The following is a 115,343-nucleotide window of genomic DNA, read 5'->3' as shown; positions in this document are numbered from 1 at the left end:
TTGGGATAGCGAACCGCCGGTGCTGCCGAGGCGAAATAGACGTTCTTGGCGCCCGCTTCGCGCGCCATCTGGATGATCTCGTTGCAGGTGGTGCCGCGCACGATGGAATCGTCCACCAGCAGCACGTTCTTGCCGGCAAACTCGATATCGATGGCGTTGAGCTTCTGACGCACGGACTTCTTGCGCAGTGTCTGCCCCGGCATGATGAAGGTACGGCCGATATAGCGGTTCTTCATGAAGCCTTCGCGGTAAGTCACTCCCAGATGCTGGGCCAGCTCGAGGGCAGAGGTGCGCGAGGTATCGGGGATCGGAATCACGACATCGATGTCCTGTTCCGGCCATTCCCGCACGATCTTGTCGGCCAGCTTCTCGCCCATGCGCATGCGGGTGCCATAGACGTAGGCACCGTCAAGCAGGGAATCCGGACGCGCCAGGTAGACGTGTTCGAAGATGCACGGCTTGAGAACCGGATCATCCGCGCACTGCAGGGTGTGCAGCTCACGCTCCATGTCGATGAATACCGCTTCACCCGGGGCCAGATCACGGATCAGCTCGAAGCCGGCGACGTCGAGCGCCACGGATTCGGAGGCGATCATGTACTCGACGCCTTCGGCGGAGTCACGCTTGCCGAAACACGCCGGACGGATGCCGTGGGGATCACGGAAAGCGACCAGGCCAGTGCCGTTGATGATCGAGACGGCCGCGTAGCCGCCCTTGCAGCGACGATGCACACGACGCACGGCATCGAACACATCACCGGCGCCCAGACGCATGCCCTGCTTGCCCAGCTCGTGAGCGAAGACGTTGAGCAGCACTTCCGAATCGGAGCTGGTGTTGATGTGACGCAGATCAGAGGAGAACAACTCCTGCTTGAGCTGGTCGGAGTTGGTCAGGTTGCCGTTGTGCGCCAGCGTGATGCCGTAAGGCGAGTTGACATAAAACGGCTGTGATTCCGCCTCGCTGGAGGAACCGGCGGTCGGGTAGCGAACATGGCCGATCCCCATGTTGCCCTTGAGACGCTGCATGTGACGAGTGCGGAAGACATCACGCACCAGACCATTGCTCTTTCGCAGCAGGAAACGACCTTCGTGCCAGGTCATCATGCCCGCGGCATCCTGCCCGCGGTGCTGCAATACGGTCAGCGCGTCATACAGCGCCTGGTTGACCGAGGCGTTGGCCATCAAACCTACAATCCCGCACATCCCGTCATTACCTCACTAATACACACTTGGATAGGGAAGCGCACGCTGGCGACTGCCGGCGCCCGTCCATATGGCAATATGAGTGCTCACACGGCGCAATTGTCAGGCCTGCCCCCCATGCAGGCAACACCTGACCGATGGGTCAACCCTTCGACTGCCCCGCATGAGGCTTCAGCAACGCGTGCCGAATGCCGAAAACGACAACGCCGGGCCACGATGCCCGGCGCTGAAGATCCTGCCTGTCACTGCTCACCACCCGCATTGCGGCTTGCGGCCTCGCCAGCGGTGCTGCCTCTGAGCAACGCCTCCAGCGAGGGCTGGTCCTGGGTGGCATCCTGGCGCGTGAACGACTGCAGCGCCTGCTGGTTGAGGCTGTCGCTCAACGCACGCCCTTCTCGCTGGGCGCTGTCGATCAGACCACTGGCCTGCTGCTTGAGCCGGGAGCCGCTGGCGGAATCCGGCAGCGACACGCTCTGGCCCCAGTCACCGCCCGTATCCCACTCACGATAGCGAGCCAACGACCAGTCGCGCAGCTGCTCAAGCGTCGGCCGCAGCTGGGCGGCCTGCCAGTCGGCGCTGTCACGCAGGGGCGTCAGCCCCACCACGGCGGTGATCAGCACCAGTATGACCGCCGCGCGCAAGGCGCCGAACACACCGCCGAGCAGACGATTGAAGCCGCCCATGCCGACCGCATGAATCAAGCGTTCCAGCAGGCGCAACATCAGCCCCCAGATCAGTACGCTCGCGATCACCACCAGCACGAAGCCGACCGCGGTGCGGATGCCCGGCGAGACGATCATCTCTTCGAGCAGGCCACCCACCTCGGCGCCGAACTGGCGTGCCGCGACCAGTGCCACCAGCCAGCCCGCCAGGCCCAGGGCCTCGCTGAGCAGGCCCCGCATCAGCCCCAGCAGTACCGAGATACCGATCAGGCCCAGACATAGCCAATCGATCCAGACCAGCTCGTTCACTCACCCTCCTTGCGTCGCACCAGCAGGCCCTTGATATTGACCTGCTGCTGCAGGCGCGAGCGTGCGGACTCACCGATCTCGGAGGACTTGTACGGGCCGACGAAGACAACGGTCAACTTGCTGCCACGCGGGATACGGTATGCCGCGAAACCCTTGCCCTGCAGCTCCTTCTGGAGACGCTCGGCGTTGGCCGGGTCACCGAAGCTGCCGACCTGCACGGCCCAGCCACCGGCGGAAGACGACGGCGCATTCGAGGCAACCGCAGGCTTCGGTTCAGGCTTGGGCGCGGGCTTGGGAGCAGGCTTGGGCTCCGGCTTGGCAGCGGGTTCCGGTTCCGGCTTTGGCTTTGACTGCGGCTCGCTGCTGGCCACAGAGCGGGTCGGCGACAATTGCTCGGCCTCGGCGACACGGCTTTGGGACTCGGAACCGCTGTCGCTGCCGGCACCCGGGTCACTGTCACGCACCTTGCCGTTGCTGTCGACGAAGGTGATCGGCACATCCGTGCCGATCTTCAGCTCACTGGGCGGCTGCGGCTCATCGACGTTGGAGCGATCGATATCCACCGGCTTGCCAAGCGTCATCACCGGACTCGGGCGCTCATCACGGGCCGGCGGCTCATCGAAGAGCATCGGGATGAAGATCACCCCCAACGCCAGCAGGATGACCGCACCGCTGATTCGCTCGCGTTTGCCATATTTCATTGTGACATCTCCCTTGCACCCGAAATCCCGGACCCGCCGCCGGCCTGCATCAGGCCTGGGCGCCGAGCCACATCAATGCTTCACCGACCGTGAAGAAGGAACCACAGACCAATACTTCTCCAGCGCTCGTCTCGCGTGCCAACCATTCGGCTGCAGCGGTGACCGTCTCGCACTCTGCCAGCACCTCACCACCACAGTGGCGGACCACGGCGGCAAGCTCACTGGCCTGGCGGCTACGCTCGCCATCCAGGGTGGCGACGACGAAGCCGTCCACCACCGGTGACAGCGCCTGAATCACGCCAGCGGCATCCTTGTCGCCCAGCATGGCGAGCAACGCCCGCCGCGGCCGAGTGGCAGGATCCCGCGCGCAACGCAGGTCATGAGCGGCAAGACGACTGGCCAGATAACCCGCGGCATGCGGGTTATGGCCGACATCCAGACACCAGTCACGCCCGTGACGACTCAGCCACTGCATGCGCCCCTTGAGCTTGACGCTCGCCATGGCCTGCTGCACGCATTCGGCATTGAGCTCGATACCGGCCTCGACCAGCGCATTCAGCGCACTGGCTGCATTGTCGCGCGGCAAGCCCGGGTCTGGCAGCGCATCGAACGTCAGCGCCGGTGCCGACAGGCGCTGCCATTGCCATTGCGAGGTAGCCGAATGGTCCGTGCTGCCATCCACACTGCCATTTACAAATTCAGCCGCGGCCTGCCAGCGAAAGTCCTGCCACAGCACCTGCGGCGTGACACCCAGCGTGCGAGCATGCGCCGCGCAACTGGACGGCAGCACATCCGAGCCGAACACGGCCGGCTTGCCGGCGCGCAGAATCCCGGCCTTCTCGAAACCGATGTTCTCGAGGTCGGTGCCAAGAAACGCGGCATGATCCTGCGCGACCGTGATGATCATCGCGACATCACAATCGATGATGTTGACGGCGTCCAGACGCCCGCCCAGGCCGACTTCCAGAATCGCGAGCTGCGGTTGCTGCTGAGCGATCAGCCATAGCCCGGCCAGCGTGCCGACCTCGAAGTAGGTCAGGCTGATCACGCCCTCGTCATCCACCGGCTCACCACTGGCCGACAGCCCGGAGTGGCGCGCGGAATCTACCTGCTCGAAGGCCGTGACCAATGCCGCATCACTGACGTCGTGGCCATTGAAGCTCAGACGCTCGTTGTAATGCAGCAGGTGCGGAGAGGTGTAGGTGGCGGTGCTCAGCCCGTGGGCACGCCCCAGCGCCTCGAGCATGGCAACCGTCGATCCCTTGCCGTTGGTGCCGGCCACGGTAATGATGCGGCCACCGAGCCGACGCGCGCCTGCCCCGACCAGACCGAGACGCCTGGCTACACACAGCACTCGGGCAAGGCCCATATCGATACTGACGGGGTGCTGATGCTCGAGACGCGTCAGCCACTCATCCAGCGAGAGGCCACGCGGCACGGCATCATGCAGGGGGGAAAGCTGCCACGAAGCGGCATCCAGCGGAGGGAGTGAGGAAGACTGCAGCACCTCATCGGTGCTGCAGCTTGCCGGGGCGGAGCCCTGCTCAGCCATCGCGACGTTCGCCTTGCGGCTTCTCGCTGGTGAAGGTCTCGTCGAGCACGCTGTCCACGGCGGAGCGCGGCTCGGCCGGTGCTTCGACAGTCGCATCCGCCTCGACGGATTCTTCTTCGACGACCGCATCCGCGACCGGCAGGTTGGCGGCGTTGACCGGCATGCCCTGCAGCTTGAGCAGGATGCTGGACAGGCGCTCACGCATCTCACGGCGGTGGATGATCATGTCGACGGCACCATGCTCGAGCAGGAACTCGGAGCGCTGGAAGCCTTCCGGCAGCTTCTCACGCACGGTCTGCTCGATGACACGCGGACCGGCAAAGCCGATCAGGGCGTTCGGCTCGGCGACATTCAGGTCACCCAGCATCGCCAGCGACGCAGAGACGCCACCGAAGACCGGATCGGTCAGCACGCTGATGTACGGCACGCCAGCCTGCTTGAGCTTTTCCAGCGCCGCGGAGGTCTTGGCCATCTGCATCAGGGAGAACAAGGCTTCCTGCATGCGAGCACCACCGGAGGCGGCGAAGCAGACCAGCGGGATGTTCTCGGCCAGCGCAAGCTCTGCTGCACGCACGAACTTCTCGCCGACGATGGCACCCATGGAGCCACCCATGAAGCTGAACTCGAAGGCCACGGCAACGACCGGCTGACCGGAAAGAGCACCGCGCATGGCAACCAGCGCGTCCTTCTCGGAGGTCTGCTTCTGGGCAGCGCTCAGGCGATCCTTGTACTTCTTGGAGTCGCGGAACTTGAGGCGATCGACCGGCTCGAGATCTGCCGCGATTTCCTCGCGGCCTTCGCTGTCGAGGAACCAGGACAGACGCGCACGCGCAGTGAGACGCAGGTGGTGGTCACACTTCGGGCAGACGTTGTCGTGCTTGGTCAGCTCCGGAAGGTACAGGACTGCTTCGCACTTGGGGCATTTACGCCACAGGCCGTCAGGAATGGAGGTACGCCGATCCTTGCGTTGGATACGGCTCATTGACGGCACAATCTTGTCAAGCCAGCTCATGGTGGGGAGGCTTCCGTTTTGCTGCTGTTCTGGGCACCGCTCGACGACTGTCGGCGGCCATGCGAGTTGGCACATATTCCAGGGCGTTCACGCCCCCGGCAATATGGCGGGCAGCTACCATCACAGGGCAGTGCCAATGGAAAAGACCGTGCAACCCATTGGTCGTACGGCCACTTTTCCGAATTCTGGGGGTCATTGTAGCGGCTTCGCCCCCCTTGCGGGTAGTGCGAGATGCCAATTGAGCGTTGCGGCCCTCGCCGCTTGGGACGAAAGCAGTGCAAGGGCCACAACGCTTGCCGGCAAATCAGCGCTGATGGCGGACTGCCTGACAGAATGCCTGCATGCGCTCGGCACTCTTCTCGCCGGGCGCGGCTTCCACACCACCGGAGACATCGACCGCGTAAGGGGCGACCTGCGCTACCGCTGCGGCGACATTGCCTGACTCGAGACCCCCAGCCAGGATGACCGGCAGCGGAAGATCGGCCGGGATGCGCGACCAGTCGAAGGTCTCGCCGGTGCCACCGGGCACGCCGGGACGATAGGCATCCAGCAAAAGGCCACGCGCGTCATGGTAGCGCGCCGCCTCTGCCTCAAGATCGATCCCGTCACGCATGCGCAACGCCTTGATATAGGGCCGCCCAGCCGCCCGACACTGCTCTGGCGTCTCATTGCCATGCAACTGGAGCAGATCGAGATGTGGCGCCGCAGCGGCAATCTCTTCGGCGCTGGCATCCACGAACAGGCCGACCCGCGTCACGAAGGCCGGCACGCACGCGGCAAGCTCGGCCAGCCGCGCCACATCCACCGCACGCTTGCTGCCCGGCCACAGCACGAAGCCCAGCGCATCGGCACCTGCTGCCACGGCATCGCAGATATCCTGCTCTCGCGTCAAGCCACAGATCTTGATCCGGGTACGCTGGCTCACTCGAGCGCTCATCTCGGTCATGGGATCACTCCGTTCAACGTGAGGATTCATTCTGGGTGGCAGCCGTCAGCGTGTCATCCTCGGCGCCTGCCGCAGGAACGCCTGCCGCAGGAATCGCTTGTTCATGCTCACGGCTGAGGCGCTCGGCCTCACGGGCTACATTGGCCAGCCGGATGGCCTCCTGCTCACTGAGCTTGCCCGCCGCGCGCGCCTCTTCGGCACCCTCGGCCTCGGCACGCGCCATGCGTGAGCGCACCATCGGGCAGTCCGGCAACGGGCGCTCGCCCGTCCACTCGCCAAGATGTGCGACCAGACCAGGGCCCAGGGGTTCCTTGGGCAGCGCATAGCGCGGCGGATAGATGACATCGACGAAGTGAAGCCCTGTCGCCGCTGCCGTCGCGCTCGAGCGTGTGCGATCTCCTCCGCGCATCAGCTCGACGATCCACTCGACAGGCTTCTCGCCACGCCCGATGGCCATCAAGGTGCCCGCGATATTGCGCACCATGTGATGCAGGAAGGCATTGGCCTGGATATCGATCATGACGATATGGCCATGGCGACTGACTTCAATGAAGTGCACGTGGCGGCGCGGCGAGCGCGACTGACAGCCTGCGGCGCGGAACGCCGAGAAATCCAGCTCGCCCACCAGATGCGCCGCCGCGGCCTGCATGTCGGCGACATTGAGCGGCTCACGACACCAGGTGACATTGTTGCGCTCCATTACCGGCCGAAACGGCTGGTTGATGATCATGTAGCGATAGCGGCGGGCGATGGCGCTGAAACGCGCATGGAAATCATCGGGCACCGGCACGGCCCAATGAATCCCGATATCGGGGGGAAGGTTGACGTTACCGCCCATGCGCCAGGCCTTGCGACTGCGGCCCACGGGGGTATCGAAATGCACGACCTGACGCATGGCATGCACACCGGAATCGGTGCGGCCACTGCAATGCACGGTAATCGGCGTGGAGGCGACCTTGGACAAGGCCTTCTCGAGCGCTTCCTGCACGGAGGGGGCGTGGCTCAGACGCTGCCAGCCACAATAGCGGGTGCCATCATATTCAACGCCCAGAGCAATGCGCCCCGGGCGTTTCTCGTTATCATCCAACGGTGTAAAAAAGGGCATCAGGTCAGACCAAAGCGCTCCATCAACGCCAGCGCCTCTTCACGGACCATGTCATCACTGGCAGTAGCGAGCGGCTCAAGCAGCGCAGCCGCCTGATCATCATCGCCATCCACCAACAACTGACGGGCTTCCTCGAGCTGTTGGAATGCCACGGTATCCTGGGCGCCAGCCCCAAACCCTGCCGACTCGACAGAGGGATAGGCATTATCCTGATCCCCTGACTCGAACGCCACTTCCTCGACCTCGAATTCCGAGATATCACGCCGCGGCACGTCCACCTCTTCCAGCGTCATGCTATCCAGTGACGGCAACTCGTCCATGCCATCGACTGCGGCTGACGGCTTGCTGGACACCTCATAGGGCTTCTGGCTCGCAGCGCTGCCTTCACTTGCGCCACTGCTCTCACTTGCAGCACCGTTCTTCTCGCTCGCGGCACCGCTCTCGAGCGCGGCGTTGTCATCCAATTCTTCACGCAGCGAGGTAAACTCGACGGACTCGCCCTTGAGCGCGCTATCCGCCGCCTTGGATGCCTCGGTATCAGCGCCCTTCTCACCATCAGCGTGACCAGCATCTCCCAGCGTCAATTCCGGCGCCTGGTAATCGATCACGTTGTCGCTGTTGAAGTGGCTCTCACGCACGGGCGCCTTCTCGAGGTCCTCGCCCTTGAGGCCCGGTTCGAACGCGACGCCTTGATCGGGAGCATGCTCGACCAGCGGTTCGCTCACGCCGTCACCGGCATGCGATTCGCTGTCAGACAGCGCGCTAGCATCGTCCTGGTCATCAAGGGAGGCGCCAGAACCCGTGACGGATGCATCAGCCGGGCCGTGAGCCGCATCATCGGTCTTGTCGCGACCTTCAAGCGGCGCGCGAGGCGCTGCCGCCTGCTGGCTTGCCACTCCTGACAGATAGGAGACCTTGCGCCCCACCTGACTCGCGCCGCCGCCTGCGACAGCACGCAGCGCACTGCTTGAGACGCTGTAGCGATCCAGCAGCGCCTGAGCCTCGAAACGCTCTTCCTCATTGCCGGCCGCCAGCACCTGCTCACCTTCATGATGCAGGGCTTCGGCGTTGCCAAGCTCGCCATGGACTCCCATCAGCTTGAGGCGCAGGTCCTGGCGTGCGGGATCTTCCACCAGACCGGCTTCCAGCAGGGCCTGGGCCTGATCGAAGCGGCCGTAGGCGATGAAGATGTCCGCCTCGCTGATCGCAGCCGCTTCCGGCTGAGAGAGCGGCTCGAGGCTACCGGAACCCCGGCGCGCCGCCACGTTGACATCTTCAGACGCGGATGACTTGTGACCCGCGGCAGCAGCGGCAGTCGAGGCCGCAAAGGTATCCGGGAAGACGCGTGGCTTGTCCTGGTCGGGCTCTTCATTGCCGCGGACCGCATCGGCAAAGCTCATGTTCTCATCCCCCCCGGAACCGGAGCGGCGACGCAACAACAGCAGCAACAGAAGCAGCAATGCCCCGGCCGCCCCGCCGACGATGGCCAGGTTGTCCTGCACCCACTGCCAGGTCGCCTGGGGCCACGGCTGCTTGGGCAACACCAGATTGCCCTCACCGTCACGCGGCTGACCGAGGTCCACCCCGGCGGCGATCAGGCTTTCCGGCAACGCCAACGGCGAGATGCCGCTGTTGACGAGCAGACGATTCTGTTTGGCGAGCAGCACCTTGGCCGTCTCGAGCTGCTCGGTACGCTCTGCCAGCGACGCTCGCAGCTCGCCGACTTCGTTGCGCAGGGAGGCCACTTCGCTGCGCAGGTCATCACGCTCCTGCTCCAGCTGATCGAGGCGTTGCTGATTGGTCAGCAGCTGGTCTTCCAGCGACTCGAGGCGATCGGACAGTTCATCGATCGCCTGCTGACTACCCGCGGAGATCTGACCACTGGCTGCTGCCGCCTTGGGCTTGCTGCCGTCTTCATCCAGCAGCGTCAGACGCGGCTTGCCATCGGCACCCGCGCTGGCGGGCCCGCTCGGTGCGGCCGTGGCCGCAGGCGCAGCACTGGCGGAAGGCTCGTTCGATGTGCTGGCCGCAGCGGTTTTCTTGCTGGCGGGAGCCGGCACGGTCTTGCCCTGCGCGCCCGCGACCCACTGCTGATACTGCTGACGCACTTCCTTGTCGGCCTCGGTACGCGAACGTCCCAACATGGTGCTGCGGTCCGGCACGCTCAGCACCACTCCCGCACGCAGCTTGTTGATGTTGCCGCCCGGGAAGGCCCTGGGGTTGGCTTCCTGAATCGCCAGCATCGCCTGACGGATGCTGACACTGGCATCCGGACGCACGCGACGCGCGATCGTCCACAGCGAATCACCGTTGCGCACCTTGATGCTGGACGGCGGTGTGCTGGATGACGCACTGCGCGAGGCAGCCTGGCTGGGCTGGGCATTGTCGCGGAACACCACGGAACGCGTCGGCGAGGAATCGTTGGTGGCCAGCGGGCGCGAGCGCGCGCCGGCAGGTGTCACCAATGACGGCTGACTCGAATAGCCCGCCGGATCGAACAACAGGGTCACCTGACGCTGCAGCTTGCCATTGGGCCATTCGACATCCAGCAGCAGGTCCACATAGGGCTCACGTACCGCGCCATTGGTGGACAGCTGGAGGTAGTAGCGCCCACCCTGCTGCTTGACGGCAACCTTGATGTCATCGCTGACATAGCTGCGATCGACGCCCGCTCGCGTAAAGGCGGCAGAATCGGCAACGCCGGCCTTGATGAGGCTGGCATCGAGGCCCGAGGTATCCGTGAGGCCGATGCGCGCGTCCAGTGGCTGATTCAGATTCGAGCGCAACCGCGGCGATTCCATGCCGACTGCCAAGGCCTGAGCACTGTAGACGGCGAACGACACCGCCAGTGCGAGAGGAAGCTTGCGTCCCATTGAGTGTCCCTTCGTATGCGGCCGAATCATTGCCCGGCCTGCGCATTATGTTACGTATACTTACACAAGATACCAGAGAGTCCGTCCCAAGAGTGCGGGAAGCCATTGGCAAAGTGGGAAAAGTTTCAACGATAGAGTGACGGCCCACGATCGATAAAGGCCGCAGAGGCGTCATATCGCGAGTGACCAGCTCGACGACATCCCCTTTACGATACCCGTAAAAAACACCTCCCTGCCATCATGCATCAAAAGCGCCAGTCAAAATCGCAAAAAATGCGCAGGAAAGACTGAGATATCTGGTACTCGCCGTGACATCAGTGACCTATCTCTTACCTGAAATCACCGATCTTCCATGACGTAACGTGCAAAAGAGAAACGCCCTCGACTCCAGAGAGCCGAGGGCGCTTTCAGGTCAGGCTCGCAACGAACCCGACGACATGCTGCTACACAGTGCGATCAGGCCGCGCGATGTTCACGCAGGATGGTCAGCATGCGCTTGAGCGGCTCCGCGGCCCCCCACAGCAGCTGGTCACCGACACTGAAGGCGGACAGGTATTCGCCACCCATCGCCAGCTTGCGCAGACGGCCGACCGGTACGGTCAGGGTGCCGGTCGCAGCGGCCGGCGTCAGATGCTTGAGGCTGTCTTCCTTGGTATTGGCGACGACCTTGACCCAGTCATTGTGCTTGGCCAGACGGTCTTCGATCTCGTCCAGCGGCACGTCCTGCTTGAGCTTGACGGTGAAGGCCTGGGAGTGAGAGCGCATCGCACCGATACGCACGCACAGCCCGTCGATCATGATCGGGTTGCCCTGGCTGTCGAGAATCTTGTTGGCCTCGACACCGGCCTTCCACTCCTCGCGGGTCTGACCGGATTCCATCGCGGAATCGATCCACGGCAGCAGCGAGCCGGCCAGCGGCGCACCGAACTGCTGGGTCGCGAAGTCATCGCCGCGCATGGTGGCGGTCACCTTGCGGTCGATGTCGAGGATGGCGCTGGCCGGGTCCGCAAGCTCGGAGGCCACGCTGCCATTGAGCTGGCCCATCTGGGTCAGCAGCTCACGCATGTGGCGCGCACCGCTGCCGGACGCCGCCTGGTAGCTCATGGAGGTCATCCACTCGACCATGCCGGCCTCGAACAGGCCACCCAGGCCCATCAGCATCAGGCTGACGGTGCAGTTGCCGCCGACGAAGGTGTTGGCACCGGCGCCGATCTTCTGGTCGATCACGTGACGGTTGACCGGGTCCAGCACCAGCACGGCGTCCTTGTCCATGCGCAGGGTGGAGGCCGCATCGATCCAGTCGCCCTTCCAGCCGGCTTCGCGCAGCGGACCGAACACCTGCTTGGTGTAGTCGCCGCCCTGACAGGTGACGATGACATCCAGCGCCTTCAGCTCATTGATGTCATTGGCATCCTTGAGCGCCGGCACCGGCGTGCCCACGTCAGGACCGGCCTGACCGACCTGAGAGGTGGAGAAGAATACCGGCTCGATACCGGCGAAATCGTTGTCATCACGCATGCGTTGCATCAGCACGGAACCGACCATGCCACGCCAACCGACAAATCCGACTTTCAACATGCTTGTTCTCCTTGTTCATGCACGGCCGGGAGCATGGAGGACACCACCACTCCCGACACAGGAATGACCCGCAGCGAGCACAGGCAACTCACACGAGGCGAGCCTTGCCCAACGCTCCAGCCGCAGGTCCTGACATGAGAACCCGGCGACGCACGCCGAGCTCCCCCATGATCGTCGCGTGAACGCCGCTGGCTTGCGGCGTTCACGCGGGTCTTGCCTTACGCCTGGGCCTTGAAGGCGGCCAGCACGGCATCGCCCATCTCGGAGGTGGAGACCTTGCGCGTCCCGGCGTAAGCGATGTCGGCAGTGCGCAGACCTTCATCCAGCACCACGCCGACCGCCTTCTCGATGCGCTCGGCCCAGGCGGCTTCGTTGAGCGAGTAGCGCAGCATCATGGCCACCGACAGAATGGTCGCCAGCGGGTTGGCGATGCCCTGGCCCGCGATGTCCGGCGCGCTGCCGTGGCACGGCTCGTACATGCCCTGACCACCCGCATTCAGCGAGGCGGACGGCAGCATGCCGATGGAGCCGGTCAACATGGCGGCCTCATCCGACAGGATGTCGCCGAACATGTTGCCGGTGACCACCACGTCGAACTGCTTGGGGGCACGTACCAGCTGCATGGCGGCGTTGTCGACGTACATGTGCGACAGCTCGACATCCGGGTAGTCGGCGGAGATGCGCTCCATCACGTCACGCCACAGCATGGTGACTTCCAGCACGTTGGCCTTGTCGACGCTGCACAGCTTCTTGTTGCGCTTCTGCGCCATCTCGAAGGCGGTGCGACCGATGCGCTCGATCTCGGACTCGGAGTAGACGTAGGTGTTGTACCCGACCTGCTGGCCATCACGCGTCTCGATGCCGCGCGGCTGACCGAAGTAGATGCCACCGGTCAGCTCACGCACGATCATGATGTCCAGACCGGACACCACTTCCGGCTTGAGGCTGGAGGCCTCGGCCAGCTGCGGGTAGAGAATCGCCGGACGCAGATTGGCGAACAGCTCGAGCTCCTTGCGCAGCCCCAGCAGGCCGCGTTCCGGACGCAGCGAGATGTCCTCGAGCTTGTCCCACTGCGGGCCACCGACTGCGCCGAGCAGGATGGCGTCCGCCGCCTTGGCCGCCTCCAGCGTTTCCGCCGGCAGCGGGTGACCGGCCGCGTCATACCCTGCACCACCGACCTTGCCTTCGCTCAGCGTGATGTCCAGACCTTCGCTGCGGGCGGCTTCAAGGATCTTCACGGCTTCGGCGGTGATTTCCGGGCCAATGCCATCACCGGGCAGAATCAGGATATTGCGGCTCATCTGGAACTCTCCTTGGGCCGGAAGTCTTCCGGCGAGACCGACGGTTCACCGTCGGTGCTGAGACTGGGCTCGCCGCCATTCTGGACGGCGAGCCATGACGAATATGTTGCGATGTCAGGCGCTGACTGACGCGACGCTGGCCAGATCAGGCCGTCTTGCCGTCGCGGAACAGCCACGGACGCTCGGTGCGATGACGCTTCTCGAAGCTGTCGATGGCGTCCTGGTCCTTGAGGGTCAGACCGATATCGTCCAGGCCTTCCATCAGGCAATGCTTGCGGAAGCTGTCGACCTCGAAGGGAATCGACTCACCGGACGGCGTGATGACCGCCTGTGCCTCGAGGTCGATATCCAGACGATACCCTTCCACCGCCTCGGCTTCCTTGAACAGACGGTCCACCGTGTCCTCGTCGAGGGTAATCAACAACAGACCGTTCTTGAACGAGTTGTTGTAGAAGATATCGGCGAAGCTCGGCGCGATGACCACGCGGAAGCCGAAGTCTGTCAGTGCCCAGGGCGCGTGTTCACGCGAGGAACCGCAACCGAAGTTGCGACGCGCCAGCAATACGCTGGCACCTGCGTAGCGCGGCTGGTTGAGCACGAAGTCCGGATTCAGCGGACGCTTGCTGATGTCCTGACCGATATAGCCCTCGTCGAGATAGCGCAGCTCATCGAAGAGGTTCGGCCCGAAGCCGGTACGCTTGATCGACTTCAGAAACTGCTTCGGGATGATCAGGTCGGTATCGACGTTGGCGCGATCAAGCGGTGCCACGAGGCCCTGCTGGCGAATGAACTTTTCCATGTCGGGCCTCCTCAGGCGACTTGAGTGTTGTTGGTAGGGATGGGGGCAAAGTCACGAACATCAACGAAGTGACCCGCAATCGCGGCAGCGGCGGCCATGGCCGGGCTGACGAGGTGCGTACGCCCACCGAAGCCCTGACGGCCTTCGAAGTTGCGGTTGGAGGTAGATGCGCAATGCTCACCGGCGCCCAGCTTGTCGGCGTTCATCGCCAGACACATGGAGCAGCCCGGCTCACGCCATTCAAAGCCCGCCGCGAGGAAGATCTCGTGCAGCCCTTCCGCTTCCGCCTGCGCCTTCACCAGGCCAGACCCCGGCACCACCATCGCCTGCTTGAGGCTCTTGGCGACCGTGCGACCTTCGGCCACGCGCGCCGCTTCACGCAAATCCTCGATGCGCGAGTTGGTGCAGGAACCGATGAACACGCGGTCCAGCTTGATGTCGGTGATCTTCTGCTGAGCGCTGAGACCCATGTACTCGAGCGCACGGGTGATGCCACGCGCTTCAGTGTCATCGCTGGCCGCAGCCGGGTCCGGCACCACGCCATTGACGCTGGTAACCTGCTCCGGACTGGTGCCCCAGGTGACCTGCGGCGCGATATCCTCGGCCTTGAGCACCACGACCTTGTCGAATTCGGCGTCCGCATCGGAGACCAGATTGCGCCAGTCGGCGACGGCCGCTTCCCACTGCTGGGCGTTCGGCGCATAGGGGCGCTCGTAGAGATAGTCGATGGTGATGTCATCGACACCGACCAGACCGACCCGCGCACCGGCTTCGATCGCCATGTTGCAGATGGTCATGCGGCCTTCCATGGAGATGTCCTGGATGGCAGAGCCGCCGAATTCGATGGCGTAGCCGGTACCGCCGGCGGTACCGATCTCACCGATGATGGCGAGCACGACATCCTTGGCGGTGACGCCAGTGCCGAGACGACCATCGACGCGCACCAGCATGTTCTTCATCTTGCGCTGGATCAGGCACTGGGTGGCGAGCACGTGCTCGACCTCGGAGGTGCCGATCCCGTGGGCCAGTGCCGCGAAGGCACCGTGGGTCGCGGTGTGGGAATCGCCACACACCACGGTCATGCCCGGCAGAGTCGCGCCCTGCTCCGGCCCGACCACGTGCACGATGCCCTGACGCGCATCATTGATGGTGAACTGCTCGATGTTGAAACTGTTGCAGTTGTCGTCGAGGGTCTGCACCTGAATGCGTGAGGTCTCGTCCTCGATGCCCGCGATACCCGCAGCACGCTCCTTGAGAGACGTCGGCACGTTGTGGTCCGGCGTTGCCAGGTTGGCATCCAGACGCCAAGGCTTGCGACCGGCCAGACGCAGCCCTTCGAATGCCTGCGGCGACGTGACTTCGTGCAGCAGGTGACGGTCGATGTAGATGAGTGCAGTACCGTCTTCGCGTTGCTTGACCAGGTGCTGATCCCACAACTTGTCATAAAGGGTCTGGCTAGCCATGTCGTGTCTCCTCGTGGCGCCTTACGGTAAGAGCGCGCTTGCTGCCTCGGGGCTCGTAACGGCCCCTTGATGAGGGTGTGTCGTCCAGTGTTGATGGCGGGGCGGTCGTGCGAGCCCGTGGATAGTGACCACTTGCTTGCAGGCTCCAGCATCGCCGCCGCGTCCTGTGCCATCAAGAGTACTCGGCGACAATGAATAAAAGCAATTCATGTTTTTCATGCTTTAGATTCCTAAAAGGAATACCATTGCTCATCAGGTCGTGATCAGGAGTGCATCCGCCTGCGGCGGTATCGATCGCCCCGCTTGAGGCTCCCCTGAACGCCCCTATGAACGTCCCTATGATTGCCCTCATGACAGGATAGCTGCCCCACATGGACACACCCTCTCTGCAGGCCTTCGTCGCCGTCGCCGAAACCGCCTCCTTCTCGCTTGCCGCCGAGCAGCTGCACCTCACCCAGCCGGCCGTTTCCAAGCGCATTGCCCAGCTGGAGCAACTGCATGGCGCACGGCTGTTCGATCGCATCGGACGGCGTGTCTCGCTGACCGAGGCCGGCAATATCCTGCTGCCCCGCGCCCGCGCCATTCTGGTGATGCACGATGACACCCGGCGTGCGCTGCGCAATCTGTCCGGCGAGGTAAAAGGCAGCCTGACGATGGCCACCAGCCACCATGTGGGCCTGCACCGGCTGCCGCCGCTGCTCAAGGCCTTCACCATGGCCCACCCCGAGGTGCGCATGGACATGCGCTTTCTGGATTCGGAACAGGCCTATCAGGGCGTACTGGATGGGGAGCTGGAACTGGCCGTCGTCACCCTGGCACCGCATCGTGATCCCAATCTGACGGTGGTGCCGGTGTGGCTGGATGAGATGCGCTTCGTATGCGGACGTGATCACCCGCTGGCAGGTCACAAAGCGTTGCCGCTGGCCGCCCTCTCACAGCACGACGCCGTGTTGCCGGGCCACCTGACCTTCACGCGTGGCATCGTCATCGACACCTTCGCGCGTGACGGCCTCTCGGTGGAAGTCTCGATGTCCACCAACTACCTCGAGACCCTCAAGATGATGGTCGCTATCGGCCTGGGCTGGAGCGTCCTGCCGGAAAGCATGATCGATGACGAGATCGAGATCCTGCCCATCGATCACCGTCCCATCGAACGCCAGCTCGGCTACCTCTATCACAACAACCGCACCCTCTCGAACGCCGCCAGCGCCATGATCGAACTGCTGGAAGGGGCAAGGGATGCGGCGTCGAGGAAATAAAGCTTCAAAGCTATTAGTCAATGAGACCTTGATGGAGTAGCCATATGCGGCCCACAGTAACCTATTATAATTCTAGAGCTAGCATCATCCCAATGAAAGTAAACTCTTATAGAATCTACTACACTATTAGTATTTCCTATTTTTAGATGCCTTCGCATGAAAACATCTTTTCCTAAATATTTAAATGTTCTCGCCATCCTAAACTCATCGTTATTGCTTACTGACTGCGACTCACTAGCCGAATAATTACTACCAAATACATCTTTCGCTTTTGAATCACCCCCATCATTGAGCGCTGGAATAAACTCATCAGACAATCTAAACAACATACCTAATAATCTTGCGCCATATCTAAATTCAACAGACTGCCTAGATGATTGAAAAGCACTATCTAAAACAGAGATCGATGATGGAGCTAAAACTTTAATCAGCTTTAGGCAATCTTCCGGACTGGGATTATAACCTGCAGAAAGCAGCAATTCTTTGATGCCGGATATATCGACACCAGGAGAAATATCTTCTTTACCATACCCAGCCGACACTAAGGAAGCGATCTTATGCTCTTTCAATCTATTATCGGCTTCAAGCTGACTTAACTCATCCTGAAGCTCCAAACACATATACTCTTTTGCCTCTACTTCTTCGGCATGCTTATCATTAATAACTTCCATTTCTCTCTCGTAATCAGTCAACTGATCTAACGCTTCAACCAGCAACTCCTTATAACCTTCATTTTCACCCATTTCATTATATTTAACTCTCAGGTGTTCACTATGATCTTTTTGCCTTTTTGCACGTACATCAGAAGGGCTAAAATGAAGCTTCTTTCTGTAGCCGTTAGATGAATGCGTAACATGAGAGAGAATTTCACCTGGCAGAAATTTACCATCAGCTTCAATTGAATTAAGCTCATCAGACAAAAACAACTTACGCCGACAAGTCCTACCTCCCTTAGATGGAAATATAATGTTTACAGCTCCACTCCAAGCTGAGTATTTTCTACCAAGAATCTCTTCCATCTCCCAGCTGTCTATATCTTCACCACAAATAACCACTTGTGCAAGTCCGAGGAGGTATTCTTGTAGTCTTTCTGGTCTAACTGGATAATTTCCATCATTGTCACTACTCACAAGCACAAGAGGATAGCTTCTTTCCTTACGCTCTATTTCAGAAAGCAAAGCTATAAGCGAACTCCTATCACATCCAACTTCTTTAACTACATATCCACAAGTTGAAGAACTAACTAAACCATTGTCTTGGAGGTATTTAATAACCCTTGGTCTAGATGGTATTGTATTAGCCACAACCAGAGTGCTGACATCACTAGTCTCTAGAAGTATAGTAAATGTAACAGAACCACCATCAACTCTAATCCCCATTTCGGTAATCCACTGCCTACCGTAAACATCAGCGTCAGGATTAGAAAATAAAATTGAATACAGGTGTGGAGATGACTTAATAGAGTTATACGTTCTAACTTTTTGACGACCGAGATCAAATGTTCTTGCTTCTTTTAGATCATCAACTGAAAAATATTTCTTTGTCACATCTTTTAGCCAGCCAGCTATAGTGCCAAGTATTCTATCAAGAGGATTTGCACCTGATATCTCAATCTGATTGACGTATATAAGCATCCTTGCTCTCCATTAAAATATTGATCCGGCAAAAAAACAGCCTGGCTTTAATATCAGCCAGGCTGCTACCACTTTTAAAACCATGAATCTTGACTGTAATCTTAGATCAAGCCACTAATTTATACCAATCTAATCTTCGTCATTTTTATTAGCTTTTTTTGCCTCTTCCGCTGCCTTGGCGGCGGCGGCCTTGCTGGCATTGGAGGGACGGCCACGGCGCGGCTTGGGCGCTTCGCTGCCGGTGTCGCTCTTGGCGGTGGTAGTGGAAGTACCAGAGCTTGAAGTGCCCGAGCGGGTAGCCCCCTGACTGGAAGCCCCGGTGCTGCTACCCGTCTTGGCAGTGCTCGCACTTCCCGTCGAACTGGCGGTGCTCTTGCTCGCCGTGGTCTTGCTGGCAGTGCTCTTGCGCGTCGTCGCGGGCTTCGTAGCGCTGGAGCCTGCCGCGCTGGACCCCGAAGCCGTGGAAGAAGTGCTGCTGCTCGAGGTGCCGGATGCAGACGGCTTGCTGTCAGAGGCTGACGTGCTCGCAGTCGCCTTGCTTGCGGTCGTCTTGCTTGCAGTCGTCTTGGCCGCCGTTGACTTGTTGGCAGTGGTCGTCTTGCTGGCTGCCGTCTTGCGCGGCGTGGAGGTCTTTCTCGCCGTGGTGGTCTTGGTCGCTGAGCTACCGGTGCTGCTGGCAGCCGTGCTCGCAGCGCTCGGTTTTGCCGTGCTCTGTTTTGTAGTGCTGTCGCTGGCCGTGCTGCTGGTAGTTGTTGCGCTCTTGGCAGCTGTGCTCTTGGCAGCAGTGCTGCTGGAGGCTGTGCTCTTGGGTGCAGCACGCTTGCGCGCGGCGGGCTTGCTTGCCGGTGCTGCCGACTCAGCGGCTGGCGACCCAGCAGCTGATGCGGCCTTGGAAGCGGCAGGTCTGGCGCTCGCACCTTGCGCCCTGGAGGCACTGGATGAGCTATTGCCCACCGTGTCACCGGCATCATTGGCGGCCTTGCCGGTGACGGCTTCGGTCATCGCGGTCATGGCCTCTTCCAGCGGCAGCGTCACCTGCTTGAGCGCTTCATTCACGCTCTTCTCGACCGTCTGCTGCACATCACGCACGGCCTTGAGCTGCGCATCCGCCACGCTGGTGATCTCTTCCGGCACGCTCTGCCCCAGCACTTCCGGAATGGTCTGGCGCGCATAACGCCCCGGCGCCGCTTCGATCACGTCGAGCTTGCCCTCACCCGGCGTGCGCGCAGAGACCTCCGGTTCCGGCTCCACGAAGCCATTGCCGGTCATCCATGCCTGCCAGTCATTCCACCAGGAACCTTCGTGCTGCTCGGTGCCCTCGAGCCATTCATCCGGCGTTGCCGGCAGGCTGTCATTGGTGGCGTAGCCGTACTTGTTCTTGTGCGGCGGATTGACGATACCCGCGATATGACCAGAGCCGCCGAGCACGAAGCGCTTGATGGAGGCCTTGGGCAGCTGGGTGCCGTTGTAGGTGGTCTGCCACTTGGCGATGTGGTCCTCGCGCGCGGAGACCCAGTAGCTCGGCGTCTCGATCTGGGAGAGATCGATCGGCACGCCATCCAGCTCGATGCCGCCGGGCTGCACCAGGCGGTTCTCCAGATACATGTGACGCAAGTACCAGGCATGGGTACCGGCCGGCAGGTTGGTGCCGTCGGTGTTCCAGTACAGCAGGTCGAACGCGGTCGGCGCTTCGCCCTTGAGATAGTTGGAGACGTAGAACGACCAGAACAGGTCATTCTCGCGCAGCAGATTGAAGGAGAACGCCATCACGCGGCCATCCAGATAGCCGTCCTGCGCCATCTGCTTCTCGAGGCCCTGCAGCACCGGCTCGTTGAGGAAGACACCGATCTCACCGGGATCGGAGAAGTCCTGCAGCGTGGCCATGTAGCTGACCGAGCGCACGCGGTCGGACTGCTTCTCGGCCGCCAGATAGGCCATGGTGCTGGCCGTCAGCGTGCCGCCGATGCAGTAGGACAGGATGTTGACCTGCTTCTCGCCGGTGGCCTGCTCGATGGCATCCATCGCGGCCAGCGGCCCCATCTGCATGTAATCGGCCCAGGTGAGATCACTCTGCTCGGGCCCCGGATTGCGCCAGGAGATCAGGAACACGGTATGCCCCTGCTCCACCAGCCAGCGCATCATCGAATTGTCCTGACGCAGATCGAGAATGTAGTACTTGTTGATCCACGGCGGCACGACCAGCAACGGTGTGCTGAAGGCCTTCTCGGTGGCCGGACGATACTGGATCAGCTGGATCAGCTCGTTCTCGAAGACCACGTCACCCGGCGTGACGGCGATGTTGTCGCCGAGACGGAAGGCTTCGGTGTCGGTCATCGCGACATTGATGCCTTCGGCGGAGTTGGCCAGGTCATCGCGCAGACGCTTCAGGCCGTCGAGCAGGTTCTGGCCGCCGGTCTCGCGGGTCACGCGCTGCACTTCCGGGTTGGTGGAGGCGAAGTTGGAGGGCGAGAAGGCGCTGACGTACTGGCGCGCGTAGAACTCGAGATTGCGCTTCTGGCTCTCCGGCAGGCCTTGAATGCCGGCCAGCATGTCGTCCACGGCGCGCGAGAACAACAGGTATTGCTGCACGAGGAAGTGGTAATAGGGCTCGCTCTGCCAGGCCTCATCGCGGAAGCGGCGATCAGAGCGCGCGGGCGTGATCACCGGCTCGACGCTCTCGCCATTCAGCTCGCGCAACGTGCCCTGCAACAGGGCCATCTGGTCCTGGAAGAGGCGCGTCTGGGTCGACATCAACAGTTGCGGATCACGTGCCAGGGCCTCGGCCCCCGCCTGGAAGCAACGACCCATCTCGTCATAGATGGTGGAAGCGGCGGCGCTGGGCCATAGGCGCTCCAGCATGTCACTCATCAAGGCTTGATACTGGGCGCTGGCCTGCTGCATCACGCTGGCCCACTCAGTGCCTTCAGCACCGTCGGGGAACAGACTGGTAAAGGCCTGAGAGAATGTCTGCGAGAACGCCTGCTGCTGGGCTGAGTCCATATCGCCCTTCCTCCTTGTCATTGACCATCACGTCATTGGCTATCGAAGCTTGGCTGCCGAACATCTGCCGGCGGCGCGATTTCATCGAATCGAATCCTTCCTGACCACTGAGCAGTGCCATGCCGTCTCTCGTGAGACGGGCGCCTTCACTGGCGACGGACACTGCTTTTCAGACTGTTTTGAAGACCGTTTCACGGCTGATTTCAGGGTGCTGCAGGCGAGCATGCCAGGGCAAGCAAAGTGCGCTGTCAGCTAAGATGCCCTGTCAGCTGCAACATCCTGCCACCTGCAGGTCTGCTTTCCGTCGGATTCGCGCGCGGCAAATACGAGAGTAAAACAGCCTGTGCGCCAGCGTGCCCATCTCCAGCATGCGCCTTACAGCACGGCAGGGGCAATGCCTGAAAACGGCAAAAAAAAGGCTGGCGCAAGCGCCAGCCTTTTCGGGGTATACCTTAGTTCTGCTTGGCGCGGCTTGTCGCGGCAGCCGGCTTGTTGCTGGCAGCGGAGGATGCCTTGTCCTCTGCTGCTGAAGCGGCTTTCTCTGTGGCAGCGGACGCCTTGTCGGTGGCTTCCTTGCCAGCGTCGGAGTAGGCCTGTTCGAGCTGGGCGCGCATTTCGTTGCCCATCTCGGCCAGCTTCAGGGAATCATCCATCATCTGCTGAGACAGCTCGGTCGCCACTTCCAGCTGGCGGTTGCTGAACTCGCTGAACTCTTCCATACCCTTGATTTCAGTGGCAGCACGCGCACGCTCGAGACCAGTCTCGGTATAGCGCTTGGCGGCGTCCATCTGATAATCGGCAATCTTGCCCATATGGTCGAGCATCAGAGTGTTGAGCTTGCGCATCGGCTGGTAGAAGCTGCGGGCTTGCTCGGCAAAGGCGTTGAACATCTGATCCTGCTGCATGACGGTTCCTCCCATGGATTCCGTACCGGGACAGCGCGCAGATATCTCTGCGCCACCTGTGGAGCACAGCAATATGCTGCACTGCACAAAGACTAGTCTGCTCCTCAGGTGGTTGCAATCCCATGACAGAAAACTGTCAAAGGACATTTTCTGTCATGGGATTGGCCGAGCATGCCTCACGCCCCTGTCAGCCAAGAGCGTTCTTCGCGCCTGCCGGTCATCAACTGCGCTTGGCGCGTGAGCGCGCACTGGCCGCGGAGGCCGGTTTCGCATCGTCTGCCCGGTTGGCGCTTTGCTCTGCCTTCTGATTCGCGCCGTGATCACCACTGGGCCCCGAACTCCTGCGCGTGGCAGACTCCGGCTTGTCAGCCTCCTTGCCTTCCGCGCCGCCCTGACCGAACTGCTGCAGGGTATCCAGCATCATCTTCTGGTACTGATTGAAGGCGGCCATGCCCTGGGCCATGCTCTCGCCCATGTCGCCGGGCATGCCGCCCGCTGCACCCTGCCCGGCATTGCCAGCGCCAGACGCGCCGCCCATCATTCCCTCGGCCATGCCCGGCGGCATGAACTTGGCAAACGGCGTGCCCGCGCCCGGTGCCATCAACGGCTTGAGCAGACTCATGGGGTCGTAGCCTTCAACACCCGCCTCCATCTGGCGACGAAAGCGCTCCATCAGTTCCTGCTGGAAGGCTTCCACGTCCGGCAGGCCCATCGCCTGGCGAAATTCCTGCGGCGTGAGGTCGAATTCGACATTGATCTTCATGGCAGATTCCTTGTGTTGTCTGCCCGCGCACGGCGTGGTGCGCGAGTCCGCTGGCATGCATGCCATTCGAGTCTAGCAGCGAGAATGACACGGGGGCAGCCTGCTACTTACGTCTTTTCTTATTTACTTTCCGCAAGCCAGCCCACAACGCAAGACGCCCCAGCCACGAAGGATGCAGGGCATCACTCCACGACTGGGGCGTGTCTTTCTACAAGCTCAGCAACGCCGCAAGCGGCTTACACCTCGCGCAGTACCGGCGTGTCGACCTTGACGTCGGCGTTCTGACCGCGATGGCGCAGCAGGTGGTCCATCAGCGTCAGCGCGACCATTGCCTCGGCGATCGGTGTGGCGCGGATGCCGACACACGGATCATGACGGCCGGTGGTGATCACCTCGACCGCCTCGCCGTTGACGTCGATGCTGCGACCCGGCAGTCGCAGGCTGGAGGTCGGCTTGAGCGCGATGCTGGCTCGGATGGTCTGGCCGCTGGTGATGCCGCCCAGAATGCCGCCGGCATGGTTGGAGAGGAAACCTTCCGGCGTCATCTCGTCACGGTGCTCGGTGCCCTTCTGGCTGACCACCGCGAAACCGTCACCGATCTCGACGCCCTTGACGGCATTGATGCTCATCAGGCCATGCGCGAGTTCGGCATCGATGCGATCGAAGATCGGCTCACCCAGGCCGACCGGCACGCCAGTCGCCTCGACGGTGACCTTGGCACCCACGGAATCGCCTTCCTTGCGCAGGGCGTCCATGTACTGCTCCAGCTCCTCGAGGCGATCGGCATCGCCACAGAAGAACGGATTGGTGTCGACCAGCGACCAGTCCTTGACCTCAAGCTCGATGGGGCCGAGCTGGGACAGGTAGCCACGCACCTGCACGCCCAGGCCCGCCAGATACTTCTTGGCGATGGCCCCGGCGGCGACGCGCATCGCGGTCTCGCGGGCCGAGCTGCGGCCGCCGCCACGGTAGTCACGCTCACCGTACTTGTGGTGATAGGTGTAGTCGGCGTGGGCCGGACGGAACTGGTCCTTGATCTTGCCGTAGTCCTTGGAGCGCTGATCGGTGTTCTCGATCATCAAGCCGATGGCCGTGCCGGTGGTGCGGCCCTCGAACACGCCCGAGAGAATGCGCACCTGGTCCGGCTCGCGACGCTGGGTAGTATGGCGCGAGGTGCCGGGACGGCGGCGGTCCAGATCGATCTGCAGATCCGCTTCGCTGATCTCGATGCCCGGCGGGCAACCATCGATGATGGCGCCCAGTGCCGGGCCATGGCTTTCGCCGAAGGTGGTGACGGTGAACAGCTTGCCGAAGGTATTTCCGGACATTCAGGGGGTCCTCAGGCGATGCCGCCGGTCATGGCCGACGGCGTTCTGATAATAGTTGTCGTAAGCGTTGCAGAGCCTGGCGGCCTGCGCCCGTGCTTCTGGCAAACCCCGCCAGCTCAGGCACCCGCCAGCTCAAGCGAAATCCGCCGGGTCAGGCGCCCGCCAGCTCAAGCGAATTCGGGTGCGCAGACTTCCAGCGTCTGGGCATCGATGGCGAAGACGCCGTTGCCGCCGCGCTCGAACTCCAGCCACATGAAGGGCACTTCCGGGAAGGCTTCCATCAGGTGACGCTCGGAGTTGCCGACCTCGACGATCAAGACACCGTCGTCGGTCAGGTAGTCACGCGCCTCGCGCAGGATACGGCGCACGATATCCAGGCCGTCGTCACCGGCGCCCAGCGCCAGTGCCGGCTCATGACCGAATTCCTGCGGCATGTTGGAGAGATCGAAGGTATCCACATAGGGCGGATTGGAGACGATCAGGTCATAGCGCTTGCCCGCCACGCCCGCGAACAGGTCCGACTGCACGGCGATGACACGCCCTGCCACGTCGTGACGTTCGATGTTGCGTCGCGCGACTTCCAGTGCATCGCTGCTGATATCGACCAGGTCGACCTCGGCGGTCGGCATCACCAGCGCGGTGGCGATACCGATGCAGCCGGAACCGGTACACATGTCCAGCACGCGAGTCGGCGGCAGTTCCGGGAACCAGGCCGAGAAGCCGCTCTCGATCAGCTCGGCGATCGGCGAGCGCGGAATCAGCACGCGCTCATCGACATCGAAGGGCACGCCGGTGAAGAAGGCCTCGCCGAGCAGATACGGCAGCGGCTTGCGGGTGGTGATGCGCTCACGCACCAGCGCCACGATGCGCGCTCGCTCCATGGTCAGAAGGCGCGCGTCGATCACGGCGGGGTCCGTGTCCCACGGCAGATGCAGCGCACCCAGCACCAGCGCCACCGCTTCGTCCCAGGCAGAATCGGTGCCGTGGGCGAAGTGCAGGCGATGCGCGTGGAACTCACTGGTCGCCCAGCGGATCAGGTCGCGCAGGGTCACCAGCTCCTCGACGAGACGGGAGTCCGGCTCACTGAGGCTGGAAGGATGGCGCAGGTCGGACGCGGAAGATGTGGACACGATGATTCCTGTAAGCGGACAGATGGACAACGAGCGCCGCCAGTCGTGAGGGGTCGGTGGCGTCTCGCGCAGGCATTGTAGCGTTCACGAGGCGTGGCGGCGACCCTTGGCATGCCTTGATGGCGCGCCTGCCGCTTTTGTCTTCGCAAGCGACAACCGTTTGTCTTCGACAGTGGCAACCGCCTGTCTTCGACAGCGACAACAGCCGCGCTATACTGCGCGACTTGCCATTTTATTGCCCGCGGAGCCCGGCCATGCCACCCAACCACGACGACAGCTCGGATACCGGCGACGACTTCAACGCCTTCCGTGCCGCCCTCAAGCAGGCCGGCGTTCGCAAGATCACCACCAACCGCGCCGACCCCGGCCGCAAGCCCGTCGACAAGGAAGAGCAGGCGCGTCTGGCGGCGCGGCGCGCTGCCGCCAGCGAAGCCTCGACCGACACGCTCGGCACGCCATCGCGCACCACCGATGGTCAGGTCGAGCCGGTCACGCCCAGCCAGCTGCTCGACTTCGCGGTACCCGATCTCCCCTACCGCCAGCGTCAGCGCCTCAAGCGCGGCGAGATCGCCTGGGAAGCGGGTCTCGATCTGCACGGCTATACGCTGGAGCAGGCCCGCATCGAGCTTGAGTCCTTCATCGACGATGCCATCGCCCGTCGCTCACGCTGCGTGCTGGTGGTGCATGGCAAGGCATGGACCGGCATGGCCGATCACCCCATCATCAAGAGCCACGTCAATGCCTGGCTGCGCCAATGGCCTGACGTGCTGGCCTTCACCTCGTCACTGGAGCTGGATGGCGGCAGCGGCGCAGTCTATGTCCTGCTGCGCAGCAAGGGCCGTGACCCGCTGCTCGACTGAGCGAATCCTGCGCTCGCCACACCGCCGAGACATTGACGATCCGAGCACCTGAATAGCCGAGCACTTGAATAGCGAGCATCTGAATAACTGAGTGCTTGAATAGCCGAGCACTCGAGTAGCAGAGGCAGGCCTCACGCCGAGCCTGCCGCCATAACGACAAGGGAACACCCTGATGACACCCAACGCTGAACTGCCAATGCGCACCTCTTCACGCCGCGCCCTTTCCGCTGCCATTCTCGGCGGCGCGACCGCCGCTGGCCTGTCGCTGGCCTTCGCCATGCCGGCCGCCGCCAGCGATGCGCTGTCCGACAGCACGCTTGCGCGCGTGCAACAAGGCCAGGTGCTGAAGGTCTGCACCACCGGTGACTACGCGCCCTTCAGCCACCGTGAAGACAATGGCGACTTCGAAGGCATCGACATCGACATGGCCGCCTCACTGGCCAAGAGCCTGGGCGCCACGGTACAGACCGTGCCGACCAGCTGGCCGACGCTGATGGAAGACTTCACCTCCGGCAAGTGCGACATCGCCATGTCCGGTATCTCGGTCAAGCTGGACCGTCAGGCTCAGGCCTACTTCAGCCAGCCGTACCAGACCGGCGGCAAGACGCCCATCGTGCGCTGCGAGGACGTCGACAAGTACCAGACCGTCGCGCAGATCAATCAGCCCGGCGTGCGCATCACCGTCAACCCGGGCGGCACCAACGAGCGCTTCGCCAATGAATTCCTGAGCGATGCCACGCGCGTCGCGCATAACGACAACCGCACCATCTTCAACAACATCATCGAAGACCGTGCCGATGTGATGGTCACCGACGCCATCGAGACCCAGCTGCAGGCCAGGCGTCATCCGGAGCTGTGCAGCGTGCATCCTGATGCGCCATTCACCTTCTCCCAGAAGGGCTATCTGCTGCCGCTGGGTGACAACATCTGGAAGGCCTACGTCGATCAGTGGCTGACCCAGATGCAGGGCACCGGCGAGCAGGCCGCCATCTTCGACAAGTGGATCAACGGCTGAGGCGACATTTCGCTCAGGCTTCGGTCACACGCTCTGCAATGAAGCGCTCTGTATTGAAGAACTCTGTATTGAAGAGCTCTGTATTGAAGAGCACCGTAACGAAAAGCCCCCGCCAATTGGCGGGGGCTTTTTCATTAAAGGGCAACTCACGAAAGGCTACCCGTCGCTGCCCTTCTCGTAGCGATCCAGCGCTTCGGCGGCCAGATGACGCCCCAGCTTGATCAGGCCCGCGGCGCGGTGGAATTCATAGGCGCCACATACCGTCTTGGGAATCTCGACCAGGATATCCGGTGGATAGCCGGCGATCTTGTACTTGGCCAGCGTCGCCTGGGTGATATCGAAGGAACGCATCATCATGTCCAGCTTGCCCCAGGCAAGCTCCGGCGCATTCTCATCGACCCGCTCAGGCTCGGCTGCGGACGCTGGCGGCAGCTGCTTGCCCTGGGTGACAGCGCCAGTCTCTGCCTGCGGCTCTGCCAACGCTTCTGACCCCGGCGCTGGCTCGGCATCGCTGCTTTTCAGTGCCTCGAACTTCAGGCGCGAGGCATCGCCCGGCGGCAGCGGAACGCCGCCGACCGGACTGGCAAATGCCATGCCCTGCTGATCCTCCAGCGCCTGCTCCTTCTCGGCAGAGAAGATGCGTTCGGCACCGCGACGCACTCCCCGCAACCAGTCACTGAAACCACCGCCGCGCGCTTCCAGGGCGGCTTCGCGCGCCTCTTCCTCGGCGGCATCGGCCGGCGGCAGCATCTGCTCCAACGTCTGGTTGCGCGGCGAATGCGCCGTGGCGTTGACCGCCAGCACCAGGTCAACGTGGGCGGCGACCAGCGGCGTGATCGGCAAGGGATTCATCAGGCCGCCATCCACCAGCACCTTGCGGTCGCGTTGCACCGGCGTGATCACCCCGGGCACCGCGATGGAGGCCCGAATCGCCTCGAGCAGATTGCCGCTCTGGAACCAGACCTCCTTCTGGGCGATCAGGTCGGTGGCGACGGTGGTGACCGCAATCGGCAGATCCTCGATGCGCGTGTCACCGATCAGGGCTTCCAGCTCATCCATGATGCGGCGCGCGCGGATGGCGCCCATCGGACTCCAGGTGACATCCACCAGCCGCAGCACGTCGAAGTAATCCAGCTCACAGACCCAGTCGCGATAGGCATCCAGCTTGCCGGCGGCATGGATACCCCCGACCAGTGCGCCCATCGAGCAGCCCGAAATGGCGCGAATGTCGTAACCGCGCGCCAGCACTTCCTCGATGACGCCGATATGGGCATAGCCTCGGGCCCCGCCACTCCCCAGTGCCAGGGCGATGGTCTTGCGCTTGGCCATGGCATGTCTCCCGCTGCAGATGATGAAAGATGAACGGACGCGGCACGCGGTGCATCGCTCAGTGCGAGCTGATCCACTCGACGATGGCATCGGCGACCGCCGCCACATGCGGCGGCTCCAGATGCAGGTGGTGGCCGCCCGGCAAGACGCGACGCTCGAGCCTCTTCACGGCATCACGCGCCTGCTGTGCTTCGTGCCTTATGGTCAGGATACCCTGCTCGCCCTCGATCAGCAGTACCGGTTGGGTCAACGCCGCCAATAACGCCAGCACCTGCTCCGGGGTGTAGCGCATCAATGAAGGCCGCAGCAGGCGACGGTCACTTCTCAGCCGCAGGCCACCGTCTTCCAGTACCTCGAGGTTGCGCTCGACGATCGGCCGCGCCGTGTCGGCATCGATCGGCGTGACACCTCCCGCGACCCGCGCCGCCACGGCGTCCTCGACATGACGATAATGGGCACGTCGCGTGGCGGCGCGTCTGACCGGCTGCGCGTGGCGTGCCAGCAATCCGCGGCGCAGCTGATCGACCACCTCCGAGGCTGGCGTGGCAAGTGCGCCGATGCCATCGATCAGCACCAGTCGCGCGATATATTCCGGCAGCGCCGCAGCCACCTGCCCCGACACCGCCGCCCCCAGCGAGTGCGCCATCACCGTGACCGGCGCGCGCGGCAGTCCCTCGTCATACAGGCCTTCCAGTGCCTCGATCACATCGTGGCAGTAATCCCACACCGCATAATCACCGTGCTCACCCAGCGGACTCGAGAGTCCGTGACCGACCATGTCGATGGCGATGAGACGAATGCCGAGCCGTTCACACAACAGCGGCGCCAGGCGGCTGAAGCTGGCGGCATTGTCGAGCCAGCCATGCAGGGCCAGCCACGTCGGTGCCTGCTCGGCGTGCTCGGCAGGCGCCCACTCCAGGGCCGCCAATTCTCCGCCTGTGCGCCGTGGGAAGCGACGCTCTCGCAGCGTAACGTTGCCGCTCAGGGGAGCCTCTGCGATGTCCTGAATGGATTGATCAGTGCTCATGCTTGCCTCCCGGCCAGCAGGTCTGGCGGCAGTACATCCGGCGGCGCGAGGTCGGCGATGGCCGCCAGCAGCGCGGCGCGCGTCTCTTGCGGGTATTCAAAGGGGTACATATGTCCTCCCCGGACATGCTCCACCGTCAGCCCGGCGCGGCGCAGGCGTGCCTGACGCGCCGGCGTGAGCAGATCAGACTGGGCGCCGGCCAGAATCCTGACCGGCACCGCCAGCTTCGCCGGCGAGCCTGACAGGTGATCGCTGAGGTGGCGAAAGATCTCGACCTCATGACGGGTATCGAAGCTCAATGACAGGCTGCCGTCCGCGTGACGATGGGTGGCGTTGTCGACGTAGTCGTCCAGCGCCTCTGGCGTGAAGTTGGCGAACAGCGAGCGACGGCGCAGGTAATCCTGCATGGCCTGACGGGAGTCCCAGCGCGCGCGACGCCCGCGGGTGCGGCCTGCCGGCGTGACACGATCAATGAAGCCGAAGCGCTTGGCGACCTTCATGCCCAGCGCATCACGGCCCAGCATCAACGGCGGGTCGAGCAGCACGAGGCAGTGGAAGCGTTCCGGCTGCTTGAGCGCCGCCATGTAATTGACGATGCCTCCCAGCGAATGCCCGACCCCGATCACCTTGCGCTCGGTGCCGCCCGCCGCGGGCAACGGCCCCAGCGCGGCGTCCAGACATGCCAGCCACTCATCACGCAGCGAGATCAGATTGTTGCCGACCGGATAGGCAGGGTCGTGCGCCAGTCGGTCCACCGGCAGCAGATTGAAGTGCTCAGCCAGCGGCGTCAGCAGGCTCTTGTAGCAGGCACCGGTGAAGCCATTGGCATGCGCGAAGGCCAGTACCGGGCGCTCGGTGTCGGCATTCAGGCCCGCCGGGTTAGCGTCGCCCTGCTTGGACAAGGCCTGTTCGGACAAGGCACGTTCGGACAAGTCCTGCCCGGGCCGGGGTTGCCGTGAGGTGGCATTCATCGCAAGGTCTCCTTACCACGGGCCGCCGTCCCTGACGCGCCCAGACAAACGGTTGTTTAAATATAGTCAACAGCATGCCAGCCCCGCCCCATGGGCGCTACTCCTCTCTTTGGCCCATGGAGCACCTCACTCTCCTTCCATGCCCGCCGGTACCAGCGCAGCGGCTGTTTCCGTGCTGGGCTCGGCTGCTTCCGCCTCAGGCAACGCCAAGGCACGACTGACCGCCAGCGCCGCCTGAACCGCGATAGCCGTGAGCTCAACCTGCTCGTCTTGGGGCACCCTCGCGCCCAGTGCCAGCAGATGATCGCGCAGCGCGCCATTGACCTGTATCTCGACGGCATTCAAGCGCGCGACCAGTTCAGGGGGCCACCCCTTGCCGGAGAGCGTCAGCCGCGCCCAGGGCTTGCTGCCCGCGGCGATGGCCAGCACCAGCTGGGTGCGATCATTGAGCTGCTCATGCTGACGGTAATAGAGCGAGGGGCGCGACCAGTTGAGGGTCAGCGTCACGGCAGGCTGCCAGGCGTCTGGCTGGGCTGCGCCGCTTTCAGGCCTGGAGGCACGGGGGCGCAGATCATTCTGCGTCAGCGGCGACAGCGCAGCGAGAATCTGATGGGCAGCGTCGCTGTCAGGTGCCAGGCCTCGCACCAGCGGCGCTTGCCGTGCTGAGGCGTCTTGAGCAGACGCCGCCAGTGAGATGTCCATGCGACTCAGCGGCTTGTACACCGCGGCGTCACTGCGCAGCTGAATGACATCCAGCACCTCGCTGGGCGCCATGCCGCCGCGCCAATCCGGCAACCCGATATCGCGTGTCAGCTCCCAGATCGGTGCGCCATTCACGCCATTCGCGCCACTCACGCCAGTCATGCCGTGGGAGCCTTGCACGTTCGCATTCGAGGGCGACGGCACCCACCGCACGTAGCGCCCCGCCAATTCAGCACTGCCCGCACCGCTCAGCTGCATTGCCGCCGCGGGCCTGGCGCCCAGTTGCAGACTCACCTGAGCGCCATTGCCCTTCACGCTCAGCAGCGGTGACTGCGCGCTGAAACCCAGCGCCTCAAGTGCCTTGTCCGAGGCCGGCTTGCGCGTGCGCAATTGTGCCTCGCCCAGCTGACTCACCAGCGCCTCCACCTTGCCCTGGCGGGCAGGCCAGCCGGCCAATGAGGTAATCTGCCAGTCACCTGCAGGCCCACGCGCCAGACTCAACCATTCCTGGCTGGCCTCTGCGCCACGCCGGATGCCGATACGCTGCGCCGAGGCGGCCACCTGCGACAGCAGCGGCAAGGGCTGCAAGATGCCTGACTGACCCGCGGCCACGGTCGTCAGCGCCTCGCTCATCAACGAATCACTTTGCCACTGGGCCAAGTCTGTCCCGCCCGTGGCGGTGCCTGAGCGCAGCGATTCCAGCAGTGATGGCCCTGCGGTAAGCGCCGTCACCGCGGCCACGGAGACCAGCGCCGTCAGTGCCCATCCCGTCCGATTGAAGCGCCCCATCAATCACCTCCCGACTGGGTAGTATCGCTCGGTCTTGTCTTGCCTGAAGCCGCCTTGCCTGAAGCTGCCTTGCCTGAAGCGGCATTGCCTGCGGCTGACATGCCCGAGCCTGTCGAAGCGCTTGTGGCGGCGTCACTCGCGGAGCGGGCGCTGTGCTGTGCACTGCGCTGTTCATTGCGCTGCTTCTTGCGCTGCTCATTGCGCTGTTCATTTCGTTCTGCGCTGCGCTTCCCGCTGGGCTGACCGTGGCCCGACAGACGCCCTGTCGACTGATAGCCCGCGCGACGGCTGGCGCGATAGCGGCGCCAGCAGATCAGCTCGCCAAGCAGGCTCAATGCCACCGGCAAGGCCAGCAGCGTCCACAGGCGCAGCTCGCGGCGCAGGGCATCACGCTCGGCATTCGCCTCACGCTGCTGACGTGACAGCGCATCCTCGAAGTCCTGCTGCATCGCCGCCAGGGCGTCGCTTTGCTGCGCGGCTTCGGCCTTGCCAGACACCGGCGACGCGCCGAGCTCACTCAGACGCGTCTGCCAGTCATTGCGCAGCCGGGTCTCCTCGGCGGCCTGACGATCGGCCAGTTGATGCAGACGCGTCAGCTCGCGCACCTGATGGGCACGCGCGCGCAGGGCGACCAGCTCTGGGCTGCCCGCCAGCAGGTCCACGGCATTTTCCAGCCAGCGCGCATTGGCATTGAGGGCCTGCTCGCTGCCATCCGCTGCCGTGCGCCGCCACAGACGGTCACTGGCCATGTCGACATCGCTGACCACCAGCAACTGGCCACCCTTGGCGCCCGCTGTCGGCCATTGCGCCAGCACGGCCAGCCCGCCAGCCGGCGGTGTTTCCCCTGCCAGCCCCGACAGCGGACGCGGGTCCATGCGGCTGTCGTGGACACGCGCCGCCGGAATCAGGCGCGCCTCATCACTGCCACGAATCAGCCACTGCAACGGCGCACCTTGCGCCCCTGAGCCTTTCGATGATGCGTCTGCTGCATCAGACAGCGGCGCCAACCAGCCCGCGCTGGACATCACCAGTTGCTCGACATTGAGGTTGAGCGCGGCGTCCGACAGCTGGGCGGCACTTAGCCCGAGCAACGTCGGACTCAGCGCACGCGTGCCGTCCAGCAAGCCGATCGGCAAGGCCAGCTGCGCATCCGCCACCACCTCGCCCGCGCGAGATTCAAGCCCGGCGCGCGCCAGCAATGTCGTGAGCGCCTCGGAAGCCGGCGCCGGCTGATCGAGCATTTCGGGCAGCGGGTCCACCAGCATCAACACCCGGCCGCCACGCTCGAGATAGGCCGTGATGGCCTCCAGCGTCTTGACCGGCAACAGGCGCGGCGCGATCACCAGCAACGCATCCTGATCGGCGATCGGACGCGCGGCATCATCACCGGCCGACAGCCAGTCGATGCGCAGGCGTGCATTGAGATGCTCCATCAGGCCCCAGCTGCCCAGCGCTCTGCCCTGCTCCAGGCTGGGCTGGCCCATTACCGGCAAACGCGAGACGACGCCCAGGCGCGGCGGCTCGGTGCGCGAGACTTCCTGGATCTGGCGTGTCACCTGCGCTTCCAGCCCACCGATATCCGCCGCCTTGAGCAGCGCAATGGCGCGGCGTTCGGCGTAGGGGCCATCCACCACCAGCCCGAACAGCATCTCTTCGCCGCCCGGCAATGACAGCGCGGTCAGGCCCTGCGCTTCGAGATCCGCGAAGTCGGCACTGTCCGGCGCAGGGTCGACACGCTTGAGGCGTATCTGCGGCTCACGCGCGAAGGCGGCCAGACGCGTCTCGATCCGTGTCGCCAGTTCACGCAGCTGCGGCAGATCGGCGGCGAAGCGTTCGCTGTAGGCGAAGGTCAGCGTCACCGGAGCCTCGAGGTCATCGAGCACCGCACGGCTGGCGGGGCTCAGGCTGTGCTGACGCGTGGCGGTCAGATCATGCGCGCGGGTGAGCGGATTGTGGCCGTCGGCCGTCAGCAGCGGCGGCAGGCGCACACCGGCCAGCAATAGCGCGGTGACCGCAGCCGCCAACGCCGCCGTGACCAGCCACTGTGGTGCCTGCTTGCGTGCATGGCGCTCCTGACTGAGGCCGCGCGCCTGCAGCACCAGCCCGGCCAGGGTCAGCAGCAGGAAGTAGCTGGCATCGAGCCAGGTCGGCCGGCCTTCACTGAAAGGCGTCAGATGCGCCGGCAAGCTGATCAGATCGAGCAGCTGCACCCAGTGCGGCGCCAGATGCTGAGCCAGCTGGCTCGTCACCGCAGGTGTGCCCGGCAGCATCAGCGCCAGGCCCAGTACCAGCGCCCCGAGCCACGCCGACAGCGCAGAAGGCGCGCGCACCGCCAGCGCCTGACCGAGACTGGCCAGCGCCATCACCAGCAGCGCCATGCCCAGATAGCCGCTGAGCATCAGGCCGAGATCCGGCATGCCGAGCCAATGGATCAGCACCACCAGCGGCGCCGTCATCGCAAGCCCCAGCCAGCCCAGCACGCTGGCACTGATCAGGCGTGCGCTGGCCAGTCGCCACGACCCCAGCCCGAGGCCGGACAGCCATTCGAGCAGGCCGTTGGCACGCTCTTCCGGCCAGCCGCGCAGGGCCAGCAGCGGTGTCCACAGCACCAGCAACCAGGGCAACACCTGCCACAGCGAGCCAAGATCGGCGCGATCACGTGCCAGCAGATCGCCCACCTCGAAGGCCCCCAGCGGGGCCAGCACCGCCATCACCACCAGCAGCGACCAGCTGGCGCCCTGCGTCAGTGCCTGATGCAGGTCACGGCGGACCAGCGCGAGAACGGCCCTCATGACGACACCTCCTGATCTGCGCGCGGTGTCTGCTTGCGCATCGGCAGCGGCGAGGGCTGCTCCGCCATGCGCGTCACCAGCTGGCGGAACGCGACCTCGATATCACCCCGTTCGTGGACGCATTCATCGAGGCGGATTTCCATGTAGCTGCACCAGCGTGCCAGCGCCGGGCGCGGGTCTTGGTGGAGACGCCCGGCCAGGCGCAGCACGGCGCCGGTCGAGACCACCAGCGGCGACTTGTCACGCGCCATGGCATCGCCGGGCTTGACGGGCGTGATGGCCGCCACGCCCGGCAGGCGCGAGACACTGGCCAGCTCGCGCTCGCTCAGGGCCCGACTCAGCGTCACTCGCCATACCGGCAGGCTGGAACTCGCCCCATACCCCGCGCCGTAGCGCGAACGGCTGCCGCCCAGAATGCCTTCGCTGACGGAAGTCGCGGCCAGCGCCTCCGGCGTGTCATCGAAGCCCAGCTGGCCATTGGCCATGACCAGCACGCGGTCACAGATACGAGGCACTTCCTCCAGCAGGTGGGTGGAGACGATGATCAGTCGCTCGCGCCCCAGCTCACGAATGAAGGCGCGCACGCTGTCCTTCTGCAGCGGGTCCAGCCCATCGGTGGGCTCATCGAGCAGCAGGATGTCCGGGTCATGGGTCAACGCCATCGCCAGCGCCACGCGACGCCGATAGCCTTTGGATAACACGGCGCACAATTGATTGGCGAAAGGCGTGATATCCAGGCGATCCATCAATGCCGCAAGGCGATCATTGCGCACCTTGCGCGACAACCCATGCAGACCCGCCACGCACTCGAGGCTCTCGCGCACCGTCAGCTGCGGCCACAGGGGCGCGCCCTCCGGCAGATAGCCGATACGACGCTTGAGGCGATTGAGCTGGCGCTGACTGGCGCGACCATCGAAGGCCTCGCCTTCCAGCTCCAGCTGGCCCTGGGTGGCGGCGAGCGTGCCCGCCAGCATGCGCAGACTGGTGGTCTTGCCGGCACCATTGGGACCCAGCAGACCGATGACTTCACCACGCGATGCCGTGAAGGTCAGCCCGGTGACAGCCTGTTGCTGGCCGAATTGACGCCCGAGCCCACGACTGACCAACAGCGCCGGGGAAGCGGACGGCTCGTCAGACGCGCGTGCGGGAGCTGCAGCAGAGCGAGCTGCCGCAGAGCGAGTCGCAGCAGAGGGCGTCGCGGCAGAAGATGACGCAGAGGTCGTGTATGGGTCCTGCAAGATACCCGCTCCTTGTACTTTTCTTGATAGGGGCAATGCGCTGCCGGGGCTGATGGTTCCGGCAGGTGATCATGAGGCCGGAAGATAACCGTGGCCCCGGCAGTTAACCGTGACAGATGACAATGCAGCGCACAGGGTAAGCGGACAGCCTGCGCTCGCCAAGCAGGAGTGCGCGCACAGTCGCCACTCGCGCGGTTATGGCGGCTATTCCGCCCTTTGCCGGCCCTCAAGGCAGGTCTCGGCGCCGATCTTCTCGATCATCACATCCGCCCGCGCCCCTGGTTGGCGCCATCCGGCCAACGCGACCTGATAGCGGAACTAGCGCCGGCGCTGATACCCGAGCTGCACGACTATCCCTAAGTCTAAGGAAAGCCTGATATGCTGGGCGGATGACAGGCACGCGCTGTTGTCAGAGCGCCTGGCCGGCCGCCTGCCAGAGCCTTCTCCCGCTGAGCCAATATTTCACCTTGCTGGACAGGACCCCTCGATGCCCAAGCATGACAAGCAGTCAGCGACTTCCTCGCCGTCTTCCAGGCCGCGTCGCGATACCCGCCTGCGCAACGGCCTGTTCTGGGCCTTGCTGGCAGCGGCCTTGATCACGGGCTTCTGGCTGGCCTGAGCCAGGCCGTCGCGGCAGTTCACGATGGGGCTGATACGACAGCTCGCAACGGACTGGCATGACAGTTCACGATGGGCGGTCGCGCAACGCTCGTCAGACGCTGACCAAAAGCCTCACCAGACAGACCGCAACACTCACAGGACAAGGGCGGAAATGAGCGAGACTACTTCATGAACGACATGCTGGCGCTGTTCGTCGCGACCCTGAACGTCACCGTTCCGGTGTTCGCGATGGTATTTCTGGGCCTGGGCCTCAAACGCCTCGGCTGGATCGATGACACCTTCATCGGCACCGCCTCATCGCTGGTGTTCAAGGGCACCATGCCGGCGCTGGTCTTCCTCTCCATCGTGCGCGCGGACCTGGATCACGCCCTGCGCCCGGGCATGCTGACCTATTTCGCGCTGGCGACACTGGGCACCTTCCTGCTGCTGTGGGGCTGGGCGATCCTGCGCGTGCCGAGAAATGAACGCGGCGAGGTGGTCCAGGGCTCGTTTCGCGGCAACTGCGCCATCGTCGGGCTGGCACTGGCCGCCAACCTCTATGGCGATCTCGGCCTCTCGATGGGCGGCATCCTGATGGGCGTCGTCATCCTGTCCTACAACATGCTGTCGGTAGTGGTGCTGTCGAGCTATCTCGGCGATGGCCGCACCAGCTGGAGTGGCATCGCGCGCGGCATCATCACCAACCCGCTGATTCTCGGCGTGCTGGCCGCCCTGCCCTTCGCGGCATTCAGCTGGCAGCTGCCCGAGTGGCTGGAGACCTCCGGCGACTACTTCGCGCGCATGACGCTGCCGCTGGCATTGATCTGCATCGGCGGCACCCTGTCGATGCGCTCGCTGCGTGAAGGCCGCAAGCTGGCGCTGAGCGCCAGCCTTATGAAGATGATCAGCGTGCCGCTGCTGGCGACCACCGTCGCCGTGCTGCTGGGCTTCCGCGGTACCGAACTCGGGGTGCTGTTCCTGTTCTTCGCCTCGCCGACGGCGGCGGCAAGCTTCGTGATGGTGCGGGCGATGGGCGGCAATGACCGCCTGGCCGCCAACATCATCGCCATCAGCACCCTGATGGCGGGCATCACCATCACGGCAGGCATCTTCGTGCTCAAGCTGAGCGGTCTGGTCTAGCAGCAGCGCTCTGATCAAGCAGCAGCGGTCTGGCTGCATGTCAAAACGAAACGCCCCCGCCAGTGCAGACTGGCGGGGGCGTTTCGTTGTGGCTCAATGGTTGTGGTTCAGTGGTTGTGGTTCATGACAGCCGCGCGTGACTTACGCCAGTTCCGCCGGGCTCACGAACTGGTGCAGATCCGCCAGGCCAGCGGCCCAGACATCGGCGTCCAGCCAGGCAAGACTTGCGGTGGCAAAGGCCAACTGGGTGCTGCCGGGGCCATCGACCAGGGCGCTGGCCAGATTCGAGACCAGCGGATTGTGGCTGATGATCAGCCAGTCACGCGGCTCGCGCCCTTCAGAAGTGGGCGGCACATGGGTCTGCAGCCAGTCGAGTACCGGCGTCAGCGGGTCGTCCGGGGTGATGATCTCGAGCGTGGTCTGCTGCTCACCACTCAGCTCCAGCGCCGAGGAGATCTCCTGGGCGGTCTGCTGGGCGCGGGTGAACGGACTGACGACCAGCGTCAGGCGCGCACGACGCTCGGCGGGCAGCTGATGGGCCAACCAGCGCCCGATGCGGCGCGCCTCTTCGCGGCCATATTCGCTCAATTCGCGGCTGGGGTCCGGCGTGCCGGCCTGGGCCTCACCGTGGCGCATGATCAGTACACTCATGACATTCTCCTGAAAAGATGACTGCCGCAGCGCAAGCGCTTCATCACTCGCTCTGTCGCTGCGGCCGATGACCAGGGACTCGCCAACCGGAGCGTTGCACGAGTCAGACAAGGGGATGGCGAAACACGCTCCATCACCCGCTACCTGCTATGAGTCCTCAGGAGCCGTCGGGTTCCAACTGCCGCGCCTGCTGCACCGACTCACGCGACAGCACGAATTCCACATCGCTGGATTGCTCACCGCCCATCAGCGCGCGGGCCATGTGATGTGGGTCGACATTCTCGAACAGCACCTTGGCCATGCCACTGACCAGCGGCATGTAGATGCCCAGTCGCTCGGATTCATCCTGCACCAATCGTACGGTGTTGACACCCTCGGCGACCTGCCCCAGCACCTCGACCGCCTGCTCGAGGGTGCGCCCTTCTCCCAGTGCGTAGCCGACCCGATAGTTGCGCGACAACGGCGAGGAGCAGGTCACGATCAGATCGCCCACGCCGGCAAGGCCGAGGAAGGTCATCGGATTGGCGCCCTTGGCCACCGCGAAGCGGCTCATCTCGGCCAGCGCGCGGGTCATCAGCATGGCGCGGGTGTTCTCGCCCATGCCCAGGGCCGCGGCCATGCCGGCCGCGATGGCGTAGATGTTCTTCAACGCCCCGCCCAGCTCGACGCCGTAGCGATCATTGCTGGCGTAGACACGGAAATAGTCGCAGCCGAAGGCCGTCTGCACGCGAGCGCGGGTGTAGGCATCGTCGGAGGCAATCACCGTGGCCGTCAGCTGCCGCTGGGCGATCTCGGCCGCCAGATTGGGGCCAGACAGTACGCCGATATGCGTGAAACCGGTTTCCTGCTCCAACACCTCGCTCATCAGGGTGAAGCCTTCGCTCTCGATGCCCTTGGTGGTGGCCACCAGTATCTGCCCTTCACGCAGGTGGGCACGCGCCTGACGGACCACCGTGCGGAAGGCCTTGGAGGGAATCGCCACGCAGACCAGCTCGGCCTCGGCCAGTGCATCGGCCATGTCGGTGGTGGCACGCACCGAGGCATTGATCTCAAAGCCCGGCAGATAGCCCGAGTTGCGGTGCCGGGTGTTGACCTCCTCGGCCTGGCTGGCATCACGCATCCACTGGGTGACGCTGGCACCGTTGTCGGCGGCAATCGAGGCGATCGCGGTCCCGAAGCTGCCGCCACCCAGCACGCAGACATTGAGTCCCACCGCCTGAGGGGTCGTTTCGCTTACCTCGCGATCACGAATGGCCCGACGAGGTGAAGGGGTAGTGGCAGACATGCTGACTCCTTGGATGACGATGTGCTCAGTGAATGGCAGGCATTGTACTCATAGTTTGTCAGAGAATGCTGAACAAGAGATGTCTGCGCAGACCTCGTGGCCAACGCAGGGGGCTGCGCCTGAGTGACGCGCCTGCCACGCGCGCCTCGCAAGCAATCTACCGGCATGCACCATCGATACGCATGAACTCTCGATATGCATGAATTCTCGATATGCATGAACTCTCGACATGTACAAAAAAACCGACAATCCCTGCCCCTGAGGCGCAGAAATTGCCGGTCTGTTCAGCACTGGCGTGATGGCGGCAGACTTGCCCCCATCACGCCGAGGCGTCAGATCACAGCGTCTTGAGGGCCGTGATCATGTCGCCGACCACCTTCTGACCATCGCCATACACCATGCGTGTGTGGTCAAGATAGAACAGGTGGTTCTCGACACCGGAGAAGCCGGAACCCTGACCGCGCTTGATCACCAGCACGTTGCGTGACTGGTCGGCGTTGAGGATCGGCATGCCGTACAGCGGGCTTGAGGCGTCGTTCTTGGCGACCGGATTGACCACGTCATTGGCGCCGATGACCAGCGTGACGTCGGTGGTCTCGAAGTCGTTGTTGATCTCGTCCAGGTCCGCGATCATGTCGTAGGGCACGCCCGCTTCCGCCAGCAGCACGTTCATGTGGCCCGGCATGCGACCGGCGACCGGGTGGATCGCGAAGCGCACTTCGACGCCACGCTCACCCAGCAGCTCGACCATCTCCCAGACCTTGTGCTGCGCCTGTGCCACCGCCATGCCGTAGCCCGGCACGATGATGACGCGCTCGGCGAAGGCCAGCTGCACGGCGGCGTCCATCGGATCGGAGGCCTTCATGCTGCCCTCGATTTCGCCCTGCTCGACACCGGAGGCGCCACCGAACTGCTTGAACAGCACGTTGCGGATCGGACGATTCATGGCCTTGGCCATCAGCTGGGTCAGCAGCGTACCGGCCGCCCCGACGACAGTACCGGCGATGATCATCGCGGCATTGCCGAGCACGAAGCCTTCCATCGCCACCGCAAGGCCGGTCAGCGCATTGAACAGCGAGATGATCACCGGCATGTCGGCGCCACCGATGGGCAGAGCCAGCATCGCGCCGAACAGCAACGCGAGCGCGAAGAACACCAGCACCAGCGAGCTTGATGGTTCCACCGCCGCGATCACGACGCCCAGATAGACCGTCAGGCCCAGCACGATCATGTTGATCAGCTGCTGACTCGGGAAGTTGAACGCCTTCTTGAGGCGCCCATCCAGCTTGGCCCAGGCCACGATGGAACCGGAGAAGGCCACCGCACCGATCATCGCCCCGAGTACACCCAGCCACAGCGCCAGCGAGCCATGCTGCTCGATCAGTGCCGGGTTGTCGCTCATGCGCATCAGCTCGACCGCGGCGATCGCCGCTGCCGCACCGCCGCCCATGCCGTTGTAGATGGCGATCATCTGCGGCATGTCGGTCATCTCGACCTTGTTGCCGGAGTACCAGGCGATACCGCCACCGATGACGATGGCCAGCAGCATCAGGCCATAACGGCCATCAATCTGCGGATGCAGGAAGGTGAGCAGCGTGGCCACGACCATCGCGATACCGGCCCAATGGATGCCGCTGCGTGCCGTGGAAGGATGCGACATGCGCTTGAGGCCGAGGATGAAGACCACCGCCGCCGCGAAATACCCTGTTTCGACCAGCCAGTTCATCAGCGAGCCTCCTTGTCGTTGATGCCATTGGCAGCGTCTGTGCCCTTGCTGCGATCACTGGTCTTGAACATTTCCAGCATGCGCTCGGTGACCACATAACCGCCGACCGCGTTGCCGGCGCCCAGCAGCACGGCGATGAAGCCGATGAACTGCTGCATGCCGGTCTCGGCCTGTCCGAGGGCGATCATCGCCCCGACCAGCACGATGCCGTGGATGAAGTTGGAACCGGACATCAGGGGCGTGTGCAGAATCACCGGCACACGCGAGATGACCTCGTAGCCGACGAAGGCCGCCAGCATCAGGATGTATACGGCAGAAAGTCCTTCGATCATGCGGCGTCCTCCGCGCGAGCGCGTACGTCATCGTGGGTGATGCGGCCGCCTTCGGTCAGACGCATCGGGCCGAGCACCGCATCCTCGAAGTCCAGCGTCAGTTCGCCGTCCTTCATGAAGGGGGTCAGCAGGTTGAAGAGGTTCTTGGCGTACATCTCGCTGGCATTGACCGCCAGGCTCGAGGCCATGTCCAGCGGGCCGAGTACCGTGACGCCGGCGTGCTCGACACGCTTGCCGGGCTCGGTCAGTTCACAGTTGCCACCGCCTTCGGCGGCGAGATCGACCAGCACGGCGCCGGGCTTCATGCCCTCGACCATCTCGCGACTGATGATGCGCGGCGACGGACGCCCCGGAATCGCGGCGGTGGAGATCACCACATGCGCATCGCCCATGTGACGTGCCAGCGCATCGGCCTGCTGGGCGCGCTCGTCATCGGTCAGCTCGCGGGCGTAGCCGCCCTCGCCGGAGGCATCGACGCCGGTATCGATCATCTTGGCGCCCAGCGATTCGACCTGCTCACGCGCGGCAGCGCGGATGTCATAGGCCCACACCTGCGCGCCGAGACGCTTGGCGGTCGCGATGGCCTGCAGACCCGCCACGCCAGCACCGACCACCACGACACGCGCCGGACGCACGGTACCGGCGGCAGTCGTCAGCATCGGGAAGAATACCGAGGACTCATTGGCCGCCAGCAGCGCGGCGTGATAGCCCGCGACACCTGCCTGCGAGGACAGGGCGTCCATGCTCTGGGCGCGAGAGATACGCGGCACGAATTCCATGCACAGGCTGGTCAGCCCCTGGCTGGCAAGCTTGCTGATCAGCTGCGGGTTCTGGTACGGCGTCATCAATGCCACCACCACCGCGCCTTCACGCAACTCGCTGATCTGTGACTCGCTGGGCGTACGCACGCACAGCACGAGATCCGCCGCGGCACGCGCCGCCGCGATATCGGCCTCGGCGACGACCGCCACCCCGGCCTGGGCGGCGTAGGCCGCATCATCGAAGTGCGCATGACGTCCGGCACCGCTCTCCACGTGCACGATGGCATCGCTGGTGGCACTGACGCTGCTGTCCAGGTGACGCGCGAGCTTGCCGGCCGTCACCGGGTCCAGCGCGACGCGGCATTCCCCGCGTGCCAGTGTGCTGCTCACCCCCTCGTCGAGTGTCACCAGGTCCGGTGCACGCATCTCGCGCACGACTAGAATATTCAGCATCGCGCACCTCGTTTCACGTCCGTGTTCATGCCTGAGGCTGCCAGCCTTGAAAGGTTCATGGCGTCGTTCCTGTTGAGCGCTGATTCGCGCCATCCTGCCTGCCGGAGGCGCTTTCAGCGACGTTATTGCCTGTCACAGGTGAGACTTGCCTGAATCGCAAGCCGTGACTCACGCATGGCCAGAAGGCCTGACATCACCCGCGACACGATGAGTGTCCAGCATCAGTCTTTTCTTGTCGGTGCATCAGGGTCAAGCGCTGCATTGCAAAAAAGCAATAAAATCAAGCATAAAGCTATCGTTATGGCAGCCATAACAGCTGCCTTATGCTGACAGGCGCCTTGCGACACTACCAAGTGACTGATTTGCAATGAGTTTACAAAAGGCACCCCACCAAGAATAGCTCAGCTTTGTGTTATGCATCGCATAATCTCGAGCTTATGGCTGCCATAGTGCCTGCCATGAAAAATGGGATACCGCCACAGCAGTATCCCATTTTCGTGACGATGACTTGAGTGTCAGCGCGTGTTTCCTGCATTGCGCCAAGCGGATGTCCGGCCATGGCTTGCGCTGTCAGCGAAGCAGTTCAGGCCTCCTCCATGAGAACCGCTCAGGACGAGCAACTCATGCAGATCGGCGCTGCATTCGCCGCCGGCGGCCGTGTCCAGTCATCGACGAGTTCGGCAGCGACGCCCTGCGCCTGCCCCAGCGCCAGCGCCGCCTCAAGGCTGCCCTCCTCGGGGCGGAAGAAAGGCGCCGCCAGACGCTGACGCAAGGCCTTGAGCGTAGTGTCATCACCCTGCTCGACCCGTGCGATCACCTCCAGCAGCAGATGCGTGCGCGGCACATACAGCGGATTGCAGCCGAGCATGGCCAGACGACGCTGGCGTTCATCCTCGGCGGAGAGCCCGATGGCCATGACGCGCGCCTGATAGCGCTCAAGCCACGCCGAAGCTTCATCGCGCGCCTGGGCCGAGTTGCCATGCGGCCCACGCTCACCCGCCAGACGCACGACCAGCGTTTCCGGCGCGGGCTGCGTGACATCCCAATGACTGAGCAGACGGTAGGCATGGGTGTGGTCGACCTTGCCGGCCGCCAGCAGCTCGCGCCACTGCTGCACCAGCGTCATGTCCTCATCGTGCGCATCCGGCAACCCGAGACGCGCGCGCATCAGGCGGGCATATTCACGCTGCAACTCGCCCTCATAAGCGCCCAGCGCGGCGGAGAGCGCGTCGACATCGATCAGCGGCGACAGTGCGATCCCCAGTCGCTCCAGATTCCATAGCCCGATGCCCGGCTGCTGGGCGAAACCATAGCGCCCGGCCTGATCGGTATGATTCGGCACCAGGTTCTCTTCATAGCCATCGAGGAAGGCGTAGGGCCCGTAATCGAAGGTCAGCCCCAGCAGCGACATGTTGTCGGTGTTCATCACCGCATGCACGAAGCCGTAGGCCTGCCAGGCCGCGATCAGTTTCGCGGTGCGAGTGATCACTGTCTCGAACATGGCCAGCGCACTGGTCACGCGCACCTGATCTGCAAGGGGCTGGTCCGCAAGCGGCTGGTCCGCCGCTGCCTGCGCGCCGCCTTCCGGCAGTGGTTCAGTCAGCCCCTCAGGCAGACACTCAGCAAAGTGCTCACGCAGGGCGTGATCGATCAGCGTCTTGAGGTCTTCATGCCGGCCGGAATGAGCCAGCCACTCGAAGTGCCCGAAGCGCAGGTGGCTCTCGCAGACGCGCAACACGGTAGCGCCGGGCTCGACGGTCTCGCGCTGAACCCGCTCGGCATTCACCGCCAGTGCCAGCGCGCGGCTGGTAGGAATGCCCAGCGCGGCCATGTACTCACTGGCCAGATACTCGCGCACACTGGAGCGCACCACCGCCTGACCATCGCCGAAGCGCGAGTAAGGCGTACGCCCGGCGCCCTTGAGATGCAGATCGAAGGTCTTGCCGTGATCGGTCTCAAGCTCGCCGAGCAGAATGCCACGCCCGTCGCCGAGCTGCGGGTTGTAGTGACCGAACTGATGGCCAGTGTATTTCTGGGCCAATGCGTCCATGCCCGGCAGCAACTGCTCACCGGCCATCAAGAGGCGCAGCTGCTCGAGCGCCTCCTCGCTGGAGGCGTCGGAGGTCAAGGGCGTCTCCAGCCCCAGCAGGCGGGCGCAGTCAGGACTCACATCGGCAAGGCGGGTGCCTTGTCGCGGCTGCGGGGCGACACGCGTGAAGAAGTGCTCCGGCAGGCGGGCATAGCGATTGTTGAAGCGCAGCGCCGCCAGGTCGTGCACGTGCGCGGTGGGCGTAGGGGCAAACTCACTCATCAAGAGGCTCCGTCGGGCCGCCGGGGGTCGGCGACTCGCTGGGGGAAGAAGTGGACGCGGCGGCGTCGCTCGGGGTCAGCAGGCTGCGCAGGCCGCCGGAGGGCCGCCCGGGCGGCAGCTTGCTGGCCATGTCATACAGCTTGCGCGCCGTCGTGTCGGTGCGTGCCTGACGCTTGAGCGCCTGCAGGGCATCGTCGGAGCCCCGGGCATGGCCCAGGTGCTGATCATGGCCCAGGTGCTGAGCATGGCTGGCAGGAGCGCCCGAGGCTGGCGCCTGATCGCGCGTGCCAGCCGCAGCAGACGTGCCCTCAAGCGAGGTCTCATGCCGGCGCAGCAGCAGGCGCTTGCGCGGTGTCAGCGCCAACTCCGACAGGCGTGCCTTGCCCCACCACGGGTGCGGCGCCTGCACGCCATGCGTGGACTCGCTCAGCCAGGCCTGCGGCAGTGCCTCGAGCAGAGGGAAGCGCTCACTCTCGCCCTGCGCCTGCCACCAGTGACTCAGGCGCTCATTGAGCACCAGCAGCTGGCGTGCTCGCGTGGCGGCGGTGTAGCTGAGATTGGTGACTAGCACCTGATTGGGCAATTGCTGGCGCGCGCTTGGCAGTGCCAGATCATCGGCCAGCACCACGCAATCAAATTCGAGACCCTTGGCGCGGAACACCGTCCCCAGCATGACCGTGGGCAGCTCGACCGACTGTCCCCGCGAGTGAGCACTGACGATGGCGGCCTGCAGGTCGCCATCGTGCTTGCGCAGCTCCCCGATCCATTGATCGAGTGGCGCCTGGGCATACCAGGAGGCCAGCTCATGCAGGCTGCGCGCCTGATGATCATCGAGACGCGTCAGAGCTCCCAGCACCTGCGCCGGGGTCTGACCGAGCCGTGTCAGGGAGGGAGGCAGCAGTCGCCACCACTCACGCTGACTCGCGCTGTCGCCCTGCTCGGCCATCTGATGTGCGCGCCAGAGCCGCCAGTGATCCAGCAGCCCCGCCAGCGGATAGCCTTCGATGCCATCCAGCCAGGCCACCGCGATGCCGCGCTGATGCAGTGCCAGCGCCTCCCCCAGCGCCGCCACCGGGCCGGCACTGATCACCGCATGGCGCTTGCCGGAGTGCAGCAATGCCTCACGCACCGCGGGCAGCGCCAGACGGGTCGCCGGGCCGAGGCCGCTCATGGCCTGCTCGCGGGCGGTGGGCGAACAGGCCGCCAGCCGCGTGCCCAGCGCCGCCAATGCCGGCCCGAAGCGCCAGGCGCCGGGCAGCGAGTAGACGGTGGCATCGGCCAGCAGCGGCGAATCCAGCGAGCTCATGCCTTCCACCTGACGCGACAGGCTCTGATGCGGGTCGCCGATCAGCAGCAGGTCGCAGCGCTGGCGACGCAACATGGCCAGCAACGCTGGCGTGGCGTCCTGCGCCTCATCCAGCATCACCAGGTCGGCCTCCAGCGACTGGCCATGCTGTGACCACAGCTTGAGCAAGGCGTTGAACGACAGGCTCTGCTGGTGATCGGCGGGGTCCAGCAGGCACTCCCACACCAGCCGCATGCTCTCGACCAGCTGGCGCAGCTCATTGGCGCTCAGCCGTTGTGCCACGCCGTCGGGCAGGTGCTCCGGCATCGGCACCGCATCGCTCTCGGCGAAGAAGGTGTTCAGGCCCTGGGCGATCAAGCTGCGCGACTGACTGGAAAGACTGCCCAGCCAGCTGAGGCTCTGCGGCGCCAGACGGCGCGTGATGTCGGGCTGCCGCTTGAGCTTGTCGCCGTACTCCTCCATCAAGGCCTGGCGCGCCAGCTGATGCAGCGACAGCGACTGGACATTGGCGGGCAGCTGACTGGCAGTCCGCCCGGCCACCGCCGGGTTGAGCGAGGTGTATATGAGGGTCTCGTCGGCGTAGGTACGCGCCAGCTCGACCATCAGCACGGTCTTGCCGCTGCCGGCACAGGCACGCACCACCACGCAATCGCTGTGCTCGGCGCTGTTGGCCGGCGCGCGATCGCGCAGGCGCGAGGGAAAGGGATGGGCGAGAATTCGCCGTTGATCATTGCTCAGATGCATGGCGGCATGATCCCCCCTGTCAGCGCGGGGGGCAAGACCTTCGCTGCGCGATCATGACTAGGACAGGGCGCCATTGGCCGCGAGGCGCTCACGCACGGTACGCATCAGGCCACGATTCCAGCGCAACAGATCATAGAGCGTGGTGAAGTAGGCGTTGCCCCGCGTCGAGTAGGCACTCAGGGTCGGGATGAGGTCTTCGGCGCGCACCGGCTGGCCCGCGTTGCGCAGACGCCCGCGTAGCTCACGTAGCTCGGCATAGCTGCGCTGGGAATTGAGGTTGTCGAAATAGGCGGCGATACCCGCCTCCAGGCTCTCGAAGCGCCGATATTCACGCCCCGGCGGCCCGATACCGCAGCCGCGCGAGAAGCAGCGCATGCCGAACAGATTGTTGGCGTCGCGGGCATGGCCCGACGTCCCCCAGCCCGACTCCTCGATGGCCTGCACCAGCACCATGTCCAGCGGCAGGGTATCGATGCGCAACAGCAGGCGCGTCCAGCTGACGCCGATGTCCTCGCGCGTCACATCACAGGGCAGATTGGCCTGATCACACAGGCCGTTGAGGCGCTCCTGCTCGCGCTCGCTGTAGTCACGCCCTCCGTCACCAGCGCGCTTGCGCATCGCCAGCAACCAGTCGCGCTGCTCGGCGATGCGCTGGTTCTCGGCCACTACCAGCGGAATCATCAGCTCGAAGAATGCGACCTTGCGCTGGTTGCCCGCGGGATAGGGTCGCAGGTCCGGCATCTGATGGGTCTTGTCACGGGCCAGCAGCTCATCATCCAGCCGCGCCGCCTGCGCCATCGAGCCCAGCCCCATCACCAGCAGCAAGGCGGCACTGACCAGACGAACAGAGCCCAGACGGACAGGGCTCAGGCGCCACGAGCGCCGCGGCCAGGCCCACGCAGACAGGCGTGGCAGGCCACGCACTCCGCCAGCCAGCCAATCCGCAGAGAAAGGTAGGTAAGTCATGTGCTGCGCTCATCGAGAGGGATGCAGTAGCAAGACGCGAGATACCATCAGCGTATCTCATGAGGCTGCATGAAACCCTAAAAACGCGTGGGCGAGAAGATGGCGCGGTCGGCCAAGCGAGGAAAGACACAGCAAGCCCTGTCGTCTGTCATCGACAGACCGCCAGGCGATGCCCGCCTTTCGCGCCACGGACGCGACGCGCTCTCTGCGCTCCCTGCGCTCCCTGCGCATCCTCCCCTTTTTCTTTTTTCTTTTTTCTTTCCCCTTCCTCCCTTCATCCCTTCCTACCCTGCCGCCTTCCTGCCCTTCACGCTCTGCACCTCGCACTGGACGCTATCGCTGACGACACACCCAACGCAAAACGCCCCCGCAGCATAGGCTGCGAGGGCGTTTTGCGGACATGCTTGATCAAGCCAGTGGCTCGATCGTTCCGCCGTCTCAGGCGCTGAGCATGCTGTTCAGGCGGCGCACGTAAGCGGCCGGATCTTCCAGCGCACCGCCTTCGGCGATGATGGCCTGATCGAGCAGCACGTGTGCCAGGTCGGTGAAGTAATCGCCTTCACCGCCTTCCAGACGCGTGACCAGAGCATGCTCCGGGTTCAGCTCGAGAATCGGCTTCACTTCCGGCAGCGGCTGGCCAGCGGCTTCCATCATCTTGCGCATCTGGTAGCCCATCTCGTGTTCCGGCAGCACCACGCAGGCCGGGGAATCGGTCAGACGGTGCGTGATGCGCACTTCCTGAACGTTCTCGGCCAGCGCTTCCTTGACGCGCTTGACCAGATCTTCCTTGGCCTTGGCGGTCTCTTCCTGGGCCTTCTTCTCTTCTTCGTTCTCGACATCGCCGAGATCGAGATCGCCCTTGGCGACATCCGCGAAGGACTTGCCGTCGAACTCGGTGAGGTGGCTCATCAGCCACTCGTCGATGCGGTCGGTCAGCAGCAGGACTTCGATGCCCTTCTTGCGGAAGATCTCGAGGTGCGGGCTGGACTTGGCGGCATTGAAGCTGTCGGCGACCAGGTAGTAGATCTTGCTCTGGCCTTCCTTCATGCGCTCGACGTACTGGGCCAGTGACTGGTCCTGGGTCGCGCTGTCGGTCTCGGTGGTGGAGAAGCGCAGCAGCTCGGCGATCTTCTCGCGGTTGGCGAAGTCTTCTGCCGGGCCTTCCTTGAGCACGGAGCCGAACTGGTTCCAGAAGGTCTGGTACTGCTCGGGATCCTTGGCCAGCTTCTTGAGCATGTCCAGGCCACGCTTGGTCAGCGCGGACTTGAGCTTGTCGACCTGCGGGTCCTGTTGCAGCAGTTCACGCGAGACGTTCAACGACAGGTCGTTGGTGTCCAGCACGCCCTTGATGAAACGCAGGTACAGCGGCAGGAACTGCTCGGCGTCGTCCATGATGAAGACGCGCTGCACGTAGAGTTTCAGGCCACGCGCGGCATCACGCTGGTAGAGGTCGAACGGCGCACGGCCCGGCACGAACAGCAGGCTGGTGTACTCGAGCTTGCCCTCGACCTTGTTGTGGCTCCAGCTGAGCGGATCGGAGAAGTCATGCGAGACGTGCTTGTAGAAGTTCTTGTACTCCTCGTCGCTGACCTCGGACTTGGAGCGCACCCACAGCGCAGTGGCGGAGTTGGCGGTTTCCCAGTGGACCTGCTCGTTGCCTTCCTCGTCCTTCTCGACGCGCTTCATGCGCACCGGCAGTTCGATATGGTCGGAGTACTTGGTGACCAGGTTGCGCAGACGATGATCGTCAGCGAACTCGATGGCATCGTCCTTGAGGTGCAGCACGATCTCGGTACCGCGCTCGGCGCGCTCGATGTCGGCAACGCTGAACTCACCTTCGCCACGTGAGGTCCACTCGACGCCCTGGTCAGCGCCCAGGTCGGCGCGACGGGTACGCACGGTGATCTCGTCGGCGACGATGAAGCCGGAATAGAAGCCGACCCCGAACTGACCGATCAGACGCGAATCCTTCTGCTGGTCACCCGACAGGTTCTTCATGAACTCGGCGGTGCCGGAGCGTGCGATGGTGCCCAGGTTGGCGACCACATCGTCACGGCTCATGCCGATGCCGTTGTCACGCAGGGTGATGGTCTTCGCCTCGGCGTCGTGCTCGATCTCGATGCGCAGTTCGCTGTCGTTGCCGTAGAGGGCATCGTTGTCCAGCGCCTGGTAACGCAGCTTGTCGCAGGCATCCGCCGCGTTGGAGACCAGCTCGCGCAGGAAGATCTCGCGGTTGGAATACAGCGAGTGGATCATGAGGTGAAGCAGCTGCTTCACTTCTGTCTGGAAGCCATGCGTTTCGGTGTGAGTGGCGGTCGTCATCGAAAAGGACCTCTATGTCGTGGATGCCTGAAAAGAAGATTCGCGGTGGCCAGAGCGCCCCCGCAACAATGGAACCGGCTCGCCGACGCCTGCCTTTCTTGGGCGGCAGATCGAAGGAAGCACTCGTGGATCAGATATGGGGCAAGGGTGAGGGATTTCAAGGCACTAGCGACAGATGATTGCGCCATACGCGCCAGGCGTGTGCCATAGAAACACCCAAGCGGCTCCCTGGGGTAGCAACGAAGGGAGCCAACGAAGGAAGCCAACGAAGGAAGCCAACGGAGAGGTAGCCATCAGGGAGGCGCTTTCGAGTGTGATGCCTGCGGAGCAGGCATCACCTGCCATCACGGGGAGGCGAGTGATTCCAGCACGAAGTGCATGCGCGCGCTGGCAACTGGTTGCTCGCGGGATCTCTGCCAGGCACTGACGCGCACATTGGTCATGCGCCGACCTTCACGCATCACTTCACAGTCGATGCGCGTCACCTGATCGCCGCGCGCCGTGGCCAGATAGTCGATGGAGAAATCGATCAGCTTGGGCAGGCGCGCTTCACGCCCACCGCGCCCATGCCGCCTGAGCACCTCAAGCGTCGCGGCGGTTTCCATCGCCGCGGCCAGCACGCCGCCATGCACCGCCGGCAGCATCGGGTTGCCGACATTGTCGGGCATCGCCGCCATGGAATAGCTCAACGCCTGCTCAGGATGCAGCTCGACATCACTGGCCGCGCCCGCCTGCTGCCCGTCAATGGCACACAGCCCAAGCCCGATTGCCTGCGCGTAGGGCAGACTCGCCAGCAGCGCCGCCAGGTCGGCGTGGGTGCGCTGCCCTTCGACGAAACGCCGCGCACTGAGCAGGCCGCGCGGGTCCTGGGCATCGCGCGGCGCCTGCGGCTCGGTTTTCTCGCCTGCTGGCTGTGCAGCCTGTGCTGACTGCCCCAGCGGTTCCGACTCGACCGTGGAAGGATTCGCGGGGGCTTGAGCGTTGGCCGCCGCCAGCAGCGCCTCGGCAAAGCCGCTGGGCGTATTGCGCTCGCCGAGCCTGACGAAGTTGCCGATCGCGCGACACAGGATCTTGCCCGGCTGCTGCCAGATCTGCGCCTCGGTAAACACCATCGATTCCGTGACCCGCAGCACGCGCGCCTCGCCCACCAACGCCAGGCCCTCGACGCCGGGTCGGTAGTGATCGAGGCGCAGATCCAGCGTCGGGCAGACTTCCGGTGCCGACAGCCCCGTGAGCACGGCACTGCCGCACAGCGTATCGGCGAACATGGTCAGCACACCGCCATGTACCAGCCTGCGGTGCGGATCGCCGATCAAGGCCGGTTGCCACGGCAGCTGCATGCGGATGGCCGGCGCGGCGACCTCCTCGACCCTGACGTTCAAGCGCGCCGTGTGCGGAATGAAGCTCAGGAATCCGGTCAGCGCCCGCGCCCAGCTGGCGTCATCCAATACGCCACCCGCAGCCGGCACGTCAGCGGGATTGACGGCCAGCCCCAGCAGGCTCTGCGGCACTGCATGCATCACATCCACAGCGGCATCGCCATCAATGCGAGGGAAACCAGATAGCCGGCGCCCCACAACAGGGAGCGCAACGCGGCGATATTGGCCAGATAGCAGCCCCAATAGCCCAGACGTACCAGCACGAAGATCACCGCCAGCGTGGTCGCGATGGGCGCGCCCGGCGCGGTGATCACGCTGACCAGCACCCCGGCGGCAAACAGCGGAAAGGCTTCGATGGTGTTCTGGTGCGCGGCGAGCGCGCGGGCCCCGAAGCCCGTCAGTTCACGCTGCTGCGCGCGCGGGTCATGGTTGTCGTAGCGTCCGGTTCGCTGTTGCGCCCAGGCGACCGGCACCTTGGTCAGCACCAGCATCAGTGCCGCAAACAGCAGGCAGGCATAGATCAGCATGCAGAATTTCCTTGAAAGGCGTTGTTCAGGGCGTTGCCACAGCGGCGCGTCTCGTTTGTGAACAAACGACAGATCAGACACTGACGGCGCGCCAATTCAAACTGGTGTTTGATAGCGTGTCACGAGCATGGCAGGGTCGCGGCGTCCCTGCCATGCGGCCAATGGCCAGTGCCAGGCGTCAGGGCTGGTAGAGAGATGGTGTTTCCACGCTGCACGCCTTCAGGGAGCCGGCGGGTCGGAGGGATCAGGTTCGGGAATCTCGCCACGCCACAGGCGATAGTCGGCCAGCGCATCATCGAGCTTGCCGAGCAACCAGGTCACGATCACCAGATCATCGAGAATCCCCAGCCCCACCAGCAGATCCGGGATCAGATCCAGCGGCGAGACCAGATAGATGAAGGCACCGGCCGCCAACCCCAGCGCCTTCCACGGTACCGGGCGATAACGTCCGCTCACCACGTCGCGCAGCAAGGGCCCCATGGTGCGCAAGGCGGCGCCTGCCTTGCCCAGCACATGTCGGCGGCCAAACAATCGCGTCAACCATAATGCCTTGCCCATAGTGGACTCCTCACGGGTAGCACAAATTTCATTCACTGAGCTTTTCATCTTCGCGGCAGCACAGCCGCGATATCACTCTCGGATAATTCACTATCAGTATCAGATGGTGCTGTTATTCAGCGCCGACCACTGCCACGATAGCCACTATCGTTACTGAATCGGCAACCCCGGATAGCCAATATCGGGGCACTTGTTCAACATCGGGGCACTGAACCGCCACCACAAGGTCGCAGCCAGTCCACGCCCCCTTTACCGACAGTCGCAGGAGTCCCAGGTGACACCAGGCAAGCAAACACTCCGACCCCGTGGCAGCCGTCGCTTCGCGGCGCTGCGGCACCTCACCGGCCTAGGCCTGCTGTTGGGACTGAGCCTGCCCCTGCAGGCCGCCACTCCCAGTGACCAGAGCTTCCGCGCCGCCTTCGATGATGCGCGCGCCAAGCGTTTTGACGAGATTCAGCAGGTTGCCGTCAATGGCCACGTGCTGGAGGGCTACATCGAGTATCACCAGCTCAAGGCCCGCCTGCCGTACGCCACCGCCGCGGAAGTGCTGTCCTTCATCGAGCGTCACGCAGACTCGCCGTTGGCCGAGTGGATGCGAGGCCAGGCGATCTCCGCCTACGGGCGTACCGGCCGTCATGATGCCCTGCTGGAAGTCAGCGATGGCGTGCCGGCGGGTGCGCAGCGCCAGTGCTATTACTACACGGCGCAGCTGAGCAATGATGTCGCGAGCGCATCGCAAGGCGGCCTGAAGCTCTGGCATGTGTCCGGCTCGCAGGACTCGGCCTGTGACCCGCTGTTCTCGGCGTTGCGCGAGCGTGGCGTGATCGATGATCAAGCCATCTGGGAGCGTGCCATGCTCGCCTGGGCTGCCGGCCAGGGTGGCATGGTCAGCTATCTCGAGCGCCAGCTGCCCAGCAGCTGGCAGCGGGCCATCGCGGCACGCGAACAGCTGGAGGGCAACTTTGCCGCCATCACGCGCCTGCCGACCAACCTCGGTCACGGCGACCATGCCTTCGCCGCCTTGAGCGTCGCCGCCATGCATGGCTTCGTGCGTGCCGACACCGAGGCCGCGCTGGAAGCCTGGCGCAAGGTGAATCCGCACATGCCGATGAGTGATGAACAGCGCCACACCGTCGAACGCGACCTGGCCTGGTATTCACTGGTGCGCGACATCCCCAACAACCGCGGCTGGGTCGATCAGCGCCTGACCATCCTCGATGACGAGGAGCTGTTCGATCTGCGCATGCGCAACGCGGTGCGCGATGGCGACTGGCCGCAGGTGCGTGAATGGGTGTTGAAGATGCCGGACCGCTTCCGCAACGAAGCCCGCTACCAGTATTGGCTGGGGCGTGCCGATGACAGCCTTGGCCGCCCGCAGGAAGCACGCGCCGCCTGGACGCGCGCCGCGACCGAGCGCAACTTCTACGGCTTCCTGGCCGCCGACCGTATCGGCCAGGCCTACTCGCTCAATCGCGATGACCAGGACTTCTCCGACGCGGAGCTGGCCGAGGTCGCCGAGACGCCGGCCGTCAAGCGTGTCAGGGCGCTGATGAACATCGACGAGATCGGTCTGGCTCGCTCCGAGTGGTTCAACGCCGTCACCCAGGCGGATGACGCCGATGCTCGCCGTCTGGCAGCCTATGCACTGCAGCAGAAATGGTATGACCTGACCGTCTTCGCCACCATCCGCGGCCAGCTGTGGGATGGCCTTTCCTGGCGCTTCCCGCCGGCCTGGCAGCAGGACTTCCAGCGCTTCGGTGCCGATGCCGGCGTCGACCCGTGGATGCTGATGGCACTCGCGCGTCGCGAGAGCGCCTTCAACCCCACCGCCACCTCGCCGGTGGGCGCACGCGGCCTGATGCAGCTGATGCCGGGCACCGCCGCTCAGGTCAGTCGCGGCCTGGGCCTGCCCACGCCCAGCAACGCGGCGCTGGGTGATCCGGTCACCAATATCCGTCTTGGCAGCACCTACATCCGCGAGATGCTGGACCGCTACTCCGGCAACCGCCTGGCCGCCGCCGCGGCCTACAACGCCGGGCCGGGGCGCGTCGATCGTTGGCTCGCTGACACCCCGGGCGAATACGACCGCTTCGTCGAGCGTATCCCCTTCAAGGAGACCCGCGAATACGTCAAGGCCGTGCTGGCCTACCGCGTGATCTTCGAAAGCCTGGCCAAGGGCACCAGCGAAGGTGTCAAGGTGGTCAGCGACCGCGAAGTCAGCCAGCGCTACACCACCGCGCTGGTGGATCGCCGCTGAGCCGAGCAGCATCCAGCAACGAAAACGCCAGCCCCTTGGGGCTGGCGTTTTCGTTTTCATGGCATCAGGACCCATGGCATCAGGGCCCATGGCATCATGGTCCATGGCGAGAGAGCTCATTGCGCCCTTCAGCCATTCTTTCAGCCATTCGTTCAGTCAGTCATCGCGACGTGGACGAATGGCGGGCGAGGACCCGGACTGGCTATCGCCCTTGGCTTCGCCCGGTCGCGAGGCAGCCACGCCATTGCCGAACGGCGGCTTCTGCTGAGGGGTATACCGTCCCAGCGCCTCGGCATAGCTCAGGGGTCGCCCTTCATCGCTCCCCTTGCCCTTGCCACGCCAGCCCTGGCGCTTGCCGGGAGCGCCCTGGGGCTGTGGTGCGTCGTCATGGGCCTGAGATTCCGCATGGGAGCGAGACGCATGGACCTGTGCAGCATGGCGCTGAGACGCCCCCTCGCCTTCAGACTCGCTGCCCGGGTATGCCTGCGACACCACCGGCTCCGATGCCGCTCGGCCGGAATAGGCCAAGGGCTGGGAGCGCGTGACGCGCGGTGTACGCATCAGTCGCACCATCAGCCAGACCGCCAGTGCCCAGCAGAGCGTGCCCAGCACGCCATAGACGATCATCGCCCAGACATTGCCGGGGCGGTGGCCGGCATTGATGATGATCACACGCGACAGATCGATGTCGGGCCAGCGCTCGGCCAGAAGGGAGCGCTCATCGCCCGGCAGGTCCGTCTCGGCGTGCAAAACGGTGCCGAACAGGCCATCGGGGAACTCGATCAGCGGCGGCACGTTTTCCAGGCTCTGCACGGAGTCGGTTCGCACCAGCACGCCCATGCGCTCGATGCGCGGCCATTCTTCCGAGGGGATGCCATCGATGCCGCCGAAGGCGCGGGACAGACCGGCCAATTCCAGCAGATAGGGGTTCATGTCAGAGATGACCGGATAATAGAGCGTCTCGATGCGGCGCCCCCCGTCTGCATTGGCATCGAGGCGGAAGGTCTCGGTGTGCTCGCGATAGACCGCCCAGTGATTGCGCAGCGATACGAACTGATTGACCGGCAGGTTGCCCTGCTCCACCGACTCGAGATTCAGCGTTTCGGGGCGCGTGGTCACGCGCCCGACCCAGCGCCCCTCATCGACGGCGTACAGCCAGGCCGCTATCCCGGCGACCACCAGCACCACGGCACTCAACCCGCCCAGACGGCGACGGAGGGTATGTGAAAGACTCATCCGATTGCGTTCCCTGCCAATGCCAGCCTTGATGGGCCGGTCTTCATGTCATGAATGCAGCACTGTACCGCTGCTGTCGTTGGCTCGGGCAGGCATGAGCACCGGCCCGGGCATCATTGTTGTTCGAGCCGTGCTGCCAATCGATTGCTCTTGTCGCAGTAGCGTTGCCGCAGACGCAGGATCTCCAGAGAATTCGAGGACAGGGCATCCAGCACATAGCGGTTGCAGGCCTGCTCGGCTTCTCGATGCGCCGCTTCCAGCGCCTTGCGTGCCTTGCGCTCTGCCGGCGTCATGCCCGCATAGGGGTCGCGCCGGGGCTTGAAGGTCGCTGCGGCCTTGCAATACATGGTGCGGGTGTCGATATGCGCCGCCCGCCCCCGGCGCTGCAAGGCATGGCAGGTCTCGACGAACAGTCGGCTGGCCATGCGCGAGCACTCGCGCTGCTCGACGGCGGTACCGGTCTTTTCCAGATGTGCACAGACCGACTCATCATCGATGCGCCACAGCTGGTGGCGGAAGTCGATGGTGTAACCGTAGTAAAGCACCCGTACCTGCTGTACGCGGGAATCGTAGACATCACTGATATCCCGAGCCTCCAGGTGCGTGACGACCTTGAGAAAGGCCGCCAGTGTCAATGTCACAGGATCCATGTGTCATCAAGGATACGAACCGTCATCCCATGCGCTCCGTTGCGATGTTGGCAGTGGCCGCTCATCCCTAGCGGCCTAGCGCCAGCCGTGCCCCCAGCAGCACCATGACGGACCCGGTGATGCCTTCCATCCAGCAGGCGACTCGCGGCCTTGCCAGCCAGCGCCCTGCACCACCGACCATCAACGCCACGCTGATCTGCCAGAGATTGGCGATCACGAAGTGGACACCCGCCAGCCACAATGACTTGAGCACGGCCGGGTCGGTCGGCGCGATGAACTGCGGCAGAAAGGCCATGTAGAACACCACCGTCTTGGGATTGAGCACATTGGACAGGAAGCCCTCACGCAGCGGCAGCCAGCACGATACCTGCTGCCGTGTCACGCTGACGTCGACATTCAGCCCGCGTGCGCGCCGCGCACTCTTGAGACTCTTGATGCCCAACCAGATCAGATAGCCCGCCCCGACCAGCTTGAGGGCCGAGAACGCCCATGCCGACTGCAACAGGATCAGCGAGATGCCCGCCGACGACACCAGCGCGTGCACGAAGAGACCGGCACAGATCGCGAGACTGGTCAGCACGCCGTCTCGCAGGCCGCCGCGCGAGGTATTGCGAATCACCAGCAGGGTGTCGACCCCGGGCGTGACCGTCAGCAAGGTGATGGCCACCACGAAGGACCAGAAGGCAGCATCGAACTGGATGAAATCAAACATGACGAACGTCCTTGCGACAGACCCGCTTCAGTAGCCGAATTCGTGCCCCCATGGCACTGAACAGGCGACCAGTCTAGGCGAGCACGGCCAGCCTGCAAAGCCATCCACACCAAGATGACAGCCTGGTTTGCCTCTGAATGGTGCACTTCAGTCTTTTGTCTTACTGCGTTGCTACACAACGGCGCAGGCGCTCTCATGAGCCCGCAGCTGATGGCATGCAGAAGCCATCTCGCGTCATCAAGGATACGAGCCTCGACTCCTAAAATACGCTGCGTCGCTGTTGAGCGACCAACGCAGCCTTCAACCTACCAACCAGAACCCCGTGGCGATATCCAGCAGCAGCACCAGCAAGGCCAGCAGGATGACCAGGCCATCCTCCCCGATCAGCCCCAGCCCCAGCAGCAGCAAGGTTGCTGCCGGCAAGGCCGCGGCGAAGGGCACCAGCTCCAGCGGCACCATGGCCGTGGCCAGCAGGATGGTCAGCGCCGCGATACCGCGATAGGCAATGCCGCGCGTCATGAAGCTCAGGCGTGGTTTAAGCAGACGATCAAGGCGTCGTGTCCAGGGCCTTGCCCGCTCGACGCCATGGGTCAGGCGTTGATGCTCGAAACTGAAGCGCGCCAGTCGGCGTGGCAACCACGGCATCCTGCGCCCCAGCAACAGTTGACCCGCGATCAGCACGATGAACAGCGCGCAGGTCGTCGGTACGCCGGGGATCGCCCCGGTCGGCAGCAGTACCAGCAAGGCGGGCAATACCAGCAAGGGGCCGAAGCCCCGGGAGTTGAAGTGTTCCAGAATGTCGCCCAGCGAGATATCCCCTTCGATCTCGCGGTCCAGCTCTTCCAGCAACCCCGTGAGGTTGCCTTCATTGGCGTGCTTGCTCATGCGAGCTCCCTATCGGGAAGATGACGGAGGGTGTGAAGGTCTCGAGCCGTGGCGAGTCAGCTGGTGCCGCCCCGCCACGGTGAATCGTCAGCCGACCAGGCGATCGCCCAGCATGCCGATCATGAACCCCAGCGAGGCGCCCAACGGCGGTGACCAGTGATGCGCCACCCGCGACTGGGGCGCAATGTCCTGGAAGACGAGGTAGAGAATGCCGCCGGCGGCGAAGGCCATCAGTCCGCCCAGCACGCCCGGCGCATCCGCAAGCCACAGATGGCCGGCCAATGCCGCCAGCGGGCCCAGCAGAGACAGCAGCACGAAGGCCCCGAGCCCCTGACGCGCCGTCAGCCCGGCCCCTTCCAGCTCACGATAGGCATTGAAGCCTTCCGGCAGGTTCTGCACCGCGATGAACAGTGCCAGCAGCATCGCCGCGGCGGGAGAGGCAGAGGCCAGTGCGCCCAGCGCGATCGCCTCGGGGATGAAGTCCATCAGCATCGCCAGCAACTGGCCCTTGGCGCCGCCACCGCGCGCCAGCCAGCGGTCCAATTGCATGAAGATCAGCGCGCCCAGCAGGAACAGTCCCAACAGCGCCGCGATGGACAGCGCCTGCATGGCATGCGGTACCAGCACCAGCGACACGGCGGCCAACAGAATGCCGCCGCCGAGCGCGGTGATCCCCGCCAGCCAGCTGCGCTTGACGTGACTCTCGTGGCTGCGCTCCAGCTGGGCGATCACGCCACCCAGCGGCATGCACAACCCGGCAGCCCAGGCGAGCGCCACCATGGTCCATGGAATCGATGCCATCATGTTGTCGTCGGGGCTGCAGGACTCGGTCGCGCGCCCAGCACACGCATCAACAGGCTGGTGCCGACGCCCCAGGCGCCATTCAGGATCAGGCCACCGAACACCATCAGTGGCGCAACCTCGATTCCCTTGAGCGGGAAGACGACCAGCATGGCCACGGCCGTCGGGCCGACTGCACCGAAGACGAGGCTGATCAGCCAATGGCTGACGCCCGTCCTGCGGCGCACCAATGCCCACAGCGGCAGGCCCCACAACCCGCCCCAGAAGGCCAGCGAGAGCACTGACGGGACGCCCAGCGGCCCGGTAGGCGTCATGTTGTAGGGCGCCTTGGGCAGGATATCGGCCAGATAGAAGAGCCCGAAGAGGCCCTGATGGAAGATCAGAGTCGCCAGAAAGGCGGCGATGAAGGCTTTCAACCAGATCATGTTCACTTCCTTGTCGTCATGTTGATGAAAACATCCGAGCCCCAGCACATTAGAACATGCGAAAACTCGACACTGCCTTTCCTGCTACGTCACTTCCGTCCCGCTGGATGCAACGCAGGCGTGATCTCTAGCGCTGGGTGGCCGGTGCCTGCTCGGCATGGCGCAGCGATATCTGGTCATTGAGTGTCCAGAAGTCATACAGCACGCCGATGAAGAACAGCCCGCCGGTGCACAGGTAGAGCAAGCCGGTCAGCCACTTGCCCATGTACATGCGATGGATGCCGAACACGCCCAGGAAGGTGAGCAGAATCCAGCTCAGCGAGTAATTGATCGGGCCTTCGCGAAAACGGAAGTCCGCCTCGCGGTCCATCGCCGGAATCAGGAACAGGTCGATCAACCAGCCGATGCCCAGCAACCCGAAGGTGAACAGCCAGATGGTGCCGGTGACCGGCTTGCCATAGTAGAAACGGTGCGCGCCGAGGAAACCGAAGATCCACAGCAGATAGCCCATGGTCTTGGAATGCGTGTCCTGTACAACAGGCGATGTGGTCATCAGTGAAGCCTTAGCCGCGATGCGGCAGATCATGATTGCGAATACAGTCAATGCGGTCTTGGCGCCGATGAATCAAGCCTTCTGCCGCCAGAGGCCACACCCGGAAACGACGACGCCACCCGCGCACTGGCGCGGATGGCGTCGGATCAGCAGGTGTCTCTTCATCGCTCCGGGGAGCGAAAGCCAGGCCGGGAACGAAAGCCGGGCCGCAGCCGGCGCTAGATGACGCCCAGCTCGCGCAGACGTTCCTTGAGGTAGGAGTCCGCCGTGTGCTTGTCAGACAGTACCACTTCGGGACGCGGATGCAGGAACAGCGGCAACGACAGACGTGACTGGCTGGAGCCCTCGCCGGTCGGGTTGATCACGCGGTGCGTGGTCGACGGGAAGTAGCCGCCGCTGGTCTCCTGGAGCATGTCGCCGACATTGATGACCAGCTGACCCGGATCACAGGGCACGTCCATCCATTCGCCATTGACGTCCATCACCTGCAGGCCCGGCTCGTTGGCTGCCGGCAGCACGGTCAGCAGATTGATGTCTTCATGCGCCGCGGCACGGACGGCGCCCGGCTCTTCACTGCCGGTCATCGGCGGGTAGTGAAGCACGCGCAGCAGCGTCTGACCGCTGTCCTTGATCATGTTGGAGAGCGGCTCACGGTAGAGCTCGGCCACTTCGGCAGGTGAATGGGCCTCGACCCAGCTCAGAAGCTCTGCCGCGAAGGCTTCGGCCTGGCGGTAATACTCCATGGCATTCTCGCGCAGGCTGTCCGGAATCTTGCCCCACGGATAGATGTGGTAATACTCCTTGAGATCACGCGCCGTATGGCCCTTGGCGGTCTCGGAGACATCTGCCGGGAAGAGTCCATCCTGGGTCTTGGGGTCGAAGCGCCAGTCAAGCTTGTCGGCGCTGGAGAAGAATTCGGCCCATTCGGCGTAGATCTTCTCGACCAATTCATGAGAGATCGGGTGATTGCGGATGACACCGAAGCCCGTCGTGCGCAGGGATTCGACAAATTTTTCGGCCGCATCGGCCGAGCGGTAATCTACGTTCTGGACCTTCATGGCATTTCCATCTATGTTGGCTCTGTGTGAGCATCCTACTTGAGCCGGAAGGAGTCGCCAATACGACAACTTTCTGTTCGAATGGAAGCGAGCACGTGCAGCCCAGGCTGCATGCGTAGGTCAAGCAGGAAAGGATGTCGTCGCTGGACGCAACGCGTCTCTCTGGTGGAATTCCCCCTAGCCGCACCAACGCACTCTGGTCTGATGGGCAGACCACCAACATCATCTCGTAAGCAAGGAAAGAATCATGGCAACTGGCACAGTCAAGTGGTTTAACGACACCAAAGGTTTCGGCTTCATTTCTCCGGACGACGGCGGCGACGACCTGTTCGCGCACTTCTCTGAAATTCAGGCAGAAGGCTTCAAGTCCCTGCAAGACGGTCAGAAGGTTTCCTTCGACGTCACCCAGGGCAAGAAAGGCCTTCAGGCCGCAAACATCAAGCCGGTCTGATCTTCTCGATCAGCCTGGTCAGGCCGCCCTCACCGGCGCCCTGATGATGGCAGCAAGACAGTCATGGAAAAGCCCGCCTTCTGGCGGGCTTTTTTGTGGCCAGACCTTGGCCTGACTCACGCTTATCGAAGAGTCGCCAGCAACAAGAACGCCGCGACCCAAAGGGGCGCGGCATTCTTGTATCGGCGGCCATGTCACTCACACTCAGCCAGTGACACGGCTCGCGACAGGCATCACGCCAGCATTCGCTGCCCAGTGATTACTGCTGCGCTTCGTCGATGGACTCGTTGGCATCCTGCTGCGCAGCGTTGATCTTCTCGTTCGCTTCGGCAGCGGCGTTGTCGCCAGACTGCTCAGCGGAGTCGGTCAGCTCGGCAGCCTGCTCCTTGGTGGAGTCATAGGCGTCCTTGGCAGCATCGGCAGTGGCGTCAGCAGCGTCGTTGACACCTTCCTTGGCGGACTCATAGGTCTCGGAAGCAGCGTTCTTGGTCGCGTCGAGGGCGCTTTCGCTCTCGGCAGCAGCTTCATCACCCATGGCATCGGCGGATTCGGCAGCGTCGTCAGCCATGTTGTCGGCCTTGTCAGCAGCGTCATCCATCTCTGCGGCCGCTTCGTCAGCTGCCTCGTCCATCTTCTCGGCAGCGGCGTCAGTCGCTTGATCGGCGCTCTGTTCAGCCTGCTCGGCGCTCTGCTCGGCAGAGGTCTCGGCGTTCTGGGCAGCTTTGTCAGTATCGCCGTTATCGCAACCAGCGATGGCCAGAGACAGGCCAGCGGCCAGTGCGGGAATCATCCATTGCTTGAGTTTCATCGTCTTCTCCATGATAGGTGGGGAGTTGCCAGCCCCTGTTTCCTGCAAGTGGCATTGCAACAAAGGTCGTGTAGTCATGCAAGCGAAAGCGTGGCTTGGCGCCTGATACCCAAGACATGGTGCCAGACCGACAGCTTTTCAAGCATTCCGCCCTTTTCACAGCAGAATAGTGTTAACGAACACCATTTTCCATCAGCTACCACCAAAAACCGCGCCGCGATCACTCACCGATATCTTCGTTCCAGACGTCCGGCTGCTCGCGAATGAAGGTCGCCATCAGCTCGCGGCAGCGCGCGTTGTCGACCACATCGACCTTGACGCCCAGGCCACGCAGGTGGTCTTCCGCGCCCATGAAGGTGTGGTTCTCACCGACCACGACATGCGGGATACCGTAGAGCTGGATGGCACCGCTGCACATCGGGCACGGTGACAGCGTGGTATAGAGCACGGATTCACGATAGACGCTGGCCGGCAGGCGACCGGCGTTTTCCAGTGCATCCATTTCACCATGCAACACCGTGCTGCCCTTCTGCTGGCGCTGATTGTGGCCACGACCGATGATCTTGCCATCATGGACGAGTACCGAGCCGATCGGCACGCCGCCAGCCGCATAACCCTTTTCCGCCTCTTCAATGGCGGCCTGCAGGAAGCGCTCATGATCGGTAGTCATTGCTGTCATCGTCTTGCTCCAGATGCGGTGAATATTCAGTGGAGCGGCAGCCTACTGCCACTCACTGCTCGGCACAATACACTCAGCCCAGGCCCGCTTCGCCGGTCATCATCTGACGGGCGCGTCTCAGCCCTTCATTGCTGGCATTGGTGGGCTCACCGACTTCAGTGGCAAGCTCGCGGAAACTGCCCATGGCACCCAGCAAGGCAGAGGCCTCGTAGGGAATGAAGACGCGATCACCTTCGCGCGCCATGTCCGGCAGCACCTGCAGATATTTCTGGCCCAGCATGTAGCCGACCACCAGCTGCGGGTCTTCCGCACCGATGGCATCGCGCAGCTGATAGATGGCCTGACGCTCACCTTCGGCGCGCAGAATCGCGGCCTGCTTGTCACCCTCGGCGCGCAGTACCGAAGACTGCTTCTCGCCCTCGGCGGTCGCGATGGCAGCTTCGCGCTGGCCATTGGCTTCGGTCACCGTGGCGCGACGCTTGCGCTCGGCCGCCATCTGCAGCCGCATGGCGTCCTCGACTTCCTCCGGCATGCTGATGTCCTGGATCTCGACGCGCGTCACCTTGACGCCCCACTTGTCACCGACCTCATCCATGGTGATCTGCAAGGCGTCGTTGACCTCCTTGCGGCTCTCGAAGAGCTTGTCGAGCTCCATGCGACCGATCTCGGAGCGCAGGCTGGTCTTGGCCAGGACCTCGACGGCCTGGGTGAAGTTCTCGACTTCATAGACGGCGCGCTTGGGATCGACGATCTGGAAGTAGAGCGCGCCATTGACGGTCACGGTGACGTTGTCCGTCGTCACCACGCTCTGACCGGGGAAGTCCATCACCGTCTCGCGGCGATCGATGCGCGTCTCCTCCACCACCAACGGCAGGTTGTCGCCCTTGACCTCACGATAACGGCGAATGGTGATGGAGCGCGGCTTGTCGATGAACGGAATCACCAGATTCACGCCGGATTCCAGTGTGCGGCTGTAGCTGCCGAGGCGTTCGATGACGACAGCTTCTGACTGCTGGACGATCATCAATCCCTTGGCCAGCAGGATTACCACCAGCGCCAGTATGAAAAGAATGATGATGAGTCCCGGACTGATAATCATATTGCTCAACTCCCTTGAACTGGGCCGTATCCGCAAGCCCTTGTGAGATATCCGATCACGCTTGACCCGCTGCCACCACGACCGCGCCGTCGAGCCGCGACCTCATGGCGTCTTTGTGCAGTTTCCTTCGAGACAGACTACTTCGAGACCGACTCCTTCGAGACAGGCTCGACACAGACGGTGATGCCTTCGACGCTGACGATCCTGACCGTGTCCCCCGCTGCCGGCGGCGCCTCCCCCTCCCAGCGTAGCGGATACTCATTGCCTGACACGCGCACGGCAGGTTTGCCGCCGTTGCCGATGATCACCTTGGCCAGCTGCCCGGTCTCCGCGCCGCTGCCCAGGGTGCCGTAGGGCGTCTTGGGCAACAGATAGGGATGGATCTTGCGCACGAACAGCGGGACCAGCACCAGGGCCGTGATCGCGACGCTGATCAACTGGAGGTTGAGTCCCGCCCCCAGCCCTGCCGCCAGAGCGCCCCCGAGGGCACTGACGCCCAGTGCCAGCAACACGAACTGCGCGCCCAGCAGCTCAAGCCCCGCCAGAATCAACGCGAGGATGACCCAGATATGCCACGCCGCCAAACCGACCATGCAATCACTCCCTGAAGTCCTGACTCCCGCCCTGCGCGGCCGAGAGATTGGAAGAATACGCTGCCACCAACGCAACGAGCGCAGCCTGAGTAAACCTCAGACTGCGCTCGTGTACCAGCCAGCCCATATGGCTCAGCCGGCGCTCAATGGCCCATCTGCGGGCTCATGAGTGTGTCAGCAGGGCGGCGCCCTGCGGGGCGACCAGACGCAGAGCGCCGGGAATCAGCTGGAATTCGCTGTTCTCGATCAGGTAGCTCTCGCCATCGAGATTCACCGGCAGCGACTCACCACGATAGTGCAGCGAGTCAGTGCGCACATACCGCACGAAATGGCCGTCGTCGGGAAGCGACTCCAGCTCCTCGATCACCTCCCCCACCCGCGCGATGGGGAAGTCGCGGATCACCAGCACATCGAAGCAGCCATCATCGAGCAGCGCCCGAGGCGCCAGCTCCTGACCGCCGCCCGCCTGACGGCCATTGCCGATCGCCAGTACGAACAACGCCAGCTCCTCCTCCACCCCGTTGAGGGTCACGCTGCCACGATAGGGACGGAAGTCCCACGCCTTGAGCACGCCCATCAGCGAATAGGCCCCGCCGCCGAACAGCTTCTTGAGGCCACCGGGCGTCGAGCGCGTCACCTCGGCGCCGAAACCTGCCGAGGCCATGTTGAGGAAGTAGGCATCATCCAGCTGCACCACATCCACGGCTCGCGCCGCGCCTTCACAGGCCAGCGCCAGCGATTCCGTCACCGGCTCGGGGATGCCGAGCGAGGTCGCCAGGTCATTGGCGGTACCCAACGGCAGGATCGCGACTTCCGGACGCTTCGCGAGTGGATGCTGCATCAATGCATTGGCGATCAGATTGAGGGTGCCATCACCGCCGCCAACGACCAGCCGCGTGACGCCTTCATCGACCGCCTCGCGCACCAGTCTCGCGACGTCATCACCCTCGAAGGTCAACCGCACTTCAAGCCCTGCCATACGCTCACGCTGAGCGAAGATGGCCTCACGCAGCTCCGGCTGCTGAGCCTTGTCCCCGTTGAGTATCACGCGCACACGCGCCGTTGATTCCATGGTGCCTCCTTGGCGACATGCGGATCGAGCGACAAGCATACTCTGGTCGGGGGCCTTCAATGAACCATCTCTGCCCTGCGGCACGCCGCTGTCGCCAGCCAGCGAATCCCTCATGCCCGGCCAGTCGCCTTGGGCAGTCGCAATGCGCCGTCGCACCGGGCAGTCATACCGACTAGACGCCCGGCTGACGTCGCGCACCCAACAGCAGCAACGGCAGCACCATCACCACGCTGATCAGCAGCAGCCCCTGCTGGGGGGCGAGCGGCGTATTGAGCAGTGCCGTTGCCACCACTGCCGAACCGCCGAGCTGGATGCTGCCGAGCAGCGCCGCCGCGGTGCCGGCACGCTCAGCGAAGGCCTCCAGCGCCAGGCTTGATGCCGCCCCGAGCGCCAACGAGAAGCCGACTGACAGCACTGCCACCGGCACCATGAAGGCAGCGGCAGATAGCGGCAGCCAGGCGAAGGCCGCACCCTGCATCAGGCCGGAGAGCAGGATGATCGCCAGCCCCAGACGCACGGTGGGCTGACGACCGAGGCGCGTGATCACGCGCGGTGCGAAGAAGAAGGTGATGATATTGATCACGGCATTGCCGCCGAACAGGGCACTGAAGACCAGCTCGGAGTGACCGAGGCGCTCGACCAGCAGCTCGGAGGACGACGAGACATACAGCAGGATGGCGCTCATCGCGGCCATCGCGACCAGCGCCTGATACAGGAAGCGCCAGCTGGTCAACACGGGGCGGTAGCGCGCCCAGTTGTACAGCGGACGCTCCACGACCGTCGTGGCCGGACGCGTCTCGCCAAAGCTCTTCCACGCCATCAGGCCGACACACAGCGCGAAGGCGGCCATGAACAGGAAGTTGGAGCGCCAGCCGAACTGCACCGCCAGCAGACCGCCCAGCACCGGCGCCAGCGCCGGAATGATGCACAGCGCACCATTCAGATAGCTGTACATCCTGGCGCCCTGCTCCGGCGTGTAGCAGTCACGCACGGCCGCGAAGGCCACCGTCACCGTGGCGCATGCTCCCAGCCCCTGCAGGATACGCCCGAGATACAGCATGCTGATGTCCTGTGCCAGCACGGCGACCATCGCGCCGACGAGATAGACCGTCGCGCCACCCAACAGCGCCGGACGCCGTCCGTAGAGGTCCGTCAACGGGCCAACCAGAATCTGCCCGACACCCACAGCGCCCAGAAACAGCGTCACCGTCATCTGCATCACATCGGTGGGCTGGGCGAATTCGCGCGCCATCGCCGGCAGTGAGGGCAGATAGATATCGATCGCCAGCGGCGAGAACATCACGCAGCCGACCAGCAGCAACAGCAATAGTCGTGCGTTGGGCATGGGCCTTGCGGCAGCAGAGGAAGACACGGACATGGATAATCTCGAGAGTCAGAAGCCAAGGGCGGCCCAACAGAGGGGCCATCAAGAATCCGCAGAGCCTAGCGTCTGCGACTTATGAAGCAAAATGATATTATTTCAGGCCTGATATTCCACTGGGGAAACTCATGAGCGCGACAGACCCGCAGACACCCGCAAGGCCGGTTGCCGCCCTGTCTCCAGCCGCGTCTTCACTGCCTGCGTCTTCGGGCTCAGCGCCAGCGGCCACGCCCTTCAACACGCGCATCGATCTCAATCTGCTGCAGGTGCTGCAGGTACTGCTGGAAGAGTGCAGCGTGACGCGCGCGGCGGGCCGTCTGCACCTCTCGCAGTCTGCCGTCAGCAAGAGTCTGGCACGCCTGCGCGTGATGTTTGATGACGCCCTTTTCATTCGCGAACGCCATGGTCTGCGCCCCACGGCGCGGGCCCTGTCATTGCGTGGTGAACTGGCCGAGCTGCTCTCGCGTCTCGAGAACCTGAGCGCCCCTGCCACCTTCACCCCCGCCACCAGCCAGCGGCGCTTTCAGCTGGCGGTGCTGGAAAGCGCCTGGGCAACCCTGATGCCGTCCTGCACGCGCGCACTGACCGATGCGCTGCCGCATGGCAGCCTCGAGATCAGCCGCTGGCAGGCCGATTGCCTGAGCCTGATGGAAAAGGGCCAGCTGGATATCGGGCTTGCCGGACACGATCACAGTGCCGAGACCCCAGGCGAGCCGCCCGCCCTCCCCGCTGGCTTCCAGTCGCGCCTGCTGTGGCGCGACGACCATGTGATTCTGGTGCGGCGTGATCATCCGCTCACACGGCGCCAGACACCGATGACGCTGAGCGAATTCGCGGCCTTGAGTCATGTCCAGGCCACCTGCGAGGGGCGCTCACGCTGGTCGCTGGATGAGCGGTTGGAGCAGCACGGCGCACCACGCCGCATCAGCGTGCTGGTGCCGGATTTCCGCGACGCCCTGAGCATCGTCGCGCACAGCGAGCTGGTGTTCTGCGCGCCCAGAAGCTTTGCCCAGGCCAGCAGCGAGCTGCATGGGCTGGCGATTCTTGAGCTACCGATGCGCCTGCCCGCGCTCAGCTACCGCTTGATCTGGCATGCCAGCCACGAGCAGGACCCCGGGCACCGCTGGTTGCGACAGTCCCTGCTGACGCATATCCGCAACGCGCATGGGGAAGACGCCGAGGCCGCTGAGCTCTAGAATGGCCCCATTCTGAATTCGCCACCCGCCCTGCGGCACTGGCGCCGATACCCGCACGTCCCATGAGGTTCTGCCATGCGCTCCATCATCCGCCTGTTCTTCCGCACCCTGCGTCTGGTGCTGGCTCCCTTCATGCTGCTCAGCGAGAAGCTGACCCGCGGCAGCGCGCTCGAGCGCAGCCCCGCCCAGCAGGCCGAGGTGGATGCCGAGACGGCCAAGCTGGCGTTGTATCAGTTCTCGACCTGCCCGTTCTGCATCAAGGTGCGCAAGCGCATGCATCAGCTGAACCTGAACGTCGAGCAACGCGACACCCAGCACAACGCCACTCACCGCCAGGCCCTCGAACAGGGTGGCGGTCGCGTCAAGGTGCCGTGTCTGCTGATCACCCATGACGATGGTCGCGAAGAGTGGATGTACGAATCCGACACCATCAATGCCTACCTGCAGGAGCGCTTCGGCAGCGCCGCCTGACAGGAGACCGGCTGATATGACGCAGACCGCAAGAGGCCGCTCTCATGAGCGGCCTCTTGCGGTCTGGTGAGCGCGATCACGCGCATTTGGGTGTCTCTCTTCTGCTTACCGTCTTGCCCACCTTCTGCCTCTCATCAGGCCAGCGCCTGCGAGACGAATGCCCGCTTGAGGCGAGCCGCCTGGCGCATCCGATCCATCGCCCACACCATCGCCAGCGTCAGCGCGACAGCTCCCAGGGTATGCGCCAGCGCCAGATCCAGCGGCAACCACCACAGTACATTGGCGATCCCCAAGCCTGCCTGCACCAGCCAACACCCCAGCGCCCAGCGCCAGGGGTTGTCAGGCGCCGCCGTCCGCGCCGGCAAGTGGCGGCGCTGGCGCCAATACAGCGCCAACAGCACCGCCCCCAGCAGCACGGCCCCGCCACGGTGCGCCATGTGGATGGCCGTGCGCGCCTCACCATGCAGCTGCCCGTGCAGATAGCTGGGGCCGACATCCTGGGTCAGGTGGAAGCCCTCTCCCCAGTCCATCGCCGGCCATGCGGCACCATTGCAGGCCGGGAAACCTTCACAGGCAAGCCCGGCATAATTGCTCGAGGTCCAGCCCCCCAGGGCCAGCTGCCCCAGCAGCAGAGCCGCGGCCAGAGCAGCCAGCCAGGGCTGACGCCGGATGTGTAGTGCATCAGCGCCCGCCGTGTGTTGCTCAACTGTCACCTTGAGGTGCGCCGCCCGCCGTCTGAGTGATAGCCACAGCAACAGTAGCAGGCTCAATACGCTCAGGCCGCCCAGCAGATGCAGCGTCACCACCTGCGGCCACAGCTTCAGCGTCACGGTAAAGGCCCCGAACGCGCCCTGGACCAACAGCATGCCCAACAACAGCCAGCAGCCGGCCAGGGGAAAACGAGTGCGCGCCTCCGCTCCCCAGTGATCAGTCACCTTTGCCTCGCCACTGCCACCCTCGAAGGCCTGCGAGTGATGAGCCTCCCGACGGCGTATCCGCCAGCCCAGCGCGAGCAATGCGATTGCCGCAAGCCCGAGCAGACTCGCCGCATAGCGATGGATCATCTCCGCCCACGCCTTGTAGCCTTCAAGCGGATGATGCGGGCTATGCAGGCTCGCGGTCTGGGCGTCCGGCACGACCAGGGCGCCATAACAGCCCGGCCAGTCGGGGCACCCCAGACCGGCGTCCACCAGCCGCGTCCAGGCTCCCAGCCCGATCACCAGAATGACCAGTCCCAGCATGCTGGCGACCAGTCGCTGGCTGCTGCGCCACAGGCGTGCCGTCACCCGCCGGCTCGCCGCCTGCCGTGAGACAGGGCCATGCACCAGATCAGACGTCAGCTCAGGAGTCGCCATCGAGAAGGCCTGCGCGGCGGCGGCTTCATCCGTGGTGGCGTGGCGCAGAAATGGCGGGCGAGGCAGCAACGCCGCCCCTCGTTGGCGAGCCCGCGAGACGGCGCAGGCCCGCGGTGGATAGCGCTTCTGTATGGCGAGGCGAGACATGGCATATCTCCCTGGTGAAGTGAAAGAAGATCACTCCCGGCCTGGCGAGGCGCGACCTGGCGAGGCACAAACTATCGAGGCCCGGCCTAGCGAGGCGCGACCTGGCGAGGTCCGACCTGGCGAGGCGCGACCCAACGAGGTCCGACCGGATTACGCTTGAGCAGCCGGCGCACATCCTTCATCACGGCCTGCGGTGTGATCTCGGGCCCGTAGGCGACCACTACCTGTCCGTGAGGGTCGATCAGGCGTAACTGGTGCGGCGCGGAAGTGGTGTCGTTGGGCGCTGGCCAGCGCCCGAGTGCCCGTTGCTCGCCCGGCACCTGAGGATGCACAAAGGCCTTTTCAGCCACCACCAGACGGCCCAGGCGTGGCGCCTCCTTGCCAAGTGCGCGATGCAGGCGCCACCAGCGCTCGGCCTGCGCCGCGGCCAGCTGCGGCTGGTTCGGCTCCGGCCAGCTGAGCCAGAAACGCTGCTCATCCGCGCCTCGCGCGGCCAGCGGCGGCATGCCGGGGGCCTCCTTCGCGCTAACAGCGCCGCCAGTCGCGTTTCCTGTGGCGTTTTCGGTGACGTTGTCAGTGGCGTTCTCTGTCACGAGGTAGTCGAGCGACCAGTCCGTGAGCGGCTTGACCTTTGGCAACAGGGCACCGTTTGCCACCCGCCCCTCGGGAATCCCGACCTGTGCGCTCAGCATGGCCCACGCCAAGGGCAGCGGGGCGGACAACAGCCCCAGCAAGGCCACGAGTTTCAGACGCTGTCGCATCACGTGTGTCATCGCTCTCCTCCTGACGACGGCTTCCCTGCTTGCCCGGGTGTGCGGACAACAGACTCAAGACATAAGCACCAGACGCTAGGCCTGGCGCTGACGTAGCGCGGACTGGCGTTGACGGCGCGCGCCCAGAATCATGACCACCGCCGCCCCCAGGCTGAGTCCCAGCCACTGCAGCGCATAGGCGTAATGACGCTCCGGCGTCATGTTGCTCGGCTGCCACCAGGGCAGGAATCGCCCCTCCCCGCTCGTCTGGTGCAGAACACCCGCAAAGGCCGGTGTGCCCAGCGCCTGCCAGGCGCTCAGATCGACCTGCTGCAGACGCTGCCCCTCGCGGTTGGGGCCGAACAGTGGGCCACCGCTGGTGCCTTGACCGTTCAACCACTGCCAGCGACCACTGATCACCCCGGAGCCTGCCGGGGTCGTGAACTCCGGGTCGCTGCGAGGTGCCGGCGATGCCACGAAGCCACGCTCCACCAGCCACCAGCGGCCATCCAGCGTTCGGAAGGGCGTGAGCACCGCCACACCATGGCGCTTGTCCAGCGTGCGGTTGTCCAGCAGCAGGCTGTGTTCCGCGAGCCACTCGCCGCGCAGCTCGATCAGGCTGGCACTGGCGGGCGGTGCCGTCGGCATCACCAGCTCCGGCGCGCTGGCGGTATCCTCCAGATGCTGGGCACGCGCCTGGCCACGCATCACCTGCCAGCTGCACAGACACAGACCGAGCACGATCAGGCATCCCCAGAACAGCCACCAGCCGCGTCCGACCTGGCGCTCCTGCGTCGGCGCCGTTGAAGACCCCTGCGCCGCTGGCACTGACTTGCGCTTGTCAGCCGGATGAGCTCGACTGTCACAAGCGAGTGCCGCGCTGTGCTCACCCGCCACTGTCTGCGCCCCGGGAGGTGACATGCTGCTCAAATCGCTGATCGCACTGGTCTTTATCGGCATGCTGGCAAGCCTGGTCGCCGGCGCCGGTTTTCTGCTGCGCGATGGCAGCCGCAGTCGACGTCTGCTGACCTCTCTCAAATGGCGGGTTGGCCTGGCAGTGTGTCTGGTGATTCTGCTGGTCATTGGCTTCTCCACCGGAATGCTGGACTGACATCGCGCCGTGTGCTGTCAGAACACATAGACGAACAGGAACAGACCGATCCACACCGCATCGACGAAGTGCCAGTACCAGGCAGCCGCTTCGAAGGCGAAGTGACGTTCACTCGAGAAGTGGCCGCGTATCACGCGCACCAGCATCACGATCAGAATCAGGGTGCCGATGGTGACGTGCAGACCATGAAAACCGGTCAGCAGGAAGAAGGTACCGCCATAGACCCCCGCCTGCAGCGTCAGCCCCAGGTGGTGCCAGGCCTCGTAGTATTCGATGCCCTGCAGGGTCAGAAAGCACAGCCCCAGCACCACGGTGCCCGCCAGCCAGTTGCGCGCCGTGCGCCGAAACTCCATCTTCAGCGCTTCATGCGCCACCGTCAGGGTGACGCTGGAACTGACCAGCAACAGCGTGTTGGCCAGCGGCAGCTGCCAGGGCGACAGCAGCTCTCTGGGTCCGGCGATGCTGGTATCCGGCGGCGTCATCAGGGGCCAGCTGGCGGTGAAGTCAGGCCACAGCAGCGCCGTCACTCCCTTGGCGCCCTCGCCATCGAGCCAGGGCAGCGCGAAGGTTCGCAGATAGAACAGCGCCCCGAAGAAGGCCGCGAAGAACATCAATTCCGAGAAGATGAACCAGGCCATGCCCCAGCGGAACGAGCGGTCCATCTGGTCATCGTAGAGGCCGCCCATCGACTCGCGCACCACATCCCGAAACCAGCCCGCCATCACCAGCACCACGGCCAGCAGACCGATGCCTGACAACCAGGCGGCGCTGCCATGCACCATCCAGATTCCGGTGCCGATCATCATGCCGCCCACCGCCAGCACGCCGAAGATGGGCCAGGCACTGTGGGCCGGGACGTAATAGCTGCCACTGCTCATGTTTCACCTCCTGCAGAATGCTCTGCACCATCGTCCCCCGCGGATGACGGCGTCATGACCGGATAGAGCGTGTACGCCAGGGTCAGATCACGAATGCCCTCCGGAAGGTCAGGGTCGACCTGAAAGACCAGCGGCAGCTCGCGCCGCTCGCCTGCTGCCAGCGTCTGCTCCTGGAAGCAGAAGCACATGATCTTGCGCAGATGCAGTGAGCCCTCGGCAGGACTGACACTGGGGACCGCGCGGCCACGCACCGGGTAATCGGCGTGATTGGTGAACACGAAGCGCGCGCTGTACTGGCCACCGGGATGGATACGGAACTGTTCATCCAGCGCCTCGAGTGTCCACGGCAGGCCCTGCCCCTGCTGGGTGATGAAGCGCACCGAGACCCAGCGGCTCTCGTCGATCTCCATCGCCACCGCGGCCCTGGCCTGACTGGCGGCCTTGCCATTCAGGCCGGTGAGATTGCAGAAGACGTCATAGAGCGGCACCAGCGCGAAGGCGAAGCCCAGCATCGCGACCAGCGCCAGCAGCGTGCGCCGCACGGTGCGTGCCACTGCCTGTTGCTGTGCTGCGTGATCGCGTGAGGGCATGTCACTCTCCTGGCCGCTGTCCATCGCTCAGCGGATGATCTGGCCATCGCGGGTCTGCGGAGGAATCTCGAAGGTATGCAGCGGCGCCGGGCTCGGCACGCTCCACTCCAGGTCCACCGCGCCCTCCCAGGCACACGCCGGCGCTCTGACACCGCCGCGCGCGCACTTGACGATCACGACCAGGAACAGCAGCTGCGAGATACCGAACAGGAAGGCGCCGATGCTGGACAGCATGTTGAAGTCGGCGAATTGCAGCGCGTAATCCGGGATGCGGCGCGGCATGCCGGCCAGCCCCGAGAAGTGCATCGGGAAGAAGGTCAGGTTGACGCCGATGACCGACAGCCAGAAATGCCACTTCGAGAGCCCCTCGTGGGGATAGAAGCCGGTCCACTTGGGCAGCCAGTAGTAGGCTCCGGCGAGAATCGCGAACAGCGCGCCGGGCACCAGCACATAGTGGAAATGCGCCACCACGAAGTAGGTGTCGTGGTACTGGAAATCCGCCGGGGCGATGGCCAGCATCAGGCCCGAGAAGCCGCCGATGGTGAACTGGACGATGAAGGCGATCGCAAACAGCATCGGGGGCTCGAAGCTGATGGAGCCGCGGAACATGGTGGCGATCCAGTTGAAGACCTTCACGCCGGTCGGCACCGCGATCAGCATCGTCGTGTACATGAAGAACAGTTCCGCCACCAGTGGCAGGCCGACGGCGAACATGTGATGCGCCCAGACCAGGAAGGACATGATCGCGATGGAGCCGGTGGCATAGACCATCGAGGCGTAACCGAACAGCCGCTTGCGCGAGAAGGTCGGCACGATGGCGGACACGATGCCGAAGGCCGGCAGGATCATGATGTAGACCTCGGGATGCCCGAAGAACCAGAACAGATGCTGGAACAGCACCGGGTCGCCGCCACCGGCGGCATTGAAGTAGCTGGTGCCGAAGTTGATGTCGAACAGCATCATCGTGATGGCGCCCGCCAGCACTGGCATCACCGCGATCAGCAGGAAGGCGGTGATCAGCCAGGTCCAGACGAACAGCGGCATGTCCATCAGGCGCATGCCCGGGGCACGCAGATTGAGGATGGTGGCGATGATGTTGATGGCGCCGAGAATCGAGCTGATGCCGGCGATGTGCAGCGAGAAGATGAAGAAACTGGTCGAAGGCGGCGCATAGGTGGTGGACAGCGGCGCGTAGAAGGTCCAGCCGAAGTTGGGGCCACCGCCCTCCATCAGCAGGGTGGAAAGCAGCAACAGGAAGGCGACCGGCAACAGCCAGAAGCTGAAGTTGTTGAGGCGCGGCAGCGCCATGTCGGGCGCGCCGATCTGCAGCGGAATCATCCAGTTGGCCAGCCCGGTGAAGGCCGGCATGATGGCGCCGAACACCATGATCAGCCCGTGCATGGTGGTCATCTGGTTGAAGAACTCCGGCTGCACCATCTGCAGGCCGGGCTGGAACAGCTCGGTGCGGATCACCAGCGCCATGATGCCGCCGATGAACAGCATGCTCAGCGAGAAGATCAGATAGAGGGTGCCGATATCCTTGTGATTGGTGGTCAGCAGCCAGCGCAGCATGCCGCGCGGCGAGCTGCCGTGGCCCTCGCCCACATGAGCGCCGCCTGCGGTGGCCCCCTCGCTCTCGCTGGCCCGAAGTACCGCCTTGCGTGGCTGTTCACTGGCCATGACACGCCTCCTGAATGCGTCGCTTGCACGCTATTGAGACAGCTGTTCCTTGATGACGGCTGGCTGCACCAGCTCGCCGGTATCGTTGCCCCAGGCGTTGCGCTCATAGGTGATGACAGCCGCCAGCTCGACCGGACTCAGCACATCGGCGAAGGCCGCCATGGGCGTGCCCGCCTTGCCGTTGACCACGATATCGATGTGCGCCTGCATGTCCTGGGTGACGATGGCGCTGCCCACCAGCGAGGGGAACGCCGGCGGCATGCCCTGACCATCCGGCTGATGACAGGAGGCACAGATGGTGGCGTAGGTCTTCTCGCCCTTCTCCATCAGCTCCTCGAGACTCCAGTCACGACCGGCATCGTTGAGCGCGGCCTCGGCTTCGGCCTTGCGCGCGATCAGCCACTCATCGAACTCGGCCTCCGGCAACGCCTCGACCACCACCGGCATGAAGCCGTGGTCCTTGCCGCACAGCTCGGTGCACTGGCCACGATAGGTGCCGGGGGTCTCGATACGCGTCCAGGCCTCATTGATGAAGCCGGGGATGGCGTCCTTCTTGACACCGAAGTCCGGCACCCACCAGGAGTGGATGACGTCGGCGGAGGTGGTCAGGAAGCGCACCTTGCGATTGATGGGCAACACCAGCGGATTGTCGACTTCCAGCAGGTAATGCTCGCCCTTGGCGGCGGTGTTGTTGATCTGCTCGCGCGGGGTCGCGAGGCTTGAGGTGAAGGCGACATCCTCGCCCAGATACTCGTACTGCCAGCGCCATTGATGGCCGGTGATCTTCACGTCCAGCGCCGATTCGGAGGCGTCGTACATGTCCTTGAGCGTGGCGGTGGCAGGCACCGCCATCACCACCAGGATCAACAGCGGGATGGCGGTCCACAGAATCTCGATACGGGTATTTTCATGGAAGCTTGCCGATACCGCACCGCGTGACTTGCGGTGCTTGATCATCGCGTAGCCCATGACACCGAACACCACGATGCCGATGACCACACAGATCCAGAAGATGATCATGTGCAGCGAGTGGATCTCGCGGCTGACCGCGGTGACCCCGACCGGCATGTTGTATTCCACTGCCAGCACCGAAGGGGAAAGGACTGTCAGTGACAGGGTCGTCAGTGACAGGGTCGTCACTGTGCGTCGCAAGCGCAGACGCATTGGCCTGGTGACACGGGAAAGGCATTCCGCGATCCATGACATCGGCGCCTCCTTGTCATTGTTATCGAGAGCCTCACCCAGATGACGGCGCTGAGCGGCTCCCCGTGCTCCGACTTGCTTCGAGTATAGAAGAGCTTGGCGGAACACAAGGTCGCGTGGATCAACCCACTGATACTCCTTGGTCGCAAGGCAGAGCGAGGCAAAAACGGCTACCCCGCGCGTGATGCCGCCTGAGCACAAGGCAGTGGTGCGCTTCTGCGTTCAGTCCACGCAGGAAGGCGGCGATTGAGTCATTGCCAAGAAGTCGGCTGGCGACATGCTGGCGCGCGTCGGGGCGACCAATGGCGAAGTTATATGCGCATTTATCGATGTTAGCGTCACGCCGATCTGCATCAGTGTGTTGAAAGTCTTGCTTGAAAGCCCTGACGGAAGGTCTTGCTCGGCGTGCGCTCGACAGCGGCATATCGACCTGACAACCAGCACACGCCAGCACGCCCTACTCAATCCATCACCACGCCCCTCGGAATCTGCCATGAACGCCATCTGGCTTGCCCTGTTCGGCTGCGTTGCCTTCGCCATCGGCTATCGCTTCTATTCCCGCTTTCTGGCCGAACGCATCTTCCGCCTCGACCCGAATTTCGTGACGCCAGCCCATGCGCTGCGCGATGACACCGACTACCTGCCCACCAATCGCTGGGTGCTGTGGGGTCACCATTTCACTTCGGTGGCGGGAGCAGCCCCCATCGTCGGTCCGGCGATCGCCGTCTACTGGGGCTGGCTGCCGGCCGTGCTGTGGGTCGTGCTGGGCAGTCTGTTCGCGGCAGGCGTGCATGATTTCGGCACCTTGACGCTGTCAGCGCGTCATCGCGGCCAGTCGGTCGGCACCCTGGCGGACAAGCTGATCGGCAAGCGTGCCAAGCTGCTGTTTCTGTTCATCATCCTGATTCTGGTCCTGATGCTGAACGCGGTGTTCGCCTGGGTGATCGCCAATCTGTTCATCAACTTCCCGGCCAGCGTGCTGTCGGTACTGATCCAGATTCCGCTGGCGGTATGGATCGGCCATCGCGTCTATCGTCGTGGCGGCAAGATGTTGATTCCCTCGCTGCTCGCGCTGATGGTGATGTATGCCGTCGCCCTGCTGGCGGGTCAGTTCGAGTTCCTGCAGATCGATCTGGCCGGTACCTTCACCGCCATGGCCGGTGGCGAGGATGCCACCCTGCTGTTCGGCCTTTCGCCCATCTCCAGCGCCTTTCTGGTGTGGATCATCGCGCTGATGAGCTATGTCTACATCGCGTCGGTACTGCCGGTCTGGAAGCTGCTGCAGCCACGCGACACCATCAACTCTCACCAGCTGGTGGTCGGGCTGGTACTGCTGTATCTGGCACTGGCCGTAGGTGGCCCGCATCTGACGGCGCCGGCCTTCAACGCCGATGCCGAGATGTCCTTCTACCCGCTGCTGTTCATCACCATTGCCTGCGGCGCCATCTCGGGCTTCCACGGTCTGGTCGCCTCCGGCACCACCTCCAAGCAGCTGTCCCATGAACCGGATGCGCGCCTGATCGGTTACTCCGGTGCGCTGGGCGAAGGCATGCTGGCGCTGATTTCCATCATCGCGGTGGCGACCCTGTTCGCAACCCAGGCCGATTTCAGCGCGACCTATTCAAGCTTCGCCGCGGCGGGTGCCAATGGGCTCTCGAGCTTCGTTCAGGGGTCCGGTCAGCTGATCTCGCACCTCGGGCTGCCCGCCAATGTCGGCAGTACGCTGGTCGCGGTCATCGTGGTCAGCTTCGCGGCGACCACGCTGGACTCCGCCGTGCGCCTGATGCGCTACATCATCGCGGAACTGGGCAGCGAATACGGCATGCCGGCGCTCAGCCACAAGCATGTCGCCACCAGCATCGCCGTCATCGCCAGTGCCGCGCTGGTCATCCTGCCGCAGGGGCCCAAGGGCTTCGGTTCCGGCGGCTACCTGCTGTGGCCGTTGTTCGGCACCAGCAATCAGCTGCTGGCGGGCATCTCGCTGATGCTGGTGTCGGTGTGGCTCAAGCGTCAGGGCCGCCCTGTCATCTATACCCTGGCCCCGATGGTCTTTTTGATGATCATGACGCTGTGGGCGATGGTGCAGCAGGTGGTGCTGGATTGGTCGGGCATGGGCAGCAACGACCCGCAATGGCTGTTGTTCACCTTCGGCAGCCTGATCATGGTGTTTGCGCTGTGGATTCTGCTCGAGGCCAGCCGCAGCCTGAAGTCTCCCGCCCGGGTGAGCGCTCATGAGAGCTGATGACGATACCCGGTTGGCGTCATCACCCCGCCAGCCGGGTCTGACAAGGCGCCTGCTGACAGGCGCCATTCAGCTGCGGGATGGCTGGGAGGCCATGCTGCGCGTCAACCAGCAGCGCGATCTGGCGCAGCTTGCCCGTGAGGAGGAGGACATCTTCATGATGATGAGCTTCGCGGAGCTGATGGGCATCCCCAATCCGGCGCCGGCCGTCTCGCTGGAGATGCTGCCGCTGATGCTGGAGCGCATGCATGACTGGCACCTGCGTCAGGGGCTTGAGCATTCACCGCTGGAGGGCATCAAGTGCTGTTGAGCAGGCTCTGGAAACGCGCGGCATCCCGCACGGCGAAAGATACGACTGTGCCGGAAGGCACTCAGCCGTCAGCGGCTCACGAGACTCACGAGACTTACGAGACTCACACTCCTCAGCCTGGCCGAGCACCGGGGCAAGCCGAGATATCCAAGCACCCCGAGATCTGGTTCTTCGGTGGCAAGGGCGGTGTCGGCAAGACCAGCTGCGCGGCGGCCCAGGCGCTGGCACTGGCGGAGAAAGGCGAAGCAACCCTGCTGGTATCGACAGACCCCGCGCACAATCTGGGCGATCTGCTCGGTGCGGTCGGTGGCAAGCCATGCAACATCGCGCCGCGCCTCGACGTGATGGAACTGGACCCCGAGCGGGAATGCGACCGCTACCTGGAGGCGGTCCGCCAGCGGATCGCCCCCCTGGTAAGTGGCGAGCGCAGTGCCACCGTGATGCGCCAGCTCGAACTGTCACGCCACGCTCCCGGCACCAGTGAAGCGGCACTCTTCGATGCACTGGTGGAGATCATCCTGACCCCGCCAGCCCCGCTGGAAAATGAAGCTCCACACTATCGCCACATCCTGTTCGATACGGCCCCCAGCGGGCACACCATTCGCCTACTGAGCCTGCCCGAAGTGCTGGGCGGCTGGCTGGAGGGCATGCTGGGTCAGCGCAGGCGCGCCGTCGCCGAACGCAGCCTGTGGCTGGACAGTCAGCAGGCATCAGAGACGCCAGGCGAAGGAGCGCCGGAAGACCCGATCAGCGAGGCGCTGGAGCAACGCCGTACGCGCTACGCAGCATTGCGTCAGCGCTTGAGCGATACCCGCCGGGCGCGCGTGATTCTGGTCAGCACGCCGGAGAAGCTGCCGTGTCTGGAGACGACCCGAACACGAGAGGCGCTGGAAGCCCATGGTCTGGCCGTCGGCGGCTTGATCATCAATCAGTGCCTGCCGGAACCCGCCGCGCAAGGGGCTGGCAGTCCCCCCTCAACGCCCCACGAGCCGCAGGCTGACTGGGTCGCGACCTGGCGAGAACAGCAGCAACACTGGGCCGCCAGACTGGAGGAGGCCTTCGCTGATCGCCCATGCGTGCGTCTGCTGCGCCAACCACAGCTGCCGGAGGACCGCGCAAGCCTTGCCCCGCTGGTGGCACAGTTCACGGCGTTCCGCCCCTGGTCACCCGCCCCTGCCGCGTCCTCTTGCGGTTGCGCCGCTCCCGCCAGATGACTCGAGAGGTTGCCCTGCTATTCAGCCCCTCAGACCCTCAGCGCTTCCGCTCTTTCACCCTCCCGCTCTCCGGACCTCACGCTGATCCGCTGATCCGCCCTGTGCTGACGACATGCATTCGCGTACAGGGCGGGGAGTTCATCATTCAGACACTTCGATCTGATAACTTATTCAGAATTTGCGCATATTGATGCACCATCACTGACCTCGTCTCACCTGACTTGTGCACGCACCTTGCGTGAGGCAAGGCATGTGCACGCCTGCGGGCATGGCAAGCGAATTGCATTGTCTTGCATCCCCCTCCAAGGTGTTCAGAATGCTGCTCACATGGCAACAATCTGTTGCAACAGGGTGCGCAATAACTGCACAAAACAACCATACAGTCGCCTCGTCATTCCGATAGAATAGCGGGCTAAATATCTTCCTCATCATGACATCGTTGCTTTGACCTGCCGCGCCTGTGGTGAGTCACAATGTGGCGATAGTGACGCACTTAAGCCCCTGAATTTCGTAAAGGACGCTCCATGGCCCCGACTTCCCCCAGTCAATCCCGCTTGCAGAGACACTCATTGGCTTTCAATGCCCGCCGCCTCGGCCTGCTTCCGGCAAGCCTGCTGCTGGTCGGTGCCCTGCTGGCCGGCTGTAGCGGCGACAAGGAGGAGGCTGGCCAAGGCTCCGCCGCAGGCGCCAGCCAGGCCGCTCAGGTCGATGTCGTCACCGTCACCGCCCAGGATGTACCGCTCACCAGCGAGCTTCCGGGCCGCACGCGTGCCTATCAGATCGCGGAAGTGCGTCCGCAGGTCGGCGGCATCATCGAATCGCGCGACTTCACCGAAGGCAGTGACGTCGAGGAAGGACAGGTGCTCTATCACATCGATTCGCGCACCTATCGCGCCGATGTCGAGAGCGCCAAGGCGAGCCTGGCGCGTGCCGAGGCGAGCCTCAACACCTCAAGCCTCAAGGCCAAGCGCTACAAGAATCTCGTCGCACGCAAGATGGTCAGCCAGCAGGATTACGACGATGCCGTGGCCACCGTCGGCGAAGACCGTGCCGATGTCGCCTCGGCCAAGGCTGCGGTATCCAGCGCGCAGATCAACCTGGATTACACCAAGGTCACCTCACCGATCAGTGGTCGTATCGGCAAGTCCAGCGTCACCAAGGGCGCACTGGTCACGGCCAGTCAGGAAACCAGCCTGGCCACCGTCCAGCAGCTGGACCCCATCTATGTCGACCTGACCCAGTCCGCCACCGAAGTGCTGCGTCTCAAGCGTGAGCTGGGCGAGAATCGCGATGCCGCCACCGCACCGGTCCAGACGGAAGTCGAGCTGGTGATGGAAGACGGCAGCGTCTATGGCGCCAAGGGCAAGCTGCAGTTCGCGGATGTCACTGTCGACCAGGGAACCGGCATGGTCACGCTGCGCGCACTGTTCCCCAACGAAGATGAGCTGTTGCTGCCGGGCATGTTCGTGCGTGCCCGCCTGACCGAAGCCGTCGCCAAGGATGCCATCCTGATTCCGCAGAAGGCCGTGAGCCGTGACAGCACGGGCCAGGCCAGCGTGATGACAGTCAATGCCGAGAACAAGGTCGAGGCCAAGCAGGTCGTGATCGGTCAGGCCATCGACAATCAGTGGCTGGTGACCAGCGGCCTCGACAGCAATGACAAGGTCATCGTCAGCGGTCTGCAGAAGATCAAGCCGGGTGCCACGGTCGAGATCGCCTCGGACGAGACAGGCACTGACCAGAACGCCGCACCTCAGTCGCGGACTGCTGCCAGCAGCGACTCCTCGGAAAGTGAACAGGCCAAGACCGGCGATAGCCAGTAAGCCTGCCCCCGCTTTTCGCGCCACTGTCGCCAGCCAGACGAGAGACGCTTCTCGTGTGACTGGCGACCGTCCCGAACGACGTTCCAGGAGCCTCAAACGTCATGGCCAGATTCTTCATCGATCGCCCTATCTTTGCCTGGGTGCTCGCCATCATCGTGATGCTGGGGGGTATCTTCAGTATCCTCAAGCTACCGATCGAGCAGTACCCCTCGCTGGCCCCTACCAGCATCACCATTCAGGCTACCTACTCCGGTGCCTCCGCCCAGACGGTGGAAGACACGGTGACCCAGGTCATCGAGCAGCAGATGAACGGCATCGACAATCTGCTGTACATGAGCTCGACCTCGGACTCCCAGGGCAACGCCAGCATCGAGCTGAGCTTTGACACCGGCACCGATCCCGACATCGCCCAGGTTCAGGTACAGAACAAGCTGCAGCTGGCCACTCCGCGCCTGCCGCAATCCGTACAGAACCAGGGTGTCTCGGTCACCAAGTCCTCCGGCAGCTTCCTGATGGTCGCGGCCTTCGTCTCTGACGATGGCAGCATGACCAAGCAGCAATTGACCGACTATGTCGCCTCCGACATCCAGGATGAGGTCGCGCGTGTCCAGGGCGTCGGCGAGACCCAGCTGTTCGGCGCGCCGGGGGCCATGCGTGTCTGGCTCGACCCGCAGAAGCTCAACAACTTCAAGCTGACCACCAGCGACGTCACCACGGCCATCAGCACGCAGAACAACCAGATCGCCTCGGGCCAGCTGGGCAATCTGCCGGCGGAAGAAGGCCAGCAGCTCAACGCCACCATCGTGGCGCAGACCCTGTTTGAAACGCCGGAGCAGTTCGGCAACATCCTGCTCAAGACCCAGGAAGATGGCTCTCAGGTCTATCTGCGTGACGTCGGTCGCGCCGAGAAAGGCGCCGAAACCTACAGCACCGTCAGCCGCTACAACGGCAAGCCTGCTGCTGGCCTGGGGATCAAGCTGGCCTCGGGCGCCAACGCGCTGGACACCGTCCAGGCCGTCAAGGACCGCCTCGATGAGCTGTCCGCCTACTTCCCGCCGGGCATGAGCTTCAAGGTTCCGTACGACACCTCGCCCTTCGTCAAGATCTCCATCGAAGAAGTGGTGATGACACTGCTGGAAGCCGTGGCATTGGTCTTCCTGGTGATGCTGCTGTTCCTGCAGAACTTCCGCGCCACCCTGATTCCGACCATCGCGGTGCCGGTCGTGCTGCTGGGCACCTTCGGGGTGCTGGAAGTGCTGGGCTTCTCCATCAATACCCTGACGATGTTCGCCATGGTGCTCGCCATCGGGCTATTGGTCGACGATGCGATCGTGGTGGTGGAAAACGTCGAGCGCGTCATGCACGAAGAGAAGCTCTCGCCACTGGAAGCGACCCGCAAGTCGATGGGCCAGATCACCGGCGCACTGGTGGGTATCGGCCTGGTGCTGTCATCCGTGTTCATTCCGATGGCCTTCTTCCCCGGCACCACCGGCGCGATCTTCCGTCAGTTCTCGGTGACCATCGTCTCGGCGATGACGCTGTCCGTACTGGTGGCGTTGATCCTGACGCCGGCCCTGTGCGCCACCCTGCTCAAGCCGACCAAGGAGAAGACCACCGGCTTCTTCGGCCTCTTCAACCGGGTCTTCGATCGCTCCAACGCGCGTTACCAGAAAGGCGTTGGCGGCATGCTCAAGCGCACCGGTCGCTCGATGCTGGTCTATGCATTGATCGTCGTCGGCTGTGGCGTGGTATTCACGCGCATCTCGACCGGCTTCCTGCCGGATGAGGATCAGGGCTATCTGTTCAACCAGGTCATCCTGCCGGTGGGCTCCACTCAGGAGCAGACGCTCGAGACGCTGGAAAAGGTCGAGCATCACTTCCTGGTCGATCAGGAAGATGCGGTTCAGGAAATGTTCGACGTCGCCGGCTTCAGCTTCGCCGGTCGCGGTCAGAACATGGGCCTGGCCTTCATCAACCTGAAGCCGTGGGATGAGCGCGAGCGCGATTCCTTCAGCGTGGTCAGTGAAGCACAGAGCTACTTCGGCACCTTGAAGGAAGCCCTGGTCTTCGCCATCAACCCGCCGCCGATCATGGAGCTGGGCAACGCCAGCGGCTTCGACATGATGCTGGTCGACCGTGGCGGCATCGGCCACAAGGCACTGACCGACGCGCGCAACCAGCTGCTGGGCATGGCGGGCCAGAATCCGGCCGTGACCGGCCTGCGCCCCAATGGTCTGGAAGACAGCCCGCAGTTCACGCTCAATATCGATGAACTCAAGGCGACGGCGATGGGTGTCTCGCTGTCAGAGGTCTACTCGACGCTTTCCACGGCGTGGGGCTCGACCTATGTCAATGACTTCCTCGACAACGGTCGTACCAAGAAGGTCTATGTGCAGGCGGAAGCCAGTGCCCGCATGCAGCCGGAAGACCTCAAGAAGTGGTACGTACGCAACACCTCCGGCGAGATGGTGCCGCTGAGTGCCTTCATCAACGGCGAGTGGACCTACGGGTCGCCGCAGCTGGAACGCTACAACGGCGTCTCCTCGATGGAACTGCTGGGACAGGCGGCACCGGGTTACTCCACCGGTGAGGCCATGCAGGCCATGGAAGAGATGGTCAGCCAGCTCAACAATGGCGTCGCGCTGGAATGGACCGGCATCTCGCTGCAGGAATCCCAGAGTGGCGGCATGGCACCGTATCTGTATGCCATCTCGCTGGTCTTCGTCTTCCTGTGTCTGGCCGCGCTGTATGAGAGCTGGAGCATTCCGTTCTCCGTCATGCTGGTGGTACCGCTGGGGGTGCTGGGTGCCCTGCTCGCCACCTGGATGCGCGGACTCGACAATGACGTCTACTTCCAGGTCGGCCTGGTGACGACCATCGGGCTCTCGGCCAAGAACGCGATCCTGATCGTCGAGTTCGCCAAGGACCTTGAAGTGCAAGGTCGCTCGCTGATCGATGCCACCATGGAAGCCGTGCGCATGCGTCTGCGCCCGATCCTGATGACCTCGCTGGCCTTCACCCTGGGTGCCGTGCCACTGGCCATCTCGACGGGTGCGGGTGCCGCCAGCCGTCACGCCATCGGTAACGGCGTGATCGGCGGGATGATCTCGGCCACGGTGCTGGCGATCTTCCTGGTGCCGGTCTGCTATGTGGTCGTGCGCCGCCTCTTCGGTGAGCCGAAGGACCTCAAGCGAGCCCACGAAGCGGCCCGCCAGGAGGATGACCTTGTCTGATCTCTGATCACGACAGAAGCCTCATTGCTGTCACATTGCGTGACGGCCCTGCACGCCGCCCTCTCCGGGCGGCGTGCCTGTTTGCAGGCTGGCAAAAAAGGCGCGCTCACGCGGCAAGCATTGAGTGCCATCAGCCTTTTGCGGCATCATGCTACTATCGAACACTGTTTGCCTGCGCAGGCCTGGTGCTCCTACAGCTCCTATACCTTCGCAGGTCCGCGTGTGCATGGGGCCAGGCCACTGACGGCGCATCCCCGAGAGCGCTTCCCCAAGAGCGCAACCACAGGCGTGGTCAAGCCGCGACTGACAACGCCTCTGCGCATGCCCCGAACACGCGCGGCACGGCGATACACCACCCGATCCCGCTGGAGCGACATGCCTCGTCCCCTTGCTGCCCTGCGCCGCTACACCCGGCGTACCTTTGAAACCCGTGATCCGCCGCAGGTGTTCGCGCCTGTCACGTCAGGCGTGTCACGGCGGCGGATGCGTGCCTGCGAGTGCTGCGATCTCGTCGTGGCCCTGCCGGCGCTCAAGGCTGGCGAGCGCGCCCGCTGCCCGCGCTGCGATCATCTGTTCGCCCAGCGCCACGCCCATGCCGTGCAACGCACCCTGGCACTGGCGATGGCGTGCCTGGTGATGCTGGTGCTGACGCTGCCCTTCGAGTTCATCGCCTTTGCCACCAGTGGCATCTCGGCGAGCCTCAGCCTGATCGATACGCCAGCCGCCCTGACGGCCGAGTCCTATCCTTCCCTGGCCGTGCTGCTGATCCTGACCATCGTGATGCTGCCGGCGCTCTACCTGCTGGGCGTCATCTACACCCATGCGGCCATCGGGCTAAAACTGCCCTTGCCGGGCATTCGCGGCATTGCGCGCACCCTGAGCCACCTGCGCCCGTGGATGATGGCGGATGTGTTTCTGGTCGGCGTGATGGTGAGCCTGGTCAAGATCGCCGGCATGGCCGATATCAGCTTCGGCCCTTCCTTCTGGGCGTTCTGCGCCTTCGCCCTGCTGATGACCAAGACGCTGGCCAGCATCGATGGGGACCGCATGTGGTTCGCGCTGGCGGGCGAGCCAGCTGCCCCCAGCGGTACGTTGCCGGGCATCGGCGCCGCCTTGCAGGGATTGGCCAGTTGCCACAGCTGCGGCCTGATCAACGCCTGCGGTGAACGGGAGGCGCATACCCACTGCCGCCGCTGTGGCGACCCTGTCCATCAGCGCAAGACCCAGAGCCTGCAGCGCACCTGGGCGTGGCTGATCGCGGCGGCGATTCTGTACATCCCCGCCAATCTCTTTCCGATCATGACCACGGTCAGCCTCGGGGAGAATGACCCGCAGACGATTGCCGGTGGCATCGTGGTGCTCTGGTCACATGGTGACTGGCCCATCGCGATGGTCATCTTCATCGCCAGCATCCTGGTGCCGGCCTCGAAGATGATCGCCATCGCCTGGCTGTGCATCAGCGCCCAGCGCCCCGAGGTGCAACATGCGCGAGCGCGGGTGACCCTGTACCGCATCACCGAATATGTCGGGCGCTGGTCGATGGTCGATGTCTTCGTGGTGGCGCTGCTGGCCGCGTTGATCCAGCTGGGCGCGCTGATGTCGGTCCACCCGGGGCCCGCGGCGCTGTCCTTTGCCTGCGTGGTGGTGCTGACGATGCTGTCGGCGTTGAGCTTCGACCCACGCCTTGTCTGGGACACCGAGACGGAGAAGACGATGATGGCGAACACGCTGTTCGGTGATCTGCCGCTGACGCCGCTGACGGGCTCCGCATCTCTTGCCGCGTCCTCGCAGGCCACGCCTCCGTTCACGACGCCATTCACGACCCTGAATGCCTCCCGCAATCCCCCTTCCGCTGCCGCCTCACAGGATGACTTATGAGTGATGATTCTCGCGCACGTCGTGAAAGTCGACGCCGCCTTTCGCCGATCTGGATAGTCCCGATCGTGGCCCTGCTGATCGGCGCCTGGATGGTGTGGCACAACTACGCCAGCCGTGGCCCGCTGATCACGATCGAAATGGAGACGGCGGAAGGCATCGAGGCGGGCAAGACCCTGATCAAGACCCGTAACGTCGAGGTCGGCAAGGTCGAATCCGTGCGTCTGTCGGACAACCTCGACAAGACCATCGTCACCGCGCGCATGTCCAAGGACAGCGAGCGCATGCTCAATGCCGACTCGCGGCTCTGGGTCGTGAAGCCGCGCATCGGTCGTGAGGGCATCAGTGGCCTCAACACCGTGCTGTCGGGGGCCTATATCCAGCTTCAGCCCGGCGACAGCCGCGATGAGGAGGATCACTTCGTGGCGCTGGAGCAACCGCCGGTGACGACGCAGGACGCCAAGGGACTGCGTATCGACCTCACCAGCAACGATGGCAGCGTGCTGTCGGATGGTGACCCCGTCACCTACGAGGGCTTCGTGGTCGGGCGCGTGGAATCCAGCGAGTTCCGCCCCAGCGAGAAGGAAATGCACTACACCCTGTATATCGACTCGCCCTACCATGAGCTGGTGACCTCCACTACGCGCTTCTGGTCCACCAGCGGGGTCAGCCTGCGCCTGGATTCCCAGGGCCTGCAGGTCGATGTCGGGTCACTGGAAAGCGTACTGAGCGGCGGGGTGGCCTTCGGCATTCCCGAAGACCTGCCGCGTGGTCGTCCGGTGGTCGAGAACACCTCTTTCACGCTGTATTCCGACCAGGAAGAGGCCCGTGAAGGCAGCTTCCACCAGGCCATCGACTACGTGATCATGGTCGACGATACCGTGCGTGGCCTGTCGCGCGGCGCGCCGGTGGAATTCCGCGGCGTCCGCCTCGGCACCGTGGTCAGCGTGCCTTATCGCCTGACCCACCAGCGCGTGCGGACGCTGTCGAGCTTCGAGATTCCGGTGCTGATTCGCATCGAGCCCGAACGCCTAGAAGGGCAAGTGGATGATGACGGCGTGGCCCAGTGGAAGAAGCGCCTCGAGCGCCTCTTCAAGCGCGGCATGCGCGCGACGCTGAAATCCGGCAACCTGCTGACCGGCGCCCTGTTCGTCGATCTCGACTTCTATGACAATCCGCCGCCCTACAAGGCCGATACCTTCGATGATATCGAGGTCATGCCGAGCGTCTCGGGAGGCCTGGCGCAGATGGAAGCCAAGCTCAATGCCCTGCTCGACAAGCTCAATGCACTCGATGTCGAGCCGGTACTGAGCAACCTGAACAAGACGCTGTCGGCCTCCGAGAGTCTGGTCAAGCGCCTCGACAAGACGGCTGGTCATGTCGATAGCCTGCTGGGTTCCGAGGCGGTACAGAAACTGCCGGGCGACATCAGCACCAGCATCGACAACCTCAATCGCACCCTGGATGGCCTGACACCGGATTCTTCCGCCTACCGCAAGCTGGAAGGCGATCTCGAACGACTGGACCGCGTGCTCAAGAAGGCGGAACCGCTGCTCGACACGCTGGAGAAGAACCCCTCCAGCCTGATCTTCGACAAGCCGACCACTCGCGATCCGATTCCAAGGGCCCAATGATGACGACAGCCATGAGTCTTTCGACCCGCACAGCCGCCATGCCGCAAGCGTGCAGCACGCCTGCCTCACCGCGCACTTCCACGTCGCAAAAGGGCCGCTTCGGCGGCCTGCTGGCAGGCTTGCTGATGCTAGGCACACTGGCGGGCTGCACGACTGCCGCCACCGGTGGCGCCTACCTGCTGCCACAAACGACACAGGCTGGTGCCTCCCAGCGCAGCGTTGCCGCCGATGCGCCTCTGCTGGAAGTGATGCCAGTGCAGCTGGCCAGCTATCTGGAAGGCGGCAGTCTGGTCTATCAGACGGACGACATCACGCTGGTACAGGCCAGCCAGAACCTGTGGGCCGATGACCTGCAGGACATGCTGACCCGCCAGCTGCTCACGCAGCTCAAGGCCAGCCCCGCCCAGCCGCTGAGCCAGTACCGTATCGCGGATACCAGCCTGAGCGGCCTCAAGGGCGCACGCCTGAGCGTAAGCCTGGATCGCTTCATCGGCCGCCACGATGGCCAGTCCGTCATCACCGGTCGCTGGCGCCTGCGCGGCGTGGATGGCAGCGTGCTGGAGGAAGGCGACATCCAGACACTGACTCCCCTGACGGATGACGGCTATCCGGCGCTGGTCAATAGCCTGGGCGAAGGCTGGCGTGTGACCGGCGAGCAGTTGGCACGCGAGATCGCCAAGGCACTGCCGGCCACGGCGGATGCCAGCTGACGACCTGACGGTCTGACAGAACAGGGCGCGACTGGATGCCCAGAAAGCTGGATGTCCAGAAAGCTGGATGTCCAAAAAAAGAAGACCCCCGACGGAATCCGTCGGGGGTCTTCTTGTCTGGCGGCTAGCTGGCCTCAGCCTTGCTGGGGCAGCACCAGCTCACCATCACGGATCTCGAAACGCTTCACGTCCGGCTTGTCCTCGAGACGCACGGTGCGGGTCTCGTCACCCATGTCGACCTTGACGTCGTAGCCGACCACCTTGTCTGACGCGTCCTGCACCGTTTCGCAGCGCTGTTCGGTCGTGGTGTAGGTGTCGCCCTTCTTCATCTGACCCTGGATCTGGTTGCCGGCATAACCGCCACCGACGGCGCCCGCGGCTGTCAGCACCTTCTTGCCATTGCCACCGCCAAACTGATTGCCCACCACACCGCCGACGATCGCGCCGACGGCCGTGCCGACGACATTGTGGGTGTCCTTGCTGGGCGCCTGATGCGTCACGGTCTCGTTATGACAGACCTCGCGCGGGGTGGTCACGGTTTCCGTCACGGCATCCACTGCCACGATATCGGCATATTCAGGGCCTGAGTTGCTGGCCGTATAGCTGCCGATCGCCACTCCACCGCCAATGCCCAGTGCAGCCACGATCGCGCCAATCAGGATGGACTTGTTCATGCGTGTTCTCCTCACCGAATAGTGTTGCAGCCTGGCTCGTCGGCCAGTCAGCCAAGCCCCTGGATGACACTTGAGGGGCTTGCCGCTGCGTTCGGAGAGTAATCTAACACTGTTCGATAAACTCGGTAATGTGGCAACTTCACCACCCGGTCGTCGCCATTTCGCAACATCGAACATGGAAAAGCCGGGTTCTACGCTAGATCATGCCTTATATTAGCAATTTCTTGGCAAGCAGGCTTGCGGCCAGAAAACCCCGCTCATCGCCCTGACGCTGACGCGGGCTGTACGAGTCGGACAGGACGAACAGGGCCGGTGCGAGCGCCTCAGCTCGCACCGGCCCTTGTCTTGATGGCCCTGACCGCAAGTCACTCAGTCCAGCTGATTGGCCGTGATGGACACGGCTTCATCGTTGCAGAACTGCACGCGGACATCTTCCCACCAGTTCAATAGACGGCAGGACGTGTCATCGGCAATCGTCTCGCTGATATCACTGGGCTTGCCCAGCAACGAGATGGCCTGTGCCTCGCTCATCCCCTGCACCAGATAGCCATCATCCAGCGCTGAACGAATGCGGTACTGGCGCTGACTCTCCTCACGTGCGGCCAGGGCACGCTCCTTCTCACGCGCCAGGCGCTGTGCGGTCGGGTTTTCGCCTGAAGTCTCTTCTATCACGTCAGCGGCGGGTACCACCGTCAGCGAATCATCCAGCGTGACGGGGGTATCGCCCTGCTGGCAAGGCTGCTGCTGCCAGGTGGGCACCCCCGCCTGCACACAGCGAAAGATGCTGTTGTTGGCCTTGGCGGCAGGCGGCAGAGAGGGTGTCGCCGGGTCGGCAATCACTTGCGCCCGAGGCGCCTGCCCGTCACTCGAAGACGCTGCAGCATTCGGCGACTCCTCCGCCTGAACCGCCGCAAGCGGCATACCACTGACCAGCGTCGCCACCAGCAGTCCCCGCAAGAGCCGGCGTGACATCTGGCGTGAAACGCTGCCACAGGAATCCATCATCAACTTGTCTCTCCGCTTGGTGAGAGCGTGGATCATGCACGGATATCACGCCCAATGAGGTGAAATGGCAAAGCCATCATCCTTGCGTCAGCGCTTCCACTGATAGACCTCATCGGCGGTCTGCACATCGTCATGGTGACTGACATCAGAGCGACTGGGGGTCGAGGCCGCTTCGCCTGATCCATCGCCCGGAGTGTCCAGTGGCGGCATGCCTGGCATGGCCAGGCTGTCGTGGCTGTGACCGTGGTCGGGGCTGTGGCCGTAATCAGACGGCTCGATCTGATCGAGACTGGCAGCGCCATGATCGGGCGTATCCCAGACAGTGACCACCCGATTGCGCCCTTCGCGCTTGGCACGGTACATGGCCTGATCGGCACGCTGCAGAAGGTCCGGCAGCAGTGATTCCGCGCAAGCGGCCGGTCCGCCCTGGGCCACCCCGATACTGATGGTGACCCGCAGCAGCTGGCCGTTGCTCAGTGTGAAGGCACGACTGTTGATCGAGAGCAGCAAGCGTTCGGCTGCGTGCTGGAGCCCTTCTCTGTCCTCCGTCGGACACAGGGCCACGAACTCTTCTCCCCCCTGGCGGCACAACTGATCACTGCCGCGCAGATGGTGACGCAGTCGTTGCGTCAGCTCTATCAGCACCTCATCGCCAATCGCATGCCCTTGGGTATCATTGATGGCCTTGAAGTGATCGACATCGATCATCAGCACTCCCAGGCCACCACGACTCAGCAGACGTGGCCCCTCTTCCAGCAAGGCAAAACGAGACAGCGCCCCCGTCAGCTGGTCATGGCGCAAGTCACGACGGTAGCGCTTCTCGCGCTGCTCAGCCTCCCACCCGATCTGCACCGCCACCACCGCGATGAAGGTGACGGACATCACCAGGTTGACGACACTGGCCAGCGACATGAACTCGTAGGAGACGATATAGACCGGGCTGGTGAGATATTGGGCACCGATATAGAACAGCAGCAGGACACCACTGAACAGTAGCCGTTGAATGCGTGACAGGGACGCGATACAGACGAAGAAGATGGCGACGATATGGAAATACTCGAAGCCACCCTCGGCGCCGAACTGGTGTTCCCACCATGCCGCCTTGGCTGACATCGGCACCACCAGCAACAGCAACGCGGAATTCATGTACCCCTTGCGGTGGAACATGATGGCCAAGACGTTGAGCAGGACGCCGATGACATTGATCACCACCGGCTGCGGATAAGGCTGCAGGCCCAGCAGAGCGAAGTAGCCCAGCTGGCAGCCGAGCGCACTGATATAGATCCACATGAACAACTGATAAAGCACGAGGTGCCGCTCAGCCAGCCCCGCCGGAGCTGGCCACCGCCACTTCATGTTTACCGTGCGCAAGACACCCTGCCGACTTCCCGCTTTGCGACGGCGATCTGCTTTCGCCATGATTCCTTCCTCATTTACGGCACTTCCCGTGTGCCTCCGCTGCGCGCTACCTGATGATTTTACCTGCCTATTCTATCTCACGCTGCTGTATGAAACGTGACAGCCCTTACCAGTGCGCATCCTACAAGGCATGCAGCGCAGTCAGGCATGTGACTCACGTGTACCAGGCGCCCTCCCCTGCGAGACTGGCAATCCCATCACAGCGGCGTGGCTCACGTAGCAGGAGCCTGAGCGTGAAGCATCAGCAATCTCGAGGATCAGCAGTCGAAGATTCTCACAAAGTGGGCCTTGTGGGTGACTTGCAGAGTAGTTCAGAGAAGATTTAAGCCCTAGATTCAGTCGTGATGATGACCGGGCTGGAAAAAGTCCGTGACCAGTCAATGGTACTCTTGAGCATGGCAATGCTGACATCTCGTCGCCAGCCTGCATGACCCGGACCACCTGACACTCGGGCCCTGCTCGACGTCTGAGACAAGAACCGGGCAGACAATCGGCCGCCTTCGTGACACCATCAGCGCCTGGACATGGCAGTAGCCGTCACCCACTTTTCCCCGCCGTTTTTAGAGAAGAGAGACTGTAATGGACGCGACCACTCTGACACGCGACTTCCACCTGTGGCAGCGTTTCTCCAAGCAAGACCGCCTGGAACGTGAACATCGTGCTGCCCGCCGCAAGATCGCCGAAGCTGGCACCATGGCGACGCGCATGATCAAGGCCTATGAAAGCATGGCCGCCAAGGGCGTCTCCGAGAATGCATGCTATCGCACCATCTACAAGCAACGCGATACGCAGGGTGAGATCATGGTGCGCGAAGGCTGGCTCAAGGTGCGTCGTGTGGTCGCGGAAGGCGGCACCACGCGTCTTCGCGGCACGCTGATGACGACGTTCAGCCTGCTGGAGGGTGAGCAGGAACCCGCCGATGCCAGCGTCGAGAAACTCACGCTCGAGGTGTATGACGAAATCGTCGCCGGCACCAAGATGAAGCTGGCCTGCAAGGTGGACCGTTGCGACGCCGATGACCAGACGGACTTCATCACCTTCCTGGATGCCGTACGCGGCGACCTCAAGCAGTGGGTGTGACGCGCCCAGGCGCGTACGCCAGCCCCTGATGAAGGGATGACTCCCTGAATCGGCTCAATGATGCCCACTCGCCTCGTGCAGTGGGCATCAATGCTGTCAGGGGCAAGAAAACTGCTGGCTCATGCCAGTACCGGCCTGCCGGGGCTTTGTTTCCCAAATGGAATCTATCCATTTCCCATCTCGCACAGATAGCGACGAATATTGACCTGATAGACCGGAATTCCTGTCACTGTTGCGACAGTAGCAACCTAAGGTTACCCATCGTGCAGGAAACTCCTGACCCTCGCCTGACTCATAGTACGCAGAACATGCTCGTCATCTGATTACAGGAGTCAGTCCATGAATGCCATTGCACCGTCGGCTTACCATACCCTCGACGTCGAAACGCTCTCTCATGTCACTTCCGCTCGTCTGCCTTTGCAGCCGATCGGCGACATCACCATGGATAGCCCGGCCAGTGAGCTAATGACGGACTTTGCCGTTACCGCCGGTCGCAGCATTCAGGGCAGCGCCTCCATCGGTCAGGCACTGGCGACCATGAAACAGGCGGGGGTGCGTCTGCTGCTGGTCCACGATCATGATGGCACCTTCACCGGCGTGGTGACCTCGCGTGAGCTGCAGGGAGGCCGAGTCGTGATGCGCGCCATGACCCGCTTCAATGTTCAGCGCGACGAAGTCACTACCGACATGGTGCAGATACCCCGCGCGGAGCTGCAGGGCATTCCTCTCGCCGTGCTCAAGCGCGCCCACGTCGGGGACCTGGTCGAGACACTGCGTCAGAGCGGCGAATCCCACCTGCTGGTGACCGAGCAGGGCGACGATGGCAAGCCCAGCGTGCGCGGACTGGTCGCCGCCTCCCGCGTCGGCAAGGCCTTGGGGCTCGATCTGGAACACCCGCCGGAAGCACGCAATTTCGCTGATATCTGCCGGGCCGTGCTGGGCAAGTACGAGTGACCCGACAAGGGTAGGCAGTGTTCTCAGTCATCTGGCTGACAGAGGCGTCATGAAGCCGCGTCTTGACAAGATGGTTTATCCCCAGACTGGTGCTTGATTCGGGAAAAATGCTCGCAAACGGCGTATGATGTGGCTATCAGCGCGAGATATCACTTGGCAGGCAGCATGGAAGCGCCTGTCGGTCAGAGAGATGACTCGGGCTCTGACGGATATACTCAGCCAACGGATGGTGTAGATGAGGATTTCAGCCATGCCATTACGCTCACTGCGTGATCATCTTTTCAAGCAGCGCCACGTCGAGGTGCTCGTCATCAAACAGATTGATGGCGAGCTCGTGCATGTGTGTGGTGCCGGCATCGTGGAAGGCAGCGGCAGCGTCAGTCACAAGCGGCGTGAGCTGCAGCGTGACAACCATGCCTTTCCGGTGCGCATGCATGATGGCAATCAGGTGCTTCAGCCGGACGACTTCAATCGTCTGGTGCTGCTGGAGGAAGTGACTCTGCATCCCCTTGGCTGCCAGCCGAAGGAAGCCATCTCGCTGGAGGTGGCTGGCCATCGCTATCGTGTCGCGCATACCCCCATGCGCTGCTGGCACTTCCGCGGCCACCTCGTGCTGGAGCGCACGCCCCAGGGCATGCTGCTGAGCACTGAGGACATGACCCTGATTCGCGCCAAGGCGAGTCGCCAGCCAGTCTCCAATACGGCACGCGCCAATGCCGAGCGCCTGCAGAAGACGCCCACATGGCGCAATGTCGCTCCCCGCGGCCACGATGTGCATGCCGACGGCGCCACGACGCGTCAACGCGCGGCAGCACGCAGGATCGACAGCCCGACACGCGAGCTGGAGCTTGAGCCCAAGTACTGAGGGGCACAGGAGCGGCGCATTGAGACAGATGAATTGAGAAAGGCCCATCGAGAAAGGCGCATAGAGACAGAACGCTCGGCAACTGCCGAGCGTTCTGCTGTCCAGGGTCCGGTTGGAGGAAGAACGGTTCGCGGCAAGACAGCTTGAGCATATGCCGGTATTCTCACAGACCTGTCCTCTCGTTCAGGTTTCCTCATGCGCCGAATGCCAGCATCCCTATTCCTGCTCATCCTGATTCTGGTCGCTCTGAACCTGCGTCCGGCGCTGTCATCCCTGGCGCCCCTGCTGGATCGCATCACCCAGGACCTGGGCCTGAGCACGCTGGCAGCGGGCCTTCTCACCACACTGCCCGTCGTCTGCCTGGGACTGTTCGCCCCACTGGCGCCGCGCCTGGCCCGCCGCCTGGGGGTAGAGCGCACCCTCAGCCTTGCCCTGGTCACTCTCGGCATCGCCCTGTGGTTGCGGGCCAGTGACATGGCGCTGCTGCTGTATCTCGGCACCCTGTTATGTGGTGGCAGCATCGGCGTCGCCGGCACCCTGCTGCCCGCCATCGTCAAGCGTGAGCATCCTGAGCGAGCCGACCTGTTCACCGGTGTTTACACCATGGCGCTATGTCTTGGTGCGGCGCTGGCCGCGGGACTCAGCGTGCCACTGGCCAATCTTCTCGACAGCTGGCAAGCCTCATTGGCCTGCTGGGCGCTGCTTGTGGTGATCGCGCTTCCCGCCTGGCGCCTGAGCATGCCCCACCCGTGGCCAGAGAAGATGACCAGCCAACAGCAGGCCACCCCCCGCCTGTGGCACCTGCCGCTGGCCCGCCAGGTCACCTTCTTCATGGGCTGCCAATCTTCCCTGGCCTATATCGTCTTTGGCTGGCTGCCTTTCCTGCTCCAGCAACGCGGCCTGAGCGATATCGAATCCGGCTGGCTGATGGCCGCCTCGGTGATGGCACAGGTGCTCACCGCCCTGCTGGCCCCCGTGATCGGCCGCATGGGGCGCGACCAGCGCCCCGCCATCCTGCTGCTGTTGTCCTGTACCGCCATCGGCCTGCTGGGACTGATGATCGGGCCACTGTCCCTGCGCTGGCTGTTCGCCGTGCTGCTCGGTTTCGGCCAAGGGGGCAGCTTCTCGATGGCATTGACGCTGCTGGTGCTGCGCACCTCCGATGCACGTCTGGCGGGCGCCCTCTCCGGCATGGCACAAGGCACCGGCTACATGCTGGCCGCCCTCGGGCCACTCGCCGTCGGCATTCTGCTGGAAATCACGGCCGACCTGCGCGTGATCGCGTCGATGTTCGCGCTGATCCTGCTGAGCGCGGCCATGCTTGGCTTCCAGGTCGGCAGGCGTCGCCGTATCTGTCTGCGCGAGGATGGTTGCACCGAAGTGGTCGATGGCTGACATCTTCTCCTCCCATTAGGTGAGGCAAGGCCTCACCAAGGTATCAATATTATCTGTCATTCATGTCTGGATGATAGATTTTGCCGATACTATATGTCGTTGAAATTTATATATTCCGAATGTCTCATTTGGATTCCTCTGGTGTCGCTCTACCCTCTGAGTTCTCGTTGTAAAGCAACGAACATTGCGCCCTGCCATGTTCGAACGGCACTGCCATGTTCGAACTGCTCGGCAATGTTTCGAACAGCCAGGCAATGTTCGACCTGCTTCGCAACGAGACCCTCATAACAACAATCTCACACCCAGAGGCACATGCTCATGTCCTTCGAAAGGATTCGATTGTCCTCCCCCGGCTCGGGAGACACCTCATGCTGTCATTGATCGGCGTAGCCATCATCGTCATCGGCCTGGCACTGCGCCTCAATGCGCTGCTGGTGGTGCTGGTGGCAGGTTTCTCCTCCGGCCTGGTGGCCGGCATGTCACCCACTGAAATTCTCGCCGCGCTCGGTCAGGCCTTTACCGACAATCGCGCCGTCTCGCTGTTCATCATCACCCTGCCGGTGATCGGGCTGCTCGAGCGCAATGGACTGCGCGATCAGGCCGAACATCTGGTCCAGAAACTGCGGGCCGCCAGCGCCGGGCGCATCTCCTTCAGCTACCTGGTGCTGCGCAAGGCGACCAATGCCTTCGGTCTGCAGCTCGGTGGCCACCCGGCGATGATCCGACCGCTGGTCGCCCCGATGTCAGTCGGTGCCGCCGAACGTGATCTCCCCGAAGAGGCGCTGAGCTCGCCACGCTTCAAGGCCCTGAGCCAACGCATCCGCGTTCTGAATGCCGTCAGCGAGAACTTCGGCAACTTCTTCAGCCAGCTGATCTTCGTGGCTTCTGGCGGGTTGTTGCTGATCAAGAGTGTGCTCGACAAGAGTGGCGCCAGCGTCAGCCTGGCCGACATGGCGCTGTATGCCATTCCCACCGCGCTGGTGTCACTGGTGGTGGTCTTCGTGCTCTGCCGCCGGCTGGACGCACGCATTCGCCGTGAACATCAGCTGCTGCGCGGGGAATACCCCCAGCCCTCCGGCCAGACCAACGCGACACCGGGCAAGGACACCTTCACCACTTCTGCGACGGAGAGCCACTCATGAACGGTATCGACGCTCTCTACCTGATTACCGGCTTCGCCATCATGGCCTTTGCCGTCCTGACGCTCACCGATCGTGATCATCCGCGCAGACTCGGCACCAGTGCCTTCTGGATGATCTTCGGCATCAGCCTGGCATTTGGACAATGGCTGCCCGATGTCGCGGTCGGACTTGCCATGCTGGCGCTGGCGCTGCTGGCCGCCACCGGCCAGCTCGGGTTCGGCAACTATGGCCAGTTGAGCGATGAGGCGCGTCAGGCGCGCCGCAAGCGCTTGGGGTCGCGCCTGTTCATCCCCGCGCTGGTGATTCCGGTCGGCACCTTCCTTTACACCCTCACGACAGGTCAGAGTGCGCTGGTCGGCCTGGGCGTCGCAACGGTACTGGCCTTTGCCGTGGCGCTGCTGCTGCTGCGCGAGAGCCCGGCGACCGGCATGCAGGAAGGTCGCCGTCTGGCCGATGCCATCGGCTGGGCCGCCATCCTGCCGCAATTCCTGGCCGCCCTTGGCCTGCTGTTCGATCAGGCCGGCGTCGGCCAGACCATCGCCGGGCTGGTCTCGAGCGTGGTGCCGGATACCAGCCTGATCGCCTGCGTGATTGCCTACTGCGTCGGCATGGCCGTGTTCACCATGCTGATGGGCAACGGCTTCGCGGCCTTTGCGGTCATCACCTCCGGTATCGGCTATCCGCTGGTCATCGCGCTGCATGGCGGCAACCCGGCCATCGTCGGCGTGCTGGGCATGCTGTCCGGCTACTGCGGCACGCTGATGACGCCGATGGCCGCCAACTTCAACATCGTGCCGGCCGCCCTGCTGGAACTGGATGACCGCTACCACATCATTCGCGCACAGATACTGCCTGCGCTGGTCATGCTGGCCGCCAACATCAGTCTGATGCTGCTGCTGGCCTTCTGATCTCCCACTCTTACCCGCACATCGATCACCGCCAGCCGTGACCCGCGGTGATCGATGCCAGCCAAGGAATTTCATCATGCGTCGTCTGCTACTCTGCGGCTTCGAGCCCTTCGGCACGGATAGCGTCAATCCCGCCCTCAAGATCATCGAACAACTGGACGGCCAGACACTGGCCATTCACGACCAGCCCGGTGAGCGCTTCGAGATCATCACCTGCCGGGTGCCGGTGACACGCTACGCCGCGATTGACAGCGTCATCGAGGCCATCGGCCAGCACACCCCAGACACCGTGATCATGCTCGGTCAGGCCAGCGGTCGCAGCGCCATCACGCCGGAGCGGGTCGCCATCAACCTGGATGACTATCGCATCAAGGACAACGGCGGCCACCAGCCGGTGGATGAGCCCATCGAGGCCGATGGCCCGGATGGCTGCTTCACCACCCTGCCGATCAAGGCGATGGTCAACGACCTCCAGGCGGCGGGCCTTCCCGCCAGCGTCTCCTACACGGCAGGCACCTTCGTCTGCAACCACCTGTTCTATGGGGTGCAGCGGCAACTGGCGGATAGCCCCATCCGCTCCGGCTTCGTGCATATCCCGGCGCTGCCCGAGCAGAGTGTCGATGGCCGCCTGCCGACCATGAGTCTTGAAAGCATGCTCGAAGGCGTACGGGTGATGTGCGTCAGCGCCATGTCCCATCAGAAGGATGCACGCATCGGCGGTGGCAATATCAGCTGAGCGCCACCATCGCGTCGCGGCTGAACGCCCGACTCCGACAGCTCCCCTGCAAGCCGGCATGCGTTACAATGCCGGCTTTCCCATTTCTGGCAGGTGGACACGATGACTCCCGAGACACACATCCTGGTGCTGTATACCGGCGGAACCCTGGGCATGGTGGAAAGTGAACAAGGACTGGTACCTGCCGGTGACTTCGATACACGTCTGCGCGCAGCACTGGAACAACTGCCCCCCAGCCGTCGTGGCCGTCTGCCCGCCTTCACCCTGCGCGAGTTTCCACAGCTGATCGACTCCTCCTCCGCGACACCGGCGGACTGGCACACCATCGCCAGCCAGATCGCGGACGCCTACGACAGCTTCGATGGCTTCGTCGTCCTGCAAGGCACCGACACCCTGGCCTGGACCGCCTCCAGCCTCGCCTTCCAGCTCAAGGGTACCGCGCGCCCAGTGATAGTCAGTGGTGCACAGTTGCCGCTGGAAGCCGAGCACAGTGACGCGCTGGGCAATGTCGAGCTGGCACTCACCGCCGCCGCCCAGCCGACCCTCAATGAAGTCGTGGTCGCCTTCGGCGGACAGTTGCTGCGTGGCGTGTGCACCCGCAAGTGGTACACCCAGGACCACCGCGGCTTCACCACGCCCAATGCGCCGCTGCTGGGCGAATGGGTCGATGACCGCGTCGTGCTCTACCCCGGCCGCCTGATGGATGATCAAGGCCCCGCCTTCGAGCTGCCCGACTATGCCCGCCTCGGCAAGGACAGCATCATTCGCCTGCCGCTCTACCCCGGCATCAGCGCCGAGAGCGTGCGTGTGCAGTTGATGCGCCCCGAGGTCAAGGGCGCCGTGCTGGAGCTGTGGGGCAGCGGCAATCTGCCGGAAGACAGCGAGCTTTTGGGGGTGTTGGCCGATGCGCGTGGCGAAGGCAAGCTGCTGGCCGGTATCAGCCAATGTCCGCACGGGCCGGTCACCATCGGCCACTATGCCGCCGGCGCAGGCCTGGCCACTGTCGGCGTGCTATCAGGCGACGACATGACGCTGGAAGCGGCCTTCACCAAATTGCTGCATCTCGTGGCGCTCGATCAGGACGAAGACTGGCAGCGGGAACGCTTTCTGATGCCCTTGGTAGGCGAGCGCGCCAGCGGCCTGCTGTGAGTCCTGGCGACCCCGCGTGTCGCTGAACTCTTGTCGCTGATCAGGACGCCAACCAACCTTCAGCGTTGACCGATAGATAACGGAAAGCCCCCGCCAGGCATGCCTGACGGGGGTTCTCTGTTTGCGCTGATAGGCCTTGGCTAATCCTTCACGCCAAGGCCAAATCAACAGGGCCAGCTGGTTCACCGGATCAACCGAATCAGCCGGTGTTGCGCAGACCGGCGGAGATACCGGCCATGGTCACCATCAGCGCGCGTGACAGCTCGGCGGAGATGGCGCCATCGGCGTCGCGGTTACGCTGCAGCAGCTCGGCCTGCAGACCATGCAGCGGGTCGATGTAGGGGTTGCGCACATCGATGGCCTGACGGATCAACGGCATATGCTCAAGCAGTGCCTGTTGATCGCGGATCTCCAGCACCACCTTCTCCAGACGCTCGAGACGATCCCGCAGCGATTGCCCCAGCGCCTTCAGGGCCGGCTCATCGACCAGACGCTGCTCGTAGTAGGCCGCCGTCGAGAGGTCGGCCTTGGAGAGCAGCATCTCGAGCATGTCGACGTAGGTGGAGAAGAACGGCCAGTCGTTCATCATCTCGCGCAGCACTTCCAGGCCGCCCTCTTCCTGCATGCGCGTGGCGAAGGCCTCGCCACTGCCCAGCCAGGCGGGCAGCATCAGACGAATCTGGGTCCAGGCGAAGATCCACGGGATCGCACGCAGCGTCTCGACGCCACCATCCTGACGACGCTTGGCGGGGCGTGAGCCCAGCGGCAGGCGTGCCAGTGCGGTTTCCGGCGTTACCGAGCGGAAGTACGGCACGAAGTTCGGGTCTTCACGCACCACGCCGACATAGGCCTTGTGCGCGATACCGGCCAGGCGGTCCATCTCGTCACGCCATTGCTGCTTGGGCGCCGGCGGCGGCAGCATGCTGGCTTCCAGCACCGCGCAGACATAGATCTCCATCGAGCGGCTGGCGATGTCCGGCAGACCGAACTTGAAGCGAATCATCTCGCCCTGCTCGGTGACGCGCAGCGAGCCGGTCACCGAGCCCGGCGGCTGGGACAGGATCGCCGCATGCGCCGGGCCGCCACCACGACCGACCGTACCACCACGGCCGTGGAACAGGGTCAGTTCGACGCCGTGGCGCTTGGTGACTTCCACCAGCGTTTCCTGGGCGCGGTACTGTGCCCAGGCAGCCGCCAGCTGGCCGGCGTCCTTGGCGGAGTCGGAGTAACCGATCATCACTTCCTGACGATCACCGGCCTGCTCGCGATAGATCGGCATGCCCAGCAGCGTGTCGATGACGGGGCCTGAGCGGTCCAGATCATCCAGCGTCTCGAACAGCGGCGCGATCGGCAGGCGCACATCACCGCCGATCTCCTTCATCAACAGTGCCACCGCCAGCACATCGGAGGCCTGACCGGCCATCGAGATGATGTAGGTGCCCAGCGCCTCGCGATGCTCGCGCGCGATGACCTTGAAGGTATCCAGCACCTCGCGCGTGTCGGTGGAGCATTCCCAATGACGCGGGATCAGCGGGCGACGGCCAGCCAACTCCCTGGTGAGGAAGTCACAGCGCTGCTGCTCGTCCCACTCGAAATAGCTGCCCAGCCCCAGCGTCTGGCTCAGTTCATCGAAGACCTGCGCGTGGCGCGTGCTTTCCTGACGGATATCGAGCTTGGTCAGGGTGACACCGAAGCAGGCCACGCGGCGCAAGGTGTCGAGCAGTGCGCCGTTGGCGATGGTGTCCAGCCCCACATCGCACAGCGAGCGGTAGCAGGCCAGCAGCGGCGTATACAGCTGCTCGCGGGTCTCGATGATATCGACACCTTCGTGGCGCTTGCCGTCCAGGCCCGCCTTGGCCCAGTCACGCGTGCTTTCCATGCGCAGGATCAGGCGGCGCAGGATCTCGCGATAGGGTTCGGCCACATCGCCGGCCTCGGCACGCAGGGCGGCCGTGCACTTCCACATCGACAGCTCCGACTTGAGCTGTTCGAGGTCGCGAAGGTAAAGGTCCGCCGCCATCCAGCGTCCCAGCAGCAACACGGTCCGTGTCACGCTGGCGGTGACATTGGGGTTGCCGTCGCGGTCACCGCCCATCCAGGAGGCGAAGCAGATCGGTGCGGCATCCAGCGGCAGACGTTCGCCGGCGGCGTCCAGCGTCATCTCGTCAAGCTGACGGTGGAAGTCCGGCACCGCTTGCCACAGCGAGTTCTCGATGGTGGCAAAGCCCCACTTGGCCTCATCCACCGGCGTCGGACGCTCGTGGCGAATCTCGTCGGTGTGCCAGGCCTGGCTGATCAGCTCGGTCAGGCGTGCACGCGCGAGGGTCGCCTGTTCCGGGCGATCACAGGCGCCTTCCATCTGGGTCAGACAGCCTTCGATGGCATCGTATTTCTGGATCAGGGTGCGGCGGATGACTTCCGTCGGGTGCGCCGTCAACACCAGCTCGACACGCATCGCCGAGAGCTCCTCGACGATCTTCTGCGCGCTGAAACCACGCTCGCGAATGCGCGTGATCAGCTCGCCGAGGTCCGGCTGGCTGCCGGGACGATAATCCTCGACGCGCTTGAAGCGGCCACGGTAGTGCTGCTCGGCGATGTTGGAAAGATTCAGAAACTGGTTGAACGCCCGGGTGACCGGCAGTAGATCACCATCCGGCAGATCACGCAGATAGTCGATCAGCTCATGACGGGCGGCCTGATCGCCCTGCTGGCCCTGTTTGGCCAGGGCGCGGATGCGCTCGATGCGTGCGACGAAGTCATCGCCGAGGTCGGCCGCGATGGTCTGGCCGAGGTTGTCACCGAGAATACGCACGTTATCGCGCAACGATTCATGCAAGTCGTGACTCATGAAACCCTCCTTGGGAGTGACGGTGCTGCCGCGGTCATCTTCCCCTGTCACCAGGGGCACACAGTCAGATAGCTGACAACAGATTCCCTCATTGCGCAAAGACACCTGATGACAACCGGCTGAGGGAAGACACCGGTCTGGCGCTGGTGAAGACACTGGCGCGAAACGGAAAGACCCGCGGCGCAGCAGACCGGAAAGCAGGACAAGACTCGCGTCCTGATCGCTTCCCCTCAGCATACGACCGCGGGCCTCGGCTCCACAATCCGACTATCGCGTAAACTTACTACATTTTTCCAAATGCCCTTTTCCCAATACCCTGCGACGACGCTCCCTCACCGAACCAGCGGCGTCACCGGACGCGCTGCTGACGTCGCACCCTCGCCCTGTCGCGCCTGCTCAGCCGCACGCTCCCGGCGCTTGGCCTCATCCCAGTGCGCATCCATCTCGGCAAGCGAGGCCTCATCCAGTGTGCGCCCTTGCCCGGCAATCGCGGCTTCCACATGGCGGAAGCGTGATTCGAAGCGCGCATTGGTGGCGCGCAGCATCTGCTCCGGGTCCGCCTTGAGGGTACGCGCGAGATTGACCACCGCGAACAGCAGATCCCCGACCTCCTCGCGCGCATGGGCCGTATCACCCTCGGCCAGAGCTTCCTCGACTTCGCCGAGCTCCTCACGAATCTTGGCCAGCACGCCACTCGTGTCCGGCCAGTCAAAGCCCGAACGCGCGGCCTTCTTCGAGAGCTTGGCCGCCCGCGTCAGCGCCGGCAGGCCCAGTGGCACGCCATCCAGCACGCTGTCGCCGGCAGTCTGGCTGGCAGGCGCGTCAGCGGACTCCTGCTGCTTGAGCGACTCCCACTGGGCGTTGAGCGAGCCTTCGTCGACCTCATGAGTGGCGATGCCCTCCCGGCGCGACGCGAGGGTGCCATCCGGGAAGACATGCGGATGGCGGTGCAGCATCTTCTCGGTCAGCACATGGATCACGTCGTGGAAATCGAAGCGTTGCTGCTCACTGGCGATCTGGGCGTAGAAGACGCCCTGAAACAGCAGGTCACCCAGTTCCGCCGGCAGCTCCTCGAGCACGCTGGCATCGGCCGCGGCGCGCTCGATGACATCGGCGACCTCATAGGCCTCCTCCAGGGTGTGAGGCACCAGACTCGCGTAATCCTGGCGGCTGTCCCACGGGCAGCCGTACTGCGGGTCACGCAGCACGGCCATCAGGGTCAGCAGGTCATCAAGGGTGTAGCGCGTATCGGCTTGCCTGCCTGCACCGACATCGACACTGGCATCGAATCGGCGACTCATGCCTTGTCGCCCCCGACCCGCAGGCGCTTGACGTCGATGATGTTGGGCAACTGCTGGATGCGGGCGAACACGCGCCCCAGCACGTCGAGATTCTCGACTTCCAGCGTGATCTTGAGCGTGGCGATGTTGTCGAGCTGATCGGTGCGCGTGTTCACCGACAGCACATTGACCTTGTCGCCGCTCAGCACGTTGGTGACATCACGCAGCAGACCGGAGCGGTCCCAGGCCTGGATCTCGATATCGACCGGATACTGGTTGCGCGAACGCTGACCCCAGTCGACATCGACGATGCGACGCGGCTCATCCGAGCGCAGCTGGATCAGGTTCGGGCAGTCCTGACGGTGCACGGTCACGCCGCGCCCCTGGGTGATGAAACCGGCGATCTGATCGCCCGGCACCGGGTGACAGCAGTTGGCCATGGTGGTCTTCAGATTGCCGACCCCCAGCACCATGACGGCGTCGGGCTTTTCCTTGCCCTGCGGCTTGCGCTGGCGCAGCAGACGCTCGAGCTGCTCCTGATCATCGGTATCGCCGAACAGCTGCTGGGCCTGATGCAGCACCTGGCCGACGCGCAGATCGCCCGCGCCGATGGCAGCGTACATGTCATCACGCGTCGGGTAATTGACGGCGTTGGCCAGCTTGTCGCGGTCGAGATTCTCCAGCGCCAGCCGCGAGAATTCCTTCTCGAGCAGCGCCTTGCCCTCATCGACGTTCTGGTCGCGTGCCTGCAGCTTGAACCAGGTCTGGATCTTGGCGCGGGCCCGCGAGGTGCGTACATAGCCCAGATTCGGGTTGAGCCAGTCGCGGCTCGGGCCACCCTTGGTGGCGGTCAGGATCTCGACCTGCTGGCCTGTCTTGAGCTTGTAGGTCAGCGGCACGATGCGTCCATCGACCTTGGCACCCCGGCAGCGATGACCGACCTCGGTATGCACGCGGTAGGCGAAGTCGATCGGCGTGGCGATCTTGGGCAGGTCGATGACATGCCCCTCCGGCGTGAAGACGTAGATGCGGTCCGGCGCAACATCGGAGCTCAGCCCCTGACGGATCGCCTCCTGACCGCCGTTCTCGCCGACTTCGTCCTGCCACTCGAGCACCTGACGCAACCAGGCGATCTTGTCCTCGTAGCTGCGGCTCTTGTGGCCGACATCGTGGCCCTTGTAACGCCAGTGGGCACACACGCCCAGCTCCGCCTCCTCGTGCATGTCGAAGGTACGGATCTGGATCTCGATGACCTTGTTGCTCGGCCCCACCACCGCAGTGTGCAGTGACTGGTAGCCATTCTTCTTGGGGTTGGCGATGTAGTCGTCAAACTCATGCGGCACGTGGTGCCAGCGCGAGTGGACGATCCCCAGCGCCGTGTAGCAATCGCTGACGGTGCCGACCAGAATCCGTACCGCGCGCACGTCATACACCTGGGAGAAGGCGATGCGCTTGATCTTCATCTTCCGCCAGATGGAATAGATGTGCTTGGCGCGGCCCGCGACATCGAAGTGCTTGATGCCCTGCTCGCTCATCAGAGTGCGCATCTCGACCAGCAGATCGGCGATGTAGTGTTCACGCTCCAGACGCTTCTCGGACAGCTGCTTGGCGATGGTCTTGTATTCATCCTCCTCGCGGTAGCGGAAGGACAGGTCCTCCAGCTCCCACTTGAGCTGACCGATGCCCAGGCGGTGCGCCAGCGGGCCGTAGATATCGAAGACTTCGCTGGCCACGCGCATGCGCTTCTCGCGCGGGGCATCCTTGACGTGACGCAGGGCGACGGTACGTTCGGCGATCTTGATCAGCGCGATGCGCACGTCATCGATCATCGACACCAGCATCTTGCGCAGATTGTCCTGCTGGTCATGCTGCGCCATGCCATGGCTCGGCGCCTGCAGCTGACTGATGGCGGCCATGTTGAGCACGCCATCGATCAGGCGGGCCACTTCCTTGCCGAAATGCTTCTCGATGGCCTCAAGCCCCAGATGCCCTTCACGTACCGCGCGATAGAGCACGGCCGCGACCAGCGCCGGCTGGTCAAGCTTGAGTTCCGACAGGATGTCGGCCATCTCGAGACTGAAACGGAAACTGCGCAGCGGCTCGCGCCACGGCTTGTCACCGCGGGCGTCCGCCTCGCGCGCCACCTTGAGCGCCACTTCACAGGCCTGCACCATGACCTCGGCATTCACCGACGGGACTTCCTCGCGCAGTCGCGCGACCCACACCGGGATGTCCACACCACCGCTATCGGTCAGCGGCTGATCTTCGCGCACCTTGACCATGACCCTATGTCCTTGAATATCTTGCCATCTTGATGACAGTGCCCGAGGGCACCGCCTCAGTCTTCCGCCCGCTCCAGCAGCAACATCGATTCCAGATGTGCCGTGTGAACGAACATGTCCGCCATCAGGGCACGCGTGACGCGATAACCGGCGTCCTGCAACAGCCGTGCATCACGCATCAACGTGGTCGGGTCACAGGCGATGTACAGCACACGCTGCGGCACTCGGCTGACCCTCCCAGCATGCAGATCACGTGCCAGCTCCTCGCAGAGAGGCTGAGCGCCATCACGCGGCGGGTCTAGTACCAGAAGGTCGATACCCTCGAGTGACGGCAGGGCCTTGCTCAGATCCGCTCGACGTGCACTCACCTGAGCCAGTCCGTTGGCTTCGGCATTGACCATCAGCTGATCGACCATGCCCTGACTGCCCTCGATGCCCGTCACCTCACTGGCGCCGGCCGCGGCAGCCGCCAGGGTCAGGTTGCCGACACCGGCGTAGAGATCCATCACCTTGAGGCCGCTGACGTCGCCCAGCCATTCGAAGGCGGTGTCGATCAGGCGCTGATTGAGCGCCGCATTGACCTGCACGAAGTCGCCCGGCGAGAAGGCAAGACGCAGCGTCGTTGCGCCGATATTCAGCGAATACGCGGCGTTCGGCGTACCCGACAGCCACTCCAGCACCACCGGATCACGCCCGACCCGCCAGCCGACCACCAGGCCGTGCTGCTCGGCGAAGGCCTGCCAGCGCTGCGCATCACGCGGCACCGCCTTGAGCTGGCGTACCACCACGATGACCTGCCCTTCGGCAGCGGTCAGCTCCAGATGGCCCAGACGCTTGGGTGCCTCGAGGCTTTCGATCAGCTCACGCAGCGGCGCGAGCAGGCGGTCCAGCTCCGGCACCAGCACGCTGCAGGTGGTGATATCGACCAGCTGGTTGCTGCCGCGCCCCCGGAAGCCGAACTGCAATTCACCGGCATCGGTCACGCGTACGCCGATACGCGCGCGACGGCGATAACGGCTTTCATCTTCGCCCAGCGGCTGAATCTCGGGCAGCGTCACGCCATTGCGTGCCGCATGTTCGCCCAGCACCTGCACCTTATGGGTGCGTTGGGCATCCAGCGCCATATGCTGCAGGTCACAGCCGCCACAGCTGCCGAAATAGGCACAGGGCGGCGTCACGCGACTGTCAGCCGCGTTGTCACGTGCACGCACATGCGCCTCATTGAAGCGCTTGTGGGTGCGGTGGATGGCCAGCGTCACGCGCTCGCCGGGCAGGGCCTGATCGATGAACTGGGTCTTGCCGCTCTCGTCATGGGCGATGCCGCGCCCGTCATGGGCCAGGCGGTCGACCGTCAGCCACTGGCTGTCGGCGTCGCTGGCATTGCGGGTGCCACGACTGGCCACTTCCTTCTCGCGACGGGTCGGCTTGCGCGCCGGTCGCTTCTGTCCGAGCAGCGCCATCAGGAACGCTCCCCTGCGACAGCTTCATTGTGGGGCGTGTCCTGCTGAGTCATGTCGTCGTCCTGGGTATAGAGGCCTGTCGAGAGATAGCGGTCTCCCCGGTCACAGACGATGAACACGATGACCGCATTCTCGACCTGCTCGGCGAGCTTGAGCGCGCCCGCCAGCGCACCACCGGAAGAGACACCGGCCAGAATGCCTTCTTCGCGCGCCAGGCGGCGCATGCAGACTTCGGCTTCGTGCTGACCGATATCCAGCGTGCGGTCGATGCGTGAGGCATCGAAGATCCGCGGCAGATACTCGGCAGGCCAGCGGCGGATACCCGCGATGCTGGCGCCTTCGGCAGGTTGCAGGCCGACGATCTCGATGGCCGGATTCTGCTCCTTCAGGTAGCGCGAGGTGCCCATGATGGTGCCGGTGGTGCCCATCGAGGACACGAAGTGCGTGATGCGTCCGTGGGTCTGCTGCCAGAGTTCCGGCCCGGTGGTGCGGTAATGCGACAGCGGATTGTCCTGGTTGGCGAACTGATCCAGCGCCTTGCCCTCGCCACGCGCGATCATCCCCTCGGCCAGGTCCCGCGCGTGCTCCATGCCATCGGCTTCGATCAGCGTGGCCCCGTAGGCACCCATCGCCTGCTTGCGCTCGCTGGAGGCACTGGCCGGCATCACCAGCACCATGCGGTAGCCCTTGATGGCCGCCGTCATGGCCAGCGCGATACCGGTATTGCCGGAGGTCGCTTCGATCAGGGTATCGCCGGGAGAGATCTCGCCGCGCGCTTCCGCCTCCTGGAACATGGAAAGCGCCGGACGATCCTTGACCGAACCGGCGGGGTTGTGACCCTCCAGCTTGGCCAGCAGCACATTGTTGCGGCCCGCGGTGATGCGCGTCAGGCGCACCAGCGGCGTGTTGCCGACGACATCTGCAAGACTGGGATAATCGGACGCGCCAGGGATGGCGTCACCGGGGGTTTCGCTGAGATGAGACATGAGAGGCAGACTCCAGAGACGCCGCGCCCGGACAGCCGAATGACAGCGGTCAGGCGCTGGCATCGGGACCAAGGACGAACGGGGGGCCGCGTCGGGGTGTAGATGATGCGCGCAGTATATCGCTCCCGCCCAGCCCTGTCAGGGCGCTCGCCATCGCTTCGCTCAAGAGCGCGAGGTATGCTGGCCGCTGATGCTCGTTCGCCCTTTGACGATGGATTGCCATGCTGCTTCGTACCCGATTCCAGCTTGCCCTCTTGCTGCTGCCCCTCGCCACCAGCCTGATGTTCAGCCTGTATGCGGTGGACCGCGAGATCAGCGGTGAGCGCCTGGCCATGATGGAGCGCCTGCAGGCCAGCATGCAGGCCATCATGCCGGGCATGGCCAACGCCGCCCTCGCCGCTGACGACCAGCGCCTGCACGAGCAGGCCCAGATGCTGATCGACCAGCGCGACGTGCGCGCCCTGACGCTGCGCACCGCCAACGGCGGCGCCCTGTTGCATCTCGGCCCCAGCCAGCGCCCGGAAACCAGCACGCTGGTCGAGAGTCAGGCCTACCCCTCGGACCCGGACTCGCTGGTGATGGTGATGCCGGTCATCGACCCGTGGCGCGAGACGCAGCGCGGCGAGCAGATGTCGTGGCTGGTACTGGAGGCCTCCGACACCCGTCTCGTGCTGCATCGCTACCAGCTGCTGGTCGGCTACGGGCTGGCCAATCTGGTCTTCGGGCTGGCGCTGCTGCTGCTGGCCTTCCATGGCTCGCGCCGCATGCTGCAGCCGCTGCATGAGCTGGGCGAGGCCCTGACCTGCCTGGCGCGCGGCGAGACACACCGCCAGCTGCCGGTGGCAGGCAATGACGACCTCAGTGAGCTGGCCGAGAACTACAACCGCAGCGTCGAGCAGCTCAAGCGCGCCCGCGAGGACATGCAGGACCAGATCGAACAGACCACCCAGGACCTGCACGAGTCGATGGAAACCGTCGAGATCAAGAACATCGAGCTCGACATGGCGCGCCGCAAGGCGCTGGAAGCCAACCGCATCAAGTCGGAATTCCTGGCCAACATGAGCCATGAGATCCGCACGCCGCTCAACGGCATCATCGGCTTCAGCAACCTGCTGGGGCGCAGTGATCTGGACAACCGCCAGCGCGACTGGCTGGGCCACATGCAGAATGCCTCCTCGAGCCTGATGTCATTGATCAATGACATTCTCGACTTCTCCAAGATCGAAGCCGGCAAGCTCGAGCTCGAGAAGGTCCAGATGGACATCGAGCCGCTGATCGAGGAAGTGCTCGCCATGCATGCCCCGGAGGCCCATCGCAAGCATCTGCATCTGCTCGGGCTTGTCTATGACGACGTGCCGCAGCGCTTCGAGGGCGACCCGCTGCGCATCAAGCAGGTGGTGACGAATCTGGTCGCCAATGCCGTCAAGTTCACCGAGCGCGGCGAAGTCATCGTGCGCGTGATGGTGGATGATCTGTCCGGCAGCAACACCCGCCTCAAGATCGCGGTGGCAGACACCGGCATCGGCATGGATAGCGCCCAGCGCAATCGCCTGTTCCAGGCCTTCTCGCAGGGAGACCCGTCACGGGCACGCCAGTTCGGCGGCACCGGCCTTGGGCTGATGATCTCCAAGCGACTGGTCGAGCAGATGGGCGGCGAGATCCAGGTCGACAGCCTGCCCGGCCACGGCTCCACCTTCCTGTTCAGCGTGCCGGTGGCGGTCAGCAGCATCGAGGAGCGCCCGCGCGAAGTCGTGTTCGATCATCAACGCATCTGCCTGATCGAGCCGCACTCGGCCACCCGTCGCGCCCTGAGTTACCTGCTGACCCGCTGGTCACTGACGCTGGTCGGCATCGAAGAGCAGCCGGACCTGGTGGTGGTCGCGCTGGAGAGCCGTGATCTCAAGCGGCTGGATGAATGGGGCGCACGCCTCAAGCATCTGCCGTGTCGCGTGCTGGGCCTGCTGAACGCGCCCCTGCCCGCCGATGCCGAGAACCTGCAGCAGTACGGCATCGACGAAGTGGTCAGCAAGCCGGTCACACGCCTGCAGATGCGCCACAAACTGGCCAATCTGCTGCATTCACCTCGCCGCGACCCGACTCAGGCGCCACGCAGCGCCTCCTTCACCTCGTTCGAGCCGGCCACACGCGAGCAGGACGCAAGCACGGCGCCAGCCAGCACGCCTGCCAAGACGTCACCGGCCGGTCCGCAGCCTGAGCTCCCCGCCCAGCCTGCGAGTCAGGAAACGCCTGCACAGCCTCGCAAGTGCGTGATGGTGGTCGACGACAACCCCTCCAACCGCCTGTTGGCCGAGGAGCTGTTGACCGACATGGGGCTGGACACTCTGGCCGCCCAGAGTGGCGAAGAGGCGCTGGCGCTGGCTCAGGAGCAGGTCGTGGATGCCGTCCTGATGGATATCCAGATGCCGGGCATGAACGGGCTGGAAGCCACCAAGGCGCTGCGTCATCAGCATCGCGAGGGCAACCGCCACCTGCCGGTGATCGCCCTCACCGCCCATGCACTGGCGCATGAACGGCGAGAGCTGCTGGCGGAAGGCATGGATGATTACCTGATCAAGCCCATCGACGAGGGCCTGCTGGCCAACCTGCTCAGCCGTCATCTGGGCATTTCGCTGAACCCGCCGTCGCAGGCCGCGCGGTCATCCAGCCAATCGCGCAGCCCTGCCCGCAGCCAATCGCGCAGTCCAGAACGCAGCCAAGCGCGTAGGCCTGCTCGCAGTCAGGCGACGTCTGCCTTGCCGCCGGGAGTGAAAGACACTGCCAGCCAGGCCGAGTCATCGTCGCCGGTAGCGCCGCTTCCCCGCTCTGCCGCGAAGAGTCAGCTCAGCCTGGAGCAGGACGCCGACCTGCCGGTGGTCGACATGGCGCTGGGCGTGGAGATGGCCGGTGGCCGCGAGGCCCTGGCTCTGGAGATGCTGGGGCTGTTGATCGAGAGCCTGCCGGAGAGCGAGGCCAGGATCCGCCGCGCCTGGCAGGCGCGTGACAACGAGGCGATGCTCGATGGCGTGCATTATCTCAACGGCGCCTGCCGTTACTGTGGCGTGCCACGTCTGGCACTGCTGGTGGAGGCACTGGAGACCCGCATCCGCGTCAGCGGCCTGTCGCAGCTGGAAGAGGATGTCGATGCCCTGTTCGCGGCCATCGACAGCCTGATCCAGTGGTCGCACAGCGATGAGGCCAAGGCCTTGCTCGCCGCGCCGCTTGAACCGGCTAGCCCCGACGGTGAGGCGCCTGAGACGGCTGAGACGCCGACAGCGTCCCCTGTCGAGACCTCGCCCTCATCCCCGCCCGCCACCGCGCCCTCGAATGCACCCGCTGAGCCATCCGACACAGGCTCGTCATCGGTAAGCAAGCCACAGACAAGCGGGCCACAGACAAGCGAGCCCCAGTCCAAAAACCAGCCCTGAGAAACCAGTCCTGAAAGACCAGCCCCGCACAAACGACAACGCCACCCGCTGCCGCAAGGCAGGGGTGGCGTTGTCGTTTCGAGCGCCGTGTTCACAGGCGTGATCCAGCGCCAGATCGAAGGAGGCTAACGCTCCAGCACCACGAAGGCGATGGCCTGATCACGCTCATCACTGATCGACAGGTGCAGATGGCGGATACCCGCCCGCGCGGTCAGGGCTTCCGCCTCGTCAGACAACTTGAGCGAGGGCTTGCCCAGGGCGTCGTTGACCACCTGAATCTGGGTGAAGCGCATGCCCTGACGCAGGCCGGTGCCCAGCGCCTTGACGAAGGCTTCCTTGGCCGCGAAACGCTTGGCCAGAAAGGCCGCCGGCTGAGGATGATCGGCAAAGCGCGCCAGCTCCTCTTCCCCCAGCAGTCGGCGCGCAAAGCGCTCGCCGTGGCGCGCCATGCCTGCCTCGAAGCGCTCGATACGCGCGATGTCCGTTCCTATGCCGACGATCATCCGCAGCAGCCTGAGCCCTGCACATGCTCATGGTCATCACCGTGTTCGTGGTCATGGTCATGATCGTGCGCATCCAGCGCGGCCATCAGGCCCGCTTCCTGGCCTGCGATGCACAGACGCTTCATCTCGATGACGGCCTCCTTCAGGCCGACGAACATGGCGCGCGCGATGATCGCGTGACCGATGTTCAGCTCGTTGAGCCCGGAGATACCCGCGATCGCCTCGACGTTGTGATAGTTGAGGCCGTGACCGGCATTGACCACCAGCCCCAGCTCGTTGGCCAGCTCCGCGGCGGCCGCAATGCGCTCGAACTCGACACGCGCCGCCTCGCCCGTGGCATCGGCATAGGCACCGGTATGCAGCTCGATGACCGGCGCACCGGCCTCGAAGGCGGCACGGATCTGCTCCGGCTCCGGGTCGATGAACAGCGAGACTTCACAGCCCGCCGCTGCCAGACGCTCGCAGGCGGCAGTGATGCGCGCCAGATCACCGGCGACATCCAGTCCGCCTTCGGTAGTCAGCTCTTCGCGCTTTTCCGGCACCAGACACACGTTGGCCGGCTGGACTTCCTCGGCCAGCGCCAGCATCTCTTCGCTGACGGCCATCTCGAGGTTCATGCGCGTGTTGAGCACCTCGGCCAGAATGCGCACGTCGCGCTCCTGGATGTGGCGACGGTCTTCACGCAGGTGCACGGTGATACCGTCGGCACCCGCCTCTTCCGCGACCAGCGCGGCCTGGACCGGGTCCGGATAGCGGGTACCACGCGCCTGACGCAGTGTGGCGATGTGGTCGATGTTGACCCCGAGCAGGATGCGCAGCGGATGCATGATCAGCTCCTAACG

93 protein-coding genes and 1 pseudogene (1 of these 94 only partly in view) are annotated in these 115,343 nt (G+C 63.8%); 27 read left to right on the top strand and 67 right to left on the bottom strand.

The genetic code is table 11. The features are described from left to right. The 12 genes from purF to leuC all read right to left on the bottom strand — a co-directional run. Positions 1–1,202: the 5' portion of an amidophosphoribosyltransferase gene (purF, locus tag H2O77_RS05110; RefSeq protein WP_215824061.1), read on the bottom strand. It extends 313 nt beyond the left edge of the window; the window shows 1,202 of its 1,515 coding nt (coding positions 1–1,202); its start codon is at positions 1,200–1,202; the stop codon falls past the left edge of the window. A 242-nt stretch (positions 1,203–1,444) separates the two neighbouring features. After that, complete coding sequence (locus tag H2O77_RS05105; RefSeq protein ID WP_215824060.1) at positions 1,445–2,173, bottom strand: CvpA family protein; 729 nt, start codon at positions 2,171–2,173, stop codon at positions 1,445–1,447. Then, on the bottom strand, positions 2,170–2,874 hold the full coding sequence (locus tag H2O77_RS05100; protein ID WP_215824059.1) for an SPOR domain-containing protein: 705 nt from the start codon (positions 2,872–2,874) through the stop codon (positions 2,170–2,172). The genes H2O77_RS05105 and H2O77_RS05100 overlap by 4 nt, the downstream gene beginning before the upstream one ends. Positions 2,875–2,923: 49 nt before the next feature. After that, complete coding sequence (locus tag H2O77_RS05095; RefSeq protein ID WP_215824058.1) at positions 2,924–4,426, bottom strand: folylpolyglutamate synthase/dihydrofolate synthase family protein; 1,503 nt, start codon at positions 4,424–4,426, stop codon at positions 2,924–2,926. Beyond that, the gene (gene accD, locus H2O77_RS05090) at positions 4,419–5,438 is read right to left on the bottom strand and encodes an acetyl-CoA carboxylase, carboxyltransferase subunit beta (RefSeq protein WP_043336910.1); all 1,020 of its coding nucleotides are present in this window, start codon (positions 5,436–5,438) and stop codon (positions 4,419–4,421) included. Before accD ends, H2O77_RS05095 begins: the two co-directional genes overlap by 8 nt. 304 nt (positions 5,439–5,742) lie before the next feature. Further along, on the bottom strand, positions 5,743–6,375 hold the full coding sequence (locus tag H2O77_RS05085) for a phosphoribosylanthranilate isomerase (RefSeq protein ID WP_215824494.1): 633 nt from the start codon (positions 6,373–6,375) through the stop codon (positions 5,743–5,745). Positions 6,376–6,397: 22 nt separating this feature from the next. Then, a complete protein-coding gene (gene truA / locus H2O77_RS05080) occupies positions 6,398–7,489 on the bottom strand; it encodes a tRNA pseudouridine(38-40) synthase TruA (RefSeq protein WP_215824057.1) in 1,092 nt (363 codons plus the stop codon). Beyond that, on the bottom strand, positions 7,489–10,362 hold the full coding sequence (locus H2O77_RS05075) for a FimV/HubP family polar landmark protein (RefSeq protein ID WP_215824056.1): 2,874 nt from the start codon (positions 10,360–10,362) through the stop codon (positions 7,489–7,491). Before H2O77_RS05075 ends, truA begins: the two co-directional genes overlap by 1 nt. Positions 10,363–10,818: 456 nt before the next feature. Beyond that, on the bottom strand, positions 10,819–11,940 hold the full coding sequence (asd, locus tag H2O77_RS05070) for an aspartate-semialdehyde dehydrogenase (protein ID WP_192838485.1): 1,122 nt from the start codon (positions 11,938–11,940) through the stop codon (positions 10,819–10,821). A gap of 218 nt (positions 11,941–12,158) precedes the next feature. Beyond that, entirely contained in the window at positions 12,159–13,241 is a 1,083-nt protein-coding gene (leuB, locus tag H2O77_RS05065) for a 3-isopropylmalate dehydrogenase (RefSeq protein WP_043335563.1), read from the bottom strand. Positions 13,242–13,386: 145 nt separating this feature from the next. Continuing rightward, positions 13,387–14,040 carry a 3-isopropylmalate dehydratase small subunit gene (gene leuD, locus H2O77_RS05060; RefSeq protein ID WP_107335256.1) on the bottom strand — a complete coding sequence of 218 codons (654 nt, stop codon included), beginning with the start codon at positions 14,038–14,040 and terminating at the stop codon, positions 13,387–13,389. Positions 14,041–14,051: 11 nt separating this feature from the next. Next, on the bottom strand, positions 14,052–15,503 hold the full coding sequence (gene leuC, locus H2O77_RS05055; RefSeq protein ID WP_043335560.1) for a 3-isopropylmalate dehydratase large subunit: 1,452 nt from the start codon (positions 15,501–15,503) through the stop codon (positions 14,052–14,054). A 371-nt stretch (positions 15,504–15,874) separates the two neighbouring features. Between leuC and H2O77_RS05050 the strand changes: the two genes are divergently transcribed. Next, a complete protein-coding gene (locus tag H2O77_RS05050) occupies positions 15,875–16,762 on the top strand; it encodes a LysR family transcriptional regulator (RefSeq protein WP_215824055.1) in 888 nt (295 codons plus the stop codon). A 17-nt stretch (positions 16,763–16,779) separates the two neighbouring features. Here H2O77_RS05050 and H2O77_RS05045 read toward each other — a convergent pair whose 3' ends face one another. The 6 genes and pseudogenes from H2O77_RS05045 to prmB form a co-directional block, all read right to left on the bottom strand. Beyond that, positions 16,780–18,396 (bottom strand): hypothetical protein, encoded by a 1,617-nt coding sequence (locus tag H2O77_RS05045; RefSeq protein WP_215824054.1) that lies wholly within the window; start codon positions 18,394–18,396, stop codon positions 16,780–16,782. A gap of 1,137 nt (positions 18,397–19,533) precedes the next feature. Further along, positions 19,534–21,297: pseudogene (gene phaC / locus H2O77_RS17850) on the bottom strand (class I poly(R)-hydroxyalkanoic acid synthase); the annotation flags it as partial. A gap of 551 nt (positions 21,298–21,848) precedes the next feature. Beyond that, positions 21,849–22,301 (bottom strand): phasin family protein, encoded by a 453-nt coding sequence (locus H2O77_RS05035; protein WP_043335557.1) that lies wholly within the window; start codon positions 22,299–22,301, stop codon positions 21,849–21,851. A gap of 220 nt (positions 22,302–22,521) precedes the next feature. After that, positions 22,522–23,064, bottom strand: a complete 543-nt coding sequence (locus tag H2O77_RS05030; protein ID WP_215824666.1) for a DUF6489 family protein — start codon at positions 23,062–23,064, stop codon at positions 22,522–22,524. Positions 23,065–23,300: 236 nt separating this feature from the next. After that, positions 23,301–24,392 (bottom strand): chorismate synthase, encoded by a 1,092-nt coding sequence (gene aroC / locus H2O77_RS05025; protein WP_043335551.1) that lies wholly within the window; start codon positions 24,390–24,392, stop codon positions 23,301–23,303. 167 nt (positions 24,393–24,559) lie between these two features. After that, positions 24,560–25,522, bottom strand: a complete 963-nt coding sequence (prmB, locus tag H2O77_RS05020; RefSeq protein WP_107335261.1) for a 50S ribosomal protein L3 N(5)-glutamine methyltransferase — start codon at positions 25,520–25,522, stop codon at positions 24,560–24,562. Between the two features lie 254 nt (positions 25,523–25,776). Between prmB and H2O77_RS05015 the strand changes: the two genes are divergently transcribed. Together H2O77_RS05015 and H2O77_RS05010 are read left to right on the top strand one after the other, a co-directional pair. Continuing rightward, complete coding sequence (locus H2O77_RS05015) at positions 25,777–26,382, top strand: Smr/MutS family protein (RefSeq protein ID WP_131431499.1); 606 nt, start codon at positions 25,777–25,779, stop codon at positions 26,380–26,382. A 172-nt stretch (positions 26,383–26,554) separates the two neighbouring features. Then, entirely contained in the window at positions 26,555–27,397 is an 843-nt protein-coding gene (locus tag H2O77_RS05010; protein WP_215824052.1) for a transporter substrate-binding domain-containing protein, read from the top strand. Between the two features lie 156 nt (positions 27,398–27,553). Here H2O77_RS05010 and H2O77_RS05005 read toward each other — a convergent pair whose 3' ends face one another. From H2O77_RS05005 to H2O77_RS04980, 6 genes are all read right to left on the bottom strand, one after another. Continuing rightward, positions 27,554–28,726 (bottom strand): patatin-like phospholipase family protein, encoded by a 1,173-nt coding sequence (locus tag H2O77_RS05005; protein ID WP_215824051.1) that lies wholly within the window; start codon positions 28,724–28,726, stop codon positions 27,554–27,556. A 58-nt stretch (positions 28,727–28,784) separates the two neighbouring features. Further along, positions 28,785–29,753: an alpha/beta fold hydrolase gene (locus H2O77_RS05000; RefSeq protein WP_215824050.1), complete on the bottom strand. Its 969-nt coding sequence runs from the start codon at positions 29,751–29,753 to the stop codon at positions 28,785–28,787. Then, positions 29,750–30,724 (bottom strand): alpha/beta hydrolase, encoded by a 975-nt coding sequence (locus tag H2O77_RS04995; protein ID WP_215824049.1) that lies wholly within the window; start codon positions 30,722–30,724, stop codon positions 29,750–29,752. Before H2O77_RS04995 ends, H2O77_RS05000 begins: the two co-directional genes overlap by 4 nt. A 126-nt stretch (positions 30,725–30,850) precedes the next feature. Then, positions 30,851–32,215, bottom strand: a complete 1,365-nt coding sequence (locus tag H2O77_RS04990) for a DUF4340 domain-containing protein (RefSeq protein ID WP_215824048.1) — start codon at positions 32,213–32,215, stop codon at positions 30,851–30,853. Next, entirely contained in the window at positions 32,215–35,007 is a 2,793-nt protein-coding gene (locus H2O77_RS04985) for a GldG family protein (RefSeq protein WP_215824047.1), read from the bottom strand. Before H2O77_RS04985 ends, H2O77_RS04990 begins: the two co-directional genes overlap by 1 nt. Continuing rightward, entirely contained in the window at positions 35,004–36,245 is a 1,242-nt protein-coding gene (locus tag H2O77_RS04980) for an ABC transporter ATP-binding protein (protein WP_215824046.1), read from the bottom strand. Before H2O77_RS04980 ends, H2O77_RS04985 begins: the two co-directional genes overlap by 4 nt. 487 nt (positions 36,246–36,732) lie before the next feature. Here H2O77_RS04980 and H2O77_RS18040 point away from each other — a divergent pair, with 487 nt between their 5' ends. Further along, complete coding sequence (locus tag H2O77_RS18040; RefSeq protein ID WP_263643036.1) at positions 36,733–36,864, top strand: hypothetical protein; 132 nt, start codon at positions 36,733–36,735, stop codon at positions 36,862–36,864. 170 nt (positions 36,865–37,034) lie between these two features. Continuing rightward, a complete protein-coding gene (locus tag H2O77_RS04975) occupies positions 37,035–37,985 on the top strand; it encodes an AEC family transporter (protein WP_215824045.1) in 951 nt (316 codons plus the stop codon). A 141-nt stretch (positions 37,986–38,126) separates the two neighbouring features. Here the strand turns inward: H2O77_RS04975 and sixA are convergent, their stop codons facing one another. The 12 genes from sixA to H2O77_RS04910 all read right to left on the bottom strand — a co-directional run bounded on the left by sixA (position 38,127) and on the right by H2O77_RS04910 (position 53,306). Beyond that, positions 38,127–38,636 carry a phosphohistidine phosphatase SixA gene (gene sixA / locus H2O77_RS04970; protein ID WP_054554945.1) on the bottom strand — a complete coding sequence of 170 codons (510 nt, stop codon included), beginning with the start codon at positions 38,634–38,636 and terminating at the stop codon, positions 38,127–38,129. A 157-nt stretch (positions 38,637–38,793) separates the two neighbouring features. Continuing rightward, complete coding sequence (locus tag H2O77_RS04965; protein WP_215824044.1) at positions 38,794–39,921, bottom strand: NAD(P)H-dependent glycerol-3-phosphate dehydrogenase; 1,128 nt, start codon at positions 39,919–39,921, stop codon at positions 38,794–38,796. 337 nt (positions 39,922–40,258) lie between these two features. Next, on the bottom strand, positions 40,259–41,647 hold the full coding sequence (locus H2O77_RS04960) for an NAD(P)(+) transhydrogenase (Re/Si-specific) subunit beta (protein WP_043335534.1): 1,389 nt from the start codon (positions 41,645–41,647) through the stop codon (positions 40,259–40,261). Beyond that, the gene (locus H2O77_RS04955; RefSeq protein ID WP_043335532.1) at positions 41,647–41,979 is read right to left on the bottom strand and encodes an NAD(P) transhydrogenase subunit alpha; all 333 of its coding nucleotides are present in this window, start codon (positions 41,977–41,979) and stop codon (positions 41,647–41,649) included. The genes H2O77_RS04960 and H2O77_RS04955 overlap by 1 nt, the downstream gene beginning before the upstream one ends. Next, positions 41,976–43,193: an NAD(P) transhydrogenase subunit alpha gene (locus tag H2O77_RS04950; RefSeq protein WP_215824043.1), complete on the bottom strand. Its 1,218-nt coding sequence runs from the start codon at positions 43,191–43,193 to the stop codon at positions 41,976–41,978. The genes H2O77_RS04955 and H2O77_RS04950 overlap by 4 nt, the downstream gene beginning before the upstream one ends. Positions 43,194–43,800: 607 nt before the next feature. Then, positions 43,801–45,504 carry a protein adenylyltransferase SelO gene (locus tag H2O77_RS04945; RefSeq protein WP_215824042.1) on the bottom strand — a complete coding sequence of 568 codons (1,704 nt, stop codon included), beginning with the start codon at positions 45,502–45,504 and terminating at the stop codon, positions 43,801–43,803. After that, the gene (locus H2O77_RS04940) at positions 45,497–47,554 is read right to left on the bottom strand and encodes an ATP-dependent helicase (RefSeq protein ID WP_215824041.1); all 2,058 of its coding nucleotides are present in this window, start codon (positions 47,552–47,554) and stop codon (positions 45,497–45,499) included. Before H2O77_RS04940 ends, H2O77_RS04945 begins: the two co-directional genes overlap by 8 nt. Before the next feature lie 57 nt (positions 47,555–47,611). After that, complete coding sequence (locus H2O77_RS04935) at positions 47,612–48,520, bottom strand: glucosaminidase domain-containing protein (RefSeq protein ID WP_215824040.1); 909 nt, start codon at positions 48,518–48,520, stop codon at positions 47,612–47,614. Between the two features lie 438 nt (positions 48,521–48,958). Then, the gene (gene htpG / locus H2O77_RS04930) at positions 48,959–50,842 is read right to left on the bottom strand and encodes a molecular chaperone HtpG (RefSeq protein ID WP_107335276.1); all 1,884 of its coding nucleotides are present in this window, start codon (positions 50,840–50,842) and stop codon (positions 48,959–48,961) included. Between the two features lie 344 nt (positions 50,843–51,186). Further along, positions 51,187–52,362, bottom strand: coding sequence for a PaaI family thioesterase (locus tag H2O77_RS17845; RefSeq protein WP_240548718.1), 1,176 nt, complete (start codon positions 52,360–52,362; stop codon positions 51,187–51,189). Continuing rightward, positions 52,362–52,748: an MAPEG family protein gene (locus H2O77_RS04915; protein ID WP_215824039.1), complete on the bottom strand. Its 387-nt coding sequence runs from the start codon at positions 52,746–52,748 to the stop codon at positions 52,362–52,364. Before H2O77_RS04915 ends, H2O77_RS17845 begins: the two co-directional genes overlap by 1 nt. A 219-nt stretch (positions 52,749–52,967) precedes the next feature. Then, entirely contained in the window at positions 52,968–53,306 is a 339-nt protein-coding gene (locus H2O77_RS04910; RefSeq protein WP_215824038.1) for a YkvA family protein, read from the bottom strand. A 274-nt stretch (positions 53,307–53,580) separates the two neighbouring features. On the opposite strand from H2O77_RS04910, the gene H2O77_RS04905 reads away from it, so the two are divergent. Beyond that, complete coding sequence (locus tag H2O77_RS04905; RefSeq protein ID WP_240548717.1) at positions 53,581–55,563, top strand: transglycosylase SLT domain-containing protein; 1,983 nt, start codon at positions 53,581–53,583, stop codon at positions 55,561–55,563. 156 nt (positions 55,564–55,719) lie between these two features. Here the strand turns inward: H2O77_RS04905 and H2O77_RS04900 are convergent, their stop codons facing one another. The 8 genes from H2O77_RS04900 to H2O77_RS04865 form a co-directional block, all read right to left on the bottom strand. After that, complete coding sequence (locus tag H2O77_RS04900) at positions 55,720–56,799, bottom strand: hypothetical protein (protein WP_215824037.1); 1,080 nt, start codon at positions 56,797–56,799, stop codon at positions 55,720–55,722. Positions 56,800–56,912: 113 nt separating this feature from the next. Continuing rightward, positions 56,913–57,449, bottom strand: coding sequence for a hypothetical protein (locus tag H2O77_RS04895; protein ID WP_043335517.1), 537 nt, complete (start codon positions 57,447–57,449; stop codon positions 56,913–56,915). A 67-nt stretch (positions 57,450–57,516) separates the two neighbouring features. After that, positions 57,517–58,161: a LysE family translocator gene (locus H2O77_RS04890; RefSeq protein WP_043335514.1), complete on the bottom strand. Its 645-nt coding sequence runs from the start codon at positions 58,159–58,161 to the stop codon at positions 57,517–57,519. A gap of 300 nt (positions 58,162–58,461) precedes the next feature. Further along, complete coding sequence (locus tag H2O77_RS04885) at positions 58,462–59,046, bottom strand: exopolysaccharide biosynthesis protein (RefSeq protein ID WP_215824036.1); 585 nt, start codon at positions 59,044–59,046, stop codon at positions 58,462–58,464. 87 nt (positions 59,047–59,133) lie between these two features. Next, on the bottom strand, positions 59,134–59,847 hold the full coding sequence (locus tag H2O77_RS04880; RefSeq protein WP_043335509.1) for a divalent cation transporter: 714 nt from the start codon (positions 59,845–59,847) through the stop codon (positions 59,134–59,136). Next, a complete protein-coding gene (locus H2O77_RS04875; protein ID WP_215824035.1) occupies positions 59,847–60,272 on the bottom strand; it encodes a hypothetical protein in 426 nt (141 codons plus the stop codon). Before H2O77_RS04875 ends, H2O77_RS04880 begins: the two co-directional genes overlap by 1 nt. 127 nt (positions 60,273–60,399) lie before the next feature. Next, positions 60,400–60,825: a TM2 domain-containing protein gene (locus H2O77_RS04870; protein WP_043335505.1), complete on the bottom strand. Its 426-nt coding sequence runs from the start codon at positions 60,823–60,825 to the stop codon at positions 60,400–60,402. 218 nt (positions 60,826–61,043) lie between these two features. After that, on the bottom strand, positions 61,044–61,883 hold the full coding sequence (locus H2O77_RS04865) for a 2OG-Fe(II) oxygenase family protein (protein ID WP_043335503.1): 840 nt from the start codon (positions 61,881–61,883) through the stop codon (positions 61,044–61,046). Positions 61,884–62,130: 247 nt separating this feature from the next. On the opposite strand from H2O77_RS04865, the gene H2O77_RS04860 reads away from it, so the two are divergent. Next, on the top strand, positions 62,131–62,334 hold the full coding sequence (locus H2O77_RS04860; protein ID WP_043335501.1) for a cold-shock protein: 204 nt from the start codon (positions 62,131–62,133) through the stop codon (positions 62,332–62,334). Positions 62,335–62,593: 259 nt separating this feature from the next. On the opposite strand, the gene H2O77_RS04855 is transcribed toward H2O77_RS04860, so the two are convergent. From H2O77_RS04855 to H2O77_RS04830, 6 genes are all read right to left on the bottom strand, one after another. Continuing rightward, complete coding sequence (locus H2O77_RS04855) at positions 62,594–63,142, bottom strand: hypothetical protein (RefSeq protein WP_215824034.1); 549 nt, start codon at positions 63,140–63,142, stop codon at positions 62,594–62,596. A gap of 220 nt (positions 63,143–63,362) precedes the next feature. After that, the gene (locus H2O77_RS04850) at positions 63,363–63,812 is read right to left on the bottom strand and encodes a nucleoside deaminase (RefSeq protein ID WP_107336621.1); all 450 of its coding nucleotides are present in this window, start codon (positions 63,810–63,812) and stop codon (positions 63,363–63,365) included. A gap of 82 nt (positions 63,813–63,894) precedes the next feature. After that, on the bottom strand, positions 63,895–64,920 hold the full coding sequence (locus tag H2O77_RS04845) for an SPFH domain-containing protein (RefSeq protein ID WP_043337056.1): 1,026 nt from the start codon (positions 64,918–64,920) through the stop codon (positions 63,895–63,897). A 137-nt stretch (positions 64,921–65,057) separates the two neighbouring features. Further along, on the bottom strand, positions 65,058–65,513 hold the full coding sequence (locus tag H2O77_RS04840) for an NfeD family protein (RefSeq protein WP_215824033.1): 456 nt from the start codon (positions 65,511–65,513) through the stop codon (positions 65,058–65,060). Between the two features lie 163 nt (positions 65,514–65,676). Beyond that, positions 65,677–66,585: a lipid kinase YegS gene (yegS, locus tag H2O77_RS04835; RefSeq protein WP_215824032.1), complete on the bottom strand. Its 909-nt coding sequence runs from the start codon at positions 66,583–66,585 to the stop codon at positions 65,677–65,679. A 172-nt stretch (positions 66,586–66,757) separates the two neighbouring features. Continuing rightward, positions 66,758–67,963, bottom strand: coding sequence for a multidrug effflux MFS transporter (locus H2O77_RS04830; protein ID WP_225347735.1), 1,206 nt, complete (start codon positions 67,961–67,963; stop codon positions 66,758–66,760). Between the two features lie 131 nt (positions 67,964–68,094). On the opposite strand from H2O77_RS04830, the gene H2O77_RS04825 reads away from it, so the two are divergent. Together H2O77_RS04825 and H2O77_RS04820 are read left to right on the top strand one after the other, a co-directional pair. Next, a complete protein-coding gene (locus H2O77_RS04825) occupies positions 68,095–69,162 on the top strand; it encodes a LysR family transcriptional regulator (protein WP_215824031.1) in 1,068 nt (355 codons plus the stop codon). Positions 69,163–69,237: 75 nt separating this feature from the next. Continuing rightward, complete coding sequence (locus H2O77_RS04820; protein ID WP_043337063.1) at positions 69,238–69,633, top strand: glutathione S-transferase N-terminal domain-containing protein; 396 nt, start codon at positions 69,238–69,240, stop codon at positions 69,631–69,633. Between the two features lie 134 nt (positions 69,634–69,767). Here the strand turns inward: H2O77_RS04820 and H2O77_RS04815 are convergent, their stop codons facing one another. The 3 genes from H2O77_RS04815 to H2O77_RS04805 all read right to left on the bottom strand — a co-directional run bounded on the left by H2O77_RS04815 (position 69,768) and on the right by H2O77_RS04805 (position 72,808). Continuing rightward, the gene (locus H2O77_RS04815) at positions 69,768–70,874 is read right to left on the bottom strand and encodes a COX15/CtaA family protein (RefSeq protein WP_240548787.1); all 1,107 of its coding nucleotides are present in this window, start codon (positions 70,872–70,874) and stop codon (positions 69,768–69,770) included. A gap of 347 nt (positions 70,875–71,221) precedes the next feature. Further along, positions 71,222–71,908: a hypothetical protein gene (locus H2O77_RS04810; protein ID WP_215824030.1), complete on the bottom strand. Its 687-nt coding sequence runs from the start codon at positions 71,906–71,908 to the stop codon at positions 71,222–71,224. Positions 71,909–71,983: 75 nt separating this feature from the next. Next, complete coding sequence (locus H2O77_RS04805; RefSeq protein WP_215824029.1) at positions 71,984–72,808, bottom strand: SURF1 family protein; 825 nt, start codon at positions 72,806–72,808, stop codon at positions 71,984–71,986. Here H2O77_RS04805 and H2O77_RS04800 point away from each other — a divergent pair. Next, a complete protein-coding gene (locus tag H2O77_RS04800; protein WP_043337068.1) occupies positions 72,807–72,998 on the top strand; it encodes a DUF2909 domain-containing protein in 192 nt (63 codons plus the stop codon). The two genes, H2O77_RS04805 and H2O77_RS04800, sit on opposite strands and share 2 nt — an antisense overlap. Before the next feature lie 17 nt (positions 72,999–73,015). Here H2O77_RS04800 and H2O77_RS04795 read toward each other — a convergent pair whose 3' ends face one another. From H2O77_RS04795 to coxB, 4 genes are read right to left on the bottom strand one after another with little or no spacing between them, the layout of a single operon-like run. Continuing rightward, positions 73,016–73,876, bottom strand: a complete 861-nt coding sequence (locus H2O77_RS04795) for a cytochrome c oxidase subunit 3 (protein ID WP_215824028.1) — start codon at positions 73,874–73,876, stop codon at positions 73,016–73,018. After that, positions 73,873–74,466 carry a cytochrome c oxidase assembly protein gene (locus tag H2O77_RS04790; RefSeq protein WP_215824027.1) on the bottom strand — a complete coding sequence of 198 codons (594 nt, stop codon included), beginning with the start codon at positions 74,464–74,466 and terminating at the stop codon, positions 73,873–73,875. The genes H2O77_RS04795 and H2O77_RS04790 overlap by 4 nt, the downstream gene beginning before the upstream one ends. Before the next feature lie 27 nt (positions 74,467–74,493). Then, positions 74,494–76,146: a cytochrome c oxidase subunit I gene (ctaD, locus tag H2O77_RS04785; protein ID WP_215824026.1), complete on the bottom strand. Its 1,653-nt coding sequence runs from the start codon at positions 76,144–76,146 to the stop codon at positions 74,494–74,496. Between the two features lie 30 nt (positions 76,147–76,176). Then, positions 76,177–77,352 carry a cytochrome c oxidase subunit II gene (gene coxB, locus H2O77_RS04780; protein WP_240548716.1) on the bottom strand — a complete coding sequence of 392 codons (1,176 nt, stop codon included), beginning with the start codon at positions 77,350–77,352 and terminating at the stop codon, positions 76,177–76,179. A gap of 490 nt (positions 77,353–77,842) precedes the next feature. On the opposite strand from coxB, the gene H2O77_RS04775 reads away from it, so the two are divergent. The 8 genes from H2O77_RS04775 (at position 77,843) to H2O77_RS04740 (ending at position 90,390) form a co-directional block, all read left to right on the top strand. Next, positions 77,843–79,591, top strand: a complete 1,749-nt coding sequence (locus H2O77_RS04775; RefSeq protein WP_215824025.1) for a carbon starvation protein A — start codon at positions 77,843–77,845, stop codon at positions 79,589–79,591. After that, positions 79,581–79,901: a cory-CC-star protein gene (locus tag H2O77_RS04770; protein WP_199852375.1), complete on the top strand. Its 321-nt coding sequence runs from the start codon at positions 79,581–79,583 to the stop codon at positions 79,899–79,901. Before H2O77_RS04775 ends, H2O77_RS04770 begins: the two co-directional genes overlap by 11 nt. A 47-nt stretch (positions 79,902–79,948) precedes the next feature. Further along, positions 79,949–81,115 (top strand): ArsA family ATPase, encoded by a 1,167-nt coding sequence (locus tag H2O77_RS04765; protein WP_215824024.1) that lies wholly within the window; start codon positions 79,949–79,951, stop codon positions 81,113–81,115. A gap of 524 nt (positions 81,116–81,639) precedes the next feature. Next, positions 81,640–82,938 (top strand): efflux RND transporter periplasmic adaptor subunit, encoded by a 1,299-nt coding sequence (locus H2O77_RS04760; RefSeq protein WP_215824023.1) that lies wholly within the window; start codon positions 81,640–81,642, stop codon positions 82,936–82,938. 101 nt (positions 82,939–83,039) lie between these two features. Next, positions 83,040–86,171, top strand: a complete 3,132-nt coding sequence (locus tag H2O77_RS04755; protein WP_215824022.1) for an efflux RND transporter permease subunit — start codon at positions 83,040–83,042, stop codon at positions 86,169–86,171. A 375-nt stretch (positions 86,172–86,546) separates the two neighbouring features. Further along, positions 86,547–88,049 carry a paraquat-inducible protein A gene (locus tag H2O77_RS04750; RefSeq protein WP_215824021.1) on the top strand — a complete coding sequence of 501 codons (1,503 nt, stop codon included), beginning with the start codon at positions 86,547–86,549 and terminating at the stop codon, positions 88,047–88,049. Next, positions 88,046–89,680, top strand: coding sequence for an intermembrane transport protein PqiB (gene pqiB, locus H2O77_RS04745; protein WP_215824020.1), 1,635 nt, complete (start codon positions 88,046–88,048; stop codon positions 89,678–89,680). Before H2O77_RS04750 ends, pqiB begins: the two co-directional genes overlap by 4 nt. An 11-nt stretch (positions 89,681–89,691) precedes the next feature. Beyond that, positions 89,692–90,390: an ABC-type transport auxiliary lipoprotein family protein gene (locus H2O77_RS04740; RefSeq protein ID WP_215824019.1), complete on the top strand. Its 699-nt coding sequence runs from the start codon at positions 89,692–89,694 to the stop codon at positions 90,388–90,390. A gap of 134 nt (positions 90,391–90,524) precedes the next feature. Here the strand turns inward: H2O77_RS04740 and H2O77_RS04735 are convergent, their stop codons facing one another. The 3 genes from H2O77_RS04735 to H2O77_RS04725 form a co-directional block, all read right to left on the bottom strand. Then, positions 90,525–91,064, bottom strand: coding sequence for a glycine zipper 2TM domain-containing protein (locus H2O77_RS04735; RefSeq protein WP_043331847.1), 540 nt, complete (start codon positions 91,062–91,064; stop codon positions 90,525–90,527). A gap of 369 nt (positions 91,065–91,433) precedes the next feature. Further along, on the bottom strand, positions 91,434–92,069 hold the full coding sequence (locus tag H2O77_RS04730) for a hypothetical protein (protein ID WP_215824018.1): 636 nt from the start codon (positions 92,067–92,069) through the stop codon (positions 91,434–91,436). 87 nt (positions 92,070–92,156) lie between these two features. After that, positions 92,157–93,359, bottom strand: a complete 1,203-nt coding sequence (locus tag H2O77_RS04725) for a GGDEF domain-containing protein (RefSeq protein WP_215824017.1) — start codon at positions 93,357–93,359, stop codon at positions 92,157–92,159. Between the two features lie 708 nt (positions 93,360–94,067). Here H2O77_RS04725 and H2O77_RS04720 point away from each other — a divergent pair. The 8 genes from H2O77_RS04720 (at position 94,068) to H2O77_RS04685 (ending at position 101,717) form a co-directional block, all read left to right on the top strand. Further along, complete coding sequence (locus tag H2O77_RS04720) at positions 94,068–94,568, top strand: hypothetical protein (protein ID WP_215824016.1); 501 nt, start codon at positions 94,068–94,070, stop codon at positions 94,566–94,568. A 339-nt stretch (positions 94,569–94,907) separates the two neighbouring features. After that, positions 94,908–95,522, top strand: a complete 615-nt coding sequence (locus H2O77_RS04715; RefSeq protein ID WP_215824015.1) for a CBS domain-containing protein — start codon at positions 94,908–94,910, stop codon at positions 95,520–95,522. Positions 95,523–95,772: 250 nt separating this feature from the next. Then, positions 95,773–96,387: a hypothetical protein gene (locus tag H2O77_RS04710; RefSeq protein ID WP_215824014.1), complete on the top strand. Its 615-nt coding sequence runs from the start codon at positions 95,773–95,775 to the stop codon at positions 96,385–96,387. A gap of 204 nt (positions 96,388–96,591) precedes the next feature. Further along, positions 96,592–97,782 carry an MFS transporter gene (locus H2O77_RS04705; protein WP_240548715.1) on the top strand — a complete coding sequence of 397 codons (1,191 nt, stop codon included), beginning with the start codon at positions 96,592–96,594 and terminating at the stop codon, positions 97,780–97,782. Positions 97,783–98,150: 368 nt separating this feature from the next. Continuing rightward, positions 98,151–98,924 carry a DUF969 domain-containing protein gene (locus H2O77_RS04700; RefSeq protein WP_215824012.1) on the top strand — a complete coding sequence of 258 codons (774 nt, stop codon included), beginning with the start codon at positions 98,151–98,153 and terminating at the stop codon, positions 98,922–98,924. After that, positions 98,921–99,832 carry a DUF979 domain-containing protein gene (locus H2O77_RS04695; RefSeq protein WP_215824011.1) on the top strand — a complete coding sequence of 304 codons (912 nt, stop codon included), beginning with the start codon at positions 98,921–98,923 and terminating at the stop codon, positions 99,830–99,832. The genes H2O77_RS04700 and H2O77_RS04695 overlap by 4 nt, the downstream gene beginning before the upstream one ends. A gap of 76 nt (positions 99,833–99,908) precedes the next feature. Then, positions 99,909–100,568 carry a pyroglutamyl-peptidase I gene (gene pcp / locus H2O77_RS04690; protein WP_215824010.1) on the top strand — a complete coding sequence of 220 codons (660 nt, stop codon included), beginning with the start codon at positions 99,909–99,911 and terminating at the stop codon, positions 100,566–100,568. Between the two features lie 102 nt (positions 100,569–100,670). Further along, positions 100,671–101,717: an asparaginase gene (locus H2O77_RS04685; RefSeq protein ID WP_215824009.1), complete on the top strand. Its 1,047-nt coding sequence runs from the start codon at positions 100,671–100,673 to the stop codon at positions 101,715–101,717. 199 nt (positions 101,718–101,916) lie between these two features. On the opposite strand, the gene ppc is transcribed toward H2O77_RS04685, so the two are convergent. From ppc to cysM, 5 genes are all read right to left on the bottom strand, one after another. Continuing rightward, entirely contained in the window at positions 101,917–104,565 is a 2,649-nt protein-coding gene (gene ppc / locus H2O77_RS04680) for a phosphoenolpyruvate carboxylase (protein WP_166019312.1), read from the bottom strand. 332 nt (positions 104,566–104,897) lie between these two features. Beyond that, on the bottom strand, positions 104,898–105,866 hold the full coding sequence (mazG, locus tag H2O77_RS04675; protein WP_215824008.1) for a nucleoside triphosphate pyrophosphohydrolase: 969 nt from the start codon (positions 105,864–105,866) through the stop codon (positions 104,898–104,900). Next, positions 105,863–108,127, bottom strand: coding sequence for a GTP diphosphokinase (gene relA / locus H2O77_RS04670; RefSeq protein ID WP_043331860.1), 2,265 nt, complete (start codon positions 108,125–108,127; stop codon positions 105,863–105,865). The genes mazG and relA overlap by 4 nt, the downstream gene beginning before the upstream one ends. Positions 108,128–108,183: 56 nt before the next feature. Continuing rightward, complete coding sequence (locus H2O77_RS04665; RefSeq protein ID WP_215824007.1) at positions 108,184–109,587, bottom strand: RsmD family RNA methyltransferase; 1,404 nt, start codon at positions 109,585–109,587, stop codon at positions 108,184–108,186. Continuing rightward, the gene (cysM, locus tag H2O77_RS04660) at positions 109,587–110,573 is read right to left on the bottom strand and encodes a cysteine synthase CysM (protein ID WP_084589251.1); all 987 of its coding nucleotides are present in this window, start codon (positions 110,571–110,573) and stop codon (positions 109,587–109,589) included. Before cysM ends, H2O77_RS04665 begins: the two co-directional genes overlap by 1 nt. Positions 110,574–110,794: 221 nt before the next feature. Between cysM and H2O77_RS04655 the strand changes: the two genes are divergently transcribed. Continuing rightward, positions 110,795–113,998, top strand: a complete 3,204-nt coding sequence (locus H2O77_RS04655; RefSeq protein ID WP_215824006.1) for a hybrid sensor histidine kinase/response regulator — start codon at positions 110,795–110,797, stop codon at positions 113,996–113,998. A 125-nt stretch (positions 113,999–114,123) separates the two neighbouring features. Here H2O77_RS04655 and acpS read toward each other — a convergent pair whose 3' ends face one another. Together acpS and pdxJ are read right to left on the bottom strand one after the other, a co-directional pair. Continuing rightward, positions 114,124–114,501 carry a holo-ACP synthase gene (gene acpS, locus H2O77_RS04650; protein WP_043331863.1) on the bottom strand — a complete coding sequence of 126 codons (378 nt, stop codon included), beginning with the start codon at positions 114,499–114,501 and terminating at the stop codon, positions 114,124–114,126. Then, a complete protein-coding gene (pdxJ, locus tag H2O77_RS04645; RefSeq protein ID WP_215824005.1) occupies positions 114,498–115,328 on the bottom strand; it encodes a pyridoxine 5'-phosphate synthase in 831 nt (276 codons plus the stop codon). The genes acpS and pdxJ overlap by 4 nt, the downstream gene beginning before the upstream one ends. Positions 115,329–115,343 lie beyond the last annotated feature (15 nt).

Source organism: Cobetia sp. 4B, assembly GCF_018831605.1.
Classification (GTDB): Bacteria; Pseudomonadota; Gammaproteobacteria; order Pseudomonadales; family Halomonadaceae; genus Cobetia; species Cobetia amphilecti.
This window is presented reverse-complemented; position numbering and strand designations above follow the sequence as displayed.

What these genes read in the sequence shown, in the direction of transcription:
- H2O77_RS05000 (WP_215824050.1), bottom strand. Translation starts at nt 29,753, where the DNA reads ATGAGCACTGATCAATCCATTCAGGACATCGCAGAGGCTCCCCTGAGC.
- H2O77_RS04730 (WP_215824018.1), bottom strand. Translation starts at nt 92,069, where the DNA reads ATGATGGATTCCTGTGGCAGCGTTTCACGCCAGATGTCACGCCGGCTC.
- H2O77_RS04735 (WP_043331847.1), bottom strand. Translation starts at nt 91,064, where the DNA reads ATGAACAAGTCCATCCTGATTGGCGCGATCGTGGCTGCACTGGGCATT.
- H2O77_RS05005 (WP_215824051.1), bottom strand. Translation starts at nt 28,726, where the DNA reads ATGGCCAAGCGCAAGACCATCGCCCTGGCACTGGGGAGTGGCGGGGCC.
- accD (WP_043336910.1), bottom strand. Translation starts at nt 5,438, where the DNA reads ATGAGCTGGCTTGACAAGATTGTGCCGTCAATGAGCCGTATCCAACGC.
- htpG (WP_107335276.1), bottom strand. Translation starts at nt 50,842, where the DNA reads ATGACGACCGCCACTCACACCGAAACGCATGGCTTCCAGACAGAAGTG.
- leuD (WP_107335256.1), bottom strand. Translation starts at nt 14,040, where the DNA reads ATGGAAAAGTTCATTCGCCAGCAGGGCCTCGTGGCACCGCTTGATCGC.
- sixA (WP_054554945.1), bottom strand. Translation starts at nt 38,636, where the DNA reads ATGAGTGTACTGATCATGCGCCACGGTGAGGCCCAGGCCGGCACGCCG.
- H2O77_RS04960 (WP_043335534.1), bottom strand. Translation starts at nt 41,647, where the DNA reads ATGAACTGGCTGGTCGAAACAGGGTATTTCGCGGCGGCGGTGGTCTTC.
- asd (WP_192838485.1), bottom strand. Translation starts at nt 11,940, where the DNA reads ATGTTGAAAGTCGGATTTGTCGGTTGGCGTGGCATGGTCGGTTCCGTG.
- H2O77_RS04720 (WP_215824016.1), top strand. Translation starts at nt 94,068, where the DNA reads ATGGACGCGACCACTCTGACACGCGACTTCCACCTGTGGCAGCGTTTC.
- H2O77_RS04890 (WP_043335514.1), bottom strand. Translation starts at nt 58,161, where the DNA reads ATGTTTGATTTCATCCAGTTCGATGCTGCCTTCTGGTCCTTCGTGGTG.
- H2O77_RS04710 (WP_215824014.1), top strand. Translation starts at nt 95,773, where the DNA reads ATGCCATTACGCTCACTGCGTGATCATCTTTTCAAGCAGCGCCACGTC.
- H2O77_RS04985 (WP_215824047.1), bottom strand. Translation starts at nt 35,007, where the DNA reads ATGAGGGCCGTTCTCGCGCTGGTCCGCCGTGACCTGCATCAGGCACTG.
- H2O77_RS04750 (WP_215824021.1), top strand. Translation starts at nt 86,547, where the DNA reads ATGCCTCGTCCCCTTGCTGCCCTGCGCCGCTACACCCGGCGTACCTTT.
- H2O77_RS04900 (WP_215824037.1), bottom strand. Translation starts at nt 56,799, where the DNA reads ATGAGTCTTTCACATACCCTCCGTCGCCGTCTGGGCGGGTTGAGTGCC.
- H2O77_RS04740 (WP_215824019.1), top strand. Translation starts at nt 89,692, where the DNA reads ATGAGTCTTTCGACCCGCACAGCCGCCATGCCGCAAGCGTGCAGCACG.
- coxB (WP_240548716.1), bottom strand. Translation starts at nt 77,352, where the DNA reads ATGTCATGGATCGCGGAATGCCTTTCCCGTGTCACCAGGCCAATGCGT.
- H2O77_RS04975 (WP_215824045.1), top strand. Translation starts at nt 37,035, where the DNA reads ATGAACGACATGCTGGCGCTGTTCGTCGCGACCCTGAACGTCACCGTT.
- H2O77_RS04805 (WP_215824029.1), bottom strand. Translation starts at nt 72,808, where the DNA reads ATGTCACCTCCCGGGGCGCAGACAGTGGCGGGTGAGCACAGCGCGGCA.
- H2O77_RS05030 (WP_215824666.1), bottom strand. Translation starts at nt 23,064, where the DNA reads ATGAAGATCAATGTCGAATTCGACCTCACGCCGCAGGAATTTCGCCAG.
- aroC (WP_043335551.1), bottom strand. Translation starts at nt 24,392, where the DNA reads ATGTCCGGAAATACCTTCGGCAAGCTGTTCACCGTCACCACCTTCGGC.
- H2O77_RS04830 (WP_225347735.1), bottom strand. Translation starts at nt 67,963, where the DNA reads ATGTCCGTGTCTTCCTCTGCTGCCGCAAGGCCCATGCCCAACGCACGA.
- H2O77_RS04695 (WP_215824011.1), top strand. Translation starts at nt 98,921, where the DNA reads ATGAACGGTATCGACGCTCTCTACCTGATTACCGGCTTCGCCATCATG.
- mazG (WP_215824008.1), bottom strand. Translation starts at nt 105,866, where the DNA reads ATGAGTCGCCGATTCGATGCCAGTGTCGATGTCGGTGCAGGCAGGCAA.
- H2O77_RS04940 (WP_215824041.1), bottom strand. Translation starts at nt 47,554, where the DNA reads ATGCATCTGAGCAATGATCAACGGCGAATTCTCGCCCATCCCTTTCCC.
- H2O77_RS04995 (WP_215824049.1), bottom strand. Translation starts at nt 30,724, where the DNA reads ATGAATGCCACCTCACGGCAACCCCGGCCCGGGCAGGACTTGTCCGAA.
- H2O77_RS04825 (WP_215824031.1), top strand. Translation starts at nt 68,095, where the DNA reads ATGAGCGCGACAGACCCGCAGACACCCGCAAGGCCGGTTGCCGCCCTG.
- H2O77_RS04935 (WP_215824040.1), bottom strand. Translation starts at nt 48,520, where the DNA reads ATGACTTACCTACCTTTCTCTGCGGATTGGCTGGCTGGCGGAGTGCGT.
- H2O77_RS04915 (WP_215824039.1), bottom strand. Translation starts at nt 52,748, where the DNA reads ATGCTGATCTATGCCTGCCTGCTGTTTGCGGCACTGATGCTGGTGCTG.
- H2O77_RS04790 (WP_215824027.1), bottom strand. Translation starts at nt 74,466, where the DNA reads ATGCCCTCACGCGATCACGCAGCACAGCAACAGGCAGTGGCACGCACC.
- H2O77_RS04850 (WP_107336621.1), bottom strand. Translation starts at nt 63,812, where the DNA reads ATGACTACCGATCATGAGCGCTTCCTGCAGGCCGCCATTGAAGAGGCG.
- pdxJ (WP_215824005.1), bottom strand. Translation starts at nt 115,328, where the DNA reads ATGCATCCGCTGCGCATCCTGCTCGGGGTCAACATCGACCACATCGCC.
- H2O77_RS17845 (WP_240548718.1), bottom strand. Translation starts at nt 52,362, where the DNA reads ATGCATGCAGTGCCGCAGAGCCTGCTGGGGCTGGCCGTCAATCCCGCT.
- ppc (WP_166019312.1), bottom strand. Translation starts at nt 104,565, where the DNA reads ATGAGTCACGACTTGCATGAATCGTTGCGCGATAACGTGCGTATTCTC.
- H2O77_RS04820 (WP_043337063.1), top strand. Translation starts at nt 69,238, where the DNA reads ATGCGCTCCATCATCCGCCTGTTCTTCCGCACCCTGCGTCTGGTGCTG.
- H2O77_RS04875 (WP_215824035.1), bottom strand. Translation starts at nt 60,272, where the DNA reads ATGATCTGGTTGAAAGCCTTCATCGCCGCCTTTCTGGCGACTCTGATC.
- H2O77_RS04965 (WP_215824044.1), bottom strand. Translation starts at nt 39,921, where the DNA reads ATGTCTGCCACTACCCCTTCACCTCGTCGGGCCATTCGTGATCGCGAG.
- leuB (WP_043335563.1), bottom strand. Translation starts at nt 13,241, where the DNA reads ATGAGCCGCAATATCCTGATTCTGCCCGGTGATGGCATTGGCCCGGAA.
- H2O77_RS04760 (WP_215824023.1), top strand. Translation starts at nt 81,640, where the DNA reads ATGGCCCCGACTTCCCCCAGTCAATCCCGCTTGCAGAGACACTCATTG.
- H2O77_RS05045 (WP_215824054.1), bottom strand. Translation starts at nt 18,396, where the DNA reads ATGCTTATATACGTCAATCAGATTGAGATATCAGGTGCAAATCCTCTT.
- H2O77_RS05075 (WP_215824056.1), bottom strand. Translation starts at nt 10,362, where the DNA reads ATGGGACGCAAGCTTCCTCTCGCACTGGCGGTGTCGTTCGCCGTCTAC.
- H2O77_RS04815 (WP_240548787.1), bottom strand. Translation starts at nt 70,874, where the DNA reads ATGCTGGGACTGGTCATTCTGGTGATCGGGCTGGGAGCCTGGACGCGG.
- leuC (WP_043335560.1), bottom strand. Translation starts at nt 15,503, where the DNA reads ATGGCTAGCCAGACCCTTTATGACAAGTTGTGGGATCAGCACCTGGTC.
- H2O77_RS04810 (WP_215824030.1), bottom strand. Translation starts at nt 71,908, where the DNA reads ATGACACACGTGATGCGACAGCGTCTGAAACTCGTGGCCTTGCTGGGG.
- H2O77_RS04665 (WP_215824007.1), bottom strand. Translation starts at nt 109,587, where the DNA reads ATGGCGCTGCTCGGACAGAAGCGACCGGCGCGCAAGCCGACCCGTCGC.
- pqiB (WP_215824020.1), top strand. Translation starts at nt 88,046, where the DNA reads ATGAGTGATGATTCTCGCGCACGTCGTGAAAGTCGACGCCGCCTTTCG.
- H2O77_RS05085 (WP_215824494.1), bottom strand. Translation starts at nt 6,375, where the DNA reads ATGAGCGCTCGAGTGAGCCAGCGTACCCGGATCAAGATCTGTGGCTTG.
- H2O77_RS04885 (WP_215824036.1), bottom strand. Translation starts at nt 59,046, where the DNA reads ATGAGCAAGCACGCCAATGAAGGCAACCTCACGGGGTTGCTGGAAGAG.
- H2O77_RS05035 (WP_043335557.1), bottom strand. Translation starts at nt 22,301, where the DNA reads ATGCAGCAGGATCAGATGTTCAACGCCTTTGCCGAGCAAGCCCGCAGC.
- H2O77_RS04715 (WP_215824015.1), top strand. Translation starts at nt 94,908, where the DNA reads ATGAATGCCATTGCACCGTCGGCTTACCATACCCTCGACGTCGAAACG.
- H2O77_RS05015 (WP_131431499.1), top strand. Translation starts at nt 25,777, where the DNA reads ATGCCACCCAACCACGACGACAGCTCGGATACCGGCGACGACTTCAAC.
- H2O77_RS04755 (WP_215824022.1), top strand. Translation starts at nt 83,040, where the DNA reads ATGGCCAGATTCTTCATCGATCGCCCTATCTTTGCCTGGGTGCTCGCC.
- H2O77_RS05095 (WP_215824058.1), bottom strand. Translation starts at nt 4,426, where the DNA reads ATGGCTGAGCAGGGCTCCGCCCCGGCAAGCTGCAGCACCGATGAGGTG.
- relA (WP_043331860.1), bottom strand. Translation starts at nt 108,127, where the DNA reads ATGGTCAAGGTGCGCGAAGATCAGCCGCTGACCGATAGCGGTGGTGTG.
- H2O77_RS04990 (WP_215824048.1), bottom strand. Translation starts at nt 32,215, where the DNA reads ATGGGGCGCTTCAATCGGACGGGATGGGCACTGACGGCGCTGGTCTCC.
- cysM (WP_084589251.1), bottom strand. Translation starts at nt 110,573, where the DNA reads ATGTCTCATCTCAGCGAAACCCCCGGTGACGCCATCCCTGGCGCGTCC.
- acpS (WP_043331863.1), bottom strand. Translation starts at nt 114,501, where the DNA reads ATGATCGTCGGCATAGGAACGGACATCGCGCGTATCGAGCGCTTCGAG.
- H2O77_RS04800 (WP_043337068.1), top strand. Translation starts at nt 72,807, where the DNA reads ATGCTGCTCAAATCGCTGATCGCACTGGTCTTTATCGGCATGCTGGCA.
- H2O77_RS05100 (WP_215824059.1), bottom strand. Translation starts at nt 2,874, where the DNA reads ATGAAATATGGCAAACGCGAGCGAATCAGCGGTGCGGTCATCCTGCTG.
- H2O77_RS04865 (WP_043335503.1), bottom strand. Translation starts at nt 61,883, where the DNA reads ATGAAGGTCCAGAACGTAGATTACCGCTCGGCCGATGCGGCCGAAAAA.
- H2O77_RS04685 (WP_215824009.1), top strand. Translation starts at nt 100,671, where the DNA reads ATGACTCCCGAGACACACATCCTGGTGCTGTATACCGGCGGAACCCTG.
- H2O77_RS04950 (WP_215824043.1), bottom strand. Translation starts at nt 43,193, where the DNA reads ATGCTGAATATTCTAGTCGTGCGCGAGATGCGTGCACCGGACCTGGTG.
- H2O77_RS04775 (WP_215824025.1), top strand. Translation starts at nt 77,843, where the DNA reads ATGAACGCCATCTGGCTTGCCCTGTTCGGCTGCGTTGCCTTCGCCATC.
- H2O77_RS04700 (WP_215824012.1), top strand. Translation starts at nt 98,151, where the DNA reads ATGCTGTCATTGATCGGCGTAGCCATCATCGTCATCGGCCTGGCACTG.
- H2O77_RS04845 (WP_043337056.1), bottom strand. Translation starts at nt 64,920, where the DNA reads ATGATTATCAGTCCGGGACTCATCATCATTCTTTTCATACTGGCGCTG.
- H2O77_RS18040 (WP_263643036.1), top strand. Translation starts at nt 36,733, where the DNA reads ATGCCCAAGCATGACAAGCAGTCAGCGACTTCCTCGCCGTCTTCCAGG.
- yegS (WP_215824032.1), bottom strand. Translation starts at nt 66,585, where the DNA reads ATGGAATCAACGGCGCGTGTGCGCGTGATACTCAACGGGGACAAGGCT.
- H2O77_RS05050 (WP_215824055.1), top strand. Translation starts at nt 15,875, where the DNA reads ATGGACACACCCTCTCTGCAGGCCTTCGTCGCCGTCGCCGAAACCGCC.
- H2O77_RS04945 (WP_215824042.1), bottom strand. Translation starts at nt 45,504, where the DNA reads ATGAGTGAGTTTGCCCCTACGCCCACCGCGCACGTGCACGACCTGGCG.
- H2O77_RS04880 (WP_043335509.1), bottom strand. Translation starts at nt 59,847, where the DNA reads ATGGCATCGATTCCATGGACCATGGTGGCGCTCGCCTGGGCTGCCGGG.
- truA (WP_215824057.1), bottom strand. Translation starts at nt 7,489, where the DNA reads ATGCCCTTTTTTACACCGTTGGATGATAACGAGAAACGCCCGGGGCGC.
- H2O77_RS04895 (WP_043335517.1), bottom strand. Translation starts at nt 57,449, where the DNA reads ATGGATCCTGTGACATTGACACTGGCGGCCTTTCTCAAGGTCGTCACG.
- H2O77_RS04855 (WP_215824034.1), bottom strand. Translation starts at nt 63,142, where the DNA reads ATGAAACTCAAGCAATGGATGATTCCCGCACTGGCCGCTGGCCTGTCT.
- H2O77_RS04655 (WP_215824006.1), top strand. Translation starts at nt 110,795, where the DNA reads ATGCTGCTTCGTACCCGATTCCAGCTTGCCCTCTTGCTGCTGCCCCTC.
- ctaD (WP_215824026.1), bottom strand. Translation starts at nt 76,146, where the DNA reads ATGGCCAGTGAACAGCCACGCAAGGCGGTACTTCGGGCCAGCGAGAGC.
- H2O77_RS04955 (WP_043335532.1), bottom strand. Translation starts at nt 41,979, where the DNA reads ATGATCGAAGGACTTTCTGCCGTATACATCCTGATGCTGGCGGCCTTC.
- H2O77_RS04770 (WP_199852375.1), top strand. Translation starts at nt 79,581, where the DNA reads ATGAGAGCTGATGACGATACCCGGTTGGCGTCATCACCCCGCCAGCCG.
- H2O77_RS04910 (WP_215824038.1), bottom strand. Translation starts at nt 53,306, where the DNA reads ATGGGCAAGGCATTATGGTTGACGCGATTGTTTGGCCGCCGACATGTG.
- H2O77_RS04705 (WP_240548715.1), top strand. Translation starts at nt 96,592, where the DNA reads ATGCCAGCATCCCTATTCCTGCTCATCCTGATTCTGGTCGCTCTGAAC.
- pcp (WP_215824010.1), top strand. Translation starts at nt 99,909, where the DNA reads ATGCGTCGTCTGCTACTCTGCGGCTTCGAGCCCTTCGGCACGGATAGC.
- H2O77_RS04795 (WP_215824028.1), bottom strand. Translation starts at nt 73,876, where the DNA reads ATGAGCAGTGGCAGCTATTACGTCCCGGCCCACAGTGCCTGGCCCATC.
- H2O77_RS04725 (WP_215824017.1), bottom strand. Translation starts at nt 93,359, where the DNA reads ATGTGGATCTATATCAGTGCGCTCGGCTGCCAGCTGGGCTACTTCGCT.
- H2O77_RS04840 (WP_215824033.1), bottom strand. Translation starts at nt 65,513, where the DNA reads ATGGTCGGTTTGGCGGCGTGGCATATCTGGGTCATCCTCGCGTTGATT.
- H2O77_RS04870 (WP_043335505.1), bottom strand. Translation starts at nt 60,825, where the DNA reads ATGACCACATCGCCTGTTGTACAGGACACGCATTCCAAGACCATGGGC.
- H2O77_RS05010 (WP_215824052.1), top strand. Translation starts at nt 26,555, where the DNA reads ATGACACCCAACGCTGAACTGCCAATGCGCACCTCTTCACGCCGCGCC.
- H2O77_RS04860 (WP_043335501.1), top strand. Translation starts at nt 62,131, where the DNA reads ATGGCAACTGGCACAGTCAAGTGGTTTAACGACACCAAAGGTTTCGGC.